This is a genomic window from Achromobacter sp. NPDC008082, assembly GCF_042957345.1.
Taxonomy (GTDB): Bacteria; Pseudomonadota; Gammaproteobacteria; order Burkholderiales; family Burkholderiaceae_B; genus Achromobacter; species Achromobacter kerstersii_A.
In genome coordinates this window covers 966,594-1,081,936 of record NZ_JBIBIB010000001.1, presented here as the reverse complement: position 1 = coordinate 1,081,936, position 115,343 = coordinate 966,594, and the positions used below count along the sequence as shown (strand labels likewise).

Here is a 115,343-nt window from a genome sequence, read left to right as displayed (position 1 = left end):
CTTGCCCAGGTCGGCAGGCGTGCCCGTCATGACGCTATAGCCCGAATCCTCCAGCTTCTTCACTACGTCCGGCTTGGCTTGCGACTTGTTCAGCGCCTGGTTCAGCGTGGCGACAACATCGTCGGGCGTCTTGCCCGGGGCCATCAGCCCCCACCAGATGGTCTGGTTGATGGTCTTGAAGCCGCTTTCGGCGAAGGTCGGCACATCGGGCAAGGCGGGCGAACGCGCGTCGGCCACTACCGCCAGCGCGCGCACTTTGCCGCCGCGAATCTGCGGCAAGAGCGATGCGACGGAACCGGTGTAAAGATCAATGCGGCCGCTGGCCAGATCAGGGAACGCCTGCGACCAGCCGCGGTACGGCACGTGCATCAGTTCCATGCCGGCCGCCTTGCGCCACAGATGGCCGATCAAATCGCCGCTGCCGCCAATGCCGGGAATACCCAGCGAGACTTGGCCCGGGCGCGCCTTGGCCGCCTTGACCACATCGTCCAGCGTCTTGTAGGGCGACTCCGGCACCACCACGAACACGCTGGGTGACGAGGCCACGAGGCCCACCGGCTTGAAGTCCTTGAAGGTGTCGTAGCTGAGCTTGTTGTACAGCCACGGGTTCAGCACGATGTTGTCCGTCTGCGCCATCACGAGCGTGTGGCCGTCTGGTTTGGCGCGCGCCGTGGCGTCCAGCGCCAGGTTGCCGCCTGCGCCGGGTTTGTTTTCAACGACGATGTTCCAGCCCGTGTCCTGCGCAATGGCCGAACCGATCATGCGTGTCAGCGTGTCGGTGCCGCCGCCCGGCGGAAAGGGCGAGATCAAGGTGATCGGGGCCGAACCCATGTCGGCGGCGCTTGCCGCGGCCGAGGCGACCAGCAGCGTGGCCGTCAGCAGTGTTTTCAGGGATGTCATTGTCTTCCTCACTTGTGTTTTGAAATGGGGCAGCCCTCTGCGGGGCCGGCCCTGTCCATCTGAGCGATCAGGATTGGCGCGCCAGCGGCGTCAACCACGCCAGCCGGTCGGCAACCGAATCGGGCACGTTGAACGAACCCGATGCGCGGGCCGCTTCAATGCCTTGCGTGGTACGGGCGAACAGGCGCTCAACGCCGTCCAGCACCAGCGGCTGCAAACCAGCTTCCACCAGTTGTTCGCGGGCTTCGCGCACTTCGGCCAACCGGCGCGGCGCGTGCAGCACGTGCGAGCGGACGAAGGAATCCACGAAGGTGGTCAGCGGGGTGCGGTCCATATCGGACAACACTTCATACAGCGATGCGCGCAGGCCCATGCTTTCCGCGGCGACCAGGCATTCGACGGCCAGGCTTTCCATGCCCTTGGTCAAAATGCTGCGCAGCAGTTTCAGGCGCACGGCGTCGCCCGCCTCGCCATCGATGGCTTGCGCGGGCGCGCCGCAACCGGCCGTGAACGCGGCCACCGCAGGCGCGCCCGTGCCGGCGCACAAGAGCGGCGTGCGCGCGCCCAGCAAGGCGATGGCGCCCATGATGGCGACGTCGGTAAACGGCACGCCCAACTGCGCGGCGACCTCGGCGGCCGCGCGCATGTCACCCGAACTGGCCGTTGTGAAATCGGCGTAGGCGGCATCTTTGCGCAGGTGCGGCAGCGCCTGTTTGGCGACTTCAAGCGCGGCGTGGCCGAACACGGCCGACACGACGATGTCTGCCTCGGCCAGCCACGGGCCGGCTTCAGCGTGCAGCACGCTGCCATGCGAGGCGGCGCGCGCCTGCATCTCGGCGTCCTGGCGCAATTCGCCGATACCCACGATGGCATGCCCGCCCGCCACCCACTCACGCGCGTAGCAATCGCCGACTTCCCCACAACCGATCAGTGCAATTTTCATCTTCATAAATACAAAAAAAATACATACAGCGTTATAGCCCGGGAGAAATTGGCCGTATAACTCGTGTAAACCCTAGGTTTCATCAGTTTTTGGAAACATTAAAAGTACAAGAAACCACGTCATGGATTGCTGGTAGTCTTGCCCTCAGCCGCGCAGGCCCCGCCCGCGCCCGCCTTCAACATTTCAGCGAGACACCTCATGACCGCCCCCCTGTACGACGCCTCCGTCCCCGTCATCAAACAAATGCTGTCCGCGCTGTCGGACGTGCTGAAAAAGGCCGAGGCCCACGCCACCGAGAAAAACATCGACGCGTCCGCCTATCTGGGCGCCCGCCTGTACCCGGACATGTTCCCGCTGTCGCGCCAGGTGCAGATCGCCACCGACTTCGCCAAGGGCATCGCGTCCCGTCTGGCCGGCGCTGAAGTGCCGTCGTGGCCGGATGGCGAACCCACGTTCGCCGAGCTGCAAGCGCTGATCGCCAAGACGCTGGCACACGTCGGCTCGTTCAAGCCGGAACAGTTCGAGCAAAGCGCGTCGCTGGAAATCGTGCTGCGCCCTGGCACGCCGAAAGAAAAGAAGCTGTCGGGCAGCGCCTACCTGCTGCACTATGGCCTGCCGCAATTCTTCTTCCACGTTACGACCGCCTACGCGATCCTGCGCCACAACGGCATTGAAGTTGGCAAACGCGACTACATGGGCGCGTACTAATACGGGTTATTACTGATCCCGGGAATGTCGATTTGGGTGCCCGCTGAACGTCGTAGCAATACGACCCACTCATTCAAGGCGGACACACCATGACTACCGGAACCGTAACGCTCCACCGCGTTCTGCGCGCCTCGCCCGACCGCATCTATCGCGCTTTCATCGACGGCGACGCGCTGGCGAAATGGCTGCCCCCCTATGGCTTCACGTGCCAGGTTCATCACCTGGACGCCAAAGTCGGGGGCACCTACAAAATGTCGTTCAAGAATTTTGGTTCAGGCCACAGCCACCACTTTGGCGGTGAATACCTGGAACTGTCGCCGTCCGAGAAACTGCGTTACTCCGACCGCTTCGACGACCCCAATCTGCCCGGCGAAATGATCACCACCGTGACCTTGCGCAAAGTGGTTTGCGGTACGGAAATCAATATCGAGCAGGCAGGCATCCCGGCCGCGATTCCCACCGAGATGTGCTACCTGGGCTGGCAGGAATCGCTGATGCAGCTGGCGAAGCTGGTCGAGCCGGAAATTCCAGACTGAGCGGGGCGGGCGCCTTGGGTGCCGTGAACAAGGTGCCCTGAACAAGTACGGTAAACACGACAAACTGGGGAAAGACCCATGCGTTGCCGGTGATTTCGGACTTCTTTTTGAACGTGACCCCGGCGATTAAGGACGCCGTCCCGCTTCCACCTGAATCTTCAATTCCACTTCTGGCTTGAAGCCCATGTCCAGGCCGAAGTTCAGGCCGAAGTCCTTGCGGCTGAACTTCGTGGAGACGTCTGCCCCGCACACCTCGCGCTTTTCCATGGGGTGCTGGATGCATTTGAAGTCGTCGATGTCCATCGTGACCTTGCGCGTGACGCCGCGCAAGGTCAGGTCGCCGGTGGCTTCTTCGGGGCGGTCGCCGTCGAACTTGGTGAAGGTGCCCTTGAAGGTGGCGGTGGGGTATTTGGCGGCGTCGAAGATGTCGGGCGCGACGGCGTGCTGGTTCATTTCGTCGTGGCCGAAGTCCACGGAATTGATATCCACCGTGACCTCTACCGTGCCGGTGCGCGCTTCGCGGTCCAGCACGACGACACCCTGGGACTTGTTGAATTTGCCGCGCCAGGTGGACAGGCCGCCGAAGTGATCGGCTTCGAAACTGGGATAGGTGTGGGACGGGTCCAGGTCATACGTCACCGGGGCGGCGGCGGCGGGCAAGGCCAGCATCAGCGTGCTGGCGCCCAACAGCAGGGTCGGAATCAACTTCATCAAAGCTCCTTATGACGGGTGGGACTGGCCCCGCGCAAGGCGCGCGCGGCAGGGCTTGGAATGCCGACGATATCATTCAGTTCCCTGTCAGACTGCAACGCCTTGTCCGAAACCCTCACCATTTTGTAAAGGCGTAACGTCGAATCACGCAATAATGCGCGCTGAGTGCTCCGCAATCACAGGAATCACAATGAATAACGTGTTTGCTTTGCTGATCTGCGCCGCGTTACCGGCAGCGGCTCTGGCGCAACCCACCTTGGAACCGCTGAAGCTCAACGCGGACAACAAGATGTATTGCAACGCCCAAACGGATTGGTGCGTGGGGATCAATACCGAAGGCACGATGGAGACGAACGGCCCGTATGCCACGAGCCGCACGCTGCGCACCGACCGCAACATCTGGGACTTGCCCGACATCCCCAACTTCAAGAGCTTCACCGTCTGGCCTCAGCTGATCCGGTTGAGCGAAGAGCGGGCGATTGTCGGCGTCATCGGCCCTTCGCAGCCGGACTACAACCTGGAAACGCCGTTCTCGGGCGGCAGTTTCACGCGCGAAGACCTGTATCTGTTCGAAGTGGATCTGGGTGAGCCGACGAGTTCAAACCTGGTGTTCATCATGCCGAAATCGGCCAGCACATCGATCCGCGCCTGCTTCAACCAGGCCGACGAGAAAAAGCGTGCGGGCCAGTGCATGGATACGTACCGCTACCAGGCAGAGCTTGCCGCGCTGCCCGGCAAGGCAGGCGCAACAGGCAAGGAATATCCGGACTTGCAGGTGACGACTCAGGCCACGCGCGCGCCCGCTGGCGCAAGCCGCTACGCGGATTCCACGAAGCGGCCGGCGCTGACCGCGGCGCAAGCCGCGCCCACGGCCGACGCGCAATGCAGCTACACGGCAACGTATCGTTGGAACCCCGATGGCGGGATCTACGAGCCGGCCCAGCCGGTGCCGGATTGCAGCGAATTCCTGGACGCCGTGCCCAAGAAGAAGCCGTAAGCCGCAGCCGGGCAGCCTTAGTCGGCGTAGCCCGGATTGCGGCGGTCCAGCCGGCGCAGCAAGCCCGGCCAGGCCAGCGACGCTTTATAGGCCCGGTCTGCCGGGGATTCCACCGCGGCGCGCGCCAGCACTTCCGGCGGAATGAAGATCAGCTCGCCGCCACCCGCCTGCGCGCGCACCTGCGCCATGCAGGCGGCTTCCAGGCGGTGCATGGCCTGGAAGGCCTCGGCCATCGTCTGGCCCACCGTCAGCAAACCATGGTTGCGCAGGATCATGTAGTTGTTCGCGCCCAGGTCTTGGACCAGACGCGGCTGCTCTTCCGGGTTCAGCGCCAGGCCTTCGTAGTCGTGATAGCTAAGCGAACGCAGCGCAATGAACGCGAACTGCGACAAAGGCAACAAGCCCGCCTTCTGCGCCGACACCGCCACGCCATTGATGGAATGGGTGTGCAGCACGCACATCGCGTCCTTGCGGGCGGCGTGGATACAGCTGTGAATGGTGAAGCCGGCCGGGTTGATGTTGTATTCCGATTCCATCACCTTGTTGCCGTGCAGGTCGATCTTGACCAGGCTGGACGCCGTGATCTCGTCGAACATCATGCCGTACGGGTTGATCAGGAAATGTTCGGTGCCCGGCACTTTGGCGGTGATGTGCGTGAAGATCAAATCGTCCCATCCGAACAGCGCCACCAGCCGGTACAAGGCCGCCAGGTCCGTGCGCACCTGCCATTCGGTTGCGCTGACCTGTTCACGCACGCTGCCGCCCTGCTTGCTTACCGTATCCATTCCCGTCTCCTGTTATTGATGTCATCCCGAAACGACCGCGCCACGGGACCCGTTTCGCACTTTATTCTTTTTGACGCGGTCACGTGCAAGGGCGCAAGCCGCCGTCCACCAGATGAAAATCACGGGCGGCCATGCGAGAATCCCCCTCGGAACCCACGGATCAGGACGCCCCATTGACGCAGCATCCGCATCGCCTTCCCGCCTTTTTCCGGTCGCACCTGGAATCGCTATCCGGCGTTGGCCTGCTGCTGGGCACCTTGTTCTTCGCCGCGTCGCTCACGCCCACGCTGGTGCCGCGCACCTATCTCACTCAAGGCGTGCTGGCCGGCGCGTGCCTGGCCGCTGGCTATGGGCTGGGCGTGCTGTGGCACTGGCTATGGGCCTATCTGGAACTGCCCGAACCCCGCGCCCGCGCGGCGCGCATCGTCAACGCCGTCATCACCGTGGTTTGCCTGTCGGTGCTGGCGCTGTTCCTGTGGCGCGCGGCCGATTGGCAGAACACCATCCGCGCGCTGATGCAGATGGACCCCGTCACCAGCGCCCATCCCTTCAAGGTTTGCGCGACCGCCTTGATCACGTTTACCGCGCTGCTGGCGCTGGGCCGGCTGTTCAAATTGCTGGCGCGCTTTCTGGCCAGACAGGTGCGCCGCGTTGTGCCGCGGCGGGTGGCCAACGTGGCGGGCGCGGCCATTGCGGTGCTGATCTTCTGGTCGCTGGCCAACAATGTGTTTTTCCGCGCCGCGCTGCATGTGCTGGATGCGTCGTTTCGTGAATACGATGCGCTGCTGGAACCGGAACGCCCCCAGCCGACGCACGGCGCCAAAACAGGCGGACCCGGCTCGTTGATTGCCTGGCATGAATTGGGGCGCGCCGGCCGCGAATTCATTGCGTCCGGCCCGAACGCCCGCGACATTCGCACGCAGACCGGCCGCGACGCGCAAGAACCCATTCGCGTGTACGTGGGCCTGCGCGGCGCCGATACGCCCCAGGCGCGGGCGGCCTTGGCGCTTGAAGAGATGAAGCGCGTGGGCGCGTTCAAGCGGTCCACGCTGCTGGTCGTCACGCCCACCGGCACGGGCTGGATTGATCCGGCCGCCATGGATTCCGTGGAATATCTGCTGCATGGCGACGTGGCAAGCGTCGCCTTGCAGTATTCGTACCTCTCCAGCCCGCTGTCCTTGCTGGCCCAACCCGAATACGGATCGGAAGCGGCGCGTGCGCTGTTCAGTGCGGTGTACGGGTATTGGACTACCCTGCCCCGAGACCAGCGGCCCAAGCTGTATCTGCACGGCCTGAGCCTGGGCGCGATGAATTCCGCGCGGTCCGCCGAGCTCTTTGAAATGATCGGGGACCCCATCCACGGCGCGCTCTGGAGCGGCCCGCCCTTTGAAAGCCGCATCTGGCGCGCGATTACTGACGCCCGCAACCCGGACTCCCCGGCCTGGCTGCCGCAACTGCGCGACGGCAGCTTCGTGCGCTTCATGAATCAACACGGGTCGCCCGTGCCTGCCGATGCGCCTTGGGGGCCGATGCGCATCGTGTTCCTGCAATATGCCAGCGACGCCGTCACCTTCTTTGACTACCGCGACCTGTACCGCCGCCCCGCCTGGATGGACCCGCCCTACGGGCCGGATGTGTCGCCCGAGCTGCGCTGGGTGCCGGTCGTGACGATGTTGCAGCTGGCGCTGGATATGTCCGTCAGCACCGAAACGCCCATGGGTTATGGCCACGTCTACGCGCCGCAGCACTATGTGGACGCGTGGCTGGCCGTGACGGGCGCGCCGGGTTGGACGCCCGGTGCGCTGGACACCCTGAAGCAGCATTTGGCCGAACGCATGCGTGCGGCGATGGGGGATGCGGACGGCAAGGAAGGCGCATACGAGAATCGGGGCGGATGACAGGCAGCCAAGCGTGCCCGCCCCCGCCCGGGGCCGTTCAATTCGTTTGCACGTTCGCGCCGTCGATGATCTGTTTCCAGCGCACCGTTTCTTCATCAGACAACTTGGCCAGGTCTTGCCGCGTGCCGGCGAACGGCACCGCGCCCTGCTCGGCCAGATGCGCGATCATCGACGGGTCTTTGGCCAAGGCCATCACCGTGTCCTGCAACTTGCGCACCACGTCTTCGGGCGTGCCTGCGGGCGCCATGACGCCGTACCACGATTCCACCACCGCATCCTTCACGCCCGCTTCCGCCAGGGTCGGCACGCCTGGAATGGCGGCGCTGCGGTGTTCACTGGCCACGGCCAGCACGCGGACCTTGCCGGGCTTGATGTAAGGCAACACATTCGGCAGATTCGCAAACAGCACCTGCACCTGCCCCGACAGCAAATCTGCCGTGGCCGGCCCCGCGCCGCGATACGGCACGTGCTCGAACTTCGCGCCTGAGCGGTACATGAACAATTCCCCCGTCAGATGATTGACGGACCCCATGCCCGCCGACGCCATGTTCAGCTTGCCGGGGTTTTGTTTGGCATACGCAACCAGCTCGGCCACGGTCTTGGCCGGCGTGTCGGCCGAGACGGCCAGCACATTGGGCACGGTGGAAAACAATGCGACCGGCGCAAAATCCCTGTTGGCGTCGTACGGCAGGTTCTTGGTCAACAGCGGCTGGATGGATTGCTGCCCCATCGTCGCCAGCAACAGCGTGTAGCCGTCGGCCGGCGCCTTGGCGACGAAGTTCGCGCCGATGCTGCCGCCCCCACCCGGCTTGTTTTCCACAATGACTGGCTGGCCCAGCGATTCCGACATCCGGTTGGCCAGCAAGCGACCCATCAGGTTCACCGTGCCGCCCGGCGCAAAAGGCACGACAAGCGTTATCGGTTTGACGGGATACGTCTGGGCATGCGCGCCCAGGCTGATCCCCATGGCTGCGGCAAACGCCGCGACGGTCTTAAGCATTGATTTCCCCTTGATGATGGGCCAGTCAGGCTTCCTGTACGGAACGCTCCGCTGGCTTGGATGACACAAGCTTACCCACGCGCCGCTGCAACAAGGCTTGCGCGTCGGCCACACGCTGAACCCCCGCGCCGATGACGCCGCGATAGTGGTCCAGCAAACCTCTTTGCTCGGCGATGTGCGCGCGCACGCGGCCCGGCGCCGGTCCGCCCAGCGATTCACGCGCGGCCACATTTCGCACGGGGTCCAGGCACGCGGCGATATCGTCTTCGTGCAGCGCAACCGCGCGGCCCAGTTGTTCAGCCGCGGCGGCATTGATCATTGCAGGCGTGATGTGCTTTGCCGGGATGCCGGCTTCCAGCGCGTGGCGCACCACGGCGCCGATGATGTGATGCGCATCGCGAAACGACGCGTCGGCCTTGCGCACCAGCAGGTCGGCAAGATCCGTCACGGTGGAAAAGTCGTCGGCCGCGCGGGCCGCCATGCGCGCGCGGTTGGGCTCCACCTTTTCCACCAGCAACTGGATCAGCGCCAGAGCTTTCAACGCTTCGTCGCAGGCCTCCCAGCACGTGCGCGTGCTTTCCCGGCTGCTGTCGCCCGAGTGCGTGAAGTGCGTGGACTTCACGGTGGAAAACGCCGCGGCCGTCAACCCGATCACATGGCCCGTCTTGCCGCGCAGGTATTCCAGCACCGCCGGGTTTTTCTTCTGCGGCATGATGCTGGAGGTGCTGGCGATGCTGTCGGGAAAGCTCAGGTAACCGAACTCTGGCGTGGACCAGATATAAAAGTCCTGCACCATGCGGCTGCTGGTGATCATCATGATCGACAGCGTCGCGCTCAGTTCCAACGCGAAATCGCGTGACGCCACGCCGTCCAGCGCATTGGCCAAGGGCTGCGTAAAGCCCAGCATCGCACTGGTTGCGTCGCGGTTGATCGGGAACGACGTGCCCGCCAGCGCGCAAGCGCCCAAGGGCGAGGCATCCGCGGTGTCCAAGGCATGCAGCAAGCGCGCGACATCGCGTGACCAGGCATCGACCAGCGCCGACAGGTAGTAGCCATACGTGATGGGCTGCGCGGCTTGCATATGGGTGTAGCCGGGCATCACGCAGTCGGCATATTGCTCGGCCCGCGCCAATGCCGCGTCGGCTACGCCGATCAGCGCCGTCGCAATCCGCGACGCGAAATCCCGCGCACGGATGCGGTCAATGGTGGCGCCGATATCGTTGCGGCTGCGCGCCGTGTGCAGGCGGCCGCCCAACGCTTGCCCCACCAGCTTGATCAGGTGCGCTTCGTAGTTGAAGTAGGCTTCTTCGCGCGCCGGGTCCAGCTCAATGCCGTCCGGCCCGTCCGACTGCATCTTGAGCAGCGCGCGGGCCAGCTCAACCGACGCGTCGTGATCCAGAATGCCTTGTTCGTGCAGCATCACCAGATGCGCAAGATTGATCTGGTTCAGCATCTCGAAGTTAGCGAAAAACTCGCGATTCAAGCGCGGAAGAAAAATATGCTGAAGCACTTCCGGCGCAAGCGGTTGCTTCAAGCGGCTGCTGACTTTGGATTCCATTTTCGGGTCGGTCTAAGCATGTAAAACCGTAGTCTCCGCCCGCGCCAATTCATGCGTCAAATCAGTTTTTCATAGCTTCGAATACAGAATTGATATGATTTGATCTCCGCCTATTTGCATGTAGCCGCCCATGAATTTCAAGCAGATTGAAGCTTTCCGCGCCGTCATGATGACGCGGTCCATGACCACCGCCGCCGGGCTGATGCATACGTCGCAGCCGAACATCAGCCGCTGGATCGCGCTGCTTGAGGCGACGCTGGGCTTTGTGCTGTTCAAACGCGTCGGCACGCGGCTGATCCCCACACCCGAAGCCGATGCGTTCTACACCGACGTGGAACGCGCATTCATCGGCCTGGAATCGCTGAATGACAGCGCCAACTCAATCCGCCGGCGTGGCACCGGGCTGCTGCGGGTGGGCGCGGTCGGGTCCATCACGCAGTGCGTCCTGCCCGACGCCATCCGCTTGTTTCGCGAAACGTTCCCCGACGTCTCCGTCGTGGTCAACACAGGCGGCTCCGACGTCGTCGCCAAATGGATGGCCACGGGGTTTTGCGACATCGGATTCTGTTCCATCCAGACCGATGTGCCTGGCTTGCAATACGAAAGAATCAATACCGCGTACGGCGTGGGTATCGTGACGCGCACGCACCGTCTGGCGCGCAAGAAGCGGCTGAGCCCCGCTGACTTCACCGGCGAAAACTTCATCTGCCTGCCCTCCGGCAGTTTCAACCGCGCCGCCATCGACCGGCATTTTTCCGACGACGCCAGAATCCTCTCGATCGAAACCCCGTACGCCACCACCATCTGCACCATGGTGGGCAAGGGCCTGGGCGTGTCGATCGTGAACCCCGTTGTGTCGCGCGCGTTAAGCCTGCCTGACTTACGCGAGATTCCGTTTTCCGAAAAAATCGAATTCCACAGCTATGCGGTCAGCTCAGATCATTTCCCTGTCAGCAGCCCTGCCCGGCAAATGGAAACGTGCGTGCGGGACGTGTTCAAAGCCCTGAGCGCCAGTGCGTGATGCTTACCCATTTCCCCTTACCCTCTACCCTTCACGGCTGCGGCCGCGGTCATGCAGGCCCGCGCGCAACGTCTTGGCCAGTTCGGCGATGCTTGCCGCATCGGCGCTGCCATCACGGGCTTCCAGCCGCGCGATGATCTGATCGGCAACGTTGACCAGATGCAGCGGCTCGTGCAGCACCACCGCCAGCAGCGCATCGCCCAACGCATGAATGCCGGCTTCGCACGCGCGCACGCCCTGCGCCGAAATCGATTGCGCGAGCGCCGCGCCACGCGCTGCGATGTCGTTCAAGCCAAACACCGAGCACGCGCCACCCACTGAGTGCAGTTCCGCCAGCAACCGGGGGCCGTCTTCCGCGCGCAGCCCGTTCTGCAAGACCTGCACCGCATCGCGGCAAGACTGCACGAACACTTGCCAGGTGGCGTCCGCCACGGCGCGGCCGCCCAACAGGCCACTGCCGGCCAACGCGTCGCGCCGCACGGGCGGCAAGCCCGCAACCTCTGACAACGCCAAGCCCAGATCGGCCAATGACAACGGCTTGCCCAGCACCCGCGCCATGCCGGCGCGCTCGCCCGCTTCGCGCTCTTGCGGCGTCACATTGGCGGTGGCGGCCATCACCGGCATCGCGGGCCAACGCTGACGCACCTGCCGCGCCAGCGCAAAACCGTCTTGGCCCGGCATGGCCAAGTCCGTCAGCAACACATCGAACGAGTCCTGCTCCAGGCACGCCAAGGCCTGCTCGGCATCCGGCACGGCGGTGGCGTCGCAGCCCAACAAGGCAAGCTGCTCTTCGAACAGCTTGCGGTTCACGACGTTGTCTTCGGCGACCAGCACACGCAGACGTTTGCCCAGCACCATGCCGTTCACCGCCTGCGCGGCCAGGGCGCGGCCTTGCAAGGCATACTGCAAGCCGCTCGCCAGCCCGTGCAGGCCATATACCGACGCGCTGACCACGCGGCCGGACGCCACCGGCTGGGCCGGCCCGTCTTCACTGCACTCGACCACCCAGGACGCGTCCTCCACCAAGCGGTTCTCGTCGCTGGAATGCCAGGTCTTGCGATCGCCCCAGAACACAAGCGCGCTGGCGTCTTCGACCGATTCTTGCGCAATCAAGGCCGGATGCGCGTAGCTCGTCACGTTCACGCCCCACGCTTGCAAGATGCCGCCCAGCCGCGTGCGCTCGGCTTCCATTGCCGCCACCAGCAGCACGGATTCGCCATCGAAACGCGGACGCTCGCTGACCGGCGATGCGCCATCGCGCAACGGCAAGCGCAACGTGAAACGGCTGCCCACGCCAGGTTGGCTTTGCACGCCCAGCGTGCCGCCCATGGCCTGCGCCAGCCGCTGGCACAACGCCAGGCCCAAACCGGTGCCCCCAAAGCGCCGGGTGATCGTTGCGTCCGCCTGCATGAAATCCTGAAACAGCGCCGGCAACTGATCCGCGCTGATGCCGATACCCGTGTCCTCAACCTCGATCAGCACTTGCGAGCGCGCCGCGTCGCGAGACACGCGCAGCGTCACCTGCCCCGTCTCAGTGAACTTGATCGCGTTGGACAACAGGTTGTTCATCACCTGCCCCAGCCGCGCGGGGTCCCCTCGCAGCGGCCAGGTCAGGGTGTCGCCCAGCTCTCCGGCCAGCGCCAGCTTTTTCGCGCGCGCCACGGGAGCAAACACCATCAGGGTCTGCGAGGCCAGCTCCAGCACATCGAACTCCACGTCTTCCAACTGAAGTTCGCCAGCCTCGATCTTTGAGAAATCGAGCACGTCGCTCACCACCGCCAACAGGCCGTCAGACGCATTGCGGATGGTGTTCAGGCGGTCGCGCTGCAATTCGTCCAGCGGCGAGTAGGCCAGCAATTCCAGGTTGCCCAGCACCGCGTTGAGCGGCGTGCGGATCTCGTGGCTCATGGCGGCCAGGAAGGCGGACTTGGCGGCATTGGCTAAATCCGCCGCCTGCCGCGCGTTGCGCAGCTCTTGTTCCAGCTGCTTATTGGCCGTCACGTCGGTAAACGCCGTCACCAGGACGTCTTCGTCCTGATAGCGGGCGCGGACCATGCTCACCGACAAGTCCAGCCGCTGGCCGTCGCGCGTGAAAAACGTCAGGTCGTCGTCAAAGACGGCCGCACCGCCGTGTGGTGGAGCGGCCTGTTTTTCGTGCTGCAAATAATGCCGCGACAACGCGTAGGACAGGCTTGGCCCGTCGACCACCACGCGGCTGTTCGTGGCAATCATTGACGGGCTGCGCAACAGCGGCTGCCCCGTATTCGCCGTGATCAGCCCCAGCCCGACGGGCGCCGTTTCCACCAGCGTCCGGCTCAATTGTTCGCTATCGAATACGCGCTGCGACTGCCGCACCGCCGGCACGAACACGCGCCACTTCACGAGCAGCAGCAGCGCCCACGTCAGCGCAATGATGACGGCCGACGTCAGCGCAGCCAGGATGATCTGCGTGCGCACCCCGGCCAGGATGTCGCGCCAGGACTGCGCGTGCACCAGCGTCCACCCGGTCGGCAGCAAGGGCCAGCCGGATAACACATGCCCTTCCAGAAACACGTTGCGCGACGGCGGGTCCAGCCCGTCAGCCTGCGCCTGGCGGGCCAAGGGCGCCAGCGTGGGCGATACGGCATCCGGGCACGCGACGATCAGCGTGCCATCGGGCGCCAGCACCAGGCACGCGCCTGCGAAACTGGTTTCGGGCAAATGTTCGGCCAGCGCGCTTAGCGGCATTTCGTACACCAGCGTGCCAAACGGCGTACCGTCTTCGCTGCGCAATTGCGTCACGATGCGCACGGCTTGCTTGCCGGTCAGCGGACTTTCGTAAGGCGTGAGCCAGCGGAACCGGGGCGCGCCCGTGGCGGCGTCGCGCCAACCGCCTTCGGGCGGCGCAATGCCGGCGCCGTCGGCGGACGCCAGCGCCGCAAAGAGGGCGGACCGCTCGGCCGCCACCTTGTCCTGCCATGCGCTGCCGCCCCACGGCAACACAGACAGAATCAACGTTTGGCGATCCGCGCTGACCAGGTACACGGTGAGATCGCCTGCGTTACGCGCGGCGACTCTTGCGGTGGTGGCGGCCATTCTGCGCGCCAGCCGCACGTAGCGCCACGCATCCGTGGCGCTGGCGGCGGCATCGCTGCGCAACACCAGCAACGGCGGGCCATCCGCATCCGGCTGCACGCGCACCAGCCCGTCGGGGCCGAATGGCGCCTCGCGATCCTGCTTGTCGGCGTCCGCGGAGCTCCAGGCCAGCTCCATGTTCAGGACGTTGTTGCGCAACGTGGCCACGGCGCGCGTCGTGAAATCCATGGACCGGCGCATGTCGATCGACACTTCTTCCTTCATGCGCGCCAGATAGGCATTGACCGAGGCCGCCACCTCGATCAGGCCGGCCACCAGCACCACTATCGTGATGACCGCTCCGCCCCCCATGACCAGCAAGTGCTGATAGCGGCGCAAACGGGCCAATACACTGCTTTGCTCGGGAGTCGTCATGAGTCGGGAATGCCGGGAGGGCGCTAACGCCATGAGGGGAGTCGCGCCGATTATGACGTGACGCGCTCCTGCGGGGAAGAGGCGCGCGCCAGCCCCTCGGCCAGCGCGTCGAGCAGCCCTTCGGCCATGTCCAGCCCACGCCCCGTCTTCAGGCAGGTTTCGGCATCCGCGGCCAGCCGGCTTAACCCGGGTTCGCCGAAGACATCCAGCATGCCGCGCAGCTTGTGCAGCTCCGCCAACAATTGCGGGATATTCCCCGCCTGCCTGCCCTGGCCGATTTCCGCCAGCGCCGACTCGCACGCCTGATGGAACGTGCGCGTCAAGTCCTCACTCATGGCGCGGCCGCCGAGGAAGCTGCGCGGCTCACCCACCTCCAGACGCCGCGTCCGCACGCCGGTAACGTCGGACAGCGCATGCGCCAGCTCGCCCAGCGGCAAGGGCTTGCCCAGCACCAGCGCCACGCCCGCCTGCTGGCAACGCACCCGCTCAAGGGGCGTCATGTGCGCACTGGCCGCCAAAACCGGCATGGCCGGCCAGCGCGCACGCGCCGCCTGCGCCAGCGCGTAGCCGTCCATCTCCGGCATGGCCAGATCCGTCAGCAATACATCAAACGGCGCCTGCTCCAGGCACGCCAGCGCCTGCACGCCATTTTCGACCGCCGTCGGCACGCAGCCCAGCACCCGCAGCTGCTCCTCGAACAAGCGCTGGTTCACCGGGTTGTCTTCGGCGACCAACACGTTCAGCCGCCGCGCAAGCACCGGCCGCCGCACATCCGGCGCGCTGAGCGGCGTGCCGAGCAAGGCATGGCCCAAGCTGCTTGCCAGCCCTTTCAAACCGATCATCGACACGCTCAGCACGCGGCCCATCACCACCGGGTCTGTCGGCCCGTCTGCACCGCAATCAATCACCCACGGCGCTTCCTCGACCAGGCGGTTCTCATCATCGACCTGCCACGCATGCCGCTCGCCCCACAGCACCACCGCCGCGAACGTGCCCAAGCTATCCGGCGTCAGCGCCGCCGGATGCGCATAGGTCTCGACGCGCAGGCCCCATGCCTGAAGGCTGCGGCCCACATAAGCCCGCGCCGAAGGGCACACCGCCAGCAGCGCCACGCGCTCGCCCTCAAAGCACGGCGTTTGCCGCACCTGTTCGCAGTCGCCCAATGGCAGGCGCAACGTAAACTGGCTGCCTCGCCCCGCTTCGCTTTGCACCGACAGGGTGCCGCCCATGGCCTGCGCCAACCTGGAACACAGCGCCAGGCCCAGGCCAGTACCGCCGAAGCGGCGGTTGATCGTCGGATCGGCCTGGCTGAACGCGCGAAACAATCGGGACAACTGCTCGGCCGACATGCCGATGCCCGTATCCTCCACGGTCATGACAAGCGACGCCTGCGCCTCGTCGATGGTCAAGGACAGCGCCACGCCCCCCTGCTCCGTGAACTTGACCGCATTGGACAGCAGGTTGTTGATGATCTGCCCCAGCCGCGTCGGGTCTCCCCGCATGGGCAAGGTCACGGTGCCGCCCAGTTGGCCCGTCAAGGCCAGCCCCTTGCCGCGCGCGGTGGGCGTGAACACCCGCAGCGCTTGCGCGGCCACTTCCAGCACGTCGAATTCGATCGACTCCAGCCGCAGTTCACCCGCCTCGATCTTCGAGAAATCCAGCACATCGCTGACGATGGCCAACAGGCCGTCAGACGCCGCCCGTATCGTGCGCAACCGGTCGCGCTGCGGGGCATCCAGCGCCGAATGCGACAGCAGTTCCAGATTGCCAAGGATAGCGTTCAGCGGCGTGCGGATTTCATGGCTCATCGCCGCCAGAAAAGCGGACTTCGCCGCGTTGGCGCGATCCGACGCCTGCCGCGCCTTGCGCAGCTGCTGCTCCACCCGGCTTTTCGCCGTGACGTCCGTGAACGCCGTGACCAACACGTTCTTTCCCTGATAGCGCGCGCGAACCATGCTGACCGACAAGTCCAGGCCGATGCGGTCCCGCGTATCGAATTGCAGGTCTTCGTTGAACGTGCCTTGCCGCCAGCTGACGTCACCGCGCGCCACATGCGCCTGGTGCAATTGAATGCACGCATCGGGCAGTGCGTCTTCGCCCGGCGCGATGCGCGCGGCGATCTGCGCCATAGCCGGGCTGCACAGCAGCGCCTTGCCGGTATCCAACGAGATCAGCCCCAGCCCGACAGGCGCGGTATCGATCAGCGTGCGGCTGAGCTTTTCCCCTTCGTACACGCGCCGGGACCATTCCAGCAGCGGCCTGAACACACGCAGCTTCAACGAAATCAATAACAGCCACATCATGCCCAGCGTCGGCAGCGTCAGCATCATGTCGACGAATACGTCTTCGCTGGCGGCGGCCGCAATGCTGCTGCCGGCATACGCGAACACCAGCACGTGCTTGTCGTCCAGGCCTTGCGACACGATGAACAGCCCCTGGTCATGCCAGTCCTGCTGGTGCTCGCGGCCAACGGCCGCCACGCGCTGCAACGTTTCGCGCGTGGGCGCCTGCCCGCCATCGCAGCAGTCGCCGACCCATTCGGTGACCTCGCCTTTTTCATCGACGATCATCGCAATGCCCTGCATGCCCGTGATCCTGGCCGGGTCGACCAGCGCCCGGGGTCCGTTCTCCACGACCAGGGCATGGCCCAGCGCGAACGCGCGGCGCTGCGCTTCAATATGCGCATTGATGCCCGTGCGCACGCCCATGCCAAGAATCATCAATGCGATCAACGTGCTTGCCAGGCCTCCACCAAACAGCAAACGTCGCTGATACCGGCGAAGGTTCATCAAGGTTTTAAGGTTGCTGTCGGAGGACACGCTCGCGCCACAGGCCCTTTCGGGTCCCGTCCTATGTAAAGTCAAAGATTATGTGATGCCCCGTACGAATAACGTGGCGTTTGGGTCAAGTTCCGTACCTGTCCGAGGCCGCTTGGCATCGGATTCGTACCGGGACGACAGGCCGAAATTGCCTGCAAAAAATCCTGCCGAATCCGGCGGATTACGCTACATTTCTTTCGTCACCCCTGCCCCGACGGCCCTCGCAGGCCACACGCCGCGCCATGAAGATTCATGTCTTGCTCGCCGATGACCATCCCGCCCTGCTTGCGGGCATCAAGCACGAACTGGATTGCATACCGTCCATCGCCATTCAGGGTGTGGCGCGCGACTCCGGCCAACTGGTCGAATTGCTCGACAGCACGCCCTGCGATGTGCTGGTGACCGACTACGCGATGCCAGGCGGCGCGCACGGCGACGGCATCATGTTCATTTCGTACCTGCGGCGCCATTTTCCCGATGTGAAGATCGTGGTCTTCACAACGCTGGATAACCCGGCCATCGTGCAAGAGCTGTCCAAGCTGGGCGTGAAGTCCGTGTTGAGCAAGGCGCATGAGACCAGCCAGCTGATCTCGGCCATTCATGCGGTCTACGCGGGCGCGCGCTACTTTCCTTCCGAAGGCATCGGCGCATCGGCCGCGTCAACCAAGCCGCGCAGCGCCGGCCCCGACCTGACTAAGCGCGAACTCGAAGTCGTCCGCCTGTATGTGTCGGGCATGTCGGTCAACGAAATCGCCGCGCGCCTGAGCCGGTCCAAACAGACCATCAGCTCTCAGAAGGCCAGCGCCATGCGCAAGCTGGGCATCGAACGCGAAGCCGATCTGTTCCGCTTCGCCTTTGAAACCGGCATCACCGTCGCGTCCGATGCGGGCGATGGCGAGCCGCAGCAGGCTTGATGCGCCGTACGGCCACGCCGCGACGACGCCTGGCATCCCTCACGCCACCGCCTTTTCGCGCCGCGCCGTCAGGCGCATGCATGAAGACGCCGGCAGAACGCGTTCAATGAAAGCGTCCACCTCCATCGGCCGCGCGAGCCCATACCCCTGACCGATGCGGCAGCCCAGCGCGTGCAGTTGGTGCGCCTGCTCCTGCGTTTCGATCCCTTCGGCAACCACCGCCAGCCCCAGCGCGCGCCCCAGCCCCAACGCAGCGCTTACGACGGCATGCGAAGCCGGGTCGGATTGCAGCCGTTTCACAAACGACTGGTCGATTTTGATTTCACTGAACGGCAAGCGCGTCAGGCGTTCCAGCGTGGACGCGCCCGTGCCGAAGTCATCCATGCTGACGCCAAAGCCGCACGCGCGCAGCCGTCGCAATCCCGCATCCAGGGCCGTCTTGTCCTGAATGGTTTCATCTTCAGTGATCTCGACGGTGATCAGTTCAGGCGAAATTCCGCGGCGCTTGGTGCGGGTTTCGAGACTGAGCGCAACGCCCGGGGCCGACAACGTCGACACCGAAGCATTCACGGAAATACGTTGCGACACGCCCTTGCCCGCCAACTGCGCCTGCACATCCAGCGCGCGTTCCGTCACGAAGTGGAACAGCATCGGGTCCATCGACAGCCGGCTGATCGCCCGCACGAACTCCGAAGGCGGCACATCGCCCGCCTGCGGATGACGCCATCGGATCAACGCCTCGGCGCCAAGAATGCTTCCCGTCGCCAGATCGACTTGCGGCTGCAACACCACGCGCATGCCGTCCTTCTCGCCCAACGCCAGAATCAACGCTTCGTCGGTAAACCGCGGCGCGGGCGCGCACGGCTTCACCGGCGCTTGCCACTGCGTAAAGCGGGCGAGCGCGGCCGGAATGAACGCGGCGCTGCGCACGATGTCGATCACGGCGCCCGCGGCGCGCAGCCCGCTGGCATAGGCGTCCAGCACACAGCGCGGTAAATCGCTGATCCACAGCACGGCGGGCATACGCGGCAGGCGGCCGGCTTGCACTTCGCCTTGCAGGCGCCCCGGCACCAGCAGCCCTTCGCAGGCAACACCCGTCACTTCACATACGACCAGATCGGCCGCCTGCTCGCGCAGCGCGATGGCCAGCGCATCCAGGCCGCAGGCGCTGCGCAACGTGCGCAAGGCGCCGCCATCAAGCAACGCGTTCAACGCCGAGGCGTTGCCCGGCGCGCAACCTAGTGTGATGACGGCCAAGCCGCTGACAGGACCCGGCCGTTGAAGGGAAGTTTGATGAACCATATTGACGCCTCGCATAGTGGACGCAGTATGGTCTGACGCCCCTGGGCGAACAATCTGACTAGTACCAAAACGGCGCGTCGCGCTACTCGTGTTCGGCCAGCAGCGCGTCCATCTTGTCCGGCTCGCCCGGCGCGCCGCCTTCGGTCAACAGCCCCGTTTCGTAGGCAAAGCGAAACAGCTCGACATCGCGTTCGATGCCCAGCTTGCGCATGGCGCTGGTCTTCTGCGAACTGATGGTTTGCTTGCTGCGATTGAACTGGCTGGCGATCTCGTTGATGGAAACGCCCGACACATACAGGCGCACCACTTCGGTCTCGCGGCGCGTGAGCTTCTGCGCGGGGTCAATCTGCGCCACGCGGCCGACGGTGGTGGATGAACGGAACTTCGGCGAAAAATAGGTCGCGCCTGCGTACACCGCATGGATGGCCGAGATCAGATGCCCGATCACATCCACCTTGCTCAACACCGCATGCGCGCCGATCTTCACCATCTCGGCCACCATGGCGCGGTTGTCGATGGTCGTGAACACGATGATCTTCAGGTCGGGATAACGGCGGCGCAGGAACGACAGCATGGTCATGCCATCGCCGAACTCGCCGCCGGGCATCACGTAGTCGGTCACGAGCACGTCGCAGTGCGACTTCGCCAGCAACTCAAACGTTTCCGTCGAGTTGCTGGCCGTGCCAACGATGGAGATGGTGTGGAAATCCGCCAGTTCGTGCTTGACGCCGGTGATCAGGGCGGGATGATCATCGGCAATGATGAGAGATATCTGCATGGCGCATCCAGCCTCCTGGGCTTTGTCAGGTCCAAATGCAGCCAATGTAGTAGCCGAACGCCCGCACTTATCTCGTACTTGTCTCTCACTGCGCCCAATCCAATCGGACTGGTACGAAATTCAAATAGGGGCGGATTTACGGGGTTATTCCCCCAATTTTCTAGCCCGGCGCATGTTTGCAGACCTTGCCGTCCTTCATGATCACGCGCAGGCTTTGCTCGGGTTGCGCGATCAGTTGCAGGTTTTCAAGCGGGTTGCCGTCCACCACCAGCAGGTCGGCCATGGCGCCTGCTTGCACCACGCCCAGCTTGCCGGGATACGGATTGCGCGGGCCGGCCATGGCGCACAGCTCACCATTCACGCTGGTCGCCATACGCAGCACCTCGGCGGCGCCATACCAGCGGCTCATCTTGGCCAGTTGCGCGCCTTGGCGTGTGGCGAGCCGCGCATCGAACAGCGTGTCGGTGCCCCACGCCGTTTTGATGCCCAGGCGGCGCGCCATCTCGTAGGCGCGGTCGGTGCCGGCGACCATGGCCAGCTGCTTCTCACGCGATGACGGCGATTGCGTGGGCACGGCGTCTTCGTCGTCCAGGAAGGGCTGCAAGCTCCACCAGACCCCCATGTCCGCAATGCGGCGCGCGGTGTCTTCGTCGATCATCTGGCCGTGCTCGATACAACGCACGCCCGCATCCAGCGCCATGCCGACCGCGCGCGACGTGTAGGCGTGCACCGTCACGTAGGTGCCCCAGTTTTCCGCCGCGGTCACGGCCGCCTTCAGCTCTTGCAACGAGCCCTCGGTCACGTCCAGCCCATCGTAGGAAGACATCACGCCGCCGCCCGCCATGTACTTCAGTTGCGATGCGCCGCGCATCAGCTGTTCACGCGCGCGCAGCAGCACCTGGTCAGCCCCGTCGCAGATCGCGGTAACGCCGACTTTTTCCGCATAGGTCAGCCCGCCGTCCGGTGCGCGCGGCAGATCGGACAGCAGCCGGAAATCGCCATGGCCGGAGGTCTGGCTCAGGAACGCGCCCGACGGATAGATGCGCGGCCCCGGCGTCAGGCCTTCGTCGATGGCGCGCTTCAGGCCAAAGGCCGGGCCTCCCATGTCGCGCACGGTGGTGAAGCCGCGCATCAGCGTCGCGCCCGCCTCCACGACCGCCATCGTATGCACGTAGTTGAAGTCGGCGGTCATGGCCATCAGGATGCTGGGGCGCGCCAGAATGGAGTGCCAGTGCGCGTCGATCAAGCCGGGCATCAGCACGCCGCCCTTGCCGTCGATCACTTGGCAGCCTTCCGGCAGCGGCAGCGATTGCGGCTCCACCGCCTTGATCTGGCGCCCTTGCACCAGCACGCGCATGCCGGATAGGAGTTCGTCCGAAACGCCATCGAAAATGCGCACGTTCACAAAGGCGATGGGCGGGTGGGCGGCGGCGGGATGCGGTGAGGCGGTGCAGTGAGGGGCGGTGGCGGTGGCCGATGCTGCGGCAGCCGATGCTGCGGCGGCGCCGGCCGCTCCGCCACCAAGATTCGCCGATGCTGCTTCATGCACGGCGTACAGCGCGTTGATGCGGGCGGCGGCCGGGTTGTGGCAGCCGCAGTTGACGGCGCTTAGCCGGTTGATGGACGTGGCATCCACATCGAACATGAAGGATTCTCCCGGGTTGAATTCGTGTCTGAAGACTTATTGCGCGCTGTCGGCGTTGATGCGCCCCAACGAAAAAGCCAGGGTGGCCGCGCCGGTCAAGGCGGCGGAATACGCATCGGCCCGCGCACTGCGCGCAGCCAGCAGCCCATTGGCGGCCTCGGTGGCGGCGGTGACGGTGCCCACGCCGTGCCGGTATGCATCCAGCGCGGCGTCGTAGGTCAGCGTGGCGGCTTCCTCCAGGCTTGTCGCGGCCTCGTTAGCCTGCAACGCGGATTCCAGCGTGGTGGACGCCACCACAATCTGGCGCATCGCTTCCATCCGCAACTTGGACAGCGCGGCTTGCGAGGCCTGTACGCGTTCGCGCGCGTCCTGCAAACGCGAGCTGCGCAGTCCGCCATCAAAGATCGGCACGCTGATCCCCACGATCACCCCGTTGGCGTTCGACTGGCCCGCAAGAATGGGCAGGTTGCCCACATCCAGGTTGCGGTTGCCGGCCGCGGCAAAGCCCGCCAGATACACCTTGGGCAAAAAGTCCGCGCGCGCGGCGTCCACGGAATGCTCCGCCGCTTTCAGCGCCGCCACGCTCGCCATCACGTCTGGCCGGTCGGCCAGCGCTTGGTGCAGGATCTCCTGGCTGGCGACATCGGCCGCCGGGGGCAGCGGCCGCCGCGTCAGGGGCGCGATGCGCAGCGTGGCGGTGGGGTCGACCCCCACCGCCGCGGCCAGCGCCTGGTACGTGTTGCGTTCGGCGCCTTGCGACGTGACGACGCGCAAGCGCGCCTGCGCCACCAGCTGCCGCACCTGCGCCAGTTCAATGGTGGTGGCCATGCCGTTGCGCCGGCGCGCCTCCACGGCCGCGAGCACCGCTTCGCTATTGCCCAGCGACGCCTTGGCGATCTCACTGCGCTGACGCGCCGCATCATGTTCGTAATAGGTGCTCATCACGCTGTAGATCAGCTTCTGGTGCGCACCGTTGTAGAGAAAGTTTGCGCCCAGCGACAGGCTGCGCGCACTGTCGCGCAACGCACTGCGCTGGCCGAAATCGAACAGCAGCCATTGCAAGGTCGCCAGCGGCACCACGCCGCTGGAACTCGTATCCACGTGCGGACGTTGCCCCAGAATTTCCGGCAATTGATTGCGCGTGGAGATGTAGCCGCCCACCACGTGCGCCGACAACATCGGCAGGAAGGTGGCGTCGGCGATGCCCACGGCGGAAGCGGCCTGACGCGCCTGGCTCCATGCCAGCCGGGTGTCGGGGCTGTTGCGCTGCGCCAGGTCGATGAGCGCGGGCAGGTCGTATTCGCGGCCAGGGTCCAACGGCGGCGGCTGACCGGGCAGATTGGCGGCAGCCGCGCCCGACACCGCAAGCGCGCGCCATTCGGCGGGCGCATCGGATGACTGCCATTGCCGTTGCGCCGACTCGGGCGCACCCGTGTTGCCGGTGGCCACGCATGCGCTCAGCGCCATCATGCACGCAATGGCGCTGAGCCCCATCGCCGCCGCGCGCCCCGCCGAGGCTATCCGTACTTCCATCCTATTGCCCTTCCATACTATTGCCCTTCCATCAATTGGTTCACATGCGCGACGCTTCCTGGCTCGTCGTTGCGCACCGCGCGCGCCAAGGCTTCCAACCGTACAGCCAGCGCCTCGTCCGGCTCAGGCGCGTCGATCAGCAAGCGCATGCATAGCGCCTGCACCGACTGCGTGACCGCTATCAATTCCCGCAAGCGGGCGCTGTCCAGCCGCAAATCCCGGGGCTCCAGCGTGGCCAGCCCAAGCGCGCGCCGGATGCCCGCCAGCTGCCCGGCAACGACGCTGGCCTGCGCCACCGCCTGGTCGCGGCCGCCCTCGCCCAGGCGGGCCATCTTCGCCAGCCCTTCCAACGCGCGCCCAAGATCTTCACGCACCCGGCGGCCCACGCTGACAGGCCACAACAGCGTGAAGACCAGATACAGCACCACGTTGCCCAGCAGGATGCCGATGACGCGGTCCATGGCGACCGACATGTCGATGCTGGGGCCAAAGCCCTGCAACACCGTCATCATGAACGCCAGCGCAATCTGCACGCCCGCATACGACACGCGCTCCGAGCCCACCGCCACCCAGGCCGCGACCAATGCGCCGGCGAATACCAGCATCATCAAGCTGCCCACACTGCTCATGTGCGGAATCAGGAACAAGATGGCGCCAACGCCCATCGCTGCGCCGATCAGGCAGCCGATGATGCGCAGCATGAGCTTTTGCGTGGTTTCCGCCACCGAGCCCAAGGCGGCGACGTAGCACGTGATCATCGCGGTGTGGATGTCTTGCCAATCCAGCGCGGAGTAGATCAGGTAGCAGATCAACGCGGCGGCCGTGGTCTTGATGGCGTAACGCACGTGTTCCGGATTGCTGAATGCATCGGGCGCCATGAATGGTTCGGCAGGCTGCGGGGCGGGCATGGCGGCGGCGTCGCCCCCCATAGCCGATAGCGCGCGCCACGCTTGTTGGGCTGCGGGGGCTGGCGGGGCGTCGTGCGTGCCCTCGTGCGGCGCGTCGTGCGGGGCGTCGTGCTCTGGGGATTGCGCGGGAGCGAGGGCCGGAGAATGCGTGGGGGAATGCGTGGGGAAAGCGTCAGCGGGCGGCGCAGCGCGGCCGGCAGCCAGCGCCTGGCCGGCCTTGCGTGCAGCGCTGGCCAGCGCCGCGCGCTGCACGTCGGACGCCCCCTGCCGGTTCTCTCGCAACGCCAACGCGGCGAACAACAGCCGGTAGGACTCTTGCAACGCCATTCCGAGCCGGCGCGTTTCATCGCGCCGCGCCAGCGCCAGCCCGCGCAGCAGCCCCCAGCGCTTCATGGATTCCTCTTGCCCTTCGCCCAGCATCTCGCGAAGCCGCGCCCGGCCAGCGCGTCCCCCGCTTTCCAGATACGTGGCAATGGCGTGAAGCCGGTCGCCGACGGTCGTGCGCAGCAGCGTCAGCGGGCGCCGCCCGATCGTGATGCTGACGATCAGCACCAGCGCCATCGGCATCGTCGCCATCAGCCACGCATACAGGATGCCGCGCGTGGCCGCTTCGCCTACCGGCACGTAGCTCAGCAACGTCAAACCAAACGCCAGCACCAGCGCGATGATGCCGCCCAACGGCCCCAGCTTGCTGGCCGAGGCCAGGAACAACAGCAATAGCGACGACACCGCCAACGCCACGATGCGCATGGCCGGCAGCGCCAGCGTCAGGTTGGTCAGCAAAAGCAGCACGCCGACCACAAGCATCACCAGCACAGACAGCGCCACCGCCAGCAGCGAGCTTTCGGCCGCGTCCGGCTTCATCACGAAGAACACCAGGTAGCAGCTGATGGCCGACTCGGGAATGCCGTAGGTCATGGCGACCATGGCGGTTAACGCGCAGACCAGCGCAATCCGCCACGCCATCGCCGCCCGGCCTGGAAAGGGCGCGAGCTGGCTCAGCCAGGCGGCGTCAACACCGCTTTTCATGATCGACCAAGACGACGGCCGACGCGCCCACGCGCATCAGGTCGGCGGGCGGGTGATCCAGCTTCACCCGCACTGGAAAGCGCTGGCCCACGCGCACCCAGTTCAAGGACTTGGGCACATAGGGCAAGCGGCGCGGCAGGTTGATCAGGTCTTCGGCGCTGACGCCCCAGCCGGTGGATTCCACCACGCCCTTCAAGCCCAGCCGGCGGTCGGCGGCCACGTACACCGTGGCGCAATCGCCGGGCTGGATGGCGGGCAACTCGGTTTCCAGAAACGTGGCCGTGGCGAACCAGCGCGTGGTGTCGATCAGTGAAAACGCCGACTGCGCCGGCACCATGTAGTCACCCTCGGTAATCGACAAGCCGGCGACCCGGCCATCGAACGGCGCCTTGACCTCGGTTTCCCGAAGCTGGCGTTCGGCAATGGCCAACGCCGCGCGCCGTTCGGCCACCAGCGCTTGCGCGCCCTCGGCGTCACCGACCAGGGCCTGCGCAGCCGTCAGCTGCGCCTGCGCTTCCTTCAGGCTGGTCTCGGCGTTGCGCTTGAGCGTGGCGGCTTCGTCTACCTGTTGGCGCGTTACGTAGCCCTTGGGCAGCAGCGCATTCAGCCGTTCCCACGTTTGCGCGGCCAACGCCGCATTGGCGCGCGCCCGCGCGATCTGTTCGGCTGCGATGGTGGCGTTGGACTGCTCGGCTTGCACCGACCGGCCGCGCGAGTTCAGCGCCGCTTCCGCCATGCGCAAGCCTGCGGCGGCCTGCTCGACCTGCAAGCGATAGAACTCCGGGTCGATCGCAAACAACACCTGGCCGCGCGTGACCTGGCTGTTCTCGCGCACGTTCAGCGCCACGACACGGCCCGGCACGGCGGCGGCCACGCGCGCCACGTCGGTGGTTAGCACCGCATCTTCGGATAGCGGCTTGGCTTCCATCCGCATCACATACGCCAGCCCGGCCGCCACGGCCAGCACCACGATCAGCACGGCCATCACCAGCGCGATGCGCCGCTTGTTGGAAGAAGACTTGGAGGTCGGCATGGGCAGCAGATGAAAGTCAGCGTGTGAAAGTCAGGAGGTGAAAGTCAGCAGATGAAAGTCAGCGGGTGAAAAACATCAGTGAACTCAGGAACATCAGCGCGGCGGCCAGGCACAGGTACACCAGCACGCGTAATGGCATCACGTCGTCAATGCCCCAACGCACCAGCAGCACCCGCACGAGCGATGCGCCCACCACGCCGATCACCGCGCACAGTATCCAGGCCGGAAAATAGGAATCGAACACCGTCACGTAGGGCGCGCTGCGCGCAGCGCACCCTGATAGCAGGACGGCGGCGGTAACAGCGGGCCAATGCATCGGAAAGCTAGCCATGTTCTTTTTCTTCACCCTTCAACGTAAATGCGCCTCGTGCAGGTCCAACAAACGCACCTGCTCGCGCGCCAGGGAATCGGAAATACGGTGGGTGCGCGCCAGGTGGAAGACGGCATCGCGCGAAGCCGCGATGGCCTCCAGCCGCAACTGCCGTTCAACCGCGGATTGTTTGGCGACCTGTTCGGCCGAGGCCCCGTCCTGCGCCTCGCCCGCCTGGCGCCGCAACGACGCGGTCAGGCTGTCGGCCACCTCCAGATACAGGGAGGCCTCGTCGGGATGCTCCGCAACCCGGCGCTTGGCGCCTGCGGCCACGCTGTCCAGCGCGGCCTGCAACATGGCTTCCTGCGCCAGCGACGCTTCGCGCTGCACGCGGCTATTGGCGGGAAAGTGCAGGCCGTGCATCAGGCGGGGCAAGGTCAGGCTGGCCAGCAGCAATGAAAACACGATGACCATCGCCGCCAGCGACACCGCCAGGTCGCGCGCGGGAAACGGCGCGCCGCTATCCAGCGCGAACGGCAAGGTCATGACACCCGCCAGCGTGACCGCGCCGCGCACGCCCGCCACGGACACCGCAAGAATCACCCGCACGCTCACCTCGGGCGGTTCCGCGCCGCGCCGCCGCGCCGCCATGGCGCTGAGCTTGAGCGACACCGTGACCCACAGCAAGCGGCACACGACCAGCCCCAGGCACACCGCCAGTCCGTAGACCGGCAACCAGTACAGAGACAGCCCGCCCGCCTCGCCCGCCGCACGCGACAAGCCGGCAAAAATGGTGGGGAACTGTTCGCCCAGCAGCACGAAAATCATGCCGTTCAGCGTGAACTGCACCATGTCCCACACGGCGCGGCGCTCCATGCGCGTGGCGGCAAGCGCCCGGCCGGACAGCTCGGCATAGCTCATCATGACCCCGGCCGCCACGGCCGCCAGAATGCCGGAGGCCTGCGCGTGTTCGGCCACGAAGTAAACGAAGAACGGCGTCAGCAGACTCAGCAGCACTTCCGACCCCGGCTCTTCGCCCAGCCGCTGGGTGAAGAACGTGCGCACCTGCGTGATCAGCCACGTCAGCCCCGCGCCAATCGACAGGCCCGCAATCGACACCCACAGAAACGACAGCGTGGCCTGCGACAGCGAAAAGGTGCCGGTGGCGGCTGCCGCCACGGCGAAGCGGAAGGCGACCAGCCCGCTTGCATCGTTGAACAGCGCCTCGCCTTCCAGAATCGCCATCATGCGGCGGGGAATGTGGACGCGGCGTGAAATCGCCTCGACCGCCACGGGGTCGGTGGGCGACACGATGGCGGCGATAGCGAAGGCAACCGGCAGCGGCACGGCCGGAATCATCCAGTGGATCAGGTAACCCACGCCAATCACCGTCAGAAATACCAGGCCGAAGGCCAGCTGCAATATCGACGACGATTCGCGCAGCACCGCCAGCTTTGACACCCGCCAGCCATCCAGAAACAGCAGGGGCGGCAGGAACAGCAGGAAGAAGATATCGGGTTCAATCAATACGCCGCGCTGGAACACGGCGGCGATCAGAAAGCCCAGCGCGATCTGCACAAACGGCAAGGGAATGGCAAGGGGAATCAGCCGGACGATCAAGCCGCTGAGCAAAACGGCGACCAGCATCGCCACGACAACCGTGAAGGTCCCCAACGATCACCCCTGTGTGTCGAACATCGGATTAATCCTACGTTGCGACCTTACCCTTGCGACAGAGGACGCGCAATCCTAATTGTTGAAATGCAACATCAAGATCAAAACGGGCGCCGATCCCTCACGCCGCCAGCCCGCTTCTCAACCCGTAACGCACCAGATCCATATCGCTGTGTACGTCCAGCTTGCGCATGGCCGCCCGCTTTTGCGCGCTGACCGTCTGCTTGCTGCGATGGAATTTCTGCGCGATCTCTCCCAGTGAAAAGCCCGACAGGAACAGGCGCACCACTTCGACTTCGCACCGGGTCAGCGGGTCCTCATGTTCCGCGGCAGTATCGGATTCCAGCGCCGCCTGGATGCGCGGCGACCGGTACGGCTCGCCACACCAGGCGGCGTACAAGGCCCGGCGCAAATGCTCGGGCATGTCACCCTTGCTGACGATGGCGCGCACCCCCAGCGCTTCCAGCGCCTGCAACACGATGCGATTGTCCAGCGACGTCAGCACCACCAGCTTCAAGCGGGGATAGCGCTCCTGTATCTGCGCGAACATGCTCAGGCCATCCCCGAAATCCGCCCCCGACATGACGTAGTCGCTGACCAGCACGTCACAGTGGTGCGTGTCCAGAATGTCGAACAGCTCGGTGGAATTGAAGGCGCAGGCGACCACCTGGGCAATATCGGCCACGGATATCTCGATTTGCACGCCCTTGACGCAAATGGGGTGCCCGTCGGCCAAGACAACGCGAATGACTTCCCGCACGGCGTCCCTCACCTTAAGCCCTGGGACGAATCACGCCAGCCGCCAACCGCAAGGCGCGGCTTGCGCGTCCGGGCAACGGGATGACGGCGACGAAGGTCATGCTGGACGAACGGAATGCGCAGGAGGTGTCTCATCTGTGTCCTTTATGTTCTGCCTAAGGATTGACAGTGAGGCTATCCAGGTTCAGACGGCCGGGCAATCGGACTCGACCGAAGACTTCCGCCAGAGGCATGGGACTGATCAAAACCCGACGCTTATTCCGCGTGGCGGGCGGGGATTGCCCTGCCATCGACGCGCCCGCAGCGGCATCAGCTTGCTTTCTTGAAGGCCAGCACGGCGTTGTTGCCGCCCATGCCAAAGGAGTTGCTCAGCGCCGCCTGAAGCGCCGGCAAGGGCCGCGCCACATTCGGCACGTAGTCCAGATCGCACTGTTCATCGCCGGGTTCGAAGAACAAGGTCGGCGGCACCTGGGATTGGCGCATCGACATCGCGGTGACCGCAGCCTCGATCGCCCCCGCCGCGCCAATCGTATGCCCCAGCGCTCCCTTGATGCTGCTGACCGGAACCGACCCGGCGCGCGCACCAAAGACGCGCTTGATGGCCGAGGTTTCGATGCGGTCGCCCACGTAGGTGCCCGTGCCGTGCGCGTTGATGTATCCGATATCTTCGGGCGCCAGGCCGGCGTCTGACAAGCACCGCGACATGGCCAGGGCCTGCCCTTCGTCGTCGGGGCGCAGCGGATGCGTGCCGTCGTTGCTGACGCCGTAGCCCACCAGTTCGGCGATCACCACCGCGTTGCGCGCGCGTGCATGCGCTTCCGATTCCAGCACCAGCATGGCCGCGCCTTCGGCCAGCACGAAGCCCGTGCGGCGCGCGCTGAACGGGCGGCAGCCCCCGACGCTGCCGTCGTCCGACATTTCCGCGCTCAGCACATGCAGCTGTTTCCAGGCCTTGACGATGGTTTCCGTCAACATCGATTCGGTTCCGCCCGCGATGGCCACGTCCAGGTAACCGTCGCGGATGCGGCGAAAGGCTTCCCCGATGGCCACGGCCCCGGCGGAACAGGCGGTGGCGTACGTCTGCGCCTCGGTCGTGGTCTTGAGCGTCTGAGCGATTTGCGCCGTGGCCGCATTGGGCATCACCGACGGCACCACCAGGAACGTGCGCCGGGGCGCCAGGCCGTGGTGGATCTCGACCGCTTCAGACAAGGACGACACGCCGCCGATGCCTGTACCCACAAATACGCCGCATTGCTTTTTCTGCTCGGCGCTGAGCGCGGCGGCGGCCAGCGCCTGATCGGCGGCGTACTGCGCCACCAGCGCCACGCGGTCCATCGAGCGCAACTGGCTGGGGGACGCGTCCACTTCCAGCGGTTCGCGAATGAAGCCGACCTGCTTGTCGATGGCGGCGTCGGGATGCTTACCCACGCCGCATTGGCCGGCCAGCAGCGCGTCGAACGTTTTATCCGCCGTGTCGCCCAGCGGCGTGGCCATGCCCACCGCCGTGATGAAGACTCGTCTACGTTGCATCTTTTGCAGCCTCGTTGGGGGCTTGCGGCTTGGACGCGTCACCGTTGCTTTCGGCCGGCGCATCGGCGGCTGGCGCCTGGACGCCTTGCGCCGGGGCTTTGGCCGCCGCCTCGGCTGCGGCAATCGCCGCTTCCTTTGCCGCTTCCTTTGCCGCGGCCTTTTCCTCGGCGACCCGGACGACAACCATGCGCATGTAGGCCATCAAGCCGTCCAGGTCTTCCGGAAACGCGTTCGTGATTTCCTGCGGCTTGTATGCGCCGTCCGTCGGCAGCATGTCGTCGGTGGTGATGTGGAATTCCGTTTCGATTTCCAGCAGGATCTCCAGCACCATGATCGAATCAAAATCGCTCATCACGGTAGCGAAGGATTTTCCTTCCAGCAACGCGTCACGGTCGCACCGGCCGATGGAAGAGATAATGGTCGCCAGTTTCTCCCGGAATTCGGGGTCTTCGGGCAACGGGGGAATATCAGATTCGATTAAGGCTCGCATGACCGCACCATGGTTATGGGGTTGATGAGACCGCCTGCTTCTGTCCAACGCGCCCGAACGGCGCCGTTAACTATAGGTAAATGTGATGGTCGCCGTCGACAACACCGACCCCGCGGTCACCGTACCCCCGGTGCGCAAATAAGACGCGCCCACTTTGTACGACCACGTCGAGTTTGGCGTTGAGCTGATGAGCGTACCGCGATTTGGCAGCGTACTGTTGAACGCGGCCCGTTCAAAGGTGTTCAAGCCCGGGTTCCACAGCCACAACCGCACGCCCACGCCCTGGGCGCCGTTTTGGGCCTGGTTCGTTACCGTGTCGGACGAACCGCTGGCCGCATAGTTAGTCGTCAATTTGACCGTGGGCGACGCCTGGCTGCTCATGCCGCAATCCACCTGCATCTCGCTGATATACATGGCGTTTTCGCCCGCTCCGCTATTCATCGCGGAAACGGTAACGTTACCCAGCGCGATGGTCTGGCTTTGCGGATTATTGATCTTGCACGTCGGTGCGCTGACGGTGATATTGCCGCTCATGCCCACGCGGTACAAACCCGCCGGCGCGGTGCCGGTGGATACCGACGCCTGGCCGAAAATGTTGCTGCCGTAAATGATGCCCGGCTTGATCGTGGCGCCCGTCGCCACAAAATCGATACGCGTGCGGTAGGTTCCGCGGGAGCTTGACGACATCGGGAACACCAGCGCGCCGGTCGCAAAGGTATTTTCGAATGTCTGCGGCGCGGCCAGCTCCTCGCCATTGCCGATGTAGTAATAGACGCGGTATCCAATCCCCTGCAAGCCAGTCGCATAGCTTCGGGAATTGGAATCATAGGCGCCGTAGCCGCGGAAATATTCCTGGGTGCCGGGCGGGCAGTTGTACAGCGGCGCCACATACCCTTGCGACGCGCCCTCATACTGAGGCAGCACGCGCTCAACCGTCGAAAACAGCACGCTGCCCGTCGTTCCCGGGGCGGGCATGGGTTGGGTGGCGCGCGTCGGGCTTAGCGAATACACGTTGGCCGTGGACGAGTACGCGTAATACTGATTGCCTTTGCTCGTCGTCCCCCCGTTGTTCACGGTGCAGGACACGGCGCGCGTGTCCAACGGACCCGCGTAGGCGGTTTCGGTGATGCCGCCCAGGCACGCCGCCAAAGCGAACGTGGCCGCAAGGACAGGATACGCTCGGCCGGACCGCGCACGCGCGTGCGCGCCGCCCTGCTTTTTCACGATGTTGCGCGACAGTCCGATCATGCGCATGTCAGTTCCTTTTTCACTTCGTCGGTCTTCAGTTCTTCACCCGACACATCAATGTCGAACGCGCACTGCCGTTCCTGGTTGGCGCCCCATTTCACGATGAAGCGGTTCGCGCCTTGCAGGCCGGTCAGCCACGCACGCCCCACCGGCCCGACCACCCCGCGCTGCTCGCCGTCAACGTTGTAGATCGCCGCGCCGAACGGCACTTCCGCTCCGTCCGCGCCGCGCAACGTGGCCAGCAGCGTGCGGCCCAGCTCCGTATCGAAGTGCGCCACCACAATGGCCCCGCGTGTCGGCACCACGGTTTGCACGTTCTGCTGAATGGTCGCGGTCATGTCGTCATGGTTCGGCGTCAGCGAAATGCGGTTTTCACGGTAGGGGCTGGCATAGGGAATCAATGCCCGGCCCGAGCTGTCGGTGCGCACGCCCGGATAGGAATCCACCTGCACGCCGGCCGCGCCAGGCACGTCCACCACCACGGCGGTTTCACCCAACGATTGGCCCAGCAGCACCCCCTTGCGGTCCACCACCAAGGCGCCGCTGAAATCGACGTTAGTGCTGGAGTTGTTGCGCGAGTATGCATGGCTCAGGTTGGCCTGGCCGATGGGCGAGGCATAGCCTAGCGACCCATATGCATGGCCGCCGCTGTCCGTGCCACCGCTCGTCACGCCCGTTTGCAGCGCATACGTTGCCGCGTAGTCGTCCGTCAATGCGCCGTTCAGGTTGATGTCGTGGCTGGTGCCCTGTCCCGAGCTGTGGTTCATGGCATAGCTGCCCGTGTTCGTGCCGCCCAGCGGCAGGCTCAGCGTGAACATGATGGTGGTCTGGCTGTCCTGCCAGGGGCTTTTGTTCCTGCCCACGTTCACCGAATAGCCGACCCGGCCAATCGCGCTGGAAAACCCCATCTGCATGTATTCCGCCTTGCGCGGCGCATTGCGATACCCGATGCCGTAGTAGTTGAAAGACAGCGACCCCACATTGCTCAGGCGCTGCGACAACGACAGCTGATACTCGTGCTGGCGCTGATAGCCCTGGAAGAGATCGCCTTCCGTGCGGTCGCGCACCGCGTCCTCCAGGCTGCGATAGCCCGTTGAGTTGTAGCGGTAGCCCGCCAGCGTGAAGTCCGTGCCGCTTCCCGGGAACGACTTCGCATACTGGATGCGCGCCGCCGTGCCGACCAGCGTCTTGCCGTCGCGCTGACGCGAACGGGAATTCGTGGTGTCCACCGACACCGCGCCCAGCGCTTGCATGTTCAGGGCCAGGCCAATCGCGCCCGAGTGATAGCCGTAAGCCGCGCTGGTCCAGCCGCCATAGGCCGTGAAGCCGAAGGGCAAGCCATAGGCCAGCGTGGCCTGGCCCAGCATCGGCTTGTCATTGCCATAGGTGGGCCGGTACTGGCCCACCGCAAAGTTGTAGTTCCAGATGCCTTCGCGCATCATCGCGGGCAAGGCCGAGAACGGCTGGAAGAAACGCGTCGTGCGGCCGCCCAGTTCCTCGATTTCCACTTCAAGGTCGCCCGCGCCCGGCGTGGAATACAGGTCGTCAATCACAAAGGGGCCGGCCGCGACGAACGTGGAATAGATCACGTGCCCGTTCTGGCGCACCGTCACCTTGGCGTTGCTGGGCGCCACGCCGCGCACAATGGGCGCGTAGCCGCGCATGCTGTCCGGCAGCATGCCTTCATCGGAGCGCAACTGCACGCCACGAAAACGCGTCGACGTGAAGACGTTGCCCGAAGTCGAGCTGTCGCCCAAGCGCAGCCAGCCGCGCCAGGCGGCTACATCGCGCTCGGCGTAGAAGTCGCTCCAGTCCCATTTGGAACTGCCATCGTTGTCATAGAACGTGCCGTTGGCGCGCAGGCGCCAGGCGTCCAGGTTGAAGCCGTTGCGCAGGCTCAGAAAGCTGGAGTGGCCGCTGGAACTGCTGCCGCTGCCCAAGCTGCGCATGTCGTTGTAAGACAAGCGGTAGGACGACCAGAACGCGGTCTCGCCCACATCCCACAATTCGGCCGATACGACGCCACGCGCCTGGCGCAACAGCGCGGCTTGCGGAATCGACAAAGTCAGCACGTTCTTGTCGGCGTCAAACGCCACGGACGACGACGCAATGGATTCCAGCGTCTTGGTGCATTGCACGTCCTTATCTTGCGCCAGCTTCGGGAACGCAAGCATGTTCACGCCGATGTCTTCCAGGAACGGCACGGGCAGGCACGGCTGCGCGTCTTCCTTGTCGGCCACCGGCACAAAGTCTATGTCCTTCACGCCCACGAATTGGCCGTTCAAGCGCACAGTCACCGACTTCAATCCGGGCAGCACACGGTTCGAAAAGGCGAACACCGACAGGTCAACGCTGGGTTGACTGCCGCCGCGATGCAAGAAGCTATTGTCGAACGCCGCGGGAGCCTGGTTCTGCTGCGGGGTCTGCTCCTGGATCTGCTCCTGGATTTGCTCCTGCACAGGGGCAGCAACCGGCGCCGGCGCCAGCTCGGCGGACCAGATGAGTTGAGTACTCGCAAGGCCCAGAATGGCCCCCATGCCCAGTACAGCGGGACGGCACGGCATACGCCCAGGTATCACTTCTGGCCTCCGACCGTTGCGGGCGCGGCGTCTGCGCGGTCGCCGGCGGATACCGTCGGCCACGCTTCGATGACGCCGTAATCATTGACGACCTGCGGCGTCACCGACACGGCGCCGGCCGGGCACTTGCCCAGCGGGATGTAAGTGGTTTCCAGCGGCTTGGCGACGATGGTCTTGCCCAGCCCGTCCGGCTCGCCGGGCACATCGACGCGCGCGAAGTTGATGTTGTAGGCCGACGTGTTGTCCACCGCCAGGCGGCAGCTCTTGCCGTCGCGCACGATGGACCACTTCGATTGCTCGGCGCCACGCGGCAGCTTGTCGATGGCGGCGGGGCGGTAGAACAGTTTGATGCGCGTGCGCGTCGCCAGCGTCAGGCTGTTGTCCTTGGATTCGCTCTTTTGCGGAATCTCAAGCACATTGATCCAGTAGTACGACTCGCGGTCCTTGGGAAGGTCCTCGCCCACGCGCGTGATGTTCAGGCTGCGCTCGGAAGATCCGTCGAAACGGCTCAGCGGCGGCGTGATGAAAAACGGCGTTTCCATCTCTTCTTTTTCGCCATCGATCCAGGCTTGCACCACGAAGGGCGTGGTCGTCAGATTCTTGGCGAAGACTGCAACGTTGCGGTCTTTCTCGTGCATGATCGCGCGAGTGCTGGACAACTGAATGGCGGCGTGAGCGGCGCTGCCGGCAAGCAGGCAGGAAGCGGCGACGCACGCGGGAAGGATGCGTTTGAAGAGTAGAGTCATGGCTATATCCGGCAGGTTCAAGCGCTGCGGCGCGCAAACGATGGGTGCAGAGAAAAGCGTCATCCCGGCCGGCGCCGGAATGACAGGGAAAGGTCAGGCGTAAGTCAGCGTCACCGTGGCGGAAGCATTGGCGGTGCCGGGCTTCGCGGTTGTGCCGTACTTGTAGTAGTACGCCTGGAATTGGTAGACGGTCCGGTTCGACGCCAAATTCCAGTTGAAGACCGAGGTGCCGAATACGACCGACGCAGGCGATCCATGGAAGGAATCATTACTGGATATCCGCACACCAAAGCCTTGCGCCACGCCCGAGCCGGACAGCGCCAGCGTCGACGTGTCGCCGCTGATCGTGGTGCCGGTGAATTTCAAGGACGCTGACGTCAACGTGCTGAGCAGGCAGCCGCCCAGCGTGATGTTGAAATTCTTCCTGTATGCCGTGGAAGGCACGGACGCCGACGCGTATTCGCTGATGGGCACATCGCCCATCGCCACGTTGTCGACCGATAGCGTGCAGGCGGTGTTGGTGATTCTGCCCGTGACAGACACCGTCGCCTGCTGGGCTTGAGCCGCGCCTGCCATCAGGCACAGCGCCGCCGCGACCAAGGAGTATTTAAGGTTGCATTTCATAGTCGTATGCCGATACAGACGCGCACGCTTGCCGCTCAGCGACAGCTGATGCGCGCATGCGATGAGAATTCGGGGAGTTGTGCCGGGCCTCGCGTAAAACGAAGCAGACTCGCCAGAGGAAGATCGCCGTGTTTGGCGCCGCCCTTGCGTGGCCGACACCCACCCGGTGCGGGTGGGAGCGGAACCGAAGAGAGCCTCCGGTTCCGCCAAAAAGGGGCGCTAGACCCCTTTCACTTGCTTAGGAGTACTGAACTTCAAACACGGCTTGGGCGTTCGCCTTACCTGCGGTAACCGTGGCGGCGGTGGCTTCGTAGTAAGCCTTGAAGTTGAAGTTGTTGGTGCCCGAGATCAGGTTGTACGTCACGCCAGCGCCGCCAACGGCGATAGCGGTGCCGTTTTCGTCAGCCAGGCCGACGGCCACGCCTTGGGCGCCGCTGCCGCTTTCCAGGCTCAACAGGCGGCTGTTGATGACGCTGCCAGCGCCCGGACGGAAGGAGATCGAAGCGGCGGTGGACACGGTCGGGTCGCAGCCCAGCAGCGAAATCTTGAAGTCGGTTTGGGGACCCTTGTCGCCAACGGCCTTGAACATGTTCGTCGAGATGCTGCCCATCTTCACAAGCATGTCGGCGCCTTGCTGACCGCCACCGATCGAGCAAGCCGACTGCGTGATGTCGCCCTGGAAGGAGATGTTGCCGGAGTCGGCAGCAGCAGCGGCGCCAGCGGCGACCATAAAAGAGGCGGCCAACAGAGTGTTGAGAAGAGTCTTAGTCATGATTTTGGAAAAATCCAGTTTTAGTTGAGTCGTAAAAGAAACACACATTCGCTGATTAACCACCGATGCCGATTCCCGTGGTGTTGCGTTCGTGCATGTACCTGCCGGCACGCGCAACGACCACTAAACCACCCATTAACAAGTTAGCGGGCCAGAAAATACCCCGACGAATAATCAAACCCATGACGTGCGGTTTTTTATTCACACCCCGCTGATATTTAATATCAGCCACCATCCACCGGACGGCTGTGGCCAGCACGCGGGTCAGCGCCGGATGCTTACGCATCAATCGCAGACAAGGCACGGCCCAAAGGCGGTATCCCTGGTAGGACGTTGCGGAAAACTTCTGCGCACAGTCGCTGGCGTCATAGGCCCAATCCGATCCTGAAATCAGATCTTGCCGACGCAGTTCGGTGCACACAATCTTCTGCGAAAAATCTACCCAGATACCTAACTTGCTCATTCGAATTACTCGATGTATTAATTTCACGAAAAGGCTTTTGGCCTTGCATCGCCCTACATATGAGCGTGAAAAGATAATAATCTTCCGTGAAAGTGATTAATATCGTTCCAGAACGAAATATGGCGGCTCAAACGTTTCTGACTCGTACCCGTCCTAAATTTCGGCTAAATCTTTCATATTCTTGCATTTGCGGCCGATATTATCGGGATGATGCGTTGTGGTTTTGTTGGGTAAACACATTGCAGCCAAGGCCAGCACCAACCACAACGGAATGCCGTACAGCAACGCGGGCGCAAAGGCATCGATCTGTAGCGTGGACGCCGAAATTGCCATCATCACCAGCACGCCCGCCACACCGCGCCATACCCCCTTGGCGCTATGCCCTTCGCCGCTATGCCCTGCGCCGCTATGCCCTGCGCCGCCACGCCCTTCGACACCACCGCGCTGAAAGCGGATATGAACCAGAAAGATCACGATCCATATCGCCAGCAGGCTCGTGATGGCCATGGACGATGCGGCCACATACACCACGCCCGGAAACACCAGGTGCGCGGCGTAGACCAGCATGGCCGCCGCCACCACGACTGTGACGGGCGTGCGCAGCTTGCCGGCTCGCCCCAAAACAGCGGGCGCCTGCCCCGCACGGGCCATGCTGAACAACATGCGCGACCCGCCATAGATCTGGCAATTCAGGACTGACACCACGGTCACGGCCATCAACACGGTGAACGCAAGCTGTGCGCCCGGTAACTTCGCCATTTCAAGCAGCTGCACAAACGGCGTGAGGTTGGGGGCAACGGGCTCATGCCACTGGAACCACGCCGATGCGGCAACGCCCGCCACCACCAGCACCACCACACACCACGCCGCCCGCCGCATGGAGCGGCCCAGCCCACGGGCCGGAACACGGGCCGGAACACGGGCCGGAACACGGGCCGGAACACGGGCCGGAACACGGGCCGGAACACGGGTCTCGGCGCCCGCAATCGACATGACTTCAAGACCGATAAAGCCCATCGTTGCAATCGTGAACGCCTGCCACAGCTGCGGGCCGGTCATGCCCGCAAGAATCGAGGACGAGGCGGCGCGCGCGCCTTCCACCGTAGGCGGCGCGGCGTTGAAGGCGTAGACGCACGCGATCACGATCAGGGCAAGCAGCGCCAGCGCTTTCACGGCGCTCAACGCGAGCTCAACCCAGGCAAAGACCCGTGCGCCGGCCAGGTGCAGAAGATTGAGTCCGGCCAGCAACGCAATGACGACCAGCGAAGGCGGAACCTGCGGCAACCACCACGCCAGCACGCGCTCCAGCATGGCGATTTCGGTTCCCACAATCGCCACCACGGAAATGACATACGCGGCCCGCACGACAAAACCCGTGCGAGGGCCCAGAAACGCTTCGGCATACGATGCGAAGCCGCCGGGCGTGGGGTGCGCGGCCGTCATGTCTGACAGGCAGCGCATCAGCAAGAGCGAAACGAGCGCGGCCGCGGCGTAGCTCAACACGGCGGCGGGGCCGGCCACCGTCAGCGGAAATGAGCTGCCCGACACGACGCCATAACTAATGACGGCGCCGACCGCAATCGCCGCCAATTGCGCGCGCGTAAATACCGCGGGCAGGCCGGATTCCCGGCGAATGATCTGATTGATGTTCATAGCAGAGGATGTGAGTGCGCCCGCGCCACGCGACATGCGTGACGGACGTGCGCTGCCGCGCGCCACGCGCAGCAGGATCGCCGGCGTGGTGGGGCAAATACGATGAGGGAAGTTTGCGGGACGCCATCGCCCCGTTCAATCGGACGAGTACGAAGCTGTGCCGTTGCGCCGAATGCGTATCCGGCAGGAAGGGATACGCGGAGAGCAATACTGGGTCGCGATACAGGGTCGAGATGCCGGGACGAGATGCGGGGTCGCGATGCCCGGACGGGAGGCTCGAACGCGATGCGCGCAGCCGGCCTTTACGAGTACGTCAGCGTGACCGTTGCGGTGGCGTTTGCTGTGCCCGGCGCGCGCGAGGGAGCGGTCGGGGAGCGGATGTAGCTCGCCAGGAAGGTATAGCTGCTTTTCCCGGATGCCGGCCGGAACGCATACGACTCGGAGCCATCAAACTTGACGGGCGTGCCGGTGCTGCCATGCTGGGCATCGTTCGTGGTGATCTGCACGCCGATGCCCACGGCCACACCCGGGCTATTCATATTTGTCAGCGCCAGCACCGATGTGCTGCCGGTGATCGTGCCCGAGAACTTCAATGACGCCGCCGACAAGGAGCTGACTTCGCAATTTTGCAGCCTGACGTCAAAGGACTTGCTGTACCGGGCGGCCGGCAAGCTGGACGAGACGAATTCCGCCAAGGGCACATCGCCCAAGGCAATGGCGTCAACCGTCAGCCCGCAAGACGGACTGGTCACCAGGCCAGTCATGGTCAACGGGAAGGCTTGCGCATGAGCGCTCGCGCCCGTGAGGCTTAACGCCATCATCAGCAGCGGCGTTGCAAGATTAATTTTCATTGTAAAAATCCGGTGCGGGAATATGGCACGCCGATGTTTTTGGCACGCCGATGTTTGTAGCGCGACCCTGTTTTGGCAAACCCAAGTTGTTGGGGAGCCACTGCGGCGTATGGATTCCCGGCATTAATAAATTTTTTTCGAGTGTACCGATGCGACCCGGCGCTTGATATCGGATGGGAACCAAAAAAAAGCCATAATCGCGGAAATCTCGGACTGGTCCTATTTTTGGCATGTTTCCCGCCCGCCCTTCCACGTCATTCTTCAACAGCGCCAACGGCCTGCGCAGCCGCAGCGTCGGCGGCGCTGTGTTGCACGGCGTGATCGATACCCCCGTGCCGCCTGCGCGCGTGGTGGCGGATTGGGCGCGCGAAACGCGCACGCAAACCATGCTGGAACCCGGGGACGTGGAACAGATGCCGCTTGCGCGAACGCGTTTTCGCTGGCCGGCATTCGACGATTGCGTCCACGCCATGCAAGCGTGGACGCAATCGATCGGCCTGGAAGATGTGCTGGCATCCAGCGACATGGCATTGATGGCGTGCCGCGGCGCGCGGTATCACCATGACGGCGAGCAATACGGCAGCGCCGCGTTCTGCAACCTGTTCCTTTCCGACGACAAGGGGCTGGACGTGCATTTCCCGCACACGGGCCAACGCATCCCGCTCACGCGCGGCGTGGCCATGCTGTTCGATACCTGCCAGCCCCACGCTGTCATCCGCCGCGACGCCAGCGGTTATACGGCGTCCGACTTTCCCGAAAACGAAGACCTGTCGCAATGGTTCCTGACGTGGGAGCTTCCCATTGAAGACGCCCGCGTGGCGCAAGCGCTGGGCGTGACATTTGATGGGGATAGCGGCACGGCGGCGCAGCTGGACGCCGAACAGGTCTGGGTGGACGGCGCGCGTGCGCGGGTCTGCCCGGCATCCGGGCAATGGCGGCGCGCAGGCTGACGGCGCTGCGCCGCCCGCCGTGCGTTAAGCCCCGCACCCTGCGCCCGCGCACCTTCAAAGAAATAAGTGACGGACCGATTGCACCCGGACACGCTATCCAACATCCTGTGCCGCCCTCCTCATCAAGCTGCATCACCCCCCCGCTATACTCGTTTCACTTTCATTTTTCCGCGCCGCGCCTTTTAAGCGACGCTCACTTATGCCTTTGTTGACGGCCTTGATGCGTCCCCTTGGACGCGCCCTACTCTGTGCAGTTGCCACCCTAATATGCTTGCCCGCGCTGGCCGCCCCGCCCACGCTGGCGCAATGCCACGGCATCAAAGACCTGGCTTTCGTCGCCCACCTGGACGACGACCTGCTATTCATGAACCCCGACATCGCCTCGAACATCGAAGCGGGCGGGTGCGTGCGCGTGGTCTACCTGACCGCCAGCGATGCGGGGGAAGGCGAAACCTACATGCTGGGCCGTGAACGCGGCGTGCGCGCGGCCTATGCCTATATGGCGCATAAGCCCGACTTATGGAAAACCGACGTGGGCACGGCAGACGGCCGCCACATCGCCCGCTTCACGTTGCAGGGCAATCCGCGCGTGCAGCTCTGGCACATGCGGCTGAAAGACCCCTGGCTGGGCAAGGGCTGGGGCAGCCTGACGCCGCTCTCCCGCACGGAATCCGAAGCGGGGCAAACCGTGGACACGCTGGGGCCCAACCCCGAGGTCTACACGCGCGAACAACTGATCGACACGCTGGCGGAATTGATCCGCCAATACGGGCCGACCACCGTGCGCCATCTGGACGACACCATCAGCGTGCCGTACACGCAGCTGTGCTGGCGTTGCGCTGGCCACGGCCACCCCGATCACATCGCAAGCGCGCGGCTGGTGCGCGAAGCCATGGTGCGCGCACCCGGCAACTACGCGGAAACCGGCTACATCGACTACCCCAGCCAGGAACGCGCCACCAACCTGGCCGAAGCGGAAATCGCCACCAAGTCAGTGATCTTCCAGCACTACGCCTGGAACGACTACCACTATTGCGCCGGCCCGACCGGCTGCAAGGAACCCGCCGGCCCCGCCGCCGCGTGGGTGCAACGCGCGTACTACGTGTCGCGCCAGGACATCGCGCCGCAGTTGTACCCGGATGGGCGCGGCGGCCTGGTCGTGTTCGCCGCGGGCGAAACCAATGCCGCCGTCAACCGCTGGGACTCCAGCCAGCAACGCTGGCAAAGCCTGGGCGGGCGAACAAGCGGCCCGCTGGTGTCGTTCACCCATGCGGACGGCACGGCGGGGCTGATGGCACGCGACCCGCTGGGCGGCGTCTGGGCCAACAAGCAACGGCACGACGGCACCTGGCAAGGCTGGCAGGCGCTGGGCGGATTGCGCGTGACGCAGATTCCGGCCGTGGCGCCACGCGGCGAAGCCGCCGCCGTGGCCTTGGGCTATGACGGCCTGCTGCATTGGATTGCGCCATCGGGCATCGACGGCAGCTGGAGCACCTGGCAAGACCTGCCGACGCTGGATGGGGCCACTGGCTCGCCGGCCGTGGCGCGTGGCGCCGACGGGCGCTATGTGATCTTCGCCACCACCACCCAAGGCGAACTGTTCTACACCCGCCAGTTGCCCGCAGCCAAAGGCCAGCGGCCCGAATGGCATGCATGGCGTCGCGTCCCCGCGCCCGAAACGGCAGGCGGGCTGGCGGCCATTCGCAATCATGAAAATCGCGTTGAACTCTATTTCCGCCAACGCGGCAGCAACCACCTGACCAAGCTGGTGGAAGCAGGCGACACCACCGATATGGATATGGACTGGAGCGCCCCCGCCGATCTGGGCGTGCCCTTCATCGGCCGCCCCGCCATCAACGCCGACACGCAGGGCAATGTGGTGCTGGCGGTGCTGGAACGCGCCAACGGCCACTTGTGGCTGGTCGAACACGGCAAGCCCCCCGCGCGGCTGGACGCCGAAGCCGCCTCGCCGCCCGCGCTCAATATCATCGATGGCACGCTTTACATCGTGGCGCGCACGGCGGGCGGTCCGCAGCGCTATCAGGTGCTGTCGCGGCGCAGCGGCGCATGGGCCACGGCGGTCACGCTGGATGGCGTGCCGGCAACCGGCGGCGGCCCCTTTGCCACGCTGGCGGCCCGCCCGGCCGATTTGCCCAACCTGGGTTCGCATGGCGCCAACAACACCGTAGTGGTGCGGCCTTCGTCGACCGACCCCAGCACGCTCAGCATCGAACGGATGCCGACGCAAGTGTCGCGGCCCGCCACGCCCACGTCAGTGCAGTAAGCGGAATCAGGCCGGAATTAGGCGGGAATCAGGCCGGAATCAGGCCGGAATCAGTCCGTGTTGCCCAGCAGCGTGCGGGTAAGGCGGACAGCCGCCGCCGGGCATCGCCTGAACGCTACAGCACGCGCGCCGCCAGCACCGGCACCTGGCGCGGCAGCTCGACGCGAAAGCGCGTGATGCCGTCTTTGGATTCCGCGCTGATGCGGCCGCCGTGGGTCAACACAATCTGCTGCGCGATGAATAGCCCCAGCCCCAAGCCCTTGTGGCTATCGGGGCGGCGCTCGCCTCCCCGGAAGGGGTTGAACAGGTGCGGCAGCAAGGCCGGCGGGATCGTGCCGCCGTTGCTGACCGTGACCACCACCTGCCCCGGCTGCGTGCCATCGACTTCCACCCGAATTGGCAGGTCGGCATCCCCGTGATGCAAAGCATTGCCCATCAGATTCGCCAGCACCTGGCTCAGCCGCTTGCCATCCCACGTGCCTACCAGATCGCCCTCATAGATGGGTTCGATCACGCGGTCGGGCGCGCCCGCCAGCACTTCATCCAGCGTGCGCTGCACCAGCCCTTCCATGCTGGTTTCAGCCGGCGACAACGTCAGCCCGCCCGCCTGACGGATACGCGTCACGTCGAGCAGGTCTTCGATCAGGCCCGTCATGCGTTCGCCGCTTTGCGCCATGCGCTGGGCCAGGCTGGCGACACGCGCCGGGTCGCTCTGGCGCTGCAACAGCGCGGCGCCCATCACAATGGACTGCAACGGCGTGCGCAAGTCGTGGCTGAGCACCGCCATGAACATCTCGTTCACCCGCAACGCTTCCGTGCGCTCTTCCAGCTGCCGGGCCAGCGCGCGCTTGCGTTCGTGTAGCTCAAAAAACACGTTCGCCTTCATGCTGAGCATGTGCGGGTCGATCGGCTTGTACAGGAAGTCCACCGCGCCGCTTTCGTAGCCGCGGAATTGCCAGTTCTGTTCGCGCGTGCCCGCCGTGATGAAAATCAGCGGGATGTGGCGGGTGCGTTCGCTGCCGCGAATCAACTCGGCCAGTTCAAAGCCGTTCATGTCCGGCATCTGCACATCCAGCAGCGCCAGCGCCACATCGCCATGGGTCAGCAACAGTTCCAGCGCTTGCGGTCCGGACTGCGCTTTCAGCACCTCGACCCGATCGCTACCCAGCAGCGCTTCCAGCGCCACGAGATTCTCGGGAACGTCGTCGACCAGCAGGCATTTGATGCGGTCTTCAAGGGGCTTGGCGGAAGTCAGGATCATGGCGTCAAAGGGGGGTTGGGATCACAACAATCGTTGCGCGTGTAGTTGAACGAACCGGGCCGCAATGGCATCCGGGGTCAGGACGTGGAGGGCCGGAGAATCGCCCCGGCGCTGGGCCGAGGGGTTGGCTGCGGGTTGGGCTGCGGGTTGGGCTGCGGGTTGGGCTGCGGGCTTGCCTGATTTATCGCGCGAAACCCGGTCCAACGCCGCTTGCGGCATGGTGGGCATCGACGCGGTGGCGGGGTCTTGCACGATGGTGTAGCCGCCCGCCGCGTGGATGGCGGCAAGGCCGGCCGCACCATCGTCATTCGCGCCAGACAGCAGCACGCCCACCAGCTTATCGCCGTAGCCGTCCGCGGCCGACTCGAACAACACGTCAATCGACGGCCGCGAAAAATGCAGCGGCGCATCGACAGACAGCGCCAGCCGTGGCCCGCTATCGATCAGCAAGTGGTAGTCCGGCGGCGCAAAATACAGATGGCCCGCCTGTATCGGCTGCTGGTCTTCGGCCTCTTGCACCGGCAGCGCGCAGCGTGGGCGGAAAATATCCACGAGCAGGCTGCGGCGGTCACGCGGCAGATGCAGCACCACGATCACCGCGGCGCGCAGCCCCACGGGCAGGCGCGGCAACAACACGTTCAACACGTCGATCGCCCCCGACGAACCGCCGATGACAATCGCCTGGTAGGGGCCGCCCGGGCCGCCAGCCAGCGTGTTGGATGCATGCGCCGCGCTCGCGTTCATCGGCCGGCCTTCTTGCGATAGATGCGGTCTTCCAGCACGAAGTCGTCAAAGTGCTCGGCCTGCGCCGAAAACCGCAACGATTCCTTCGAGCCCAAGCCCAGAAAGCCGCGATGCACCAGCGCGTCGTGGAACAGGCCAAGCGCACGGTTCTGAAGATCTCGCTCGAAATAAATCAGCACGTTGCGGCACGAAATCAGATGCACTTCCGCAAACACGCTGTCGGTCGCCAGGCTGTGATCGGAAAACACCATGTGTTCGCGCAAGGCCTTGTCGAACACCACGCGGCCGTAGCGGGCGGTGTAGTAGTCAGACAGCGAGCTGCGCCCGCCCGCACGTGCATGGTTCTCGGTAAAGGCCGCCACGCGGTCCAGGTCGAACACGCCCTGCTCGGCCGCGCGCAAGGCGTGCGGATTGATGTCGGTGGCATAGATCAGCGTGCGGTCAAGCAAGCCTTCCTCGTGCAGCAGGATGGCCAGCGAATAGACCTCTTCACCCGTGCTGCACCCCGCCACCCACACCTTGATGGACGGATAGGTGCGCAAGATGGGCACGACCTCGTTGCGCAGCGCCAGAAAGTAGCTGGGGTCGCGGAACATGTCGCTCACCTGCACCGTCAGGTATTGCAGCAGCCCCGTGAACACGGCGGGTTCATGCAGCACGCGGTCTTGCAGCTGCGACAGCGTCTTGCAGCTGAACTGCGTCAGCGCGCTTTGCAGGCGGCGCTTGAGCGACGCCTGCGCATACGCGCGAAAGTCATAGTGGTACTGGTGATAGATCGCATCGAGCAGCAGCCGCTGCTCGATGTCCGCAATACGCGCCTTGGTCTTGTGAGGCATGGGTGTGCTCGACTCGATGTTGCGCAGGCAGCGCCTTAATTACGCATCCAGACACGCACCAGCGACAGCAGGCGCTCAACGTCCAGCGGCTTGGCGATGTAGTCATTGGCGCCCGCAGCCAGGCACTTCTCCTGATCGTCCTTCATGGCCTTGGCGGTCAGCGCAATGATGGGCAGGCGGCGCCATTCGGGCCGGGTGCGTATCTCGCGCATGGCGGTGTAACCGTCCATCTCGGGCATCATGATGTCCATCAGCACCAGGTCGATCGACGCGTGGCCGTCGGAACCGGCGCGCTCCAGCGCGTCCAGCGCTTCACGGCCATTGCGTGCAATCTCCACGCGCAAACCGGTGGGCTCCAGAATGCTGGACAGCGCGAACACGTTGCGTACATCGTCTTCCACCACCAGCACCGTGCGGCCTTCCAGGCCGGCGTCGCGGCTGCGCGCCTGCTCCAGCATCTGGCGATGCTCGGGCGGCAGCTCGGCTTCGACCTGATGCAGGAACAGCGTCACTTCGTCCAGCAGGCGCTCGGGCGAGCGCGCGTCCTTGATGATGATCGACTTCGAGAAGCGGCGCAGGTGCTGCTCTTCGTCGCGCGACAGCGCGCGGCCGGTATAGACGATGACGGGCGGGAACGACACGCTGTCCTGCTCGGTCATCTGTTGCAGCAGCTCGTACCCATTCATGTCGGGCAGGTTCAGGTCCATCACCACGCAATCAAAGGTGGTTTCGCGCAACGCATTCAAGGCGGCGGCGGCGGTGGCGGCCGGCACGATTTCCACGTCATTGCGCGCCAGCAGCTGGCGCACGCTTTCGCGTTGGCGGTCGTCGTCTTCCACGACCAGCACGCGCCGCAGGTTCTGCGTGAACTTGGCTTCCAGGCGCTGCAACGCGTGCACCAGTTCTTCGCGCTTGACGGGTTTGAGCGCGTAGCCGATGGCGCCGCGGCCCATCGCCTCTTGCGCGTAGTCGGCCACCGACACCACATGCACGGGGATGTGGCGGGTCTGCGGATTGCGCTTGAGCTGATCCAGCACGCCTAGCCCGGAAAAGTCAGGCAGGTTGATGTCCAGCACGATGGCATTGGGGCTCTGCTGCACCGCCTGCGCCAGGCCGTCACTTGCCGTATGCGCAACCAGGCAACCAAAGCCCATCTCACGCGCCAAGTCGGAAAGAATGCCGGAAAAGCGTTCGTCGTCTTCGATGACCAGGATGGTGCGGCCCGGCACCTGGGGCTCGGCGTCCTGTGAACCTGCGTCCGTCTGCGAGGCAGGCGCCGCATCTTGGAAGATGCGTGCGGTCAGGTCGGACGACGCCGGCCGTGCCTGCGGGGCCGGCGGCGCGCTGCGCGCGCGCTGGGCAGGCGTGGGCGGCGCGGCGGTCAGGCGGATCGGCACTTCCAGCGTGAACACGCTGCCCTGGCCCGGCGTGCTGGCCACCGTCAGCGAGCCGCCGAGCAGATCAGCCAGATCGCGCGAGATCGACAGCCCCAGCCCCGTCCCGCCATGCTTGCGGTGCGTGCTGCCGTCGGCCTGACGGAAAGCTTCAAAAATCAATTCCTGCTGGTCTTCGGGCACGCCGATGCCGGTATCGCGCACGGCGAACGACAGCCGGTTGCCCGGCGCGCGCGACACGCGCAGCGCCACCGTGCCTTCCTGCGTGAACTTCAGCGCGTTCGACAGCAGATTCTTCAGCACCTGGCCCAGCCGCTGCGGATCGGTGTGCATGGCCGCAGGCACGTCGGCGTCGACCTCAAGCTCCAGCGCCAGCTTCTTCTCTTGCGCGATCGGCCGCAGCGGGTCAAACAGGCGTTGCAGCAAAGCGGGGATGGCGACTTGCTCGACCTCTACCGTGGCCTGGCCCGCTTCGATCTTGGCCAGATCCAGAATGTCGTTGATCAAGGTCAGCAGGTCGGTGCCTGCCGCGTAGATGGTCTGCGCGTACTTGACCTGCTCGGTGCTCAAGTTGCCGGGCTTGTTGTCCGACAGCAGCTTGGCCAGGATCAGCGTGGAATTCAGCGGCGTGCGCAGTTCGTGGCTCATGTTGGCCAGGAACTCGCTCTTGTATTGGCTCGCCTGCGCCAGCTGGCGCGCCTTGTCGGACAGCGCGTCCTGCACGCGCATCAACTGATCCGCCTGCGACTCCAGGTTGGCGTTGGTCTGCTCAAGTTCGGTCTGTTGCAGCTCCATGCGCGCTTGCGATTCCTGCAAGATGCGGCTCTGCTGCTCCAGCTCTTCATTGCTGACGCGCAGCTCTTCCTGCTGCGTCTGCAACTCTTCGGACTGGCGCTGCGTTTCTTCCAGCAAGGATTCCAGACGGGTGCGGTCCAGGCCCGATCGAATGGAGGACGCCAGCATTTCCGACGCGCCTTCCAGCAGAGCGCGTTCGGTCTCGCCCACCGGGTGGTTAAAGCCCAGCTCCAGCACCGCGTACACGCGGCCATTCTGCATGGCGGGCGCCAGGATCAGCTCGGCCGGGTTGGAGCGGCCCGACGCGGACGCCAGCTCCAGGTGGCCCGCCGGCACGTCGCGCACATGCAGCAGCTTGCGCGAGGCCGCGGCCTGCCCGATCAGCCCTTCCGCCGGCTGGATCTTCTGCGCCAGCCGTTCGGGCGGCAGCGCATAGCCGCCAAAGAGTTCGAGTTCGCCCGTGCTGCGGTCCAGCACGTAGCCCGCGCCCACATTTGCGTCCAGATATTCGGCCAGATACTCCAGCGACCGCTTGCCGATTTCATCGACGCGATGGTCGCCCTGCAAACGCATGCTCAGACCCGACAGGCCCGACGTCACCCAGGTCTGGCGCGCCTTCACGCGGTACTCGCGCATGGTCATGGCGCCGGAAATCAGGATGAGCACCAGCAGCACCATCGATCCGCCCCACGAGTAATACGTGGAGGTCGTGGCGGCGGCGGCCCAGGCTTCCTTGCCCTCGGCAAGCTCGCCCATCTGCCGCGTGTACAGGTCGGCAACCAGGTCTCGCAACCGGTCCATGGCCTCTTTGCCGGCATCGGTGCGCACCACCGCCATCGCGCCTTCGATGTCACCGGCCTTACGCATCTCGATGGTGTCACGCAGCTCCACCAGCTTTTGCCGCGTGATGCCGTCGATATCGTTGGCGATGCGGCGCTGCGCCGAATCTTCGCTGGCCGCCTCCTTGACGACGCCCAGCCGCTGTTCGATCAGCGGCAGCGAACGCAGATAGGGTTGCAGATAACTCAGGTCGCCCGTCAGCAGATAGCCGCGCTGCCCGATCTCGGCGTCTTTCAGGGCCGAGTTGAACAGGCTTAACTGCCGCAAGACTTCGGTCGTGCGGTCCATGGCCTTCACGGCCTGCACCCGGGTATCGGCCGACCGCACGTTGACAAACGCGATGATCAAGGTGGCCAGGGCTGCCGTGACGAAACCGGCAAGCAGGGTTTTCGGAAAAGGATAGCGGCGGGAACGCTGAGGCGACGAATTCGGCATGAGGGCGGGTACCGGTTCAATGGATTCAGGCCTGCGGCGGCGCGCAGAGCCGATGCGCAAGCTGATGGAAACAAGGCGCAGTCATAGCAAGCGGTGCAAGCGCAGGACTATACAGGGTGATCTTCGCATCCGGAATTCGGACGCGTGCGGAGCGGTGGCACTAGCCGAAAAATTATATTTATATCAGCCACTTATATGAAAATGATCGGCATAGTCATTCGTCACTAGCCGATTTGGCTTGCCCGGGGTCTTAACGCAACAACGCCCCTGTATGCACGCATACGAGGGGCGTTGAAGTACCTCCGATGCAACGGGCGTCACGGGCCGGACAGACCCGGCCGAATCACCTTGCCGCTGCGCGACCCTGTGCTTGCCCCCGCCTGCCACGCCACGCTGCCGTTGACCACGACGACGTCGATGCCTTCAGCCTGGCGGGTGGGCGAGGACCACGTTGCCTTGTCGGCGATGGTGTCGGCGTCGAATACGACGATATCCGCCGCATGGTCCACCGCGATGCGGCCGCGTTCGGGCAGGCGGAAGTAGGCGGCGGGTTTGCCCGTCATCTTGTGCACCGCCTGTTCCAGCGAGAACAGCCCGACGTCGCGGCAGTAGTGGCCCAGCACGCGCGGGAAGGTGCCCCACAGGCGCGGGTGCGGGGCGGGGTCGTGCGGCATGCCGTCCGAGCCGATCATCGTGCCCGGGTACGCCAGAATGCGTTCGACGTCGGCCTCGTCCATGATGAAGTAGATGGCGCCCGCCGGTTGCAGCGCGTCGACGGCGTCTTCCGGGCTCAGGCCCAGGTCCTGGGCGATGTCGTCCAGATCGCGCCCGGCGTACTGCGGGTGCGGCACCGACTTCGTCACGATGACGCGGCTGGACACGGCCAGGCGGTCTTTGCGCAGAATGGTCGAACCGGCCACGTAGGGGTAGCAGTCCAGCGCCACTTCCTGGCGTTGGCTGGCTTCGGTGATATGCGCCAGCGTCTGCACCGAGCGGCCGTGGTTGCGCGGCCCGATCAGTTTGTGATGCGAGATCAGCACCGGCGCGCCGCCTGCCGCGCCCACCGCGAAGGCTTCATCCAGCGCCGCGAAGATGCGGTCGCCTTCGTCGCGGATGTGGCTGGCGTACAGGCCGCCGTGCTCGCGCAGCACGCTGGCCACCGCCATCAGTTCGTCCAGCGTGGCGGGCATGGCGGCGGGATACGCGGTGCCGGTCGACAAGCCGATTGCGCCGCTTTGCATGGCCTCGCGCAGCAAGGCCTGCATGTGTTCGATCTCGCTGGCGGTGGCCGGCCGGTCCAGCTCGTCCATGGCGGCGGCGCGTAGCGACGTATGGCCCACCAGGCAGGCGGCGTTCACGGCGGGCGGGTGAAGGTCCAGGTTGCGGAGGTAGGCGCCAAACGTTTCGTAGGGAAAATCGCTGACATCATTGCCCAACAGGTTGACGGGCGCAGGCACGTCGCGGCGCCAGCCCGAACGCCACGGCGCCTGACTGATGCCGCAGTTACCCGTCACTACCGTTGTCACGCCCTGGCTCAGCTTGGCGGGCATGCCGGGGTCGATGGACAGGTAGCGGTCGTCGTGGGTGTGGGTGTCGATGAAGCCGGGCGCGACGATGCGGCCGGCGGCCTCCAGCACTTGCGTGGCCGGTGCGCCATGCAAGTCGCCAACGGCCGCGATGCGGCCCGCGCGCACACCCACATCGGCGCGCGCCCGGTCGGCGCCCGTGCCGTCGATCACCGTGCCTCCACGGATCAGCAAGTCGTAGCGTTCATGGGTCACGGTGGTCAGCGGCATGGCGGTCAGTCGATCTTCACGTTGGCTTGCTTGATCACCTGCGCCCATACGGGGCGTTCGGCATGCGCGCGGTCAAACAACTGCTGGCGCGGGCCGATGTTCGGCACATAGGCCATGCTCTTCAGTTTTTCCTGCACCTCGGGCGATTGCAGCGCCTTGTTCATGGCGGCGTTCAGGTAGTCCAGCACCTTCGGGTCAGTGCCGGCGGGAGCAACATAGCCCGTCCACGCCACTGCGCGATAGCCCTTCAGGCCCTGCTCGTCCAGGGTGGCAAGGGCTGGCATGGACGGATCACGTTGCAGATCGGTCACGGCCAGCGGCACGACCTTGCCCTGGTCCACGAACGACGCGATGGACGAGATGTTGTCGAACACCAGATCGGCCTCGCCACGCAGCACGGCCAGGTCCGCCTCGACGCCGCCCTTGTACGGCACATGCATGAATTCCACGCCTGCCATCGAACTGAACATGGCGGCGCTAAGGTGGCCCGTTGTGCCGTTGCCGCCCGATGACACGACCAGCTTGCCCGGCTCTTTCTTGGCCAGCGCGATCAGCTCGGCCACGCTCTTGACGTTCAAGCCCGGGCGCACGGCCAGCAGGTTCTGCACGGAGCCGGTCAACGCCACGGGCGCCAATTGCTTGTCGGCGTCGTATTGCAGCTTGGCGTACAGGCCCTGGTTGATGGCCAGCGTGGCCACGTTGGCGAACCCGATCGTGTAGCCATCGGGCGAGGCGTTGGCCACAGCCTGCGTGCCGATGATGCCGGAGGCGCCCGTGCGGTTCTGCACCACATAGTTGCCGCCCGTCTGCTTGGCCATTTCAGCGGCCAGCAGGCGCGACACAAGGTCGGGCGTGGTGCCGGTATTGAACGGCACGATGATGGTGACGGGATGCTCGGGGTAGGCGGCCTGGGCGGCGGAGGCCGCCGTCAGGCTCAGCACGGCGCTCGCAGCGGCGAGCCAGCGCTTGGCGCTGCTTTGGTACGTGGACATGGTTTTCTTCCTTGGACTGTTATGTGTGTGCCCGCGCCAGCTCTGCGTCCGGCGCGGTATTGCGGGTATTGCGGGTACTTCGGGGTACTGCGGTACTGCATGACAAGCGTCCTTGCGGCTCCCGGCTACCGGGAGCCCGGCACGAACGACTACTCCATCGCGATCTGCCGCAACAAGGGCAAATCGATATTTCCGCCCGACAGCACGATGACGGCGTCGCGGCCGTCGGCCGAGATATGGCCTGCCAGCAAGGCGGCCAACGCCACCGCGCCGCCCGGCTCCACGACCAGCCGCAACTCATCCAACGCGAAACGAATCGCGGCGGCGACTTCGGCATCGCTGACCGACACCGCCGCGCTCAGGCTGCGGCTGTTGATCGCATAGGGCAATTCGGCAGGCGTCGCGGCTTGCAGCGCATCGCAAATCGTCTTGGCGCCGGCCGGATTGCTTTCGCGCTTGCCGGACGCCAGGGACCGCACCGTGTCGTCGTACTCGCGCGGCTCCACCGCCACCATGCGCGCCTGCGGCGCCAGCTCGCGCAGCACCAGCGAACACCCCGCCGCCATGCCGCCGCCGCCGCAAGGCGTGGCGAAAAGGCCCAGGTTGTCGCGTGCAGCGGCCGGCAGGTCTTGCAAGGCTTCCAGCGCCAGCGTGCCTTGCGCGGCCAGCACATCGGGGTGATCGCCCGGCGGCAGCAAGGTCGCGCCGGTTTCAGCCAGCAGCCGCATGCCGATGGCTTCGCGGCTTTCGCGCAGGCGGTCATAGCGCACCACCTTCGCGCCATGGCGCAGCGCCTTTTCCACCTTGTTCTCTGGCGCGTCCACCGGCATCACGATGGTGGCAGGCACGCCCAGGCAACGGCTGGCCCACGCCACCGCCTGCCCGTGGTTGCCGGTTGAGTACGCCACCACGCCGCGCGCGCGTTGCGCGGCGTCCATATTGAGCAGCGCGTTAAACGCGCCACGCGCCTTGAACGAGCCGGTGACTTGCAGGTTTTCCAGCTTCAGCCAGATGGGCGCCTGCGCGCGCTCGTCCAGCACGGGCGAACGCAGCAGCATCGTGCGGCGCACGTGCGGGGCCAGGCGTTCGGCGGCGGCGGTCACGTCGGCGTAACACGGCACGCGCATCGTGCCCAGCATTTCATGTTCGATGGTCGGAGGCAGAAGCGTCACGGTCATGAGGAATTCTCAATCCAGGCAAAGAGTCGATTGGGGCGCGTCAGACCGACGGCGTCCACACGGCGGGGGCCACGCTGCCGGTCTGTTCGACCAGGCGGGCATAGGCTTCGGGGCGGCGGTGTTTGGCGAAGTTGAAGACGGTGTTGCGGCCCAGCTCGCACAGATCCAGGTCGCAGTCGGCAACGATCAGTTCATCGTCCCAAGTCGCCGCCATGGCGATGATTTCGCCTTGCGGATTGACGATGATGGAATGGCCCAGCAGTTCGTGGCCGTCTTCGGTGCCGGCTTTGGCGACGGCGGCGGCGAAGGTGGCGTTCTGGTAGCAGCCCGCCTGAATCGACAGGTGCGAGTGCAGCACGCGCAGGTGGTGCGCTTCAAAGCCGCGGTTGTCCTGGTTGCGGCTGGGCGTGTTGTAGCCCAGCATGACAAGTTCCACCTGCTGCAAACCCAGCACGCGCCACGCTTCGGGCCAGCGGCGGTCATTGCAGATCAGCATGCCCAGGTTGGCGTCCACCCCCGGCGCAACCGGTGCGCGCACCACCGGAAAGCCCAGATTGCCCACTTCGAAATAGCGTTTTTCCAGATGCTGCACCTGGCGGTGCTCGGCGAATTCCGCGTGGCCCGGCAGGTGGACCTTGCGGTACTTCAGCACGATCTCGCCGTTGGGCGCGATGACGACCGACGTGTTGAAGCGGCGCTTGCGCACGATGCCCTGCTCGTCCGGCTCCCACGCCAGCTCGGCGTAGCCCAGATACACCATCACGCCAAAGCGCTTGATGGCGTCAAACAGCGGCTGCGTGGCCGGCGACGGCAGGCTGGGTTCGAACCAGGCGTCGGCCTCGTCCAGGTCTTCGCAGTACCAGCGCGGAAAAAACGTGGTTAGCGCCAGCTCGGGAAACACCACCACCTGCGCGCCCCGCTGGTGCGCGCGCTCCAACAATCGGAGCATGCGGCCGATCACCACCTCGCGCCCCTCGGCGCGTTGAATAGGACCCAACTGGGCGGCGGCGACAGTGACGATGCGGGACATAAGGCGTTCCTGGGGGTGAAAGGGAGGTTGCTGGCAGCATGCCGCGCGGCGCGCGCGCCGGGAAGTCATCCCGCGGCGCAGAAAATCGCAGGCGATGACGGGAAAAATCCGCTGGAAACCGTTGAAAACAAAGGGTTCTGGCCGCCGCGCTGCACGCGGATCAACCGCCCAGGACTGTGCATTTAGTTATGGGCTACGCGCAAAACGTCATGGCGCGGGCGTGGCGGGTACGCCGCGCGCCCCGGTCAGGCCATAAAATGGCAGCCACCCTTTTCCTTTGCGGACGTTCCTTCCCATGGCCGGCCCCCTCCCCTCGGCGCCCGGAGCCCTGACGCTACGCCAGATCGAGGTTTTCCACGCGGTGATGTTGACCGGTTCGCTAAGCGAAGCCGGCCGCATGCTGTCCGTGACGCAGCCCGCCGTGAGCCGCGTGCTGGCCTCCGCTGAAAACCGCTTGCGCTATCCGCTGTTTGAACGCGTCAAAGGCCGGCTGCATCCCACGCCGGAAGCGCGGCGGCTGTACGCCGAAGCCGAAGAAATCTTTGGCCGCGTCAACCGCTTCAACGCCTTGGCGGGCGCGCTGGCCGCAGGGTCGGCCGGCACGGTCAGCCTGGTGTCCAGCCCCAGCTTCAGCGAATGGCTGATTCCGCACGCCATTCAGAAGTTCCGCGAACGCCATCCCGACACGCCCATCCGTTACCGGCCGCTGGCCTTTGATGCGCTGTTGCCGCATCTGCTGCTGGGTCAGGCCGACTTCGGTCTTGCGTCGATGCCGCCCCCGGTCAACGCCAATATCGTCAGTGAAGAAATCGGCCAGGGCTGGCTGGGCTGCGCGGTGCCGCGCGGCCATCCGCTGGCGGTGCGCAGCCGCGTGCGCGCGCAAGACCTGCAAGGGCATCTGCTGATCGGCTACGGCGCGGATACGCCGTTTGGGCGGCTGGCCAGCCGCTTTCTGAATTCCGGCCCGGTGCCGGTGCAGCCGCAAATTGAAATTCGCTCGACGCCCGAAGCGCTGGCGCTGGTGCGCCAGGGCGTGGGCGTGGCGTTGATTGAGTCGTTCGGCTATCACGCAAGCTTTGGCAAAGACTTCGTGCTGCTGCCCACCGACCCGGCGCTGGGCCATGCCATTCATTTGCTGCATTCGGCCAGCAGCCCGCTGTCCAGCACTGCGCGGCGCTTTGCCAGCGTGCTGAAGGCGCTGATCAAGCAGGCGCAGAAAGACGCGCCTTTCTAAAGCGTCCTTGACGACACACGCGCCCTGCGCCGCGGCGCGCCCTACTGAAAGTCCAGCTGCGAGATCGGCCGCAGGCGCACGCCTTCGGCCAGCAGCGCATCACGCACGGCCTGCGCAATGGCGACCCCTTGCGGGTTATCCCCATGCACGCAGATCGTGTGCACCGGCATCGCCACCACCTTGCCGCCCACCGTCCGTATCGCCTGTTCGCGCACCATGCGCAGCGCCTGCGCGGCCGCCGCCACCGGGTCATGAATGACGGCGCCCGGTTCGCTGCGCGGCAGCGTCAGGCCGTTGTCGCCATACAGACGATCCGCAAACACCTCGCACGCCACGCGTATGCCCGCGCGCCGCGCCGCGCGCTCGGTTTCGTTATGCGGCGTGCACACCAGCACCAGGTCCGGGTCCAGCGCGCGCATGGCCCACGTCAAGGCTTCGGACAACGCGCGGTCTTCGAAGGCCTGCGTGGCCAGCGCGCCGTGCAGCTTCACGTGCGACACGCGATGCCCCGCCGCGCGCGCCATGCCCTGCATCGCGGCGATCTGGTACGCAATCATGTCGCCAATGGCTTGCGGGCTATCGCCCGTGATCTTGCGCCGGCCAAATCCCCACAGGTCGTTAAAGCCCGGATGCGCGCCCACATCTATGCCCCGTTTTAGGGCGGATGCCGCCGTTTGGTGCATCACGGAAGCATCTCCACCGTGAAATCCACAGGCCACGTTGGCCGACGTGATGACGTCCAGCATGGCCTCGTCCGCGCCGATTTTGTAGGGGCCAAAGCTCTCTCCCAGGTCGGAATTGAGGTCTACGTCGTACATGTAAGGGACTCCGAAAAATAGCGAATGTCGATGTTTGGCATACCGTTGGCATGCAATTTGCATGCCAAGGACTCGCTGAGGCGATATGCCCAGGATCGGGGCAGGTCTGCCCACCGCGTTTTTCTTCTCGAACGGAGTCCAAGCAATGCATCTCAAATGGAAGAATGTCACGTGCGCCGTCGCCGCCACGCTGGCAATGGCCACGGGCGTGGCGCAAGCCGCAGAACTCAATTTCGCAAGCTGGGGCGGCAACTACCAGGGCGCCATCCGTGACGCGTGGCTCAAGCCGTTCTCCAAGGAAAGCGGCGTCACCATCCACGAGGACACCGACCCGCAAGTGGCGAAGATCCGCGCCATGATCGACACCAAGTCGGTCACGTGGGACGTGGTGACCGAGAACAGCGCCCGCCTCACGCGGGGCATTAAGCTGGGCGTGTTTGAGAAAATCACGCCCGACATGGTCAAGCAGGATCACGTCATTGCCAACGCGCGCAACGACTATGGCGTGCCGTCGGAAATCTTCTCGACCAACATCGGCTTTTCCACCCAGGCCTTCCCTGCGGGCAAGCCGCAACCCAGCACCTTCGCGGACTTCTGGAATGTGGAGAAATTCCCCGGCAAGCGCACGCTGCAGGATGATCCCGCCACGGTGATCGAGGCCGCGCTGATCGCCGATGGCGTGGCGCCCGCCGACGTCTACAAGGTGCTGGCCACCAAGGAAGGCCTGGACCGCGCGTTCAAGAAGATCGAAGCCATCAAGCCGCATGTGGCGCGCTGGTGGAAGAGCGGCGCCGAACCCGTCAACGCGTTGGGCAGCGGCGAAGTCGTGATGGCGCTGGGCTGGAACGGGCGCTTTCAGGCCGGTATCGACTCGGGCCTGCCTATTGCAATGGGCTGGGGCGACAGCATTGCGCAAGTCGGCTACTTCGCCATCGTCAAGGGTTCGCCCAACCGCGATGCGGCCATCAAGCTTTTGAACTTCATGATTCAGCCCAAGAACCAGGCCGAGTTCAGCAAGTACATCGCCTACGGCCCGACCACCGAAGCGGCGCTGCCCCTGATTGACGCCAAGCGGCTGGAACGTCTGCCGTCGACCACCGAGCGCTTGAAGAACAGCATCTTCCTGAACTCGGAATTCTGGGACGCGAACGGCCCCGCCATCACCGAGCGCTACAACCAGGTCCGCGCCCGCTGATCCGCCACCCTTCTTACCCAGACGCCGGCGTGCGCGCCGGCGTCCCCCTGCCATGACTACGAGCACCGACGCCCTTCCCCTGCCCGCCGCCCGACTTCGCCCGGCCGCCGCTCGCCGGCGCGGCCGCGTGGCGGCGCTTGCCGCATTGCCGCTGCTGTTGTTCCTGCTGCTGTTCTTCGCCGGCCCCATTGCGGGTCTGCTCAGCAATGGGTTCAAGGGCGAGGACGGCGGCCTGACGCTGGCGCATTACCAACATCTGCTGGACACGCCGATCTACCGCATCGTGCTGGGCAACACCTTCACGATTGCGGCGGCCGTCACCGTGTCTTGCGTGGTGCTGAGCTATCCGCTGGCCTATCTGATGGCGACGGTGTCGCCGACCGTGGCGCGCGTACTGTTCTTTGCCGTGCTGTTGCCCTTCTGGTCCAGCGCGCTGGTGCGCACATCGGCCTGGATTGCGCTGCTGGGCAAGAACGGGCCGCTCAATACGCTGCTGACCACCGTGGGCATTCTGGATCAGCCCATGGCGTTTCTCTATAACTTCACGGGGGTGATGGTTGGCATGACGCATGTGCTCATGCCGTTTGTCGTGCTGCCGTTGTATGCGTCGTTCCGTTCGCTGGACGGCAGCCTGGTGCAGGCCGCGCAGAGCCTGGGCGCGGGGTCCGCGGGCATCTTCAGCCGCGTCATCCTGCCCCTGACGAGCCCCGGCGCGGTTGCCGGCGGCATCATCGTTTTCATGAACGCGGTGGGCTACTACATCACGCCGTCGCTGATGGGCGGCCCCGCCCAGCGCATGGCGGCCGAACTCATCTCGCACAACATCACCGAAGAATTGAACTGGGGGCTGGCGTCGGCATTGGCCGGAGTGTTGCTGGTGACGGTGCTGCTATCGCTATGGCTGTTCAACCGGCTCTTCGGCCTGAACAACCTGATCAGCGCCAGCTCCGGTAAAGGCAGCAACCACACGGGCTACCGCCGCACGCCGGGCGGGCGCGTGGCGGCGCTGCTGGGCGTGGCCTGCGCGATCTTCCTGCTGCTGCCGATTGTCGTCGTGATTCCGATGAGCTTTGGCACGACAGACTTCCCGATCTTCCCGCCGCCCAGCTATGGCCTGCGCTGGTACGAGAACTTCTTCACCGACGGCAAGTGGCTGGCGGCGCTGGCCTCCAGCACCAAGATCGCCATCGTGGTGACGCTGCTGGCCACCGTGCTTGGCACCGCCGCCGCGCTGGGCGTCAGCCGGCTGGCCGCGCGCCGCCAAGGCTGGCTGGACGCCTTCTTCATCATTCCGATGTCGGTGCCGGCCATCGTCACGGCCGTGGCGCTGTACTACCTGTTCGCGCCCATCGGCTGGGTGGCGAACTCGATGGCGGTGATTCTGGGCCACACGGTGCTGGCCGCGCCCTACGTCTACATCACCATGCGCGCGGCGCTGCGCAGCCTGGACCCGAACCTGGAACTGGCCGCGCTGGGCATGGGCGCGTCGTGGCCCAGCATGTTCCGGCGGGTGATGCTGCCCGCGCTGATTCCCAGCCTGGTCGGCGGCGCGGTGTTCGCCTTGGTGAGTTCATTCGACGACGTCGTCATGGCGCTGTTCCTGACGACCATCCGCAACCGCACGCTGCCCAAACTCATGTTCGAAGGCCTGGCCAACGACTTCGACCCCACTGTGATCTCGGCCTCTTGCCTGCTGGTTGGGGCAACGGCGCTGATTCTGCTTGCCAACCTGCTGCTGCGCAGGAAGAAGGAAGACTGATATGCACACCGCTGATACCAAGACCGCTGATACGCCGCTTGCCTACGACATCCGTCCGCAGCGTCCGCCCGAACGCCAGGGCAAGGAACTGGTCATGACCGGCATCCACAAACGCTATGGCGATTCCGTGGCGCTGCCCGAGGTGGACCTGACGGTTGCGCGCGGCGAATTCTGCACGCTGCTGGGCGCGTCGGGTTCGGGCAAGACGACGCTTCTGAAGATCATTGCCGGCTTCGAAACGCCTGATGCGGGCGTGGTCAAAATCGGCGGGCGCGACGTCACGCACACGCCCATCTCGGATCGCAACATCGGCATGGTGTTTCAGAACTATGCGCTGTTTCCACACATGAGCGTCTTCGAGAACGTGGCCTTCGCCTTGCGCATGCGGCGCTTGAACGAAGACGACATCCGCCGCCGCGTCAGAGAAGCGCTGGAGCTGGTGAGCCTTGTGCCCTTGCAAGACCGCAAGCCCGGCGCGCTGTCGGGCGGCCAGCAACAGCGCGTGGCGCTGGCGCGCGCGCTGGTGTTCACCCCCGACATTCTGTTGATGGACGAGCCGCTGGGCGCGCTGGACAAGAATCTGCGGCAGGCCATCCAGCTGCAACTGCGCCGCCTGCATCAAGACCTGGGGCTGACGGTGGTGTTTGTGACGCACGATCAGGAAGAGGCCATGAACCTGTCTGACCGCATCGTGATTCTGGAGCAAGGCCGCATCGTTGAGGCCGGTTCGCCAGAGGGTTTGTACCGCCAGCCGGCCAGCGCGTTCGTGGCGGGGTTCTTGGGCGAATGCAATTTTCTGCCGGCTGGAAGTGCTGGTGCCAATGCCACGCTTGGCGTGCGGCCCGAACACCTGCGCCTGGGCAGCCAGCTGGGCGGTACGGACGTGCGCCACACGGGCCGTGTCGTCGCCGCAACCTTCTGCGGTCTGCACTGGAAAGTGTTCATCGAAGCGTTCGACAAGGTCATCCTGGCGTATGCGCCGCTGGGCATCGCCGCCGCCGAACGCACGCCCGGCCAAGCCGTGACGTGGGGCTTTCACGCCACCGACGCCATGGAATTCGCCAGCGCAGCATGACCCGCATCACGCCTTCCTCTTGCCGCCACGACGCGCCGCGCATTCTGATGGCGGGCGATGGCGCGCTGCTGGTTGAATTCGCCAACCGCATCGACGCGCACACCAATGCGGGGGTGCTGGCGCTGGCGCAGGCGTTGCGCGCGCAGCAAAAGAAGACGCGCGGCGTGCTGGGCGTGGTGCCAGCCTACCGATCGCTCAGCATCCGCTTCGACCCGCTGACGATCAGCCATGACGCCGTGCGTGACGTGATTGCGCAGTGCCTGGACGCGTCGGCCATTGCCAGCAATGCCACACCGCGCCGCTGGGAAGTGCCCGTCTGCTACGGCGGCGCGCATGGCGAAGACCTGCTTGCGCTGGCGGAACGGCATCAGCTGGACGCAGCCCAAGTCATCGCGCGCCACTGCGCGCCGGTGTACCGCGTGTTCATGGTGGGGTTTCTGCCGGGCTTTGCGTACCTGGGCGGGCTGGACCCGGTCTTGCACACGCCGCGCCGCGCCATGCCGCGCGCGCATACGCCTGCCGGCAGCGTGAACATTGGCGGCCAGCAAACCGCCATTGCCTCGGTGCCTGGCCCCAGCGGCTGGCACTTGATCGGGCGCACGCCGTGGCGCAGTTTCGACCTGCGTCACGCCCACCCCTTCCTGTTCGAAGCGGGCGACGAGATCGTCTTCACGCCGATCAGCGAAGACGAATTCGCGCACATCGATGCCCTGCATGCTGATCCCAGCTACCGGCCGCAGCCGCGCACCGGAGGCCATTCATGAGCGCGCGCCTGCTTGTCGTGACGCCCGGCATGCTGACCACCGTGCAAGACCTGGGCCGGCCTGGCTATGAACACATGGGCGTGCCGCCGTCGGGCGCGATGGACCCGGGCGCGCTGCGTCTGGCGAATGCGCTGGCGGGCAACCCGGGGGATCTGGCCGCGCTGGAATTCACGGTGACGGGCGGCCGGCTGCGCGTGCTGGATGCCGACTGCACCCTGGCATTTGCGGGCAGCGCCGCGCTGCATGTGTCGGCCGCGGGCGGCTTGCCGGCGCGCGCGCTGGCGCCGTGGCAGTCGCACCGCGTGCCGGCCGGCGCCACCTTGACCATCGGGCCGCTGGAACGCGGCATGCGCGGCTACCTGGCGGCAAGCGGCGGCATCGCGGCGGAGCCGGTGCTGGGCAGCGCGTCCACGCTCACGCGCGCGGGCCTGGGCGGCATCAAAGGCCGGGCGCTCAAGCGCGATGACGTCCTGCCCATCGGCCGCGCCCGCGCGCCGTTCCAGCGGCGCTGGGTGCCGTTGCGCCACACCGCATGGTTCTATCGCGATGCGCCCATCGGCGTCATCCTTGGGCCGCAGCAAGATCACTTTTCCGCCAGCGAAATCCGCCGATTCTTCAACGCCACCTATCGGCTGGCGCCGCAGTCCGACCGCATGGGCTTGCGCCTGGACGGGCCCGCCATCGCGCACGCCCAGGGCGCTGACATCATCACCGACCCCATCGCGGCAGGCAGCATCCAGATTCCGGGCGCGGGCCAGCCCCTGATCGCCATGAATGACCGTCAAACCACCGGCGGCTACCCCAAGATTGCCACCGTCATCACGGCGGACCTGCCGCGTCTGGCCCAGATGCGGCCCGGGCAGCCGCTGCAATTCGAAGCGATGGATGCGGCGGCCGCCATCGAACGCTTGCGCTCTGATACGCAATGGCTGGACACTCGCGAACGCGAGCTGCGCGCCGACCCGAACTTTCCCATCTTCCCTCTTCTGCTTCCGTGACTCCTATGCCCACCCCTCATGCCATGGAACGCCCCGCGCGCGCGGCCGCGCCGGTTGCGGCAAGCGCCGCCGATGACTCGCGCGATCTGGTCGATGAAGCCTATTCGACCTTGCTCGACATGATCCAGCTGGGCCAGCTGCCCATCAACCAGCCCTTGCAGGAACGCAATCTGGCCAGTGCGCTGGGCGTCTCGCGCACGCCGCTGCGCGAAGCAATGAGCCGCTTGATCGGCGGCGGCTTCGCCGTGCGCACGGCGCGCGGGCAATTGATCGTGCCAGAGCCGACGCTGCGCCAGTATCTTGAGATTTTTCAAATGCGCCTGCTGCTGGAAGGCGATGCGGCCGCCGCCGCCGCCACCCGCATGACGCCCGACGAGGCCGCCGCGATTCTTGAGCAGGTCAGCGAGATCAAACGCCGCCAGCATTCGACCCACGAAGAGAACCACCGTGTCGACAACCTGCTGCACGACAGCATCGCCCAGGCCAGCGGCAACCGGCTGATGGCGCAAGCGATACACGACCTGCGCATCAAGGCGCGCTGCTTCGATCAGAATGGCGCGCCCGAGCGGCTGGTTCCCTGTTGCGATGAGCACATGGATATTCTGCAAGCCATCCTGGACCGCAACCCCGAGGCCGCGCGCGCGGCCATGCAGCGGCACCTGAGCAATGTGCGCGTGGGCCTGGTGGCGCGGCACACCCAGCTATAGAACGTATTCCCGATTGCGCCTTCGCCACTCCGCGTGTCCGATTGTGCCCCCCAATTCCGCACTTCCATCTCCGCCTCTCTGACTCCGCATGCCTCCTTCGCCCCCTCTCCTCATCATCATGAACCCGGTCACGCAGGCTGACCGGGACCAGATCGCCCAACACTTCGAGGTGATCTTCGCGCCCACGCCGGAACAGTACGCGCAAGCCGTGGCCGCGCACGCGGCGCGCGTGGATATCGTCATGACCATCGGCGCCATCGGCCTGACGGCGGCGCAGATCGACGCGTTGCCAAATCTGAAAATGATTTATTCGATGGGCGCGGGCTACGAGAAGATCGACCTGGCCCACGCCAGGCTGCGAGGCGTGAAAGTCGCCAACGGCGCAGGCACCAACGACACCTGTGTGGCGGATCACGCCATGGGGCTGATGATTGCCATCATTCGCGGCATTCCCCGCCTGGATCAGCTCACGCGCCAAGGCGTCTGGCGCACGCAGCTGCCGCTGCCGCCGAATGTCTCCGGCAAGAAGCTGGGCATCGTAGGCTTGGGCGGCATCGGCGAAAAGGTGGCCACGCGCGCGCAGGCGTTCGAGATGGAGATCGGCTACTTCAACCGCCGCCCGCGCGACGGTTCGGCGCATCGCTACTTTCCGACACTGGGTGAACTGGCGCAATGGGCCGACGTGCTGCTGGTCGCCATTCCCGGCGGGGATTCGACGTATCACCTGATCAACGCCGACGTCCTCGCGCAGCTGGGCGCGAAGGGATACCTGATCAACATCGCGCGCGGCAGCGTGGTGGACACGGCCGCGCTGGAACGCGCGCTGCGTGAACAAACCATCGCCGGGGCGGCGCTGGATGTTTACGAAGGCGAACCGCAGTTGCCCGCAGGGCTGGCAGATCTGACCAACCTGGTGCTGACGCCTCACGTGGCCGGCTGGTCGCCCGAGGCGATGCAATTGATGGTGGACAAATTCTTGGAAAATGCGCGCCGCTTGTATGCCGGGGAGCCGTTGCTTACCCCGCTTTAAGACATCGGTGTTACTAAAAATTCGCCCGCGTTGCCCCGTGCTGACGCCGAAAAACTACCTATTTTCAGTTATTCTTAAAAATTGTTACAGGAATTACAATGTTGCGTAATAATTCATTACCACCGGGCTGACTCAAGGGGAGCAGCCTACGCCCCCTATTGATAGGCTGCTATGAATAAAACCTTCTGCTCCATTTGGAATCAGTCCCTGGGCGCCTGGGTCGCCGCGCCAGAAACCGCAAAGGTCAGGGGCAAGAGCACTAACCGTGGAGCAGCCGGCCACATCGAAGGGCCACAAGCGCGCAACATGCCGCGCAAGCGCAGTCTGGTGATAGCGATGGCCGCGGTGTGCGGACTGTTCGGATATTTGCCTGCGGCGCATGCTACGTGCGACCCGGCATTTGGCTCGTGGGTGTCGGTCATCTGCACGGGCTCCACCTCGACCCTAAATTCGAACTTCAGCAATATGGATGTAGAGGTGATGCCCGGCGCGACGGTCAACGCGGCACCGGGCGATGCAAGTGCCATCACGTTCACCGGCGACAACATACAATTCACCAACTACGGCAGGGTTGAGCCGTCGCCATATTTCAGCCCAGCCCTGATCTCGGCGGTCACCATCGGCAATGCCAACAGCAGCAGCGTCACGATCACGAATCAGGGAATTATCAATGGCACCGTGGGGCTGCCGATTTACTTCTTGCCTGATGTTAAAGGCGTAGCGCTGAATATCCAGAACGGCGCCGCTGGCAACACTATCGTCACCAATAGCGGGACGCTCAGTTTGACGCCCATGGCGGGGCTGCCTGTGACGGCAGCCGATGCGCCTGTCGTGGCGATATCGGGCGGCAGCAGGGTCAGCATGACGAACGCCGGCACCATCGTCGGCCGCGTGGCGTTCGAAGCATCGACGGGCGGCAACGAATTCACCAACGCAGGCCTGGTCATGGGCAGCGTGTCTCTGGGCGCCGGGCAGGGTCCGAACCGATTCACCGCGATTACAACTTCATCGGTGGAAAAAGGGCCAGGCACAGCTGCCGCCACTCAGGTTCTAAACTCGTCAATGGAGTTTGCGGCAATCGGCGTAGTCGATGGCGGCGCCGGCGGCAATAACACCCTGGCGCTGAAAAACGCCATCAGTGGCGGTTCCGGCGCAGGCGGCACGGGCATCATCTACGCCGACAGCTATGTCAACTTCCGTAACCTGATCGTTGAGAGCGGCACCTGGACGCTATCCGGCCCGGTCCTCAACGGCGCCACCACCACCGCGCTCAATGGCGGCGTACTGACTGTCAACGACGCTGCGGGCCTGGGCGCCGGCACGCTGACCGGCGACGGCGGCGCCTTGCAAGCCGGCGTGGCGAACCTGACCCTGAGCAATGCGGTGACGTTGGGCGCGGGTGGCCTGACGGTATCGGGCAACAACGCGATCATCCTTGATGGCGAGCTATCCGGTACGGGCGGCTTGACCAAGAACGGAACGAGCACCCTGGCGCTGGCGAACGACAACACTTACACAGGGAGCACCACCGTATCAGGCGGCACCCTGCAACTCGGAGCGGGCAGCACGACGGGCAGCCTGGGTACAGGCGCAGTCGTGAACAATGGCCGGATCACGCTGATCCGTTCCAACGACTTTACGCTCGCCAACGCCTTCAGCGGTACCGGCAACCTTGTTCAGAATGGGTCGGGAGTCGCGACACTGACGGGCGACAGCAGCGCCTTTACGGGATTGACCACTGTGTCCAGCGGCGGGCTGGCCGTTTCGAATAAGTTAGGCGGCGCCGTCACCGTGTCTAACGGCGCGACGCTGGCGGGCGCCGGCAGAATCAGTGGAAACGTTGGATTGTCGGGCGGCGTCTTGCAGGGTACGCAAGGCCAGACGTTGACGATCGGCGGCGACCTGAATTTGACGAACTCGCAGATCAACGTGGCATTGGGCGCCGCAGGGCCGTCTGCCGCGTTGTTCGATGTGGCCGGCGCGCTGACGTTGAGCAACTCCACGATCAACGTGACGGATATGGGCGGGCTCGGTACAGGTGTCTATCGCCTGTTCGATTACGGCGGAATGTTGACCTACTCCTCGATGAACCTCGGGTCGCTGCCCGCAGGGGTTGGCGCCGGCAGTCTGACGGTGCAATCGGCTACCCCCGGCCAAGTCAATCTCGTGTCTACCGTCGGCACCGTGTTCGACTACTGGGATGGCAACACCGCCGGCTCGCACACCAACGGAGCCGTCAACGGCGGTTCGGGCATCTGGAACGCCAGCAACAGCAACTGGACCCAGTCCGATGGCGCGTCGAACGGCGTATTTGCATCGCCTTCCTTTGCCACGTTCAAAGGCACGGCGGGCGTCGTAACCGTGGATGCCGGCGCAGGCGCGATCGGCGTCAAAGGCATCACGATCGGCACGGACGGCTACGTCATTGAAGGCGATTCCATCGCGCTGCAAGGCGGCAGCCAGACGACGATAGCGGTCGGCAACGGCACCGCGGCCAGCAGCGCCTTCATCGGCACCATCAACGCGTCGCTGACCGGCGCTAGCAAGCTCTTCAAGACCGACTACGGCACGCTGGTGCTGGGCGGCAACAACAGCTACTCCGGCGGCACGGACATTCAGTTCGGCACGCTATCGGTTTCGGCCGACAACAATCTGGGCGCGGCCAACACGGGCGTGGCCATGGTAGGCGGCTCGCTGGCCACCACCGCCAGCTTCAGCACCAACCGCAATATCGCGTTGACGCAAGACGGCGCCATCAACGTCGCGGGGGACACGCAACTGGGCCTGACCGGCACCGTATCGGGCACGGGCGCTCTCATCAAGCAGGGCGCAGGCACGCTGGAGCTGACCGGCGCCAACAGCTACGGCAGCACGCGTGTGCAAGCCGGCACGCTGATTGGCAACAGCGCATCCATCCGCGGCAATTTGCAGAACGCCGGCACGGTCATCTTTGATCAATCGTGGGATGACAGCGTGTCCGGCATGCTGCTGGGCTCCGGCGCCATCACCAAGCGCGGTGCGGGCATATTGACGTTGAATGGCCTGAACACGCTGAACTGGAACATCGAGCAAGGCACGCTGGTCAGCGATGTGACGCGATACACGGCCAACGCCACCATCGGCGCGGCCGGCACGCTGCGTTTCGACCAAGCCGCCGATGCCGACTACGCCGGCAAGATTTCCGGCAGCGGCACGTTCGAGAAGTCCGGCGCGGGCATGCTGAGCCTGAACGCGGACAGCAGCGCGTTCACCGGCACGACGAACGTCACGAGCGGCACGCTGATCGTGACCAACAAACTCGGCGGCGATGCGAATGTGACCAGCGGCCGCCTGCATGTGAACGGCACCTTGAGCGGCAACGCCGCCATTGGCAACAACGTCATCCTGTCTGGCGCCGGCACCATCGGCCAGAACGTCACGCTAACGGGCGGCATCCTGCAAGGCACGCAAGGCAAAACGTTGAAGATCGGCGGCAACCTGACGCTGGACAACGCCAGCCAGGTCAACGTGTCGCTGGGCCGCGCCCCCGCCAACGCGCTGTTCAATGTGGGCGGCGACCTGGCCTTGGCCGGCACGCTGAACATCACCGACCAGGGCGCATTCGGCGCGGGCGTCTACCGCCTGTTCGACTATGGCGGCGCACTGACCACCAACACGCTGGCCGTGGGCGCCGCGCCCACCGGCATCACCGCCAATGACCTGCGCATCCAGACCGCGGTCACCGGCCAGGTCAACCTGATGTCCACCGCGGGCGCCACGCTGAGCTTCTGGGACGGCAGCGACACCACGCGGCGCGATAACGGCGTCATCGATGGCGGCTCTGGCACGTGGCGCACGGACGGCCTGAACTGGACCAACGTAGACGGCACCCTCAACGGCCGCTTCCAGCCCAACCCGACTTTCGCCGTGTTCCAAGGCACGGCAGGCACGGTAACGGTGGACGCGTCAGCAGGCGGCGTCGGCGTGACGGGCATGCAGATTTCCACCAATGGCTATCGCATCGAAGGCAATCCGATTACGTTGGCGGGCGGCACGGAAACCATTGTGCGCGTGGGTTCGGGCAGCGTGTCCGGTGCGTCGATCACCGGCACCATTGCGTCCAAACTGACCGGTGCAAGCAAGCTGGTGAAGGCCGACTACGGCACGCTGGTGCTGGCGGGCAGCAATAACTACACGGGCGGCACCGAAGTTCGCTCGGGCACCTTGTCCGTGTCGTCCGACGACAATCTGGGCGCGGCCGCAGGCGGGTTGACGTTCAATGGCGGCGCGCTCGCCACCACGTCCAGCTTTGATTCCGCGCGCGCCGTCACGCTGACGCAAGCCGGCGCCATCACGGTGGCGGCAGGCACCACGCTGGGCTTGCAAGGCGTCATCGGCGGCACGGGCACGCTACAGAAGCTGGGCGCGGGCACCTTGACGCTGACTGGCGCCAACACTTACGGCAACACGCAAGTGCTGGCCGGCACGCTGGTGGGCGATGCGGCCTCCGTGCGAGGCGACCTGGCGAACGACGGCTCCGTTGTGTTCAAACAAGCCACCGACGCCAGCTACGCCGGCTATATCTCCGGCGCTGGCTCCATGGCCAAGCAAGGCGCGGGTGAATTGACGTTGACCGGCATCAGCGGGCAGGACTGGCGTATCGATGCGGGCACCCTCACGGCAAGCGCCGGGCGATACACCGGCAATACGATGATTGCCTCGGGCGCCACGTTGCGCTTCGATCAAACGGCGGGTTCCTCTTACGACAGCGTGCTGTCTGGCGCAGGCCAGCTCACCAAGACCGGCACGGGCGCGCTGATGCTGACGGCCGACAGCAGCGCCTTCACGGGCCGGACCGAGGTGCGGGCCGGCACGCTGATGATGTTGAACAAGCTGGGCGGCGATGCCTCGGTCACGGGCGGGCTGCTGTACTTGGATGGCGAGCTGGGCGGCAATGCGGCGATCAGCAATGGCGGCACGCTGTTCAACGGTGGCCGTATCGCGGGCAACGCCACCCTGGCAGGCGCCGTGCTGCTTGGCGAGCAAGGGTCCAAGCTTATCGTCGGCGGCGACTTGACGCTGGATAGCGCCAGCCAGATCAACGTGTTACTGGGCCGCGCGCCCACCCCGGCCTCGGCCTTGTTCGATGTCGGCGGCAACCTGACCTTGGCCGGCACGTTGAACGTGACTGATAACGGCGGCTTTGGCGCGGGCGTTTATCGGCTGTTCGACTACGGCGGCAACCTGGTGAACAACGGCCTGGCCTTGGGCGCCACGCCTGCCGGCGTCGCCGCCGGCGCGCTGACGCTGCAAACCGCGGTGCCGGGCCAGGTCAACCTGGCGTCAACGTCCGGCGCCACGCTGAGCTTCTGGGATGGCGGCAATACCGCCCGCCACGATAACGGCGTCATCGACGGCGGCTCAGGCACGTGGCGCGCCGATGGCCGCAACTGGGCCAACGTGGACGGCACGCTCAACGGCGTGTTCCAGCCCAACCCCACGTTCGCCATCTTCCAAGGCACGGCAGGCACGGTCAGCGTGGACAACTCGGCGGGCGCGATCGGCGTCACCGGCATGCAGATCGCCACTGCCGGCTACCGCATCCAGGGCGACGACATCGCGCTGCAAGGCGCGGGCGGCGAAAGCATCATCCGCGTGGGTGCGGGTTCCGCCGCGGACGCCGCCATGACCGGCACCATTGCCTCGCGGCTGACAGGCGCCAGCAAGCTGGCCAAGACCGACTTCGGCACGCTGGTGCTGACCGCAGACAACACCTACACCGGCGGCACGGATGTGCGCCAGGGCGGCTTGTCGGTGTCCAAGGACGCGAACCTGGGCGCAGCCGCAGGCGGCCTGACGCTAAGCGGCGGCGTGCTGGCCACGACGGCCAGCTTCGATACGAACCGCGCCGTCGCCATCACGCGAACAAGCGGCATCGATGTGGCGTCTGGCACAACGTTCGGCTTGGCTGGCGCCATCACCGGCAGCGGTGACGTCACCAAGACCGGCGCGGGCATGCTGACCGTGTCGGGCGACGGCAGCGCCTACACCGGCAACGCGCTGGTGCAATCGGGCGTGTTGAACCTGGCGTCCACCGGCAAACTGGGCGGCACGCTGACGCTGGCCAACGGCGCGCTGTTGCAGGGCGCGGGCCAAGTCGGCGCCACCACGCTGCAAAGCGGCGCGATCCTGGCGCCGGGCAACCTCAACGGCACGCTGAACGTTGCGGGCGACCTGACGTTCATGCCGGGTTCGGTTTACCAAGTGGCGGCTGACCCGGCTTCGTCCGCCAGCGCCCGTGTGGTGGTGAGCGGCGTGGCGAACCTTGCCGGTTCCGTCGTGCATGTCGGGCCGGAGGGCGGCTTTGAGAGCACGCGTCAGTACACGATCCTGACGGCGGGCGCCATCAACGGCCAGTTCAACACCGTGTCGTCCAACTACGCCTTCCTGGCCCCGGCGTTGCGCTACGGCGCGCAGGACGTCACGCTGCAACTCGGCCGCAAGCAGGTGCAAGGGGACCCGGCAACGCCGAACCGTCCGATCACGTTTGCGGACGCCGCACGCACCAGCAACCAGCGCGCCGTGGCCAACGCGCTGGACAGCCTGCCGTCGGGCAATGCGCTGCACGAGTACATCCTGACCTTGCCCGAAGGCGCACCCGCTGCCGCCTTCAACAGCCTGTCGGGCGAAGCGCACGCCAGCGTCGCCTCCAGCCTGATGGGTTCCATCAACGTCGTGCGCACGCTTCCGCTGTCGCACCTGCGCGCCAACCTGAATGCGGGCATGCGTCCCGGCGCACCGACGGCGCAAGCCGGCGGCACGCTGTCCGCCTCCGCCTTGCCCTCGTCGAACGCGCAGCCCGCCTGGGCCGAGCTCGTTGGCAACTGGCAAACGCAGAACGCCACCGACAACACCGCGCAAGTCCGCCAGCACACCGGCGGCGTCTTCGCCGGCGCCGACCATGCGGTGGGCAACGGCTGGCGCGTGGGCGGCGCGGTCGGCTACACCGACAGCAAGATCCGCGTTGACGACCTGGCCTCGAAAGCGGACGTGTCGGGTTACAGCGCGGCCATCTACGGCGGCAAATCGTTTGATGCGGGCGCGGGCAAGCTGAACCTGCTGGTCGGCACGTCCTACACCTGGCACGACGTCAGCACCGAGCGTTACGCGACCGTTGCCGGCGCATCGCAAAAGCTCACCGCCGACTACGGCGCCAGCACCACCCAGCTCTTCACCGAACTGGGCTATGCGATGCCGCTGTCTGACCGCGCCACGCTGGAACCCTTTGCGGGGGTCGCGTGGAGCGATCTGCGCAGCCGCAGCTTCCAGGAGACGGGCGGTTCGGCCGCCTTGACCGGCCAGAGCAGCAGCGACAAGCAAACCAGCAGCACGCTGGGTGTGCGCGCGCAAACGGACTTCACGCTGTCGGGCGCCGAAGGCCGACTGCGTGGCACGCTGGGCTGGCGCCACGCGTTTGGCGACGTGCTGCCGCAGTCCACCATGGCGTTTGATGGCGGCCAGGCGTTCACGGTGGCGGGCGCGCCCATCGCGCGCAACGCCGCGGTGGCCGAGCTGGGCGCGGAAGTGGCCGTGTCGCGCAACGCGTCGCTGGGCTTGAACTACAGCGGCCAGTACGGCGGCGGCAACCGCGAACACGCGGGGTCGTTGAACGTGCGCTGGCGGTATTAAGCGGCGCTGGCACGCAGGACCACAAAAGGGACGCCGGTGGCGTCCCTTTTTTTTGCATCCATGCTGGGCATCGCGTTACGGCATTCCCCTAGCGGGTTACGGCATTCCCCGCGCGGGTCCTTCCCCTAGCGTTTTGCCGCCTGCAACACCTCGATAAAGGCGCGGTTGAACGCCGGGATGTCGTCGGGCTTGCGGCTGGAGACCAACGCGCCATCCACCACCACTTCCTGATCCACCCATTCGGCGCCGGCATTTTTCAGGTCGTCCTGCAAGGACGGCCAGCTGGTCATCTTGCGGCCGCGGACGACGCCTGACGAGATCAGCAGCCATGCGCCGTGGCAGATCACCGCCACGGGCTTGCCCGCGTCGAACATCGCGCGCACGAACTCCTGCGCCTTGGGGTGCATGCGGATTTCATCGGCGTTGACCACGCCGCCGGGCAGCAGCAGCGCATCGAACACCTCGGGTTCGGTGGCCGCCTGCAAAAACGTCAGGTCAACCGGAAAGCGGTCGCCCGGTTTGTCGTGATGCATGCCCAGAATGGGATCGGTGCGGGCCGACACCAGCACGGTGCGCGCGCCTTCGGCCTGAAGGCTGTGGCGCGGCCCGGTCAATTCGACTTGTTCAAACCCGTCGACGGCCAGCATTGCTACGTTGAGATCATCGAGTGTCGCCATGGTAGTTCCCTGTGTTGGTTGAGTCCTTTGCGCAAGGTGTTCAGCAATCGCCATGCCACGGCCGGCCCAACGCGGCAGGCTCAGGCACGCCGCTTGCTGTAGCCGCTTGCCGTAATCGCTTGCTGTAGCGGCTTGCTGTAGCGGCTTGCTGTGCTAACTGGCCCCATTCCCTCCAACCCACTGTGGTATTGCTCAACCGCCGAGACTGCCATGAACTCGCCCGAACCTCTCCTGACGTCGACTCCGGTCGGCAACATCATCACTGTCCCCCTGGCGCCGCAATTTAGAACGGTTGCCTCCGCCCCCACGCCGAAAGCGGCCAATGACAGCGTGCTGACGGATATTCGCGTCGGCGCGGTGCTGCCGCCGATCAGAGTCCCGGCGATGCCCATCGCCCTGCATCAGAAAGCCCCCCGCCCGCTGCGGGTGCCGCCCGCCATCGCGCTGGCGGCGGCTTTCTGGATGCTGGGCAGCGCCATATTGTTGACGCTTGCCCTGGCTTACCGATTGGTAGCCTGACGGCGCTGACGGGGCGGCGTCAGGTGGGAGCCGCCCCCTTTTCCGCCGCGCCGGCAACGCGAATCCGGTTATCCACGTCCTGCACGCCCACGCACGCATCCGCGCAGTCTTCGATGCGATGCTTGGTGCGGCGGTCGCGCACGGTGCCTTCCAGCGTGACGCAGCCATCGGCCACGGCCACCGACACATCGCTGACATCCAGGCCGCTGTGCGCCAGGTGTTCGCAGACGTTTTCGCGCACGCGTTCGTCGGTGCGCGTATAGCCTTTGGGGTCGGTGCGCCGGGAGCCTCGGTCGCGCCATGCGGTCGGCCCGCGGTTGTAGCCGCCGCGCTCGGCGGTCTCAAAAGAGGCCTCGGGCTCATCCGCCCACTGCGGGCGGTCGCCGTAGTAACCGCCTTCGTCGTCGCCGTAAGAAGTGGGGCCGCTATAGGCCGGCTGGCGCGATCCGTATACCTGTTCCCGCTGGTAAGACGGGTCTTGACCGCTGAAGCCGCCATAGCTGCTTTGGCCGGGGTCGGCGCTGCGGCTGCGTACACGGTCACGCGTTTCCCGCGTACCGGGCGCGCGGCTCGTGCCTTCGCCTTGGTAGCCGTATGACGGGGCCGGGTCGCGCCAGGGTTCCTGGTTGCCGGCGTGTTGCTGCCTGCGCGCGTCCCAGGCGGGGTCTCGCGGCGCGTCGCCACTGTGGCGACCCCGTTGCTGCGCCTGGCGGTACGGGTCGCGGGCGAGCGGGACGCCTGCGTCGTGGCCGACGTTGCGGTTGCGATCATCGTCGTCACGCCATGGATATCGTTGGTCTCGGTTCATATTCAGCCTCCTTGAAGGGGTGTGCAGCCGCGCCTGCGCAGAGGTGCCGCGCGGGCGAACTCAGCCATTCGCGCAGCAAGTGGTGTGCCGGATGGCCGGCGCCGACCACGCCCGAACCCGCCCCTTCGGCGCTCCGATGTTCATGGCGGTAGTGCGCCCGGCAGTTCTTACAAGCGGGGTAAGAAGTACCGCGGAAGTACCGCAAAATTACCGCCGAAATACCGCGAAACTATCGCGGAAATACCGCCGAAATATCGCGGAGGTATCGCGGAAGCACCGCGATAGGCTGCGGCTTCAGCCGGTTTGCCCGGGCTGATTCCACCCTTCCCGCAGCGCGCTGGCGAAGCCGCCTTCAACGCGCGAATAGGGACGTGCGCTGGTCGTAACGCGCGGCAGGCTCGTCCATGCGATGCGCGCGCCGCCTTCTTCCAGCTTGTCGACCAGCGCCTGGTCTTCGCTGCACGACAGCGCGGCGAAGCCGCCGATGCGGCGATACGCGTTCGCTTCAATGCCCAGGTTCGCGCCGTGCACGTGGCGGTGGCCGTCGCGGTCCTGGTAGTGCTGCGCAAACCGATTTCGCGCGGATGCCGCGTGCACACCATGCGCGGCCCAGCCCGACACGGCCACCGTGCCGCATACGACTTCCGCCTGCAACGAAAGCTGGTCCACCAGCCAGCCGGCGGACACGCGGGTGTCGGCGTCGGTAAAGGCCAGCCAGCGCGCGCCCGCATCCAGCAGATGCTGCGCGCCCATTGCGCGCGCCACGCCCACGTTGCGGGCTTGGATGCTCAGGCAATGCACGGGCCACGCGGCCGACACCGTGGCGGTGCGGTCGCAGCAGTGGTCCAGCACCACCACAATATTCACCGGCTCCGCGCGCAGGCCGGGATGCCGCGCCGCCCGGGTGACGGCGCGCAAACAGGTGGCGATGGCCTTCTCTTCGTTGTGCGCGGGGATGCAGATTCCGATCATGGTTCGCTCCCTAGGATTGCCTGCGCCAAAGATCCAGGCGGAATGCGTCTTCGCGATGCTGCGCTTGCGCGGCGAGTCCGGGCAGCGCCGCCATCGTGTCATGCACGACGTCGGTGGATTGCACGCGGTCATTGAAGTCCGGGCGCCAGTGGCAGGCGATCAGCTCGCCGCCGCTGGCCAGCGACGCATCCACCGCATGCAGGAATTGCGTTAGCGCCGCATCATCCAGGTAGTACGCCACCTCAGACACCACGATCAGGTCGAAGCCGCCCGGCGGTATCGGCGGCCATTCCCAGGGCAGGTCCAAGGCCATGACGTCGACATGGCGGATGCCGTCGGCGGCCAGGCGCGCCCGGCAACGGCCGATGGCCGCGCTGGCGACATCCACCGCGCACAGCCGTGTACAGCGTGCCGCCAGACGGCGCGTCATCTCGCCGTTGCCGCAGCCCGGCTCAAACGCATGCAGATAGTTTTCCCGGCCCAGCGTGGCCAGCAACAGTTCGCGCTTGCGGCGTTCATACCAGGCGCTGGCCACATGCCAGGGGTCGGCATGCGCGCGGTACAGATGTTCGAAATGATGCGTGTCTATAGCGCCCATGGGGTCTCCTGCTTGAGGATTGCAGCGCCATGCGCCGCCTGATCACGTTCGGCATGACTTTGCCGGATGAATACCGGCAGGTCGGCCATCACCTGCGCGAAGGCGGCGTTGCGGCAGAGCGGCCCCGCGCCAAGCGCCCGGCCCGCGCGTTCCAGCACCTGCGCCGCAGCCGACTCCACGGCCAGACGAGCCCGGGCGCACGACAGCGCGCACGCGTCGCGAGGATGCGCGTCGATATCGGCGGCGGCCTCACGCAGCACCGCGCGCGCCTGCACCATGGCGACGTCGATTGCGCCCAGATGCGCCAGCCGATGCGTATCCGCAGAACCGCCGGGTAGTGCGGCAAGCAGGGTATCTGCCACCCGGGTCATTCCGCCGTACCAGCACGCCGCCACGCCCGCGCCGCCATGCAAAAAGCCCGGCCGGTGCACATAGGCGCCGGGCGGGCCCACCCATATGGCCGACGCGTCGTCGAACACCACATCGACGCTGCCTGACGCCCGCATGCCCACGGCGTGCCAGCCTTGCTCCGTGATGGTGACGCCCGGCTGGTCCAGCGCCACCGCCGCCAAGCAAGGCTCGCCCGCGGGGTTCCAGCCGCTGACCAGCGCATGCGTCAACACGCCCGCACCGGAGCACCACGCCTTGGCGCCGCGCAGCATCGCGGAACCGGCCGGCCCTGGCACGATGGCCAGCCGATGGCTAGGCGGTTCCGCGCACCACACGCCCCACAGCCGAGCGCGGGGCTCGCCCGCAGGCGCTGCCAGTTCGGCCAGAATGGCGAGCGCGTCGGTATGTCCTTCAAAGAGCTTGGCCAGGCTGAGATCCGCCGCCGCCACGCGCGCCAGCACCTGCCAGCGGCCCAGCGTGTCGCCCCCGCCCGGCAGCGGCAGTTGGTCGTAGCCGTGGTCCACCAACGCACGCAACCAAGCGCCGGGGTCGACCGGCGCGTGCGCATCGGCCAATAGTTGGCGGATGGAATGCAGCGGGGTTTCCAACAAGGAGACGAAGCCGGGGCGGTCAGTCATGGCGGGCGGGTGGCGGGCTGGTGGGAGTGATGGGGGGTGATGAGGCGATAGGTGCACCCAATACAGCAAGCCTCGTGCCTGAAGCGGAACCCCTGCCGCACGCGCAATGGATCAGGCCTAGCCGGGCGGATCGGGCGGGACGCGTCCCAACGGCACCGCCGCGCCCTCCACGCACGCCACCAGCCCCGCGCCTGGTTCCCAGCCCACCGCATGCCCGCCCGTGAAATCGGAAAACGCCGGCAGCACCGTCATGCCCGGCCGCATCCAAAACGCTGGCCAACTGCGCGGCACCCCCGGAATGCGGGTCTTGGGATGCACGTGGCCCGCAATCACATGGCGGCCTAGCGCATCAGGCTGCGGCAGATGGCGAAACAGGAACGGGCCATCGGCTTGCGCCTCGCCCAATTCGCGCATGCCCAACGCCGCGCCATCCAAGGCGCGGTCGTGATTGCCCGCCAGCACCGCCACGTCCAGCGCCGCGTGCGCCTGCCGCCACTGCAACCACACGTCGCGCCAGGCGGCTTGCGACGCCGGGCCATGCAGCACGTCACCCACCACCCACAATTCGCGCGCCGCCGTCGCCAAGACCAACGCCGCCACACGCTGCAAGTCTTCCTGCGTCGCCCCGCGCGGCACGGCGATGCCCGCGCGGCGGAACACATGGCTTTTCCCCAGGTGCAAGTCTGCGATGACCAAGCGCGCGCGCGCGGGCCAGAACAGGGCGCGTTCGCCCAGCAACACAACGGCCTCACCCGCCAGCACGATGTTCAACGCAGCGTCACGCGAGTCGGGCATAGCGCTTTTCCAGTTGTTCGGCGGCGCGTCGCACGCGGGCTTGCCACGTCTCGGTGCTGAGCTGGCCGCGCAAGCTTTCCGTCCATAGCGGAAACGACAATGGCGTCAACGCGCGCGGTTCCGTCAGCGCCAGCGTGCGCGTTTGGCAATCGCGCAGCGCCGCCATCAGCCGCGGCGCTTCCAGCTGCAATTCAAAGACCTCGCGCTCGGCCTGCGCCAACAACAAGTGGTCAGGATCGTAGCGGCGCAGCACGTCATAGAGCAGACCACTTGACGCTTGCACCTGACGCAATGAACGCGCGGCGCGGCCCGGCAAAGACGGCGTCAACAAGCCGGCGACCCGCGCAATTTCGCGGAACTGGCGGCGCGCCAGCTCACCCAGGTTGACGCCATCGCGCAAGTCATCCGCCATGCCATCCGGGCTGAGCAATTGCCGCAACAAGGCGTCATCCAGCGCAGCGGGTTCGGCCAGCGTCAGCATCAGGCCGTAATCATTGACGGTGTAGGAAAACGTGTTCGCCTGCTGCCTGCCCCAGCGCAACGCCATCATGGCCGCCATGCCTTCGTGCACCGCCCTGCCCGCAAACGGAAACAAAAACAGATGCATGCCGCGCCGCGTGCCGATGCGTTCGGCCACCAGACGCCCGGGTTGCGGCAACGCGCTGGCCTGCTCCTGAATGCGCAAGAGCGGCTCGACTGCGCGCATCTCAGGGTGCGTGCCGGGCTCGGCGTACAGGCTTTGCACTTCGCGCGCCAATTGCGTGGACAAGGGCATGCGCCCGCCCTGCCACGTGGCCACCGGCCCATCGCCGCCCTTGGCGCGCCGAACGTAAGCGGTCATGCCTTCCAGCCTGACAAGCTCCAGCGTGCGGCCCGCGAATTGAAAGCGGTCACCCGGACGCAGCCGCGCCAGAAACCCCTCTTCCACCGACCCCAGGCCGCCGCCGCGCAAATACTTCACCGACACCGCACCATCGGCGGTGATGGTGCCGATGGACAAGCGATGGCGCAGCGCGATGCGGCGGTCATGCACGCGATAGCAGCCGTCGTCATCCCGCACCACCCGATGAAAGTCCGGGTACTTGGCCAGCGCGCGGCCGCCTTGCACGATGAAGTCCAGCACCGCTTGCCACGTGGCCGCGTCCAGCCCCGCGTACGCGTGTGTGCCGCGCACTTCCTGGTAGAGCTCGTCCCGATCGAATCCCCCGCCCAGCGCCAGCGTCACCGCATGCTGGGCCAGCACGTCCAGGCTGCCTCGCGGCGGCGTGCGCGATTCGATTTCGCCACGCGCGATGGCCTGGCGTGCGGCGGCATATTCAATCAGTTCCAGCGCCTGCGCCGGCACGCAAATCACGTGGCCCGATTCGCCCGGCCGATGTTTGGCGCGGCCGGCGCGTTGCAGCAGGCGGGCGACGCCTTTGGGGCTGCCAATCTGCAACACCTGATCCACGGCGGGAAAGTCCACGCCCAGGTCCAGGCTGGACGTCGCCACCACGCAGCGGATGGCGCCATCGCGCAAGCCCTGCTCGGCTGCGGCGCGCAGCCGGGGGTCCAGCGACCCGTGGTGCAGCGCCAGCGTGGACAGGTCTTCCGGCCAGATGGATTCCAACGCCCGGTGCCACAGCTCTGCCTGCGCGCGCGTGTTCGTGAACAGCAACGACGCACGCACATCGAACAGGCGCTTGAACACGCGCGGCAATTGCGACAAGCCCAGATGCCCGGCCCACGGCAGGCGGGCGTTGCGTTCGGGCAGCAAGGTCGTGACGCTCATCTTGCGGGGCCGCGCGCCCGCCACCAACGGGCTGTCTGGCGCGCGGGGCAGCAGCACCGCGCGCGCCTCTTCCAGGTTGCCCAAGGTGGCCGACAAGCCCCACGTGCGCGCAGCCGGCGATAAGCGCGCCAGCCGCGCCAGACACAGCTGCAACAACACGCCGCGCTTGTTGCCCAGCAGTTCGTGCCATTCATCGACCACGATGCAACGCAACGCCCGAAAGCGGCTGGACGCATCCGCGTACGACAGCAGCAGCGCCAGCGATTCAGGCGTGATCACCAGCACCTGCGCCTTGCCCTGACGCGCCAGCCGTTTGTCGCGCGCGCTGGCGTCGCCGGTGCGCATGGCGACGGTCCAGTCCAGTCCCAATTCCGCCGAGGTTTGCGCCAAAGCGCGCGTCGTATCGGTGGCCAGCGCGCGCAACGGGGTTATCCACAGCACCTGCGGCCCGCTGCCCGCCGCGGGGCGAGCGTCGCCTTGATCCGCCAAGGGCTGTTGCAACGCTTCCAGCAAGGGTCCGCCAAACGCGGCAAGCGTTTTGCCACTGCCGGTGGGCGTGTGCAGCAGGCCCGATTCGCCGGCCAGATAGCGCCGCCAGGTTTCACGCTGAAACGCCGCAGGCTTCCAGCCGCGCGCCGCAAACCAGGCGAGCAGCGGCGCATCGCGGCCCCGTGGCCCGGCGCTCATCGCGCCAACGCCTTCAGCGTGTCCAGCTGGTCTGCCTGATCGGCCGGCTTGTCATGGCGCCAACGCAGAATGCGCGGAAAGCGCACGGCCACGCCGGACTTGTGGCGCTTGGACAGGTTGACGCCTTCAAAGCCCAGCTCAAAGACCTGCACGGGTTCCACCGACCGCACCGGGCCAAAGCGCTCGCGCGTGTGCGCACGCAGCCAGCGGTCCAGCTCCAGAATTTCCTTGTCGTCCAAACCGGAGTACGCCTTGGCGATGGGCACCAGCGCATCGCCCTGCCACAGCCCAAACGTGTAATCGGTGTAGAGCGTGCTGCGCCGGCCATGGCCCGACTGCGCATACAGCAGCACGGCGTCGATGGTGAGGGGGTCGATCTTCCATTTCCACCAGTCTCCGCGCCGCCGGCCGCTTTGATACGGGGCGTTGCGGCGTTTCAGCATGAAGCCTTCCACACCGCGCTCGCGGGATTCATCGCGCAACGCCCGGGCCTCGTCCCAGTCCGCCAGGCTCACCAAAGGCGACAGGCGCAGGCGCGGGTCTGGATGCCTCAGCAACAGGGCTTCCAGTTGGCGGCGCCGTTCTGCCTGCGGCAGGTCGCGCAGATCGGCGCCGTTCAATTCCAGCAGGTCATACGCCAGCAGGCGCACCGGCGCGTCGGCCAACCATTTGGGTCCGGGCTTCAAGCGTTGAATGCGGGTCTGCAAGGCCGAGAACGGCATGGGTGCGGCGGTGTCGTCTTGCCACGCCAGCAGTTCGCCATCCAGCACGCAGTCCACATCCAACGCGGCGGCGGCGGCCTCCACTTCGGGAAAGCGGCCATCCAGCCGTTCCTCGCCCCGCGACCACAACGCCACTTCGCCATGCCGCCGGATCAACTGCGCGCGGATGCCGTCCCACTTCCATTCCACCAGCCAGTCGCCGATGGCCCCCAGCGCGTCGGGTTCGCCTTCCAGCGGCGAGGCCAGAAAGAAGGGATAGGGCTGCTGACGGTCGCCCGGCAATTCCTCGGCGCTAAGCAGATCGCGCAGGAACGCAGGGCTGGGCGACCAGGCGCCCAACATCCGCTGCGCGATGCGCGCAATGGGCACGCCCGACATTTCCGCCAGCGCCTGTTGCACCATGCGTTGCGACACGCCCACGCGCAGCGCACCGGTCAAGAGCTTGTTGAACACCAGACGTTCGTCAAAGGGCAAGCCCAGCCAGGCATTGACGATGACATCGCGGCGCTCGGCCTCGTCGCGGTTGGCGATGGGCACCAGCACCTCTTCAATCCAGTCGGCCAGCCCGCGCTCCGGCGCGGCGTGTGCGGGATCGGGAATCAGCAACGCAAGCGTTTCCGCCAGATCGCCCACTTGGTCGTAGCTGGCGTCGACCAGCCACGGCGCGGTGTTCGACGCCGTGGCGGCCCATGCGCGCATTTCACCCACTGCCGCAATCTTGCGGCGCGCGCTGGTGACCTTACCGCCCGCCAGCAGATACAGCGCCCATACCGCGTCGCGCGGCGGCGCATCGCGGAAGTACGCCACCAGCGCCGCCCGCTTATCCAGGGTGGCGGTACTGCGGTCCAGTTCCTGATACAACGCCGCGAATCGCTTCATGCTGGGGTCCGTCTCCCGGGGTGATGGTCAGCGCCGTCAGTCATCCTCGCCATACTGCGTGGCCAGCGTCTCGGCCGCCACGCCGCCTTCGTTCAGCGTGCGGACCAGCGCATCGGTGTCGCCATGGGTAGCGATCACACGGCGCGCGCCGGTCTCGTGAATCGTGCGCAACAGATCCGGCCAGTCCGCATGGTCAGACACCACAAAGCCGCGGTCCATGTTGCGGCGGCGGCGGTTGCCGCGCAGCCGCATCCAGCCCGATGCAAAGCCGTGCTGCGCCTTGCGAAAGCGCCGCAACCACGCGCTGCCGGCTGCCGAGGGCGGCGCCAGGATCAGCTCTCCAGCAAACCCCGTGCCTGCCGCTGCCGACTTGCCGCCGTCTTCCATGACGAGCCGGGTGTCGGCCATGCCGATGCCTGCGCGCCGGTAGACGTCCACACCGGCCGCAATGGCGCCGTGCAAGAACACCGGCCGGTCGATAACGGGCTTCAGCTCGGCCAGCACGCGCTGCGCCTTGCCCAGCGCGTAGCAATACAAGATGGCGGCCTCGCCGCGCGCGGCGCAGTGGTCGCGCCATTGGACGATATCGCGCGCCACGTCGGCCGCGCTGGGCCAACGGTAGATGGGCAGGCCGAACGTGGCTTCGGTGATGAAGGTGTCGCAGGCGACCACTTCGAAGGGGCTGCACGTGGGGTCGGGCTGGCGCTTGTAGTCGCCGGACACGACCCAGACCTGGCCGTCGGCCTCGATGCGCACCTGGGCCGATCCCAACACATGGCCGGCGGGATGCAAGGACACGCGGGCGTCGCCCAGCACAAACGTTTCGCCGTACCCATGCACGCGATAGTCCTGGTCGCCCAGCCGCCATTGCAAAATGGGCAGCCCTTCGGCGCTGGTGTGATAGCAGCCCATGCCCACGCGGGCATGGTCGCCGTGGCCGTGGGTCAGCACGGCCACGTCAACCGGACGCCAGGGGTCGATATAGAACCGCCCGGCGGGGCAATACAGGCCTTCCGGCCGCAATTGCACGAGGTCACGCATGGCTTGCTCCCGATGCATTGCAGCAAACGCCGCAACGGTGGAAAAAACGTTATACCCCGAAGCCGCCGAAACCTTCCGACGTGGAAATTAAAGTTCGGTTTCAGACGAAAAACGGGATAACAAGTAGCGTCGAAATCGCAACTTCGCAACTTCGCAACTTCGCGACTTCGAAACCTCGCAACTTTCATGCCGATCCGCCACCCGCCATTCGGCCAGGCCACCGACAAAAGGATCTGAACGTGTCCGACCACCCGCCCGCCTCCGCTTCAGCGGACCCCCTGGCTTTTCTTGCCGGCGGCGGCCAGACCGGCGCGCTCATCCGCGCACACGACTGGGCGGGATCGGAGCTGGGTTCACCGGAAGGCTGGCCGCTCAGTTTGAAGACGGCGCTTCGCATCATGCTGACCGCGCGCCAGCCTATCTGGATCGGATGGGGGCCAGACCTGCTGTTCTTCTATAACGATCCTTATCTGTCCATCATCGGCGGCAGGCATCCGGCCGCCATGGCGCAACCCACGCGCCTGGTGTGGCACGAAATCTGGCCGTACATGGAACCCCTCTTGCAAACCGCCATGGCGGACGCGGAAGGCACCTACGAAGAGCGCAAGCTGCTCATCATGGAGCGCAACGGGTATCCGGAAGAAACCTACTACACGTTCTCGTTCAGCCCCGTGCCGGGCGATGACGGCGTCACCAGCGGCATCATCTGCGTGAATAGCGACGAAACCCGCCGCGTCATCGCTGACCGCCAGCAAAACCTGCTGCGCGAATTGGCGATTGCTATGCCGCAGTCAGCCACGTGGCGCCAGGCGTGCGAACTCAGCGCGCAAGCCTTTGCCGCCAACGCTTACGACATCCCGTTCGCCATGCTCTACGCCGTGGACTCGAGCGCCGGCATGGCCGAACTGGTGGGCACCTATGGCATCGAGCCAGACAGCCCCGGCGCGCCCCAGACGCTGCCGCTGGACGGCGGCGTCTGGCCTTGCGGCGAGGCGCTACGCGCGGGCGCGCTCGTGCTTATTGACGATCTGGCAGGACTGTTTGGCGGGCCGCTGCCCAAGACGATATGGGACCGGCCCGCCGACCAAGCCGTGCTGATCCCCATCCTGCCGTCCAGCGAAGGCGAACCCGCCTGCCTGCTGATCAGCGCGCTCAATCCGCTACGTCTCTTTACCGACGACTACCGCGAATTCCTGACGCTGGCCGCAGCGCAGATTGGCGCATCCATCCGCTACGCCCGCGCCTACGAGCACGAACGCGCGCGGGCGCAGGCGCTGGCCGAAGTGGATCACGCCAAGACCGCATTCTTTTCAAACATCAGCCACGAATTCCGCACGCCGCTTACGCTGATGCTGGCGCCGCTGGAAGACATGCTGACCGACCCCGACGTGCCGCCCCGCCTGCAAAGCGCGATGAAGATGGCCAACCGCAACGGCCAGCGCCTGCTCAAGCTCGTCAACACGCTGCTGGATTTTTCACGCATCGAGGCGGGCCGCGTGAAGCTGGACCTGCGCGCCACCGAAATCTCTGCCTTCACCGCGGACCTGGCCTCGCTGTTTCAGTCATCGCTTGAAAAGGCCGGGCTGACGCTGGACGTAGACTGCCCGCCCTTGCCGCGCGCCGTCATGCTGGATCGCGACATGTGGGAAAAGGTGATCCTGAACCTGTTGTCCAACGCGTACAAGTTCACGTATCGGGGCGGCGTGCGGATTGCGTCCAGCGTGGCGCCGGATGGCGAAACCGCCGTTGTGGAAATTTCCGACACGGGCATGGGCATCCCCGAAAGCGAATTGCCGCGCGTGTTCGACCGCTTTCATCAGGTGGAAGGCGTACACGGCCGCAGCATCGAAGGCAGCGGCATCGGGCTGGCGCTGGTTCAGGAATTCATGCAGCTGCAAGGCGGCTCGGTCGCGGTCGCCAGCACGCCCGGCGTGGGCACGACCTTCACGCTGCGTTTGCCGCTGGGGCCGGCGCTGGACATCGCGGCGCCATCCACCGCCCTCGGTTCCGGGGCGGCACGCTCCACGTCCCGCCCTTACATCGATATCCCCGGCCCGGACGCCAACGTCTTTGACGACGCGCTGGCGGCCCAGATCTTGCCGCACACGCCTGGCGCAGAAACCGCCCGGACCGCGCCAAGCGCATCAACCGGACAGCCCCAAACCGCAGAGACCGACGCGCCGGGCACGATTCTGGTCGTGGACGACAACGACGACATGCGCGCCTATATCTGCCGGGTGCTACGCACCGCGCACTATCGCATTCACACCGCCAAGGATGGTGAAGCCGCGCTTGCCCACGCCCGCCAGCACCGGCCTGACCTGGTGTTGTCCGACGTGATGATGCCGCGCCTGGACGGCTTCGGCCTGCTTGCGGCGCTGCGCCAAGACCCCGCGCTGCGGACCATACCCGTGCTGCTGTTATCGGCGCGCGCGGGCGAGGAAGCCTCGGTCGAGGGCTTGCGCGCAGGCGCCGACGACTACCTGATCAAGCCCTTTTCCGCGCGCGAATTGCTGGCGCGCGTCAGCAGCAATCTGCGCCTGAGTGCGCTGCGCCAGGAAACCGAAAAGCGCTTGGCTGAAGAAGCCCGCACGCTGGAACTGCGCGTCAATCAGGCCATCGCCGAGCGCGACCGCTTGTGGGAACACAGCGACGATCTCTTCGTCATTGCCGACGGCCAGGGGCGGATGCTCCGCCTGAACCCCTCGTGGACGCGATGGCTGGGCCATCCCGAAGCGGCGCTGGCGTTCCAGCGCTACGACACGCTGCTCCACCCAGACGACCTGCTGCAAGCGCAGGCGCAGTTTCAGGCGCTGCGCGGGGGCATGCGCAGCCTGCGCGCCGAACACCGGCTGCGCACGGCCGATGACGACTGGCGATGGATGGCGTGGATGTGGTCGTTCGACGCCGAATCCAACAGCATCCACGGCGTGGGCCGGGACATCACCGCTGACAAGGTGGCCGCGCAAACGCTGCGCGAAACCGAAGAGGCGCTGCGCATGGCGCAAAAGATGGAGGCGCTGGGCAAACTGACCGGCGGCGTCGCGCATGATTTCAACAACCTATTGCAGGTGATCGGCGGCAATCTCCAGCTGCTCAGCCGCAGTCTGGCCGGCGACGAACGCGCGCAGCAACGCACGCGCAATGCCTTGGCTGGCGTGGAGCGCGGCGCGAAGCTCGCCTCGCAACTGCTGGCCTTCGGCAGACGGCAGCCGCTGGCGCCCAAGGTCGTCAACCTGGGGCGTTTCATGCGTGGCTTTGACGACATGCTGCGCCGCATTGTGGGCGACGGCATCGAAGTGGAAACCGTGATCTCGGGCGGCTTGTGGAACACGCTAGTCGACCCGTATCAGGTCGAGAACGCGCTGCTGAATCTGGCGATCAACGCGCGCGACGCCATGGAGGGCCACGGCAAACTCACCATCGAAGCCGGCAACGCGCTGCTGGATGACGACTACGCCGCGCGCCACGCCGAAGTGCACGCGGGCCAATACGTGATGCTGGCCGTCAGCGACACCGGCTGCGGCATGGACAAGGAACTGGTCCAGCGCGCATTCGAACCTTTCTTCACCACCAAACCCGAAGGCCAAGGCACCGGGCTGGGGTTGAGCATGGTGTACGGCTTTGTCAGGCAGACGGGCGGACACGTCAATATCTACAGCGAGCCCGGCATGGGCACCACCGTGCGCCTGTACTTGCCGCGCGCCACTCAGGCCGAAGACCCGGTCATAGAACTGGACACCAGCAACGCCGAAGGCGGCGATGAAACCGTGCTGGTGGTAGAGGACGATGAAGACGTGCGCACCACCGTCGTCGACATGCTCGTGGACCTGGGTTACCGCGTGCTCAAGGCCGCCGACGCGCAAAGCGCCATGTCCATCATCGACAGCGGCGTCAATGTGGACCTGCTGTTTACCGACGTCGTCATGCCCGGCCCCTTGCGCAGCCGCGACGTCGCGCTGCGCGCCCGCGCACGCCTGCCCCGGCTGGCCGTCTTGTTCACATCCGGCTACGCCGACAACGCCATCGTCCACGGCGGCCGGCTGGATGAAGGCATCGAGCTGCTGTCCAAGCCCTACACCGCGGCCACATTGGCGCGCAAGCTGCGCCAGATGCTGCGCGCACGGCCCCCGGCTTCGGCTTCGGCTTACGCTTCCACTTCGGCTTCGGCTTCGGCTTCGGCTTCGGCTTCCACTTCGGCTTCGGGTTTGAGTTTGAGTGCAGGCGACGCGCTGCCCAACGCGGCGTTGGCAAGGCGCGTACTGCTGGTGGAGGACATGGAGGCCGTGCGCCTGACGACCGAAGAAATTCTCAGCAGCCTCGGACATGAGGTGATACATGCCGCAACCGCTGCACAGGCAAGCGAACGGTTATTGCAGCACCATATCGACATCCTGCTGACGGACGTCGGGCTGCCAGATGGTTCCGGCATCGACCTTGCCGTCTGGGCGCGCACCCGCCAGCCCACGCTGGCCGTCGTGTTCTCGTCGGGGCGCGACGTGCTGGCTGACGCCCGCAGCCGCGCGGGGTTGAGCGGCGTGCACCAATTGCTGAAACCCTACAGTCCGCAGCAGCTGGAAAGCGTCATCGCCATGCTCGCGCAACCCGCCAGCCACGCAGGACGCGGTTGAAACGTCATCACTTGCCTAGGAGTCTGCATGCGAACCAAACACATCCTGACCCTCGTCGCGCTCGTCGTCGCCGTCTCTTTTGCGCTGTCGCTGGTGCCTTGGTAGCGGCAACCCACTGTAGGCGATGGGGGATGCGACAAGGGCGGCGGAATAAGGGCGGCGAAACATCGACAGGAGCCACGGTGAACGTGACATTGAATGGAAGAATGGGCGGCCCGGAAACCGGCGTCCGGTGCCTGGCCGCCATCGTCATGCTTCGCCCGAAGCTGAAGGCCGCACTGGCGCCCCTTGCCGTACCGGGGTTGGCAACGCTGGACATCACACTATGGCTGGGCGGCAGCATTTCGGCGTGCGCCGGGCCGGGCGTTGAGGCGTCGGCGAAGTACTACGCCAAGAAAGAAACGCTAGACGTCGTCATCAGCGTGCCGCGCGCGGAGGTCGACGCGATGGGCGACGCCGCTACGCCCGAGGCAATCGCGGCCTGCGTCGCTCAAGGACTGGAGCAGATGCCGCTGTCCGCCGCCGCCCGGGCGTTGGACTTGCAAGCGATGCGCGAGGCCATCCGCGAAGTGATCTGCGAGGTGATCCAACCCGTATCCCATCAAGCAGGGCCGTAATGCGCCAATAACCTTGCAACGGCATCGCGTAACGCGAGCTTGATGCGGATCAAAAGCGAGCAAAGAACCCGTGGCGCACTTCCGTTCGTTCTATCTTTGCCCCTGGCCCGATGAACACATCGATGCGGCTGAAGGGTTTTGTGATCTCTAGGAAGTCATCGCTTTGGAAGGGGAAGGTTAACAATATCCACATATCGGGTTCAGGGAACATCGCCGTAGGGTACTTAACGGATTCTCCCGGCTTCAATCCCCGCTTGGTGATGGAATGATTGTCGTTGAGAAAATAACCGAGCGAGTCCGTTGCCTCAGCCGAATAATGTAGCGCCACGGTGGGCCTGCAATTGAACAAAAACACTACCCACACGAACGGTGTCATGCAAATTGCGATGGCCATCCACTTTGCGGAGCGCTTGAGCATGTTGCGTCTATTTCCTGATTTTTTGCGTTGACAGGGAGGCCACGTCGCAGGGCGATTGATGGCAGGCCCGAGTCTACGCAGACTGTTAGATCGCAGACCACCTCACCACCAAGAATCAGACAATTACCAAATACGGCGGCGCAAACCCGAACATCCATGCCGCTCCCGGCCAAATCGCAGACGGCCATCACCATTTCAGACTGCAATTTCTCCCTTCAAAATGCAGCCGGGCATCGTCATGCAACACCTGTGCCGCGCCCCACCCCAAGCGACTGCCAACATCACAAGGCTTTATCATCAACCCCGTAGCGACGCTGCGGCCGCGATCTAGCGCCGCGTTTTTGCCTTGATCGTAGAGGAGATTTATTAGTGGTTCGATCCGCAACGACAGCATCCCATTCCTTCCCGCCTTTGCAACACGCCGCCCTTTTTTGGCGGCGACGACGTGAGAGGCCCTGGCTGGCAGCCTTGCTGCTGGCGGTGATGCTGAGTTGCGTATCGATCTTGTGGCCGGCGCAGGCCGTGGCGGCAAATCCGTTGCAGCCGCAGCCGCCTGCCACGTCGGCGACCGCGCTGACGCCTGCCGCGTTGGCGGATCTGCTGGAGAACCCCGAGGCGCGCAAGGCGCTGGTGGACGAGTTACGGGCGCAGGCGTCTGGGGACAAGCCAGCGGCGTCCCGCGCTGCCGCTGCGGCCGAGCCGGCCAAGAAAGCAGAAGCGCCCGGGCTACAGGAACGCATGGCGGATGGCGTGCAGCGTTTCCTGACGGGTGTGGCCGCGGACATGGGCCAGGGCGTGGACGACATGCGCGCGCTGGCGTCGGGGCGCAGCTTGCGCATGGACAGCGGCACCGCAAGCCGCGCGTTGCTGCCCTTGTTGTTGGCGGCCGTCGCCACGATCATCGCCTTCATCTTGCTGCGCATGATCGCCATGCGGATCTACACGCGCATTGACCGCTGGGTGGCCGAGCATGGCTGCGAGACCGAGACGGCGCCCATGCCGCCCCCGCCCATCCCTGCGGCCGCCCCACGCCCCCCTTCCAAGCGCCGCGGGCCGGCTTCCATGCGCGTGCTGGCCCGGCGCGCGGGCGCGATCATCGGCGCGGTCGCTATCGATGCGGGCGTCGTGTTGCTGGCCGCCATGGCGGGCGGTGCGGCGGCGTTGTGGAGCACGCCCGGGCGCGGCACGCTTGACGCGCTTGCCGCCGTGTTCCTGCAAGCCTTCGTGGCGGTGGAAATTGTGAAGGTGGTGATCCGCACCGTGTTCGCCGTGCGGCATCCGCATCTGCGGCTCTTGCCGATGAACGACGAATTGGCCAAGTACTGGAACGCGTGGCTGGTTCGGGTGGTGGCGGCGGCCGGCTACGGCACGCTGCTGATCGACCCCGTGGTCTCCGCCGCGCTGTCGCCCGCGCTGGGGCGGCTGGCCAGCATGATCATCATGTTGGCGGTGTATGTGTACGCCGTGCGCGTCATCTGGCAGAACCGCCATTCCGTGCGCGATCGCCTGAACCGTCACGCCGCCACCGCAGCCACGTTCATGGGTTCGCGGCTGCACTTCCTGTCGCGCATCTGGCACGTGCTGGGCATCGCCTACTTCACCATTCTGCTCATCGTCAGCCAGATCGACCCGCTAAATGCGCTGCCCTTCATGGCCCGCGCCACCGCGCAGACGCTGCTGGTGATCGGGGTTGGCAGCCTGCTGATCCTGCTGCTGAACACCGTGCTGGCCAAGCCCATCCGCTTGTCCGACGACCTGCGGCGGCGCCTGCCGCTGCTGGAGGCGCGTGTCAACGCCTATGTGCCGGCCATCTTGAAAGTGATTGGCTGGATCATCCGCGTCGTTGTGGTGCTGCTGATTCTGGATGCGTGGCAGGCGTTCGACCTGTCGCGCTGGCTGGCCTCGGATGCGGGCGGCGCGGCCATCAAGATGGTGCTGAACATTGCCATCGTGCTGTTGATTGCGGCGCTGGCCTGGACGGTGATCGCCAGCATCATCGAGCACCGGCTAAGCCAGAGTGAAGGCCGCGGCATGCCCAGCGCGCGCGAGCGCACGCTGCTGGCGCTGTTTCGCAACGCCGCGCTGATCGTCATCGTGACGATGACGCTGATGGTGCTGTTGTCGCAGATCGGCATCGACGTCGGGCCGCTGATTGCGGGCGCTGGCGTCGTGGGTCTTGCCATTGGTTTTGGCGCGCAGAAGCTGGTGCAGGACATCATCACTGGCGTCTTCATCCAGCTTGAAAACGGCATGAACGAGAACGACGTAGTGCAAGTCGCGGGCGTGTTCGGCACCGTGGAAAAGATGACCATCCGCTCGGTCGGCATCCGCACGCTGGACGGCGGGTATCACCTGGTGCCGTTCTCGTCGGTGGACGTGGTGGCCAACCACATGCGCGATTTCTCGTATCACCTGGGTGAATACACCATCGCGCATCGCGAAAGCGTGGACGACGCCATCGAGCATCTGCGCGCGGCGTTTGCCGAGCTGATGACCGACTCGGTGCTGGGGCCTGAAATCCTGGAAGAGATGACGGTGGCCGGCGTGACCGCGGTCAACGACAAGGGCGTTACCATCCGCATCCTGATCAAGACCACGCCCGGGATGCAGTGGGCCGTGCAGCGCGGCTACAACCGGCTGTTGAAGAAGCACTTCGACGCGGCCGGCATCGAGCTGCCGTATCCGCACACGGTGGTGTACTTCGGGCAGGACAAGCGCGGCTATGCGCCGCCCGCCAACGTGACGTTGCAGCCCGATCGCCCGGACGAGGGCAGTGGCGAAGATGCCCGCGCCGCGGGCCATACCCGCCGCCGCCTGCAACCGGAGGCCAGCAACGACGATTCTTCCGAAGTGCTGGGCAACGAGCTTGAGGCGCGCGAAGAGGCGGAGGCCGGCACGGACCCGGCGCGCACTTAGGCGGGTTCGGATGGCGCTGCCGCTCATCGCGATGGGCGGGGCGCCATCTGCACAAATCGCAAAATCGCAAAAATCGTCGATGTGCATGCAAGCGCAGAGTTCGTCGATCCGCCCATCGGCCACGCGCCGCACGCGGCGACACATGAATGAAACTCATTGATTGATGAGAACTTACCATTTTTATTCATACGTCGACCGTCCTACGATGGCAGCACGCTATCAATCAGCAGGAGGGTCGTCGTGGCACGTATTCATAATCTGGGTTTCCCGCGCATCGGCGCAAAGCGCGAACTGAAGTTCGCGCTGGAATCGTATTGGAAGGGGCTCTCTAGCCGCGACGAGCTCAAGGCCGTGGGCGCCGAGCAGCGCAAAATCAACTGGGCGCTGCAATCGGCGCTGGATCTGGCGCCGGTGGGCGACTTCGCTTTCTATGACCAGGTGCTGGACATGAGCTTCACGCTGGGCAACCTGCCCAGCCGCGTCCAAGGCTTCCATGGCGACGTGCTGGACAACTATTTCCGCGTGGCCCGTGGCCGTTCGGCTGAAGGCGCCGAAGCGCACGCCGGGTGCTGCGGCGGCGTCGCCGCAGGCGAAATGACCAAGTGGTTCGACACGAACTACCACTACATCGTCCCGGAATTCAAGGCGGATACCGCGTTCAATCTGGACGCCTCGCGCCTGTTGGAACAACTGGCCGAAGCCCGCGCGCAAGGCGTGAAAGCCAAGCCCGTGATCATCGGCCCGGTGACCTATCTTGCGCTGGGCAAGGCCAAGGATGATTCCGACAAGCTGGCGCTGCTGGACCGTCTGTTGCCGGTGTACGTGGAGCTGCTGGCCAAGCTGGCCGCCGAAGGCGTCGAGTGGGTGCAGATCGACGAGCCCATCCTGGTGACGGAACTGGAAGCCGGCTGGGACGCCGCATTCAAAAAGGCCTATCAGGCGCTGAACACGGGCAAGGTCAAGCTGTTGCTGGCCACCTACTTCGGCCAACTGCAAAGCAATCTGCCGCTGGCCGCCAGCCTGCCGGTGCAGGGTGTGCACCTGGACGCCATCAACGCCCGCGACGAAGTCGATGCGCTGATCCGCACGCTGCCCGCGGAAAGCGTGGTCTCGCTGGGCGTCATCAACGGCCGCAACATCTGGAAGACCGACCTGACGGCCGTGCTGAACTGGCTGGAACCCGTCGCCAAGCAACTGGGTGAGCGCCTGTGGGTGGCGCCGTCGTGCTCGTTGCTGCATGTGCCGGTGGACCTGGACAGCGAACAGAAGCTGGATGGCGAGATCAAGTCGTGGCTGTCATTCGCCAAGCAAAAGCTGGGCGAATTGTCGGTGCTGGCCACCGCACTGAACCAAGGCCGCGACGCCGTGCGCGCCGAACTGGCCGCCAATGCCGCCGCCGTTGACGCCCGCCGCCACTCGCCGCGCGTGAACAATCCGGCGGTGAAGGCCGCCATTGCCAAGCTGGATGCCAAGCTGGGCCAGCGCAAGAACCCCTACGACGTTCGCGCCGCCAGGCAAGCCGAACGGCTGAAGCTGCCCGCGTTCCCCACCACTACGATCGGCTCGTTCCCGCAGACGGCGGAAATTCGCCACGCTCGCAGCGAATTCAAGGCGGGCCGCCTGGACGCCGCCGCCTACAAGACCGCCATGCAGGCTGAAATTGCCCGCTGCGTGAAGGAACAGGAAGCGCTGGACCTGGACGTGTTCGTGCACGGTGAAGCCGAGCGCAACGACATGGTCGAATACTTTGGCGAGCAGCTTGAAGGCTACGCCTTCAGCCAGTTCGGCTGGGTGCAATCGTATGGTTCGCGCTGCGTGAAGCCGCCGATTCTGTTTGGCGACATCCGCCGTCCGAAGGCCATGACGGTGGAGTGGATCAAGTACGCGCAGTCGCTGACCACAAAGCCCATGAAGGGCATGCTGACCGGCCCGGTCACTATTCTGAACTGGTCGTTCGTGCGCGACGATCAGCCGCGTTCGGTCTCGTGCTACCAGCTGGCGCTGGCCATCCGCGAAGAAGTGCTGGACTTGGAAAAGGCCGGCATCAACGTGATCCAGATCGACGAAGCCGCGCTGCGCGAAGGCTTGCCGCTGCGCAAGGCGCAATGGCAGGAATACCTGGACTGGGCCGTGGAATCGTTCCGCATCGCCGCCAACGGGGTGACGGACGACACGCAGATCCACACCCACATGTGCTATTCGGAGTTCAACGACATCATCAAGTCGATTGCCGACATGGATGCCGACGTGATCACCATTGAAACCAGCCGCTCGGACATGGAATTGCTGGACGCGTTCAAGAGCTTCGAGTACCCCAACGAAATCGGCCCGGGCGTGTATGACATCCATTCGCCGAATATTCCGAACGAGGAATACATGGTGAAGCTGATGAAGCTGGCGGCCGAACGCGTGCCGGCGGAACGCCTGTGGGTGAACCCGGACTGCGGCCTGAAGACCCGCCAATGGAGCGAAGTGCTGCCGGCGCTGACGAACATGGTGCAGGCGGCCAAGGCGCTGCGCGCGGCGGCGAACTGATCGCGCACGCGGCGGGTTTCTGTTATTTCTGTCTTGACAGAAATAACAGAAACCTCCTACAGTGGCTTCCATGACACTGACACCGATTGCCGAACGATTCATCCTGCACTGGGGCGAAATGGGTTCGCGCTGGGGCGTGAACCGCACGGTCGCCCAGATCCACGCCCTGCTCTATCTGCTGGGCCGCCCCGTTCCCGCTGAAGAAATTGCCGACACGCTGGGCGTTGCGCGCTCGAACGTCAGCAACAGCCTGAAGGAGTTGCAGGCGTGGCGGCTGGCGCGCGTGGTCCACGTCATGGAAGACCGGCGCGACCACTTCGAAACGTCGACCGATATCTGGGAGCTGTTCAAGCTCATCGTCGAAGGCCGCCGGCAACGCGAAATCGACCCCACGCTGACCATGCTGCGCGACAGCCTGGCCAGCCCGGAAATCGAAAACGAAAGCCGCGCTACCGAGCAACGCGTGCGCGAGACGCTGGAGTTCCTGGAAATCCTGACGACCTGGTCGGACGAGATGCTGCGGATGAAACCTGAGACCTTGATGAAGACGCTGGGCATGGGCGCGAAGATCAGCAAGACCATGCGGCGCGGCAAGGCGTAGCCACCCCGGGCGCGCGAAAAGCCGCGCCCTTTTTTTGTTCTGTTATTTCTGTCTGTACAGAAATTTCAGAAATCACTTAACCAGCGAGGCAACGGCATGAACATCCTGGTTTGCGGCGCCCACGGTTTTGTTGGGCAGGCGATATGCGAGGCCTTGACGCGCGACGGCCATCGCGTGCTGAAAGGCGTGCGCGTGCCAACCGGGCCGGACGAGATCGCCATCGACTACATGGCGGACACCGACCCGGCCGCCTGGACGGATCGGCTGCGCGGCATTCATGTTGTGATCAACGCCGTCGGCATCCTGATCGAAAGCGCCCATGCCTCGTTTGACAACGTCCACCAGCGCGCGCCGATTGCCCTGTTCGATGCCGCCCAGCGCGCGGGCGTCCGGCACATTGTGCAACTGTCGGCGCTGGGCGCCGAGCATGGCAATACGCCCTACTTCCAAAGCAAGCGCGCCGCCGACGATTACTTGCAGTCGCTGCCCATCGCGCACCACATCGTGCGGCCGGCGCTCGTCTACGGCGTAAACGGCGCGTCGGCGCGATTCTTCCGCGCGCTGGCGACGGTGCCTGTGCATCTGCTGCCCGGAGGCGGCCATCAGCAGTTGCGTCCGATCCATGTGAACGAGCTGGCCGAGATCGTCGTCCGCTTGCTGCGTGGCGATGCGGATGGCCGGGCCGTGCTCGACCTGGTCGGCGGCACGGAGGTGACGTTTCGCCAGATGCTGGCGGTGTACCGGGCATCCATGGACTTCGCGCCGGCCTGGCAGGCGCCGGTGCCCGCGTGGCTGGTGTCAGCCGGGGCCACGCTGTTGAACCGGCTGCCCGGCTCTTTGCTGACGCGCGATACGTGGCGGATGCTGCGCGCCGGCAACACCGCCGACGCGGCGGCCACCACTCACGCGTTGGGCCGCCCGCCCGCCGGCATTGCATCCTTCATCGCGCCTGCCGATGCGCTGGCGCTGCGCCATCAGGCGTTAGCCGCTTGGCGTCCTGCGCTGCTACGTGCTGCGCTGGCGCTGATCTGGTTTTGGACGGCGCTATGCAGCGCGTGGCTCTATCCCGTGACGGGCAGCCTCGCGCTGCTGGAGCCGGTTGGCCTGCATGGCGGCGCGGCGGTGGCGGCGTTGTATCTGGCGGCCGGGTTGGACTTCGCCTTCGGCGTCGCCACGCTCTGGTGGCCGGGCCGGCGCCTGTGGGCCGCGCAGTTGGCGCTGGTGCTGGGGTACACGGCCGTCATCGCCGTGGCCTTGCCCGAATTCCTGTTGCACCCGTTCGGCCCGGTCCTGAAAAACGCCGCCGTCGTCGCGCTGCTCTTCATTCTGCTAACCGAGGAACCCAAGCCATGAACCCGTACCTGACCATCAAGACCCTGCACATTCTTTCGTCGGTGCTGCTCGTGGGCACGGGCTTTGGCACGGCGTTCTATCTGTTCTTCACCAACCGCACCGGCAACATCCCGGCCATCAGCGCCGTGTCGAAACTGGTGGTGCGCGCCGACCTGTGGTTCACCACGCCCGCCGTCGTCATCCAGCCCTTGTCGGGGTTGTGGCTAGCGCATGCGGCTGGCTGGCAATGGAACACGCCGTGGATCTTGGCGTCGATGGCGCTCTACCTGCTGGCGGGCGCGTGCTGGCTGCCGGTGGTGTGGCTGCAATACGAAATGGCCAAGATGGCGGGCGCCGCACACACGGCCGGCAACACGACGCTGCCCGCACGCTACTGGCGCTTTGCGCGGTGGTGGGAAGGCCTGGGCTACCCGGCGTTCCTGGCGATGGTGGCCGTGTATTTCCTGATGGTGTTCAAGCCCGCGCTGTAGGGTTCGAAGGCCCCCCGAGTTTTCCCCAAGGTCCTTGGGCATGTCGCGTTTGGGACGGGCGCGCTGTCGCATCCGGGTTTGGCCCCTGCCGCATGCATCCCTAGACTTTGCATCTGCCGTGAACAACACAGGCAGCAAATACAAGGGGAAACATGCAAACCACCGACTACGAGCGCCTGGACGGCCTTGCGCTGGCCGACTTGCTTGCGCGCGGCGAGACCACGCCCGCCGAGCTCATGGATTGCGCCATCGCATTGGCCGACGCGCGCAATCCCACGCTTAACGCCATCACCTACCCGCGCTACGAGGAATCGCGCCGCATCGCGGCCGGCTGGACGCCGTGTGGCCCGTTTCGCGGCATTCCCTTCCTGCTGAAGGACTCCGGCTTCGCCCACCCGCGGTTTCCGTCCAGCATCGGCTCGGCGTTATTCAACGACACCCCCTACTCGTATGCCGCCACCGTCGCCGACCGATTCGAGGCGGCGGGCTTCATCCCGTTTGCGCGCACGACCGTGCCGGAACTCTGCATGGCCGGCACCACCGAAGCCGTGCGCAACGGCAGCGCCACGCTGAACCCCTGGGACCACACGCGCTCGGCGGGCGGCTCCAGCGGCGGCGCGGCAGCCGCCGTGGCGGCGCGCATCGTACCGGTGGCGCACGGCAGCGACGGCGGCGGCTCCATCCGCATTCCGGCCGCCTGCTGCGGCGTGTTCGGCTTGAAGGCCTCGCGCGGCCGCGTGCCGATGGGGCCTATGCGCGGTGAAGGCTGGGCCGGCATGTCGACAGATGGCGTGCTGAGCATTTCCGTGCGCGACACGGCCGCGGCGCTGGATAGCATCGACGCCTACGAACCCGGCGCGCCGTATGGCTCGCCGCCCAAGCCGCGTCTGTTCATCGATGCCGTACGCGAACAAGCCGTTCGGCCGCTGCGCGTGGGCATCCTGCGCAACGGCTGGAACGGCATCACGATTGCGCCGGCGTGCGACGGCGCCGTCACGCATACCGCCACGCTGCTTGAGCGCTTGGGGCACAAGGTGTTCGAAGCGCCCTTGCCCGCCATCGACTACGACGGCTTCGTCCATGCGCACGGCAGCATTCTGGCCAGCAACATCGTCGTGGCCGTGGACGCGCGCCTGAAGCTGCTTGGCCGCGCGTTGCAAGACGGCGATCTGGAATCCGTCATTCTGGATGGCTATCACGTCGGCAAGGGGCTCGACGCGGCCGCGTACATCGACGCGGTGTCGCGCCTGCATGCCGTGGGCCGCGCGTTCGCCGCCGCGATGGCTGACGTGGATGTGCTGCTGACGCCCACGCTGGCGCAGCTTCCCTGCAAGCTCGGCTACCTGGCGCTGAACACATCCGACGGCCTGGGCTTTCGCGATTACCGGGCGCGTGCGGCAACGTATTCCACTTTTCTTCCCGTCATCAATGGCGCGGGCTTGCCCGCCGCCAGCCTGCCGCTGTCGTGGACGGCCGACGGCCTGCCCGTAGCCACGCAATTGATCGGCCATTTCGGGCGCGAAGACATCGTGCTGGAACTTTCGGCGCAGCTTGAGCGCCTGGCCCCGTGGGCTGCACGCAGACCGCAGTTCGGCTGATCGGCAAGGCTCGCCGCCGAGCCTTGCCCCGTTTCGCCTGATTCACCCTCACCTTGAAGGTATCGGTATGAAAAAATTGAATCCCGGCCTGGGACGCGGTTGCGCGCCCGCCCTGTTTTGCGCCGCCGCGCTGACGGCAACGCTTGCGCCCATCAGCACGCTGCACGCCGAAACCACCGCCAAGATCGTCATGCAGGCGCCCTTGCGCGTGATCGACCCCATCCTGACGAACGCCTACATCACCCGCAACCACGGCTACATGGTGTTCGACACGCTGTTCGCGCTGGACGCCAATGGCAAGCCGCAGCCGGAAATGGTGGAAAGCTGGCAGGAAAGCCCTGACCGGCTGACCGTTACGCTGAAGCTGCGTCCGAACCTGAAGTTCCATGATGGCGCGCCGGTCACGGGGGAAGACGTCGTGGCGTCGCTCAAGCGCTGGGCCGAACGCGATGTGCTGGGCCTGCGCCTGATGGCCGTCACCCGCAGCCTGGAAAGCCCCGATGCCGCGACCATCGTGTTTCACCTCAAGCAGCCGTTCGGCATGCTGATTGACGCGCTGGCCAAGCCCGCGTCGCCCGTGCCATTCATCATGCCCAAGCGCATCGCGTCCGTGCCGGTCTCGCAGACGATCACGGAAGTGATCGGCTCGGGTCCGTACCAGTTCGTGGCGGCGGACTTCCAGCCCGGCGTGAAGGCGACCTACGTGAAGTTCACGGACTATGTGCCGCGCAAGGAGCCGGCCAGCGGGTTCGCCGGCGCCAAGGTCGCCGTCGTTGACCGGCTGGAACTGGTCAACATCTCTGACTCGCAGACCGCCGTCAACGCGCTGCGCCGCGGCGAGATCGACTTCGTTGAAGACGTGCCGCCCGATCTCTTGCCGCAATTGGAAGGCGTCAAGGGCGTGGCGCTGAAGTCCTACGGCGACAGCACGAACATTTTCACAATGCGCATGAACTGGCTGCAACCGCCCTTTGACAACGTCAAGGTGCGCCGCGCCGTGCTCGCCGCCGTGTATCAAGGCGACTATCTTGCCGCGCAGATTGGCGACGAGAAAATGGTGAAGCTGTGCGGCGCGGTGCTGAGCTGCAATTCGCCCTACGCGTCGGAGGACGGCGCCACGCAAACCAAAGAGCCTGACCTGGCGCACGCCAAGGCGCTGTTGAAAGACAGCGGCTACGACGGCAGCAAGGTCGTGATTCTGCATCCCACCGACTTGCCCGTGCTGGCCAGCCTGGCGTCCGTCACTGCGCAGGCGCTGAAAACCATCGGCATGAATGTCGAAATCCAGTCCATGGACTGGGCGACCTTGTTGTCGCGCTATTCGAAGAAAGATCCGGTGGCAGAAGGCGGCTGGAGCATCTTCCAGACGGGCTTCACCAGCCTGGACCTGATGAACCCGCTGACCAATCCGAATCTGGATGGGCGCGGCGCGGCAGGCTATGTCGGCTGGTCCAAGAGCGAACAGATGGAAAAACTGCGCGACCAATTTGCGGAAACGGACGACCCGGCCCGCAGAAAGGACATCGCCCTGCAAATTCAGAAGCTCAACTACGACCAGGTCCTGTTCATTCCGCTGGGCACGTATTCCAAGATGAAGGGCTACAACGCCGCCAAGCTGGGACGCATGACGGACGCGCAGATCCCGCTGTTCTGGTAGCACGCCATGATTGAACTCATCTTCAAGCGCCTGTTGGCGGCGATTCCGGTGATGCTCATCGTGGCCACGGTGGTGTTTCTAATGCTGCGCATGGCGCCGGGCGACCCCGCCCGTGTCATTGCGGGCGACATGGCAAGCGAAGCATCCATCGCGCAGATCCGCACAGAGATGGGCCTGGACCAGTCCATCGGCACGCAGTACCTGCGCTGGATGGGCGCGCTGGTGCAAGGGGATCTGGGCCATTCGATTCAATCCAAGCAGCCCGTCACCACGCTCATCAAGGCGCGGCTGGGTCCGACGTTCTCGCTGGCCGCGTGGGCCATTCTGCTGACCATCGCCACAGCGATTCCGCTGGGCGTGCTGGCGGCATGGCGGCATCGGGGCCTGGCGGATCGCGGCATCATGGCCGGGGCGGTGCTGGCGTTTTCGGTGCCGGCGTTCGTCGTGGCGTACCTGTTGATTCTGGTGTTCTCGGTGAAGCTCAACTGGCTGCCGGTGCAGGGCTATTCGCCGCTTGCCGAGGGCGTGGGCCGGTATGCGCAGCATCTGTTGCTGCCCACCGTGACGCTGGCGATGGTGTTTGTGGCGCTGATCACGCGTATCACGCGGGCCAGCCTGCTGGATGTGTTGGGCGAAGACTTTGTGCGCACGGCGCGGGCCAAGGGCGTCACCGAACGCTTTGTGCTGTTTCGCCATGCGTTGCGCAATGCCGCGATTCCCATCGTCACCATCGTGGGCGTGGCGCTGACCACGCTGATCAGCGGCGTGGTGGTCACCGAGACCATCTTCAACATCGCAGGCGTCGGCCGGCTGATCGTTGATTCGGTGCTGGCCCGAGACTACCCCGTGGTGCAGGGAACCATTCTGTTCTTCTCGTTCATCTACGTGTTCGTCAATCTGCTGATCGACATGGCCTACGTCGTGCTTGATCCCCGTATCCGCTACTGACCCGCGGACGACCCGGAGTTATCTGATGTCAACCTCTCCCGCCTCCGCCCTGCCCGCCGCGCCGCCGCCTTCGCGCTGGCGGCAAGCCGCAAGCGCCGTCATCCACGACCCCGTCATGCTCGGTTCGCTGCTGCTGCTGTTGCTGCTGGTGGCGCTCACCGTTGGCGCGCCGCTGCTGGCGTCCCATGACCCCGGCGCCCTGACGCCGCGCGCACGTCTTCAGGGTTCGTCCGATGTGTATTGGCTGGGCACGGACTCGCTGGGCCGCGACCTGCTGTCGCGGGTGCTGTATGGCGGCCGCCTGTCGATCACGCTGGCGGCGCTGGTCAGCCTCATTGCGATTGTGGCGGGGCTCGTCATCGGCTTGGCCGCGGGCTATGTGCGGCGGCTGGACGCGCCCGTCATGCGCTTGATGGACGGCATCATGGCCATTCCCGGCCTGCTGCTGGCGGTGGCCATGGTGGCGCTGGGCGGCGCCAACATCGTCACGATGGTCATCGCCATTTCGATCCCCGAGATTCCGCGCGTGGCGCGGCTGGTGCGCAGCGTCGTGTTGTCGGTGCGTGAAGAACCTTATGTTGAAGCCTCGATCGGTTCCGGCACGCCTGCGCTCAAGGTGTTGTGGCGGCACATTCTGCCCAGCACCATCAACCCGCTGGTGGTGCAAGCCACCTTCGTCTGCGCCGCCGCCATCCTGACCGAAGCCGTGCTGGGCTTTCTTGGGCTGGGCTTTCCGCCAGAGATTCCCAGCCTGGGCAGCATCATTGCCGAAGGCCGCCCGTTCTTTCAGCGCGCGCCATGGATTGTGCTGGCGCCGGGCGTGTTCCTGGCCCTGCTGATCCTGGCCGTCAACATGTTCGGCGACGCGCTGCGCGACCGCCTGGACCCCCGTCTTTCACGCAAAACCAAGAGCTGACGCCATGAACCCAGCAACCCGGCCGCAAGCCGAGCCGTCCGCCTCGCCCATTCTGGACATTCGCAGCCTGAAGGTGCGCCTGCCCGGTGGCGGTGACCGCCGCTATGCCGTGGACGACGTGTCGTTCACCGTCCATGCGCGCGAAATCGTCTGCATCGTGGGCGAATCCGGCTCGGGCAAATCCGTGACCTCCAGCGCCGTCATGGGCTTGTTGCCCAAGGGGGTGCTGACGCTGGAAAGCGGCCAGATCCTGCTGGCCGGCCGCGACATCACGCACGCCGGACGCGACGAATTGCAGAAGCTGCGCGGCAACCGCATGGCCATGATCTTCCAGGAGCCGATGACGGCGCTGAACCCGCTGATGCGCGTGGGCGACCAGATTGCCGAGGTGTTCGAGTTTCATGCAAAGGGGCTGAACCGCGAAGCCGTGGCCGCCCGCGTGCTGGCCTTGCTTGCCGACGTGCGGCTGCCGCAGCCCGAGAAGCTTCAGTACGCGTATCCGCATCAGTTGTCGGGCGGCCAGCGCCAACGCGTGATGATCGCGATGGCCTTGGTGATGGAGCCCGGCCTGATCATCGCCGACGAACCCACCACCGCGCTGGACGTGACCTCGCAGGCGCAGGTGCTGCGATTGCTGAACGACCTGCGTGGCCGCCACGACAACGGCGTGCTGTTCATCACGCACGATTTCGACGTGGTGTCTGAAATTGCAGACCGGGTCATCGTGATGCAGGCGGGCCGCATCGTTGAACAAGGGGCGGCGGCCGATGTGCTGCAACGCCCCCAGCACCCCTACACGCAGCGCTTGCTGGCTGCGCGCCCGCGCGGCGATTTCCGCGCCCAGGCATTGCCTGCGTCGGACACGCCCGCGCTGGAAGTGCGCGACCTGACGCTGCGCTTCGAAACCAAATCGATGTTCAAGTCGAAGCGCCGCCACGTCGATGCGCTGGGCGGCGTGTCGCTGCAACTGGCGCGCGGCGAAACGTTGGGCATTGTGGGCGAATCGGGTTCAGGCAAGACCACGCTGGGCCGGTGCCTGGCCCGCTTCGCCACGCCGACCTCGGGTGAGATTTTCATTGACGGCAACGCCGTGGGAAAACTAGGCGCGCGCGAGGCGCGCAGCTATCGCAAGCGCGTGCAGATGGTGTTCCAGGACCCGTTCCGTTCTTTCAACCCGCGCCGCAAGGTTGGCCGCACGCTAGCCGAAGGCCCGCTGAATTTTGGCGCGGACCCCAAACAGGTCCACGCCCGCATGCTCGACATGCTGGCGCTGGTCAGCATGGATGCCAGTGCGTTGGACCGTTTTCCCCACGAGTTCTCGGGCGGGCAACGGCAGCGCTTATCCATCGCGCGGGCGCTCATGATGGAGCCGGAAATTCTGATTGCCGACGAAGCGGTCTCGGCCTTGGATGTGTCGGTGCAGGCGCAGATTCTGGACCTGCTTGAATCGATTCGCGAACGGCTGGGCGTCAGCATCCTGTTCATCACGCACGACCTGCGTGTGGCGGCGCGGCTATGCCATCGCATTGCGGTGATGCAGCGGGGCAAGTTGGTAGAGATTGGCGCGGCGCGTGATGTGTTCCTGCGTCCGACGTGCGAGTACACGCGCGAGCTGGTGGCGTCCATTCCCGGCCACGCGTCCCCCCAGCCCGCCGTGGCGGTTTAGGTTTCCACGGCGCGCAGCAGCCTGCCCAAGTGTCCGCTACTGGAAAATCCCAATTCGGCGCTGACTCGCGCCACGGGTTCGCCCATGGCGATCCGTTGCCGCGCAGCCTGCGCCAGCACCTTGCGGCGCAAGGCAATGGGCGACTGGCCGTAAGCGTCCAGGCAAGCCCGCTGCAAGCTGCGGGTGGTCGCGCCCAGCGCGTTGGCGGATTCGGCGATGGCGGGCAGCGGCTGGCCTTCTTCCAGCCGGGCGCGCAACAGTTCCATCCATTGCCGCGCCAAGGGCAGCGGCGCCTGCAACGCACGGGTTTGCGCTTGATGCCGGTGGTTGGCGTCAAGCTGCGCAATCAGCGCCTGGACCAGCATGGGCAGCGCCGACGCCGACAACGCGGGTTTCCACAGCGCATCCAGCATGGCCTGCGCCGCGCCGTCCAGCTGCAAGACACCGCCCGCCTGACAAGCACGCAGCAGTTCGGGGGCCAGGTAGAGTTCGCCGTGCTGCTGCGCCACGCTCTCGGCGCGCGTGCTGTGCTCGACGTGAGACGGCAGCAGCAGCGCCTGCCCACGCACCAGCCGGCAACGGCGGCGCGCGCCTGCTTCATCTTGCCAAGCGCTATCCAGCGCGCCTGCGCGCGGCCACAGCAGCATGGCGCAGTCGTGCTCGTGCCAATGAAAGGCGTAGCGCGGCTGGCGGCTGGCCGCCAGGGCGAAGCCAGTCTGGGCGATCAGATCCTGTTTGGAAGAAAGCGGGACGGAACGCGTCATGAGGGGCGTGCGGGGCGTGATGTTCGCCAGCGGGATTCCCGGCGGCGGCAAGAAATAGGCGTTTGGCCAGTATCCGCGCACGGCGGCTTTGACGCAAGCCCGCCGCCCGCGCCGCGTTCGGGCTGTCGCATGCGGGATCAGCCGGTGTCGCGTGGTGGTTCGCCGCCGGGCCGGTGGCTCCCTACGATCGGGTCATTCAATCCATTACATACAAGGGGAATTTCATGAATCGCGCATTGCCGTCTGTATTGCTGACTACCTTGCGGTCCGGGTTGCCGTCTGCATTGCTATCCGCCGCCCTGCTGGTCTTGCCGGCCACCCACGCGTGGGCCGAATCCGCGTGGCCTGACAAACCGATCACCCTGATCGTGCCCTTCCCCGCTGGCGGCGGCACCGATCTGGTGGTGCGCACGCTGCAACCGGCGCTGACGCGTCAATTGCAGCAGACCGTCATCATCCAGAACGCGGGCGGCGCGGGTGGCACGGTGGGCTCGGGCCAGGCCGCCCGCGCCAAGCCCGACGGCTACACCGCGCTGGCCGTCACCACCAGCACCACCGCGCTAAGCGCCAGCCTGTACAAGAACCTGCCGTACCGCCCCGAGAAAGACTTCGACTACATCGGCTTCATCGGCACGTCGCCCTATGTGCTGGCGGCGCAGCCGGCGCTGAAAGCCAGCACGCTGCCCGCGCTGGTGGATGCGCTGACAGCGCGCCGCAGCGGCACGTATGCGTCGGTGGGCGCAGGCACCGTGTCGCATCTGCTGGGCGAGATGTTCAAGAAAGACAAGCAGCTGGACCTGACGCATGTGCCGTATCGCGGCGCGGCGCCCGCGTATACGGATTTGATCGGCGGCCAGGTCGACATCATGTTCGACAACCCCGTGGGCCTGGCGCCCTTCGTGCAAAGCGGCAAGCTGATTGCCGTGGCCACCACCCAGCCCACGCCCATCCTGCCGAACGTGCCGACCTTCGCCGCCCAGGGCATGCCGACGTATACGCAGTCGCTGTGGTACGGCCTGGCCTTTCCCAAAGGCACGCCGCCCGCCATCGTGCAAAAGATGAATCTTGCGCTGAACACCGTGCTACGCGATCCGGCCATCGCCGCGGACCTGGCGGCCAAGGGCGTCGATGTGCGCCCCGACACGGCCGAGGCGCTAAGCCGCACCGTCTCTCACGACCTCGCCTTCTGGGGCGAGCTCATCACCACTACCGGAGTCCAGTTTGACTGACCTTCACCCCACCCGCCCCCCTGCCCAGCCGCCTGCCGGCAAGGCGGCATTGCTACGCGTGTTCGTTGACCCTGACCAGGCGGCGCAAGGCGGCAACCCCGTGCCGCTGGTGCTGGATGCGGGAGGCATGGCGGCCATCGACATGCAGGCGCTGGCGGCGCATCACGGCCATGAGTCATCGTTTGTGGTGCCGGCCGAGCGCGAAGGCCATTTGTGCCGGCTGCGCTTTTTCGTGCCGGGCCATGAAATGGAAATGTGCGGCCACGCCACCGTAGGCACGCTGTGGGCGCTGCGCCAATGGGGCTACTGGACGACGCCTTCTGCGCGCGTGCAGACGCTAAGCGGCAGCGTGGATATCGAATGGGACGCTGCGCGCGACCGCGCCTGGGTGTCGCAACCCGCGGTGACCACGTCCGAACTGACGGCAGAGCAATGCCGCGCGATTGCGGCGGTGCTAAGGATCGATCCCGATCTGCCCGGCCTGCACATGATCAACGCCAGCACCAGCCGCGTGAAGACGCTGATTCGCCTGCCCAGCGTGGCGGCGTTGAACGCCTTGACGCCTGACTTCAGCGCCGTGCGTGAGGTATGCGAAGCCATCGATTCGACCGGCCTGTATCCCTACGCGCTCAGCGGCGACGGCGCCAGCGCGCGGCAATTTCCCAAGGCGTCCGGCTACCCCGAAGACGCCGCCACCGGCATCGCGGCAGCGGCCTTGTGGGGTTACTTGAACCAGACAGGCAGCATACCGGCCGGCGAGGTCTACACCGTGCGCCAGGGCGTGGCGATGGGGTCGCCCTCCGCCATCCAACTGCGCGCGCGCGGCAACGCGCAGGGCTGTTGGCTAAGCGGCGTCACGCAGTGGATGTGAGGTAAACAGTAAACACAAAGGGCGTCGAAGGGTAGCTGCTACCCCGCGACGCCCTTGCGTTGACGCAGCTTGCACTACGCCGTTTTCTTCGCCCGCTCAAGCGGCAAATCATCCTCGATCTCGGCCACATCGGCCGACTCGGCATCCGCGGACGCCAGCGACTTGTTGGCATGCTTGGCGCGGTAATCGGCCAGGAACTTGGCGATGCGCGCAACCGCCTCGCGCAAGTCCGTCTCGTGCGGCAGGAACACGATGCGGAAGTGATCCGGGCGCGACCAGTTAAAGCCCGTGCCTTGCACCAGCATCACGCGCGTCACTTCCAGCAGTTGCAGGAAGAATTGGCGGTCGTCCTCAATGGGATAAATCTCGGGGTCCAGGCGCGGGAACATGTACAGCGCGGCTTGCGGCTTGACGCAGGTCACCCCCGGAATGGCGGTGATCAGCTCGTAGGCCAGGTCGCGCTGACGGCGCAGACGGCCGCCTTCGCATACCAGGTCATTGATGCTTTGGTAGCCGCCGAGCGCGGTCTGGATGGCCCACTGCCCCGGCACGTTGGCGCACAGACGCATGTTGGCCAGCATGTCCAGGCCTTCGATGTAGTCGCGGGCGGCGCGCTTGTCGCCCGAGACCACCAGCCAGCCGGCGCGGTAGCCGCAAGCGCGATAGCTCTTGGACAGCGAGTTGAAGGTCAGCGTCAGCACGTCGGTGGACAGGCTTGCCATCGCGGTGTGCGTGGCGTCGTCGTACAGGACCTTGTCGTAGACCTCGTCCGCCAGAATCACCAGCCCGTGCTCGCGCGCGATGGCGATGATTTCTTGCAGCACGTGATCGGGGTAAATGACACCGGTCGGGTTGTTCGGGTTGATGACCACGATGCCCTTGGTGCGCGGCGTGATCTTGGCGCGGATGTCGTTCAGATCCGGAATCCAGCCGTTGGCCTCGTCGCACAGATAGTGCACGGGCGTGCCGCCCGACAGGCTCGTCACCGCCGTCCACAACGGGTAGTCGGGCGCGGGCAGCAGCAGCTCATCGCCATCGTCCAGCAGCGCGTTGGTGGCCATCGCGATCAGGTCGGACGCGCCGTTGCCCAGGTAGATGTCTTCCAGCGTCACGCCTTCCACGCCCTGCGCCTGGGTGTAGTGCATGACCGCTTTGCGCGCGGCGAAGATGCCCTTGCTGTCCGAATACCCCGCCGAGTTCGGCAGGTTGCGGATCATGTCCTGCTGGACTTCCTCGGGGGCATCGAAGCCAAACACGGCCAGATTGCCGATATTCAGCTTGATGAGCTTCTGGCCTTCGTCTTCCATTTGCTTGGCCCGATCCATGATGGGGCCGCGAATGTCGTACAGGACGTGAGCCAGCTTGCTCGATTTGCTAATGGTCTTCATGAACGGAGTTCCGTGGAATGCGCGCGTATCCAGGTCGGGCGCATTGATCAATCAGGTGCTTAGTCGCCGGATGGATGCAAATAATACGCCCTCTGGCGGGCGCTTTGCTGCGGCGCACCCTGAACTCCGTCCCCGAAACCCGTTTTGCCCCCTTTTACTTCGCCTGTTACTTGGACTTTTACTTGGACTTTTACTTGGCCTTGCGCAGCGACACCGGCACGCCCCAGACCGGGTCTTCCATGCCCTGTTTGCCCAGCGTCGTGATCTCCATCCCGTCCTGACAACGCCTCTTGCGCCGGTGCCCATGCCAAACGTCCGCGCGGCGCCGAAATTATTGTTGCGTTTGTTTCGCCAGGACGTCGGCGGCGGCTAATGGCCCCACTGCAATCGCGATCTTTCCTTGCAACCCGTTGTTGGGGCTTTCCAACCGCGCGTGTGCGCTGGGAATGTCGGCAAGCGTGTAGACAGCGCCCACGTGTGGCCGCAACTGCCCGCGCGTGACCAGCGCGCTCAGCTCATCAAGTTTGCCGCGATGTTGCCGGGTGAAGACGAAGTGGTAGCTGGCGTTCTTGCCCCAGGCCTGGATCAGGTTTTGCGGCTGCGCAAGGTCCACAATCGAGACCACGCGGCCCAGTTGCGCCAGCGCGTCGGGGCTGCGCGACAGCGTGTTGCCGCCGATGGTGTCGAACACAACGTCCACGCCGCGCCCGCCCGTCACCCGCATGATCGCGTCGACGTAGTCTTCCTTTTCATAATCGATGACCACGTCGGCGCCCAAGCTTCGTACGAAGTCGGCGTTGGCGGCGCGCACGGTGGTGAACACCTGGGCGCCTATCGCCTTGGCAAGCTGGATCGCCACATGTCCGACGCCCCCGGCGCCGCCATGGATCAGGATGCGTTCACCCACGCGCAGCGCGGCGCGCACGGTCAGCGCTTCCCACGCCGTCCCGCCCACCAGGGTCAGGCTGGCGGCTTCAAGATGGGTCAGCGCTGCGGGCTTCTTGCCCACGATGCTTTCGGCGGCCACATGGTATTCGGCATAGCTTCCCGGCCCGTCGAATATCTGCGGCGTGTACCAGACCTCGTCGCCAGGCGAGAACGCCGTCACGCCCGGGCCAACGGCTTCGACCACGCCCGATACATCGTGTCCGGTAATGGCCGGCAGCGGCACCAGGTCAGGGTAGTCGCCCCGCCGAACCTGAAAATCCAACGGATTGATGGAAGTGGCATGGACACGGACCAGCATTTGCCCCGCCTGTGGCACGGGTTTGGGCGCCTCGCTAAGTTCGAATGATTCCGGACCGCCAAATGTTTTGAGGATGAGCGCTTTCATGGGATTCGCCTTGGTTTCGAGAAAACGGGATATCGAGATTTACCGATTTGATGAGACAAAAAAAAACTACAGGTCTTGCCCGACGAGCTTGGCAAGCGCCTTGATGGTGGCTTCATTACGCTTGTAGTAAGTCCACTGGCCAATGCGCCTGACTTCAACCAGGCCCGCGCGTTGCAGCGTTGCAAGATAGTCAGACACCGTCGACTGCGACAGCCCAACGCCTTCTTGAATGCTGCTGACGCAGACGCCGACCTCAAGCACGTCCCCTTCGTCCTGCGGAGGGAAGTTCTTCACCGGGTCCTTCAATCCTTTCAGGATGTCGAGGCGGGTACGGTTTGAGAGAGCTTTGAAAATTTCGAGCAAGTCCATGGCGGCATCATATCGGGATTTACCGATATGTCAATACGCGGCGTGACCTCGGTGTCAGACTGCAATTCCCCATACAGGCCGTCAATACCGCCGCCCGCCCTCGGCGCATGGGATTCAGGATTCAGTCTGTGATCCCGGTGTCAGACTGCAATTTCCCTACCGAAAAATGCAGTCTGAATCCTTAATTAATTCGATCCCTCGCGCATCGTCTCGCACAGCTTGCGGATCGCTGAGATGTCGCCCTGTTTCGCCATGCGGCGCAGTTGTTCGCTGAAGTCCGTAAACGCCGGGTCGCGTGTTTGCAGTGCGCGCGCCCAGTCGATCAGGTCCGAAATAGCGCCGCTGTCCAGCAGCACTTGCACCTGCGCCAGATCCGCGCCCGACAATTGCGGCGCTTGCAGTGAAGCCGGCTCGGCGTCGTTGCCCGATGGTTTGATCGCCAGATGCAACAGCTTGGCCAACACATGGCGCAGCTCGACCAGGCTGATGGGTTTGAGCAAGCTGGCGTCGTAGTCTTCCCCGCCCAAGCCCACCGTGTTGTGCGGCGTTGCCGACACCGCGACAACCGGCAGGTCGGGCCAGCGGGCGCGGGCGGCGGCAAGCACCGCGGAACCGTCAACGCCTTCCATGCGGTGGTCAGTCAGGATCAAGTCGGGCCGGCGGGCGTCGTCGGCCTGGATGCGCGCCACCATGCCCTGGCCATCGGCCTCGCTATGCACCTGAAAGCCCATGCTGGCCAATTCTTCGACCAGGAATTCACGGATCTCAGGCGTATCTTCAGCCAGCCACAGATGCATGCCCGACCCATCCAGCGCCGGCAAGACATGCGGCGCAGCAGAGATGTAGTGGTGCGAGATGCGGGACTCGTCCATCTTTCTGACCGGTATCGTCACGCTGACAAACGTGCCCAGCCCCACGTGGCTTTCGACGCGGATATTTCCATGCATGCGCAGCACCCACTGCTGGACGATGGGCAGGCCCAGGCCGACACCCGGCTGGTTATCCGCAGACGCCAGTCGCTGGAAGGGTTCGAAAATGCGCTGCTGATCTTGCGGCGCAATGCCGCAGCCGGTGTCACGCACCGACAGCGCAAGCCGCCCCGTTGCCTCGCCCGCGGCGGGCGCGGTGTAATCGGCGGTCAAGGTCAGGACGCCGCCGCGCGTGAACTTGGCGGCATTGTCGATCAGGTTGGACAGCACCTGCCGCACCCGCTTGCCATCCATTTCCAACACAGCCGGCACCGACTCCGACACCCGCAACACGAACTGGTTGTTTTGCCGGGCGGCGATCGGGGCGGATTCCTTGGCCACCGCATCCAGCAACGCGTGCACGTATTCCGGCGACAGGCGCAACGCCTGCCCGCCCGCGCCGGCCGCGTAGTCGATCAGGTCATTGACCATGCCCAGCATGTGGTCGGCGCTGCGGCGAATGATCGCGCCGCGCGGCGCGTCATCGCGGCCGCCGGCCTGAATCAAGTCAGCGAAACCGATGATCGACGTCAGCGGCGTGCGCAGGTCATGGCTGATGCGCGCCAGGAAGTCCTGGCGCACGCGGCCGGCTTCATCCGCCTGGATCAGCGCCGCCTGCAACGCCTTCGTGCGCTCGGTGACAGCCTGGTCCAGCCGCTGGTGTTCGCGTTCGCGCGCCTCGGTCAGTTCGCGCTGCACCGCCAGCTTTTCCTGGCGATGCTGGCGCGTGCGCCCATGCACCAGCACGGCCAGCATCAACGAGACCGACAACAGATCCCACGCCACCTCAGGCCCGCCTTCCCATCGGCCCGGCAGCAGCCCATGGATGAAGGCCAGCCGCAGGAACAGGCAGGCGCAATACACCGCGAACGACAGCAGGAAGATCCGCGCATTGGCATGCCCGCGCCGCCAGCCGTCGGCCATGGAGATAGGCCAGACCAGCCCCCACAAGAAGATCAGCCCGACGAGCACTTGCGCGCTGACGCGGTAATTGCCCACGGCCGCCCACACGGTGCCTGCAAGGCCCATGGCGATCAGCGCCCCATACATCCAGCGCCACAGCCGCACCCGATGCAGGTCGGCGAACAGCATCACCGAGCAGCCGAACACCGTGGCCGCCAGCGTGCCCAGCACACTGGGCGCGCGCAGCACCGCTTCGCCGCCGCCCGTCAGCACGTAGCGGTACAACAAGCCTTGGAAAGAAATGCTGTAGAGAATTTCGGTGATGATGGCGGCGGCCAGCAGCAGGAACACCAAATCGCGCTGGGCGACGCCCAGCACGCCTGTGTAGATGCCCACCATCAGCAATGCGCCGATCAGCAGCGCCAGGATCAGCGTGCCGCGTTGCGCCGCGCCCACGAACGCCGCGGGCGTCCAAAGCGTAGGCTCCATGCTGATGGCCGAGCGGCTTTGCACCCGCACCAGCACCGTCATGCGCTCACCCGGCGTCAGCCGCAGCGACGCCACGGACACCGATGACGGCACTTCGCGCAAAGCGAGCGGCTCGCGATTGCCGGCCAGCACCACGGTGTGCGGCTGCCGCTGCCCTTCGGGATACAGATAGAACCGCACGTCTTCCAGGCGAGGCACGCCTAACGAGAGCCAGCGCTCCAGAAAGCCTTCGGTGGGGTTCTGCACGTCCAGCTTCAGCCAGAACACCGACGCGGAAAAACCGCGGTTCAGCCAGGCGGGGGTTACGGGTTGCCAGGGGCCGTCAAGCATCTGGCTGGCGTCCTGGTTGCCGGTCGTATCTTCAATGCCGAGCAGTTCGTGGCTCAGGTGCAATCTGCCGGTCACGGTACTCAGGTCCACGGCGGGGTGCGCGGTCTGCCCGGCGGGTGGGGCCGCCTGCGCGCGCGCGGGCAGCAGCAGGCATGACAGGGTCAACAGCAATAGCGGCAACGACCACAGCAACGGCGACGAAAACGAAAACGAAGACCAAGACGAAAACGAAAACGGCAGCCAGCCCGGCAAGCCCAGGCGACGCTCAAGCATGGGGATCAAATTCCTGGCGCAAGGCGGTCGGCGGCATGCCGAAGCGCTCGCGGAAAGCGGTGGAAAAATTGCCGCGGTTGCCATAGCCCACCGCTTGTGAAATGGCCTGAATATCCAGGCTGGTCTCGCACAGCAGCCGGCGCGCCTCGCGCATGCGCTCTTCGCGCAGGAACTCGAAGACGGTTGTGCCCGCGCAGCGCCGGAACGCCTGGTTCAGCCGCCGCGCGTTGGTGTTCAGCGCCTGCGCCAGCGCCATCAATTCAGGCGTGTGGTCCAGGCGTTCGCGCAGCAGCTTGCGCGCGGCGCGAAACAGCACGCCGTCCAGCGTGGCCCCTGCCGCGGCGGCGGAGGTGCCGTCTTCGGCGCCTGTCTCGGGTGCGGATTGCACAGCGGCGGCGGGCGACGCCGCAGGCGCCGCCGTCACCCGCAGATGAATCAGCAGGCGCAGGCGCACTTCCTCGAAATCGAACGGCTTGGCGACGTAATCGACAGCGCCTGCCGACAGCCCCGCCACGCGCTCGCTGGGCAAGGCGGCCGCGGTCAGGAAAATGATGGGAATGGCGCGCGTGGCCTGGTCGGCCTTCAGCAGACGGCAGGCGGCCAAGCCGTCGCAGACCGGCATGGTCACGTCCATCAGGATGATGTCCGGCTGCACCAGCTGCGCCTTGCGGTAGCCGTCGTTGCCATCCTCGGCCACATAGACCCGGCAGTCCTGACTGGTCAGGAAATCCACCAGCAGCATGCGGTCTTCGGGGCGGTCCTCGACGACCAGTACGCGTAAACCGGCGAGCTGGCCCGGAGCCATCGGAAAGAAGGCGTCGTTCATGCCGCGCATTCTTTCATGCCAGCCGACGCTCGCGTGGGGCAGATGAGACAAAACCGAGGCCGCGGCTCGAATAATTTTCCTTGCGGCAAACCTACCTTGCATTCCAGCAAACCTCAGTAATGGAATATTTGCGTACTTACGATAATGTTTGTTACAGCGCAAAACTGGTCGGGTAACCACTTTTTCCGCCCGGCTGTCGCGTCGCCGCCACAGCCAGACGGACCCTGTATTCCCCCGTATTCCCCTTTACCTGCCCAGTGACGGCGTCACGAGCGTAGGCATATTGCAGAGCTTGGCGGTTGCAAAAATGTTGTGTACCCAAGCGAAACTTATATGTCAAATAGCGTCTATCAATTCCAAATGTAACAAGTCGCCGTCCGAGCACCCATGCGCCGCCTATCCCGATTCTGCCGTCCCGCCGCCCTCCGCCTGTCCCCCATTTCCGTGCAAGTCGGCCTTGCCGCCGCGGCCCTGGCGCTTGCCGCCGGATCGGCCTCCGCGCAAAACGTGCGTCCGCAACTGCCGTCGGCCGCCGAGCCGGGCCGCACCCTGCCGCAACCGGCCATGCCGGAAAGCATGAGCTCCGCGCCGCAAGTCACGGTGGAACAAGGCAGCGCGTCCGAGGCGCCTGCGGGCGCCGACAAGCTGAGCTTCACGCTGAACGACATGCGGGTGGAAGGCGTCACCCACTATTCGCCCGAGAAAGTGCGCGCGCTGTATCAGGGGCTGCTGGGCAAGACCATCACGGTTGCCGACGCTTTCAAGGTGGCCAATGACATCGAACTGCTCTACCGCAACGATGGCTATGTGACCACGCGCGTCATCGTGCCCGCGCAAACCGTTGATGGCGGCGTCTTCCGCATCATGGTGGTCGAAGGCTACGTGTCGGATGTGAAGTACGACGGCGATATCGGCCCCGCGCAAGCCGCGGTGGAAAAGCTGGTGCAGCGCCTGCGCGGCGTGCGCCCGATCAACGTGGCCGAGGTCGAACGCCAACTGCTGCTGGCCAATGACTTGAACGGCTTGGTGGTGCGCGCATCGCTTGAGGCCTCGCCCCAGGAAGTGGGCGGCTCGGTGCTGGTGGTGCATAGCGAACGCAAGCCGGTCGACGCCCGCCTGGGCTTTGACAACCGCGCCTCGCCCTACCTGGGCTGGAGCGAAATGACCGGCCAGATCACGCTGAATTCGTTTGGCGAACGGGCCGACACCTTTACGCTCAGCGGCCGCCTGGGCTTTCCGGCCTATCGCAGCCAGGCCGTCGCCGGCAACTACGACATGCTGGTCTCTGACAGCGGCATGACCTTTGGCCTGGCCGCCAGCTACGCCAAGAGCGAGCCGGGCCGCGACCTGGCCCCGCTGAACGTCGCCAGCGACGTGCAGGCCTACACCGCCACCCTCACCTATCCGCTGATCCGTTCGCGCCAGGAAAACCTGCGCGCCTTCGGCATGTTCGACGTGCGCAACGTCGCCACCGACATCACTGACACCCCCTTCACGCGCGACCGCCTGCGCGTGCTGCGCGGCGGCTTGAGCTACGACCGCACCGACAGCTGGAACGGCATCACCGCCATCCGCGGCACGGTGCACCAGGGTCTGGACGCGATGGGCGCCACGCAAGAAGGGGCCGAACTGGCCTCGCGCGCCAAGGGCCGTTCGGACTTCCTGAAGTTCACCGCCGAACTGACCCGCCTGCAACAGCTCACCGAACGCCTGTCGCTGGTGGCCACCTTCGCCGGGCAGTACAGCGCCAGCCCGCTCTTGGCCAGCGAAGAATTCGCGCTGGGCGGCCCCAACTTCGGCCGCGGTTACGACGACGGCGAAATGTCCGCCGACTCCGGCCTGGCCGGTTCGCTGGAACTGCGCTACGCGGTGTCCACCGACCAATTCCTGCCACACGGCGCGCACGTGTATTCGTTCATCGACGGCGGCCGCATCTGGTCGCGCAGCGAAAGCGCGCCCTTGACGCGCGCCAACGTCTCGTCCTTTGGCGCGGGCATGCGCGCCAACCTGAGCAAGAACCTGTACGCGACGTTGGAAGTCGCCAAGCCCACCAGTTCGGATGTCCTGACCCAGGGCAACAAGAATCCCCGCGTGTTCTTCAGCATCTCGGCACAGTACTAAGCAGCGAACGACAAGAGACCGACCATGAATCGCAATTCCCGCAGCCTCGCCCCCTCCGCTCGCCGTTCGCGCCTGAAGAAAGACACCGCCCTGCCCGCGCTCAGCACGCTGGCCATGGTGATCGGCTCGCTCGCCACAGGCGGCGCGCACGCCAACCCCACGGGCGGCAACGTCGTGGGCGGCGCCGCCACCATCATTGATCGCGGCAACGGCACGCTGGACATCAACCAGTCCACCGGCAAAGCCATCATCAACTGGAAAGACTTCAGCATCGGCGCCAACGAGACGGTCAACTTCCGCCAGCCCGGCGGCAAGAGCGTCACGCTGAACCGCGTGGTGGGCAATGACCCCTCGGCGATCTTCGGCAAGCTGAACGCCAACGGCACGGTGATGCTGGTCAACCCGAACGGCGTGGTGTTCGGCAAGGGTGCGCGCATCGACGTGGGGGGCCTGGTCGCCACCACGGCGAACATCAGCGACAAGGATTTCCTGGCCGGCAATTACAAGTTCAATCAGGCCTCGTCCAAAGCGAACGCCATGATCGTGAACGAAGGCACGATCAGCATCAAGGACAGCGGCCTGGCCGCGCTGGTTGCGCCGTCGGTGCGCAACTCGGGTGTGATCGAAGCGAAGCTGGGCCGCGTGGCGCTGGCGGGCGCGAAGACCG

At 65.3% G+C, this 115,343-nt stretch carries 86 protein-coding genes and 1 pseudogene (2 of these 87 cut by a window edge); 35 read left to right on the top strand and 52 right to left on the bottom strand.

Going from position 1 to position 115,343, the window contains the following annotated elements:
- Window positions 1-900, bottom strand: partial view of a tripartite tricarboxylate transporter substrate binding protein gene (locus tag ACFZAI_RS04750; protein WP_054422832.1) — the 5' portion only. The gene continues 66 nt to the left of window position 1, outside the view; only the first 900 of its 966 coding nucleotides appear in the window; it begins with the start codon at window positions 898-900; its stop codon lies beyond the left edge, outside the window.
- Between the two features lie 67 nt (window positions 901-967).
- Complete coding sequence (locus tag ACFZAI_RS04745) at window positions 968-1,843, bottom strand: DUF1932 domain-containing protein (RefSeq protein ID WP_391565826.1); 876 nt, start codon at window positions 1,841-1,843, stop codon at window positions 968-970.
- A 198-nt stretch (window positions 1,844-2,041) separates the two neighbouring features.
- Between ACFZAI_RS04745 and ACFZAI_RS04740 the strand changes: the two genes are divergently transcribed.
- Window positions 2,042-2,551, top strand: a complete 510-nt coding sequence (locus tag ACFZAI_RS04740; protein WP_391565825.1) for a DUF1993 family protein — start codon at window positions 2,042-2,044, stop codon at window positions 2,549-2,551.
- Between the two features lie 89 nt (window positions 2,552-2,640).
- Entirely contained in the window at window positions 2,641-3,087 is a 447-nt protein-coding gene (locus tag ACFZAI_RS04735) for an SRPBCC family protein (protein WP_391565824.1), read from the top strand.
- Between the two features lie 126 nt (window positions 3,088-3,213).
- Here ACFZAI_RS04735 and ACFZAI_RS04730 read toward each other — a convergent pair whose 3' ends face one another.
- A complete protein-coding gene (locus ACFZAI_RS04730) occupies window positions 3,214-3,798 on the bottom strand; it encodes a YceI family protein (RefSeq protein WP_391565823.1) in 585 nt (194 codons plus the stop codon).
- A 190-nt stretch (window positions 3,799-3,988) separates the two neighbouring features.
- Here ACFZAI_RS04730 and ACFZAI_RS04725 point away from each other — a divergent pair, with 190 nt between their 5' ends.
- Window positions 3,989-4,795, top strand: a complete 807-nt coding sequence (locus tag ACFZAI_RS04725) for a hypothetical protein (RefSeq protein ID WP_391565822.1) — start codon at window positions 3,989-3,991, stop codon at window positions 4,793-4,795.
- Window positions 4,796-4,812: 17 nt separating this feature from the next.
- Here the strand turns inward: ACFZAI_RS04725 and ACFZAI_RS04720 are convergent, their stop codons facing one another.
- The gene (locus ACFZAI_RS04720) at window positions 4,813-5,580 is read right to left on the bottom strand and encodes a class II aldolase/adducin family protein (RefSeq protein ID WP_391565821.1); all 768 of its coding nucleotides are present in this window, start codon (window positions 5,578-5,580) and stop codon (window positions 4,813-4,815) included.
- A 131-nt stretch (window positions 5,581-5,711) separates the two neighbouring features.
- On the opposite strand from ACFZAI_RS04720, the gene ACFZAI_RS04715 reads away from it, so the two are divergent.
- The gene (locus ACFZAI_RS04715; protein WP_391565820.1) at window positions 5,712-7,478 is read left to right on the top strand and encodes an alpha/beta hydrolase; all 1,767 of its coding nucleotides are present in this window, start codon (window positions 5,712-5,714) and stop codon (window positions 7,476-7,478) included.
- Window positions 7,479-7,515: 37 nt separating this feature from the next.
- On the opposite strand, the gene ACFZAI_RS04710 is transcribed toward ACFZAI_RS04715, so the two are convergent.
- The gene (locus ACFZAI_RS04710) at window positions 7,516-8,478 is read right to left on the bottom strand and encodes a Bug family tripartite tricarboxylate transporter substrate binding protein (RefSeq protein ID WP_391565819.1); all 963 of its coding nucleotides are present in this window, start codon (window positions 8,476-8,478) and stop codon (window positions 7,516-7,518) included.
- Window positions 8,479-8,503: 25 nt separating this feature from the next.
- Window positions 8,504-10,036, bottom strand: a complete 1,533-nt coding sequence (argH, locus tag ACFZAI_RS04705; RefSeq protein ID WP_391565818.1) for an argininosuccinate lyase — start codon at window positions 10,034-10,036, stop codon at window positions 8,504-8,506.
- A gap of 130 nt (window positions 10,037-10,166) precedes the next feature.
- Between argH and ACFZAI_RS04700 the strand changes: the two genes are divergently transcribed.
- Window positions 10,167-11,057 (top strand): LysR substrate-binding domain-containing protein, encoded by an 891-nt coding sequence (locus ACFZAI_RS04700; protein ID WP_391565817.1) that lies wholly within the window; start codon window positions 10,167-10,169, stop codon window positions 11,055-11,057.
- 24 nt (window positions 11,058-11,081) lie between these two features.
- Here ACFZAI_RS04700 and ACFZAI_RS04695 read toward each other — a convergent pair whose 3' ends face one another.
- Together ACFZAI_RS04695 and ACFZAI_RS04690 are read right to left on the bottom strand one after the other, a co-directional pair.
- Window positions 11,082-14,546 (bottom strand): ATP-binding protein, encoded by a 3,465-nt coding sequence (locus ACFZAI_RS04695; protein ID WP_391565816.1) that lies wholly within the window; start codon window positions 14,544-14,546, stop codon window positions 11,082-11,084.
- A gap of 50 nt (window positions 14,547-14,596) precedes the next feature.
- A complete protein-coding gene (locus ACFZAI_RS04690) occupies window positions 14,597-17,278 on the bottom strand; it encodes an ATP-binding protein (protein ID WP_391565815.1) in 2,682 nt (893 codons plus the stop codon).
- Between the two features lie 329 nt (window positions 17,279-17,607).
- Between ACFZAI_RS04690 and ACFZAI_RS04685 the strand changes: the two genes are divergently transcribed.
- The gene (locus ACFZAI_RS04685) at window positions 17,608-18,279 is read left to right on the top strand and encodes a response regulator (RefSeq protein WP_391565814.1); all 672 of its coding nucleotides are present in this window, start codon (window positions 17,608-17,610) and stop codon (window positions 18,277-18,279) included.
- A gap of 39 nt (window positions 18,280-18,318) precedes the next feature.
- Here ACFZAI_RS04685 and ACFZAI_RS04680 read toward each other — a convergent pair whose 3' ends face one another.
- The 19 genes from ACFZAI_RS04680 to ACFZAI_RS04590 form a co-directional block, all read right to left on the bottom strand.
- Entirely contained in the window at window positions 18,319-19,581 is a 1,263-nt protein-coding gene (locus ACFZAI_RS04680; RefSeq protein WP_391565813.1) for an EAL domain-containing protein, read from the bottom strand.
- 82 nt (window positions 19,582-19,663) lie between these two features.
- Window positions 19,664-20,359: a response regulator gene (locus ACFZAI_RS04675; protein WP_391565812.1), complete on the bottom strand. Its 696-nt coding sequence runs from the start codon at window positions 20,357-20,359 to the stop codon at window positions 19,664-19,666.
- Between the two features lie 160 nt (window positions 20,360-20,519).
- Complete coding sequence (locus ACFZAI_RS04670) at window positions 20,520-22,004, bottom strand: amidohydrolase family protein (protein WP_391565811.1); 1,485 nt, start codon at window positions 22,002-22,004, stop codon at window positions 20,520-20,522.
- A 36-nt stretch (window positions 22,005-22,040) separates the two neighbouring features.
- Window positions 22,041-23,537: a TolC family protein gene (locus tag ACFZAI_RS04665; protein WP_391565810.1), complete on the bottom strand. Its 1,497-nt coding sequence runs from the start codon at window positions 23,535-23,537 to the stop codon at window positions 22,041-22,043.
- 17 nt (window positions 23,538-23,554) lie between these two features.
- Complete coding sequence (locus ACFZAI_RS04660) at window positions 23,555-25,474, bottom strand: FUSC family protein (protein ID WP_391565809.1); 1,920 nt, start codon at window positions 25,472-25,474, stop codon at window positions 23,555-23,557.
- On the bottom strand, window positions 25,458-26,507 hold the full coding sequence (mdtN, locus tag ACFZAI_RS04655) for a multidrug transporter subunit MdtN (protein ID WP_391565808.1): 1,050 nt from the start codon (window positions 26,505-26,507) through the stop codon (window positions 25,458-25,460). Before mdtN ends, ACFZAI_RS04660 begins: the two co-directional genes overlap by 17 nt.
- Before the next feature lie 58 nt (window positions 26,508-26,565).
- Window positions 26,566-26,838 (bottom strand): YtcA family lipoprotein, encoded by a 273-nt coding sequence (locus ACFZAI_RS04650; protein ID WP_391565807.1) that lies wholly within the window; start codon window positions 26,836-26,838, stop codon window positions 26,566-26,568.
- Window positions 26,839-26,856: 18 nt separating this feature from the next.
- Window positions 26,857-28,491, bottom strand: coding sequence for a Na+/H+ antiporter (locus ACFZAI_RS04645; protein ID WP_391565806.1), 1,635 nt, complete (start codon window positions 28,489-28,491; stop codon window positions 26,857-26,859).
- Window positions 28,492-28,612: 121 nt separating this feature from the next.
- The gene (locus ACFZAI_RS04640; RefSeq protein ID WP_391565805.1) at window positions 28,613-29,251 is read right to left on the bottom strand and encodes a response regulator; all 639 of its coding nucleotides are present in this window, start codon (window positions 29,249-29,251) and stop codon (window positions 28,613-28,615) included.
- Between the two features lie 308 nt (window positions 29,252-29,559).
- Entirely contained in the window at window positions 29,560-30,780 is a 1,221-nt protein-coding gene (locus ACFZAI_RS04635; protein WP_391565804.1) for a beta-ketoacyl-[acyl-carrier-protein] synthase family protein, read from the bottom strand.
- A complete protein-coding gene (locus ACFZAI_RS04630; protein WP_391565803.1) occupies window positions 30,770-31,270 on the bottom strand; it encodes an acyl carrier protein in 501 nt (166 codons plus the stop codon). The genes ACFZAI_RS04635 and ACFZAI_RS04630 overlap by 11 nt, the downstream gene beginning before the upstream one ends.
- 66 nt (window positions 31,271-31,336) lie before the next feature.
- Complete coding sequence (locus ACFZAI_RS04625) at window positions 31,337-32,524, bottom strand: fimbrial protein (RefSeq protein ID WP_391565802.1); 1,188 nt, start codon at window positions 32,522-32,524, stop codon at window positions 31,337-31,339.
- Window positions 32,515-35,055, bottom strand: coding sequence for a fimbria/pilus outer membrane usher protein (locus ACFZAI_RS04620; RefSeq protein ID WP_391565801.1), 2,541 nt, complete (start codon window positions 35,053-35,055; stop codon window positions 32,515-32,517). Before ACFZAI_RS04620 ends, ACFZAI_RS04625 begins: the two co-directional genes overlap by 10 nt.
- 38 nt (window positions 35,056-35,093) lie before the next feature.
- Window positions 35,094-35,843, bottom strand: coding sequence for a molecular chaperone (locus ACFZAI_RS04615; protein WP_391565800.1), 750 nt, complete (start codon window positions 35,841-35,843; stop codon window positions 35,094-35,096).
- Between the two features lie 93 nt (window positions 35,844-35,936).
- Complete coding sequence (locus ACFZAI_RS04610; RefSeq protein WP_391565799.1) at window positions 35,937-36,467, bottom strand: fimbrial protein; 531 nt, start codon at window positions 36,465-36,467, stop codon at window positions 35,937-35,939.
- 238 nt (window positions 36,468-36,705) lie between these two features.
- A complete protein-coding gene (locus ACFZAI_RS04605) occupies window positions 36,706-37,239 on the bottom strand; it encodes a fimbrial protein (protein ID WP_391565798.1) in 534 nt (177 codons plus the stop codon).
- 55 nt (window positions 37,240-37,294) lie between these two features.
- The gene (locus tag ACFZAI_RS04600) at window positions 37,295-37,702 is read right to left on the bottom strand and encodes a hypothetical protein (RefSeq protein ID WP_391565797.1); all 408 of its coding nucleotides are present in this window, start codon (window positions 37,700-37,702) and stop codon (window positions 37,295-37,297) included.
- A gap of 153 nt (window positions 37,703-37,855) precedes the next feature.
- Window positions 37,856-39,355, bottom strand: a complete 1,500-nt coding sequence (locus ACFZAI_RS04595) for an amino acid permease (RefSeq protein ID WP_391565796.1) — start codon at window positions 39,353-39,355, stop codon at window positions 37,856-37,858.
- A 302-nt stretch (window positions 39,356-39,657) separates the two neighbouring features.
- Window positions 39,658-40,206, bottom strand: coding sequence for a fimbrial protein (locus ACFZAI_RS04590; protein ID WP_391565795.1), 549 nt, complete (start codon window positions 40,204-40,206; stop codon window positions 39,658-39,660).
- A gap of 230 nt (window positions 40,207-40,436) precedes the next feature.
- On the opposite strand from ACFZAI_RS04590, the gene ACFZAI_RS04585 reads away from it, so the two are divergent.
- A complete protein-coding gene (locus tag ACFZAI_RS04585) occupies window positions 40,437-41,156 on the top strand; it encodes a hypothetical protein (protein WP_391565794.1) in 720 nt (239 codons plus the stop codon).
- 220 nt (window positions 41,157-41,376) lie between these two features.
- On the top strand, window positions 41,377-43,440 hold the full coding sequence (locus ACFZAI_RS04580) for a PIG-L family deacetylase (protein WP_391565793.1): 2,064 nt from the start codon (window positions 41,377-41,379) through the stop codon (window positions 43,438-43,440).
- 115 nt (window positions 43,441-43,555) lie between these two features.
- Here the strand turns inward: ACFZAI_RS04580 and ACFZAI_RS04575 are convergent, their stop codons facing one another.
- From ACFZAI_RS04575 to ACFZAI_RS04540, 8 genes are all read right to left on the bottom strand, one after another.
- A complete protein-coding gene (locus ACFZAI_RS04575) occupies window positions 43,556-44,701 on the bottom strand; it encodes an ATP-binding protein (protein ID WP_391565792.1) in 1,146 nt (381 codons plus the stop codon).
- A 21-nt stretch (window positions 44,702-44,722) separates the two neighbouring features.
- Entirely contained in the window at window positions 44,723-45,445 is a 723-nt protein-coding gene (locus tag ACFZAI_RS04570) for a chemotaxis protein CheB (RefSeq protein WP_391565791.1), read from the bottom strand.
- Window positions 45,442-46,281 (bottom strand): CheR family methyltransferase, encoded by an 840-nt coding sequence (locus ACFZAI_RS04565; RefSeq protein ID WP_391565790.1) that lies wholly within the window; start codon window positions 46,279-46,281, stop codon window positions 45,442-45,444. The genes ACFZAI_RS04570 and ACFZAI_RS04565 overlap by 4 nt, the downstream gene beginning before the upstream one ends.
- A gap of 35 nt (window positions 46,282-46,316) precedes the next feature.
- Entirely contained in the window at window positions 46,317-49,745 is a 3,429-nt protein-coding gene (locus ACFZAI_RS04560) for a response regulator (protein ID WP_391565789.1), read from the bottom strand.
- A gap of 317 nt (window positions 49,746-50,062) precedes the next feature.
- Window positions 50,063-51,541, bottom strand: a complete 1,479-nt coding sequence (locus tag ACFZAI_RS04555) for an amidohydrolase family protein (protein WP_391565788.1) — start codon at window positions 51,539-51,541, stop codon at window positions 50,063-50,065.
- 5 nt (window positions 51,542-51,546) lie between these two features.
- Window positions 51,547-52,533 carry a Bug family tripartite tricarboxylate transporter substrate binding protein gene (locus ACFZAI_RS04550; RefSeq protein ID WP_391565787.1) on the bottom strand — a complete coding sequence of 329 codons (987 nt, stop codon included), beginning with the start codon at window positions 52,531-52,533 and terminating at the stop codon, window positions 51,547-51,549.
- 149 nt (window positions 52,534-52,682) lie between these two features.
- Entirely contained in the window at window positions 52,683-53,711 is a 1,029-nt protein-coding gene (locus tag ACFZAI_RS04545) for a threonine/serine dehydratase (protein WP_391565786.1), read from the bottom strand.
- A gap of 40 nt (window positions 53,712-53,751) precedes the next feature.
- Complete coding sequence (locus ACFZAI_RS04540) at window positions 53,752-54,741, bottom strand: N-carbamoyl-D-amino-acid hydrolase (RefSeq protein WP_391565785.1); 990 nt, start codon at window positions 54,739-54,741, stop codon at window positions 53,752-53,754.
- Between the two features lie 295 nt (window positions 54,742-55,036).
- Between ACFZAI_RS04540 and ACFZAI_RS04535 the strand changes: the two genes are divergently transcribed.
- Entirely contained in the window at window positions 55,037-55,975 is a 939-nt protein-coding gene (locus ACFZAI_RS04535) for a LysR family transcriptional regulator (RefSeq protein ID WP_391565784.1), read from the top strand.
- Window positions 55,976-56,016: 41 nt separating this feature from the next.
- Here ACFZAI_RS04535 and ACFZAI_RS04530 read toward each other — a convergent pair whose 3' ends face one another.
- On the bottom strand, window positions 56,017-56,793 hold the full coding sequence (locus tag ACFZAI_RS04530) for a LamB/YcsF family protein (protein WP_391565783.1): 777 nt from the start codon (window positions 56,791-56,793) through the stop codon (window positions 56,017-56,019).
- Between the two features lie 145 nt (window positions 56,794-56,938).
- Here ACFZAI_RS04530 and ACFZAI_RS04525 point away from each other — a divergent pair, with 145 nt between their 5' ends.
- The 9 genes and pseudogenes from ACFZAI_RS04525 (at window position 56,939) to ACFZAI_RS04485 (ending at window position 71,989) form a co-directional block, all read left to right on the top strand.
- Window positions 56,939-57,988 carry an ABC transporter substrate-binding protein gene (locus ACFZAI_RS04525; protein WP_391565782.1) on the top strand — a complete coding sequence of 350 codons (1,050 nt, stop codon included), beginning with the start codon at window positions 56,939-56,941 and terminating at the stop codon, window positions 57,986-57,988.
- 52 nt (window positions 57,989-58,040) lie between these two features.
- On the top strand, window positions 58,041-59,747 hold the full coding sequence (locus ACFZAI_RS04520; RefSeq protein ID WP_391565781.1) for an ABC transporter permease subunit: 1,707 nt from the start codon (window positions 58,041-58,043) through the stop codon (window positions 59,745-59,747).
- A gap of 1 nt (window position 59,748) precedes the next feature.
- Window positions 59,749-60,822 carry an ABC transporter ATP-binding protein gene (locus ACFZAI_RS04515; protein ID WP_391565780.1) on the top strand — a complete coding sequence of 358 codons (1,074 nt, stop codon included), beginning with the start codon at window positions 59,749-59,751 and terminating at the stop codon, window positions 60,820-60,822.
- The gene (gene pxpB / locus ACFZAI_RS04510; protein WP_391565779.1) at window positions 60,819-61,586 is read left to right on the top strand and encodes a 5-oxoprolinase subunit PxpB; all 768 of its coding nucleotides are present in this window, start codon (window positions 60,819-60,821) and stop codon (window positions 61,584-61,586) included. The genes ACFZAI_RS04515 and pxpB overlap by 4 nt, the downstream gene beginning before the upstream one ends.
- Window positions 61,583-62,584 carry a biotin-dependent carboxyltransferase family protein gene (locus tag ACFZAI_RS04505; protein ID WP_391565778.1) on the top strand — a complete coding sequence of 334 codons (1,002 nt, stop codon included), beginning with the start codon at window positions 61,583-61,585 and terminating at the stop codon, window positions 62,582-62,584. Before pxpB ends, ACFZAI_RS04505 begins: the two co-directional genes overlap by 4 nt.
- 5 nt (window positions 62,585-62,589) lie before the next feature.
- Window positions 62,590-63,291 carry a GntR family transcriptional regulator gene (locus ACFZAI_RS04500; protein WP_391565777.1) on the top strand — a complete coding sequence of 234 codons (702 nt, stop codon included), beginning with the start codon at window positions 62,590-62,592 and terminating at the stop codon, window positions 63,289-63,291.
- 88 nt (window positions 63,292-63,379) lie between these two features.
- A complete protein-coding gene (locus tag ACFZAI_RS04495; RefSeq protein WP_391565776.1) occupies window positions 63,380-64,321 on the top strand; it encodes a 2-hydroxyacid dehydrogenase in 942 nt (313 codons plus the stop codon).
- A 171-nt stretch (window positions 64,322-64,492) separates the two neighbouring features.
- A pseudogene (locus ACFZAI_RS04490) lies at window positions 64,493-64,591 on the top strand (ESPR domain-containing protein); the annotation flags it as partial.
- Window positions 64,592-64,627: 36 nt separating this feature from the next.
- Window positions 64,628-71,989: an autotransporter domain-containing protein gene (locus tag ACFZAI_RS04485; protein WP_391566266.1), complete on the top strand. Its 7,362-nt coding sequence runs from the start codon at window positions 64,628-64,630 to the stop codon at window positions 71,987-71,989.
- Window positions 71,990-72,114: 125 nt separating this feature from the next.
- On the opposite strand, the gene ACFZAI_RS04480 is transcribed toward ACFZAI_RS04485, so the two are convergent.
- Entirely contained in the window at window positions 72,115-72,666 is a 552-nt protein-coding gene (locus tag ACFZAI_RS04480; protein WP_391565775.1) for a type 1 glutamine amidotransferase domain-containing protein, read from the bottom strand.
- A 210-nt stretch (window positions 72,667-72,876) separates the two neighbouring features.
- Between ACFZAI_RS04480 and ACFZAI_RS04475 the strand changes: the two genes are divergently transcribed.
- The gene (locus ACFZAI_RS04475) at window positions 72,877-73,185 is read left to right on the top strand and encodes a hypothetical protein (RefSeq protein ID WP_391565774.1); all 309 of its coding nucleotides are present in this window, start codon (window positions 72,877-72,879) and stop codon (window positions 73,183-73,185) included.
- Window positions 73,186-73,204: 19 nt separating this feature from the next.
- On the opposite strand, the gene ACFZAI_RS04470 is transcribed toward ACFZAI_RS04475, so the two are convergent.
- The 8 genes from ACFZAI_RS04470 to ACFZAI_RS04435 form a co-directional block, all read right to left on the bottom strand.
- On the bottom strand, window positions 73,205-73,993 hold the full coding sequence (locus ACFZAI_RS04470) for a BON domain-containing protein (RefSeq protein WP_391565773.1): 789 nt from the start codon (window positions 73,991-73,993) through the stop codon (window positions 73,205-73,207).
- 294 nt (window positions 73,994-74,287) lie between these two features.
- Window positions 74,288-74,965: a glycosyltransferase gene (locus ACFZAI_RS04465; protein WP_391565772.1), complete on the bottom strand. Its 678-nt coding sequence runs from the start codon at window positions 74,963-74,965 to the stop codon at window positions 74,288-74,290.
- Between the two features lie 10 nt (window positions 74,966-74,975).
- Complete coding sequence (locus ACFZAI_RS04460; protein WP_391565771.1) at window positions 74,976-75,563, bottom strand: class I SAM-dependent DNA methyltransferase; 588 nt, start codon at window positions 75,561-75,563, stop codon at window positions 74,976-74,978.
- Entirely contained in the window at window positions 75,551-76,591 is a 1,041-nt protein-coding gene (locus tag ACFZAI_RS04455) for an acyl-CoA dehydrogenase (RefSeq protein ID WP_391565770.1), read from the bottom strand. Before ACFZAI_RS04455 ends, ACFZAI_RS04460 begins: the two co-directional genes overlap by 13 nt.
- Window positions 76,592-76,708: 117 nt before the next feature.
- Window positions 76,709-77,386 carry a ligase-associated DNA damage response endonuclease PdeM gene (gene pdeM / locus ACFZAI_RS04450; protein ID WP_391565769.1) on the bottom strand — a complete coding sequence of 226 codons (678 nt, stop codon included), beginning with the start codon at window positions 77,384-77,386 and terminating at the stop codon, window positions 76,709-76,711.
- Window positions 77,370-79,844, bottom strand: coding sequence for a ligase-associated DNA damage response DEXH box helicase (locus ACFZAI_RS04445; protein WP_391565768.1), 2,475 nt, complete (start codon window positions 79,842-79,844; stop codon window positions 77,370-77,372). The genes pdeM and ACFZAI_RS04445 overlap by 17 nt, the downstream gene beginning before the upstream one ends.
- On the bottom strand, window positions 79,841-81,445 hold the full coding sequence (locus ACFZAI_RS04440; protein WP_391565767.1) for an ATP-dependent DNA ligase: 1,605 nt from the start codon (window positions 81,443-81,445) through the stop codon (window positions 79,841-79,843). The genes ACFZAI_RS04445 and ACFZAI_RS04440 overlap by 4 nt, the downstream gene beginning before the upstream one ends.
- Before the next feature lie 36 nt (window positions 81,446-81,481).
- Window positions 81,482-82,486 carry a ligase-associated DNA damage response exonuclease gene (locus ACFZAI_RS04435; RefSeq protein WP_391565766.1) on the bottom strand — a complete coding sequence of 335 codons (1,005 nt, stop codon included), beginning with the start codon at window positions 82,484-82,486 and terminating at the stop codon, window positions 81,482-81,484.
- A 239-nt stretch (window positions 82,487-82,725) separates the two neighbouring features.
- On the opposite strand from ACFZAI_RS04435, the gene ACFZAI_RS04430 reads away from it, so the two are divergent.
- Together ACFZAI_RS04430 and ACFZAI_RS04425 are read left to right on the top strand one after the other, a co-directional pair.
- Window positions 82,726-87,117 (top strand): response regulator, encoded by a 4,392-nt coding sequence (locus tag ACFZAI_RS04430; RefSeq protein ID WP_391565765.1) that lies wholly within the window; start codon window positions 82,726-82,728, stop codon window positions 87,115-87,117.
- 182 nt (window positions 87,118-87,299) lie between these two features.
- Window positions 87,300-87,734 (top strand): hypothetical protein, encoded by a 435-nt coding sequence (locus ACFZAI_RS04425; protein ID WP_391565764.1) that lies wholly within the window; start codon window positions 87,300-87,302, stop codon window positions 87,732-87,734.
- Window positions 87,735-87,783: 49 nt separating this feature from the next.
- Here the strand turns inward: ACFZAI_RS04425 and ACFZAI_RS04420 are convergent, their stop codons facing one another.
- Window positions 87,784-88,152: a hypothetical protein gene (locus tag ACFZAI_RS04420; RefSeq protein WP_391565763.1), complete on the bottom strand. Its 369-nt coding sequence runs from the start codon at window positions 88,150-88,152 to the stop codon at window positions 87,784-87,786.
- Between the two features lie 483 nt (window positions 88,153-88,635).
- Between ACFZAI_RS04420 and ACFZAI_RS04415 the strand changes: the two genes are divergently transcribed.
- The 10 genes from ACFZAI_RS04415 (at window position 88,636) to ACFZAI_RS04370 (ending at window position 102,812) form a co-directional block, all read left to right on the top strand.
- Entirely contained in the window at window positions 88,636-91,068 is a 2,433-nt protein-coding gene (locus tag ACFZAI_RS04415; protein WP_391565762.1) for a mechanosensitive ion channel domain-containing protein, read from the top strand.
- A gap of 240 nt (window positions 91,069-91,308) precedes the next feature.
- Complete coding sequence (gene metE, locus ACFZAI_RS04410) at window positions 91,309-93,603, top strand: 5-methyltetrahydropteroyltriglutamate--homocysteine S-methyltransferase (protein WP_391565761.1); 2,295 nt, start codon at window positions 91,309-91,311, stop codon at window positions 93,601-93,603.
- 70 nt (window positions 93,604-93,673) lie between these two features.
- Window positions 93,674-94,204 (top strand): GbsR/MarR family transcriptional regulator, encoded by a 531-nt coding sequence (locus tag ACFZAI_RS04405; RefSeq protein WP_175170225.1) that lies wholly within the window; start codon window positions 93,674-93,676, stop codon window positions 94,202-94,204.
- 96 nt (window positions 94,205-94,300) lie between these two features.
- Window positions 94,301-95,557, top strand: coding sequence for an SDR family oxidoreductase (locus tag ACFZAI_RS04400; protein WP_391565760.1), 1,257 nt, complete (start codon window positions 94,301-94,303; stop codon window positions 95,555-95,557).
- Window positions 95,554-96,027 carry a DUF2269 family protein gene (locus ACFZAI_RS04395; protein ID WP_391565759.1) on the top strand — a complete coding sequence of 158 codons (474 nt, stop codon included), beginning with the start codon at window positions 95,554-95,556 and terminating at the stop codon, window positions 96,025-96,027. Before ACFZAI_RS04400 ends, ACFZAI_RS04395 begins: the two co-directional genes overlap by 4 nt.
- A gap of 152 nt (window positions 96,028-96,179) precedes the next feature.
- Window positions 96,180-97,625: an amidase gene (locus ACFZAI_RS04390; RefSeq protein ID WP_391565758.1), complete on the top strand. Its 1,446-nt coding sequence runs from the start codon at window positions 96,180-96,182 to the stop codon at window positions 97,623-97,625.
- Between the two features lie 67 nt (window positions 97,626-97,692).
- A complete protein-coding gene (locus ACFZAI_RS04385) occupies window positions 97,693-99,282 on the top strand; it encodes an ABC transporter substrate-binding protein (protein ID WP_391565757.1) in 1,590 nt (529 codons plus the stop codon).
- Window positions 99,283-99,288: 6 nt separating this feature from the next.
- Window positions 99,289-100,230: an ABC transporter permease gene (locus ACFZAI_RS04380; RefSeq protein ID WP_391565755.1), complete on the top strand. Its 942-nt coding sequence runs from the start codon at window positions 99,289-99,291 to the stop codon at window positions 100,228-100,230.
- A gap of 25 nt (window positions 100,231-100,255) precedes the next feature.
- Window positions 100,256-101,146: an ABC transporter permease gene (locus tag ACFZAI_RS04375; RefSeq protein WP_391565754.1), complete on the top strand. Its 891-nt coding sequence runs from the start codon at window positions 100,256-100,258 to the stop codon at window positions 101,144-101,146.
- Window positions 101,147-101,150: 4 nt separating this feature from the next.
- The gene (locus tag ACFZAI_RS04370) at window positions 101,151-102,812 is read left to right on the top strand and encodes an ABC transporter ATP-binding protein (RefSeq protein WP_391565753.1); all 1,662 of its coding nucleotides are present in this window, start codon (window positions 101,151-101,153) and stop codon (window positions 102,810-102,812) included.
- Here ACFZAI_RS04370 and ACFZAI_RS04365 read toward each other — a convergent pair.
- Entirely contained in the window at window positions 102,809-103,576 is a 768-nt protein-coding gene (locus tag ACFZAI_RS04365; protein WP_391565752.1) for an AraC family transcriptional regulator, read from the bottom strand. The genes ACFZAI_RS04370 and ACFZAI_RS04365 overlap by 4 nt on opposite strands.
- A gap of 224 nt (window positions 103,577-103,800) precedes the next feature.
- Here ACFZAI_RS04365 and ACFZAI_RS04360 point away from each other — a divergent pair, with 224 nt between their 5' ends.
- Complete coding sequence (locus tag ACFZAI_RS04360; RefSeq protein ID WP_391565751.1) at window positions 103,801-104,805, top strand: Bug family tripartite tricarboxylate transporter substrate binding protein; 1,005 nt, start codon at window positions 103,801-103,803, stop codon at window positions 104,803-104,805.
- Complete coding sequence (locus ACFZAI_RS04355; RefSeq protein ID WP_391565750.1) at window positions 104,798-105,676, top strand: PhzF family phenazine biosynthesis protein; 879 nt, start codon at window positions 104,798-104,800, stop codon at window positions 105,674-105,676. Before ACFZAI_RS04360 ends, ACFZAI_RS04355 begins: the two co-directional genes overlap by 8 nt.
- 74 nt (window positions 105,677-105,750) lie before the next feature.
- Here ACFZAI_RS04355 and ACFZAI_RS04350 read toward each other — a convergent pair whose 3' ends face one another.
- The 5 genes from ACFZAI_RS04350 to ACFZAI_RS04330 all read right to left on the bottom strand — a co-directional run bounded on the left by ACFZAI_RS04350 (window position 105,751) and on the right by ACFZAI_RS04330 (window position 112,564).
- Complete coding sequence (locus tag ACFZAI_RS04350) at window positions 105,751-107,064, bottom strand: pyridoxal phosphate-dependent aminotransferase (protein ID WP_391565749.1); 1,314 nt, start codon at window positions 107,062-107,064, stop codon at window positions 105,751-105,753.
- 331 nt (window positions 107,065-107,395) lie between these two features.
- Window positions 107,396-108,397 carry a zinc-dependent alcohol dehydrogenase family protein gene (locus ACFZAI_RS04345; protein WP_391565748.1) on the bottom strand — a complete coding sequence of 334 codons (1,002 nt, stop codon included), beginning with the start codon at window positions 108,395-108,397 and terminating at the stop codon, window positions 107,396-107,398.
- 66 nt (window positions 108,398-108,463) lie between these two features.
- Window positions 108,464-108,766 carry an ArsR/SmtB family transcription factor gene (locus ACFZAI_RS04340; protein ID WP_391565747.1) on the bottom strand — a complete coding sequence of 101 codons (303 nt, stop codon included), beginning with the start codon at window positions 108,764-108,766 and terminating at the stop codon, window positions 108,464-108,466.
- Between the two features lie 185 nt (window positions 108,767-108,951).
- On the bottom strand, window positions 108,952-111,729 hold the full coding sequence (locus tag ACFZAI_RS04335; RefSeq protein ID WP_391565746.1) for an ATP-binding protein: 2,778 nt from the start codon (window positions 111,727-111,729) through the stop codon (window positions 108,952-108,954).
- Window positions 111,722-112,564 (bottom strand): DNA-binding response regulator, encoded by an 843-nt coding sequence (locus ACFZAI_RS04330; RefSeq protein ID WP_391565745.1) that lies wholly within the window; start codon window positions 112,562-112,564, stop codon window positions 111,722-111,724. Before ACFZAI_RS04330 ends, ACFZAI_RS04335 begins: the two co-directional genes overlap by 8 nt.
- Before the next feature lie 378 nt (window positions 112,565-112,942).
- On the opposite strand from ACFZAI_RS04330, the gene ACFZAI_RS04325 reads away from it, so the two are divergent.
- Both ACFZAI_RS04325 and ACFZAI_RS04320 read left to right on the top strand, forming a co-directional pair.
- On the top strand, window positions 112,943-114,676 hold the full coding sequence (locus tag ACFZAI_RS04325; protein ID WP_391565744.1) for a ShlB/FhaC/HecB family hemolysin secretion/activation protein: 1,734 nt from the start codon (window positions 112,943-112,945) through the stop codon (window positions 114,674-114,676).
- 24 nt (window positions 114,677-114,700) lie between these two features.
- Window positions 114,701-115,343, top strand: the 5' portion of a protein-coding gene (locus tag ACFZAI_RS04320) for a filamentous hemagglutinin N-terminal domain-containing protein (protein WP_391565743.1). Its footprint extends 14,021 nt past the window's final position; 643 of the gene's 14,664 nt are visible here — the first part of the coding sequence; its start codon is at window positions 114,701-114,703; its stop codon lies off the right edge, out of view.

Bases quoted from the DNA above. Each gene is read 5' to 3' on its own strand.
- ACFZAI_RS04390 (WP_391565758.1), top strand. From the start codon at position 96,180: ATGCAAACCACCGACTACGAGCGCCTGGACGGCCTTGCGCTGGCCGAC.
- ACFZAI_RS04680 (WP_391565813.1), bottom strand. From the start codon at position 19,581: ATGGTTCATCAAACTTCCCTTCAACGGCCGGGTCCTGTCAGCGGCTTG.
- ACFZAI_RS04540 (WP_391565785.1), bottom strand. From the start codon at position 54,741: ATGTCCCGCATCGTCACTGTCGCCGCCGCCCAGTTGGGTCCTATTCAA.
- ACFZAI_RS04380 (WP_391565755.1), top strand. From the start codon at position 99,289: ATGATTGAACTCATCTTCAAGCGCCTGTTGGCGGCGATTCCGGTGATG.
- pdeM (WP_391565769.1), bottom strand. From the start codon at position 77,386: ATGCCCGACTCGCGTGACGCTGCGTTGAACATCGTGCTGGCGGGTGAG.
- ACFZAI_RS04675 (WP_391565812.1), bottom strand. From the start codon at position 20,359: ATGCAGATATCTCTCATCATTGCCGATGATCATCCCGCCCTGATCACC.
- ACFZAI_RS04360 (WP_391565751.1), top strand. From the start codon at position 103,801: ATGAATCGCGCATTGCCGTCTGTATTGCTGACTACCTTGCGGTCCGGG.
- ACFZAI_RS04505 (WP_391565778.1), top strand. From the start codon at position 61,583: ATGAGCGCGCGCCTGCTTGTCGTGACGCCCGGCATGCTGACCACCGTG.
- ACFZAI_RS04495 (WP_391565776.1), top strand. From the start codon at position 63,380: ATGCCTCCTTCGCCCCCTCTCCTCATCATCATGAACCCGGTCACGCAG.
- ACFZAI_RS04730 (WP_391565823.1), bottom strand. From the start codon at position 3,798: ATGAAGTTGATTCCGACCCTGCTGTTGGGCGCCAGCACGCTGATGCTG.
- ACFZAI_RS04600 (WP_391565797.1), bottom strand. From the start codon at position 37,702: ATGAGCAAGTTAGGTATCTGGGTAGATTTTTCGCAGAAGATTGTGTGC.
- ACFZAI_RS04620 (WP_391565801.1), bottom strand. From the start codon at position 35,055: ATGGGGGCCATTCTGGGCCTTGCGAGTACTCAACTCATCTGGTCCGCC.
- ACFZAI_RS04555 (WP_391565788.1), bottom strand. From the start codon at position 51,541: ATGCCGCTGACCACCGTGACCCATGAACGCTACGACTTGCTGATCCGT.
- ACFZAI_RS04630 (WP_391565803.1), bottom strand. From the start codon at position 31,270: ATGCGAGCCTTAATCGAATCTGATATTCCCCCGTTGCCCGAAGACCCC.
- ACFZAI_RS04485 (WP_391566266.1), top strand. From the start codon at position 64,628: ATGCCGCGCAAGCGCAGTCTGGTGATAGCGATGGCCGCGGTGTGCGGA.
- ACFZAI_RS04560 (WP_391565789.1), bottom strand. From the start codon at position 49,745: ATGCCGAATTCGTCGCCTCAGCGTTCCCGCCGCTATCCTTTTCCGAAA.
- ACFZAI_RS04685 (WP_391565814.1), top strand. From the start codon at position 17,608: ATGAAGATTCATGTCTTGCTCGCCGATGACCATCCCGCCCTGCTTGCG.
- ACFZAI_RS04715 (WP_391565820.1), top strand. From the start codon at position 5,712: ATGCGAGAATCCCCCTCGGAACCCACGGATCAGGACGCCCCATTGACG.
- ACFZAI_RS04440 (WP_391565767.1), bottom strand. From the start codon at position 81,445: ATGAAGCGATTCGCGGCGTTGTATCAGGAACTGGACCGCAGTACCGCC.
- ACFZAI_RS04460 (WP_391565771.1), bottom strand. From the start codon at position 75,563: ATGGGCGCTATAGACACGCATCATTTCGAACATCTGTACCGCGCGCAT.
- ACFZAI_RS04515 (WP_391565780.1), top strand. From the start codon at position 59,749: ATGCACACCGCTGATACCAAGACCGCTGATACGCCGCTTGCCTACGAC.
- ACFZAI_RS04535 (WP_391565784.1), top strand. From the start codon at position 55,037: ATGGCCGGCCCCCTCCCCTCGGCGCCCGGAGCCCTGACGCTACGCCAG.
- ACFZAI_RS04735 (WP_391565824.1), top strand. From the start codon at position 2,641: ATGACTACCGGAACCGTAACGCTCCACCGCGTTCTGCGCGCCTCGCCC.
- ACFZAI_RS04575 (WP_391565792.1), bottom strand. From the start codon at position 44,701: ATGATCCTGACTTCCGCCAAGCCCCTTGAAGACCGCATCAAATGCCTG.
- ACFZAI_RS04545 (WP_391565786.1), bottom strand. From the start codon at position 53,711: ATGACCGTGACGCTTCTGCCTCCGACCATCGAACATGAAATGCTGGGC.
- ACFZAI_RS04480 (WP_391565775.1), bottom strand. From the start codon at position 72,666: ATGGCGACACTCGATGATCTCAACGTAGCAATGCTGGCCGTCGACGGG.
- ACFZAI_RS04345 (WP_391565748.1), bottom strand. From the start codon at position 108,397: ATGAAAGCGCTCATCCTCAAAACATTTGGCGGTCCGGAATCATTCGAA.
- ACFZAI_RS04595 (WP_391565796.1), bottom strand. From the start codon at position 39,355: ATGAACATCAATCAGATCATTCGCCGGGAATCCGGCCTGCCCGCGGTA.
- ACFZAI_RS04455 (WP_391565770.1), bottom strand. From the start codon at position 76,591: ATGACTGACCGCCCCGGCTTCGTCTCCTTGTTGGAAACCCCGCTGCAT.
- ACFZAI_RS04525 (WP_391565782.1), top strand. From the start codon at position 56,939: ATGCATCTCAAATGGAAGAATGTCACGTGCGCCGTCGCCGCCACGCTG.
- ACFZAI_RS04700 (WP_391565817.1), top strand. From the start codon at position 10,167: ATGAATTTCAAGCAGATTGAAGCTTTCCGCGCCGTCATGATGACGCGG.
- ACFZAI_RS04670 (WP_391565811.1), bottom strand. From the start codon at position 22,004: ATGTTCGATGTGGATGCCACGTCCATCAACCGGCTAAGCGCCGTCAAC.
- argH (WP_391565818.1), bottom strand. From the start codon at position 10,036: ATGGAATCCAAAGTCAGCAGCCGCTTGAAGCAACCGCTTGCGCCGGAA.
- ACFZAI_RS04660 (WP_391565809.1), bottom strand. From the start codon at position 25,474: ATGAAAAGCGGTGTTGACGCCGCCTGGCTGAGCCAGCTCGCGCCCTTT.
- ACFZAI_RS04415 (WP_391565762.1), top strand. From the start codon at position 88,636: ATGCTGAGTTGCGTATCGATCTTGTGGCCGGCGCAGGCCGTGGCGGCA.
- ACFZAI_RS04585 (WP_391565794.1), top strand. From the start codon at position 40,437: ATGTTTCCCGCCCGCCCTTCCACGTCATTCTTCAACAGCGCCAACGGC.
- ACFZAI_RS04665 (WP_391565810.1), bottom strand. From the start codon at position 23,537: ATGGAAGTACGGATAGCCTCGGCGGGGCGCGCGGCGGCGATGGGGCTC.
- ACFZAI_RS04745 (WP_391565826.1), bottom strand. From the start codon at position 1,843: ATGAAAATTGCACTGATCGGTTGTGGGGAAGTCGGCGATTGCTACGCG.
- ACFZAI_RS04565 (WP_391565790.1), bottom strand. From the start codon at position 46,281: ATGCCTCACAAGACCAAGGCGCGTATTGCGGACATCGAGCAGCGGCTG.
- ACFZAI_RS04550 (WP_391565787.1), bottom strand. From the start codon at position 52,533: ATGTCCACGTACCAAAGCAGCGCCAAGCGCTGGCTCGCCGCTGCGAGC.
- ACFZAI_RS04520 (WP_391565781.1), top strand. From the start codon at position 58,041: ATGACTACGAGCACCGACGCCCTTCCCCTGCCCGCCGCCCGACTTCGC.
- ACFZAI_RS04590 (WP_391565795.1), bottom strand. From the start codon at position 40,206: ATGAAAATTAATCTTGCAACGCCGCTGCTGATGATGGCGTTAAGCCTC.
- ACFZAI_RS04625 (WP_391565802.1), bottom strand. From the start codon at position 32,524: ATGCGCATGATCGGACTGTCGCGCAACATCGTGAAAAAGCAGGGCGGC.
- ACFZAI_RS04325 (WP_391565744.1), top strand. From the start codon at position 112,943: ATGCGCCGCCTATCCCGATTCTGCCGTCCCGCCGCCCTCCGCCTGTCC.
- ACFZAI_RS04405 (WP_175170225.1), top strand. From the start codon at position 93,674: ATGACACTGACACCGATTGCCGAACGATTCATCCTGCACTGGGGCGAA.
- ACFZAI_RS04335 (WP_391565746.1), bottom strand. From the start codon at position 111,729: ATGCTTGAGCGTCGCCTGGGCTTGCCGGGCTGGCTGCCGTTTTCGTTT.
- ACFZAI_RS04740 (WP_391565825.1), top strand. From the start codon at position 2,042: ATGACCGCCCCCCTGTACGACGCCTCCGTCCCCGTCATCAAACAAATG.
- ACFZAI_RS04530 (WP_391565783.1), bottom strand. From the start codon at position 56,793: ATGTACGACGTAGACCTCAATTCCGACCTGGGAGAGAGCTTTGGCCCC.
- ACFZAI_RS04330 (WP_391565745.1), bottom strand. From the start codon at position 112,564: ATGCGCGGCATGAACGACGCCTTCTTTCCGATGGCTCCGGGCCAGCTC.
- ACFZAI_RS04725 (WP_391565822.1), top strand. From the start codon at position 3,989: ATGAATAACGTGTTTGCTTTGCTGATCTGCGCCGCGTTACCGGCAGCG.
- ACFZAI_RS04420 (WP_391565763.1), bottom strand. From the start codon at position 88,152: ATGCTCAAGCGCTCCGCAAAGTGGATGGCCATCGCAATTTGCATGACA.
- ACFZAI_RS04720 (WP_391565821.1), bottom strand. From the start codon at position 5,580: ATGGATACGGTAAGCAAGCAGGGCGGCAGCGTGCGTGAACAGGTCAGC.
- ACFZAI_RS04365 (WP_391565752.1), bottom strand. From the start codon at position 103,576: ATGACGCGTTCCGTCCCGCTTTCTTCCAAACAGGATCTGATCGCCCAG.
- ACFZAI_RS04375 (WP_391565754.1), top strand. From the start codon at position 100,256: ATGTCAACCTCTCCCGCCTCCGCCCTGCCCGCCGCGCCGCCGCCTTCG.
- ACFZAI_RS04445 (WP_391565768.1), bottom strand. From the start codon at position 79,844: ATGAGCGCCGGGCCACGGGGCCGCGATGCGCCGCTGCTCGCCTGGTTT.
- ACFZAI_RS04340 (WP_391565747.1), bottom strand. From the start codon at position 108,766: ATGGACTTGCTCGAAATTTTCAAAGCTCTCTCAAACCGTACCCGCCTC.
- ACFZAI_RS04710 (WP_391565819.1), bottom strand. From the start codon at position 8,478: ATGCTTAAGACCGTCGCGGCGTTTGCCGCAGCCATGGGGATCAGCCTG.
- ACFZAI_RS04370 (WP_391565753.1), top strand. From the start codon at position 101,151: ATGAACCCAGCAACCCGGCCGCAAGCCGAGCCGTCCGCCTCGCCCATT.
- ACFZAI_RS04635 (WP_391565804.1), bottom strand. From the start codon at position 30,780: ATGCAACGTAGACGAGTCTTCATCACGGCGGTGGGCATGGCCACGCCG.
- ACFZAI_RS04395 (WP_391565759.1), top strand. From the start codon at position 95,554: ATGAACCCGTACCTGACCATCAAGACCCTGCACATTCTTTCGTCGGTG.
- mdtN (WP_391565808.1), bottom strand. From the start codon at position 26,507: ATGCCGACCTCCAAGTCTTCTTCCAACAAGCGGCGCATCGCGCTGGTG.
- ACFZAI_RS04695 (WP_391565816.1), bottom strand. From the start codon at position 14,546: ATGACGACTCCCGAGCAAAGCAGTGTATTGGCCCGTTTGCGCCGCTAT.
- ACFZAI_RS04610 (WP_391565799.1), bottom strand. From the start codon at position 36,467: ATGAAATGCAACCTTAAATACTCCTTGGTCGCGGCGGCGCTGTGCCTG.
- ACFZAI_RS04615 (WP_391565800.1), bottom strand. From the start codon at position 35,843: ATGACTCTACTCTTCAAACGCATCCTTCCCGCGTGCGTCGCCGCTTCC.
- pxpB (WP_391565779.1), top strand. From the start codon at position 60,819: ATGACCCGCATCACGCCTTCCTCTTGCCGCCACGACGCGCCGCGCATT.
- ACFZAI_RS04475 (WP_391565774.1), top strand. From the start codon at position 72,877: ATGAACTCGCCCGAACCTCTCCTGACGTCGACTCCGGTCGGCAACATC.
- ACFZAI_RS04605 (WP_391565798.1), bottom strand. From the start codon at position 37,239: ATGACTAAGACTCTTCTCAACACTCTGTTGGCCGCCTCTTTTATGGTC.
- ACFZAI_RS04400 (WP_391565760.1), top strand. From the start codon at position 94,301: ATGAACATCCTGGTTTGCGGCGCCCACGGTTTTGTTGGGCAGGCGATA.
- ACFZAI_RS04570 (WP_391565791.1), bottom strand. From the start codon at position 45,445: ATGAACGCGAGCGCGGCGCATGCATCCAACACGCTGGCTGGCGGCCCG.
- ACFZAI_RS04350 (WP_391565749.1), bottom strand. From the start codon at position 107,064: ATGAAGACCATTAGCAAATCGAGCAAGCTGGCTCACGTCCTGTACGAC.
- ACFZAI_RS04385 (WP_391565757.1), top strand. From the start codon at position 97,693: ATGAAAAAATTGAATCCCGGCCTGGGACGCGGTTGCGCGCCCGCCCTG.
- ACFZAI_RS04470 (WP_391565773.1), bottom strand. From the start codon at position 73,993: ATGAACCGAGACCAACGATATCCATGGCGTGACGACGATGATCGCAAC.
- ACFZAI_RS04465 (WP_391565772.1), bottom strand. From the start codon at position 74,965: ATGATCGGAATCTGCATCCCCGCGCACAACGAAGAGAAGGCCATCGCC.
- ACFZAI_RS04580 (WP_391565793.1), top strand. From the start codon at position 41,377: ATGCGTCCCCTTGGACGCGCCCTACTCTGTGCAGTTGCCACCCTAATA.
- ACFZAI_RS04435 (WP_391565766.1), bottom strand. From the start codon at position 82,486: ATGCGTGACCTCGTGCAATTGCGGCCGGAAGGCCTGTATTGCCCCGCC.
- ACFZAI_RS04650 (WP_391565807.1), bottom strand. From the start codon at position 26,838: ATGGCTAGCTTTCCGATGCATTGGCCCGCTGTTACCGCCGCCGTCCTG.
- ACFZAI_RS04500 (WP_391565777.1), top strand. From the start codon at position 62,590: ATGCCCACCCCTCATGCCATGGAACGCCCCGCGCGCGCGGCCGCGCCG.